The organism is Streptomyces sp. DF42, assembly GCF_058267695.1.
This window is the reverse complement of sequence record NZ_CM177859.1, coordinates 9,629,282-9,744,624: the sequence shown is the minus strand read 5'-3', so window position 1 is coordinate 9,744,624 and position 115,343 is coordinate 9,629,282. Positions and strand designations below refer to the sequence as shown.

General features: G+C 69.8%; 92 protein-coding genes and 7 pseudogenes (2 of these 99 running past the window's edge). 35 read left to right on the top strand and 64 right to left on the bottom strand.

Annotated features, from left to right (window positions below; genetic code table 11):
• On the top strand, positions 1 to 214 hold the final stretch of the coding sequence (locus tag ACYUED_RS44845) for an ANTAR domain-containing protein (RefSeq protein ID WP_491290129.1). It extends 536 nt beyond the left edge of the window; the window shows 214 of its 750 coding nt (coding positions 537-750); its start codon lies off the left edge, out of view; the stop codon is at positions 212 to 214.
• A gap of 50 nt (positions 215 to 264) precedes the next feature.
• Here the strand turns inward: ACYUED_RS44845 and ACYUED_RS44840 are convergent, their stop codons facing one another.
• From ACYUED_RS44840 to ACYUED_RS44825, 4 genes are all read right to left on the bottom strand, one after another.
• Positions 265 to 1,071 carry an SDR family NAD(P)-dependent oxidoreductase gene (locus ACYUED_RS44840; protein WP_491290128.1) on the bottom strand — a complete coding sequence of 269 codons (807 nt, stop codon included), beginning with the start codon at positions 1,069 to 1,071 and terminating at the stop codon, positions 265 to 267.
• Positions 1,068 to 2,075, bottom strand: a complete 1,008-nt coding sequence (locus ACYUED_RS44835; protein ID WP_491290127.1) for an NADP-dependent oxidoreductase — start codon at positions 2,073 to 2,075, stop codon at positions 1,068 to 1,070. Before ACYUED_RS44835 ends, ACYUED_RS44840 begins: the two co-directional genes overlap by 4 nt.
• 327 nt (positions 2,076 to 2,402) lie before the next feature.
• Positions 2,403 to 3,917 carry a glycerol kinase GlpK gene (gene glpK / locus ACYUED_RS44830; protein ID WP_491290126.1) on the bottom strand — a complete coding sequence of 505 codons (1,515 nt, stop codon included), beginning with the start codon at positions 3,915 to 3,917 and terminating at the stop codon, positions 2,403 to 2,405.
• A 41-nt stretch (positions 3,918 to 3,958) separates the two neighbouring features.
• A complete protein-coding gene (locus tag ACYUED_RS44825) occupies positions 3,959 to 4,726 on the bottom strand; it encodes an IclR family transcriptional regulator (protein WP_491290125.1) in 768 nt (255 codons plus the stop codon).
• A 149-nt stretch (positions 4,727 to 4,875) separates the two neighbouring features.
• Between ACYUED_RS44825 and ACYUED_RS44820 the strand changes: the two genes are divergently transcribed.
• From ACYUED_RS44820 to infA, 5 genes and pseudogenes are all read left to right on the top strand, one after another.
• Positions 4,876 to 5,304, top strand: coding sequence for an ATP-binding protein (locus tag ACYUED_RS44820; protein WP_491290124.1), 429 nt, complete (start codon positions 4,876 to 4,878; stop codon positions 5,302 to 5,304).
• A gap of 31 nt (positions 5,305 to 5,335) precedes the next feature.
• Positions 5,336 to 5,588: pseudogene (locus ACYUED_RS44815) on the top strand (aminoglycoside phosphotransferase); the annotation flags it as partial.
• Positions 5,589 to 5,974: 386 nt separating this feature from the next.
• Positions 5,975 to 6,040: pseudogene (locus ACYUED_RS44810) on the top strand (hypothetical protein); the annotation flags it as partial.
• A gap of 387 nt (positions 6,041 to 6,427) precedes the next feature.
• Entirely contained in the window at positions 6,428 to 7,219 is a 792-nt protein-coding gene (locus ACYUED_RS44805) for a GNAT family N-acetyltransferase (protein WP_491290123.1), read from the top strand.
• The gene (gene infA / locus ACYUED_RS44800) at positions 7,216 to 7,440 is read left to right on the top strand and encodes a translation initiation factor IF-1 (protein WP_212914249.1); all 225 of its coding nucleotides are present in this window, start codon (positions 7,216 to 7,218) and stop codon (positions 7,438 to 7,440) included. The genes ACYUED_RS44805 and infA overlap by 4 nt, the downstream gene beginning before the upstream one ends.
• Positions 7,441 to 7,494: 54 nt before the next feature.
• On the opposite strand, the gene ACYUED_RS44795 is transcribed toward infA, so the two are convergent.
• From ACYUED_RS44795 to ACYUED_RS44725, 15 genes and pseudogenes are all read right to left on the bottom strand, one after another.
• The gene (locus ACYUED_RS44795) at positions 7,495 to 7,716 is read right to left on the bottom strand and encodes a hypothetical protein (protein WP_491290122.1); all 222 of its coding nucleotides are present in this window, start codon (positions 7,714 to 7,716) and stop codon (positions 7,495 to 7,497) included.
• A gap of 154 nt (positions 7,717 to 7,870) precedes the next feature.
• The gene (locus ACYUED_RS44790) at positions 7,871 to 9,202 is read right to left on the bottom strand and encodes a ricin-type beta-trefoil lectin domain protein (RefSeq protein ID WP_491290121.1); all 1,332 of its coding nucleotides are present in this window, start codon (positions 9,200 to 9,202) and stop codon (positions 7,871 to 7,873) included.
• A 59-nt stretch (positions 9,203 to 9,261) separates the two neighbouring features.
• Entirely contained in the window at positions 9,262 to 11,244 is a 1,983-nt protein-coding gene (locus ACYUED_RS44785; RefSeq protein WP_491290120.1) for an alpha-L-fucosidase, read from the bottom strand.
• A 49-nt stretch (positions 11,245 to 11,293) separates the two neighbouring features.
• Positions 11,294 to 13,702: a ricin-type beta-trefoil lectin domain protein gene (locus ACYUED_RS44780; RefSeq protein WP_491290119.1), complete on the bottom strand. Its 2,409-nt coding sequence runs from the start codon at positions 13,700 to 13,702 to the stop codon at positions 11,294 to 11,296.
• 49 nt (positions 13,703 to 13,751) lie between these two features.
• The gene (locus tag ACYUED_RS44775; RefSeq protein ID WP_491290118.1) at positions 13,752 to 15,584 is read right to left on the bottom strand and encodes an RICIN domain-containing protein; all 1,833 of its coding nucleotides are present in this window, start codon (positions 15,582 to 15,584) and stop codon (positions 13,752 to 13,754) included.
• 37 nt (positions 15,585 to 15,621) lie between these two features.
• Complete coding sequence (locus ACYUED_RS44770; RefSeq protein WP_491290117.1) at positions 15,622 to 17,157, bottom strand: arabinofuranosidase catalytic domain-containing protein; 1,536 nt, start codon at positions 17,155 to 17,157, stop codon at positions 15,622 to 15,624.
• 71 nt (positions 17,158 to 17,228) lie between these two features.
• A complete protein-coding gene (locus ACYUED_RS44765) occupies positions 17,229 to 18,893 on the bottom strand; it encodes a glycoside hydrolase family 27 protein (protein WP_491290116.1) in 1,665 nt (554 codons plus the stop codon).
• Between the two features lie 42 nt (positions 18,894 to 18,935).
• On the bottom strand, positions 18,936 to 20,354 hold the full coding sequence (locus ACYUED_RS44760; protein WP_491290115.1) for an arabinofuranosidase catalytic domain-containing protein: 1,419 nt from the start codon (positions 20,352 to 20,354) through the stop codon (positions 18,936 to 18,938).
• Positions 20,355 to 20,757: 403 nt separating this feature from the next.
• Positions 20,758 to 22,227, bottom strand: a pseudogene (locus ACYUED_RS44755) (glycoside hydrolase family 10 protein); the annotation flags it as partial.
• A 76-nt stretch (positions 22,228 to 22,303) separates the two neighbouring features.
• Positions 22,304 to 23,455 carry a ricin-type beta-trefoil lectin domain protein gene (locus ACYUED_RS44750; RefSeq protein ID WP_491294732.1) on the bottom strand — a complete coding sequence of 384 codons (1,152 nt, stop codon included), beginning with the start codon at positions 23,453 to 23,455 and terminating at the stop codon, positions 22,304 to 22,306.
• 54 nt (positions 23,456 to 23,509) lie between these two features.
• Positions 23,510 to 25,963, bottom strand: coding sequence for an RICIN domain-containing protein (locus ACYUED_RS44745; RefSeq protein WP_491290114.1), 2,454 nt, complete (start codon positions 25,961 to 25,963; stop codon positions 23,510 to 23,512).
• 64 nt (positions 25,964 to 26,027) lie between these two features.
• Complete coding sequence (locus ACYUED_RS44740; protein ID WP_491290113.1) at positions 26,028 to 27,605, bottom strand: arabinofuranosidase catalytic domain-containing protein; 1,578 nt, start codon at positions 27,603 to 27,605, stop codon at positions 26,028 to 26,030.
• A gap of 722 nt (positions 27,606 to 28,327) precedes the next feature.
• Positions 28,328 to 29,350, bottom strand: coding sequence for a LacI family DNA-binding transcriptional regulator (locus ACYUED_RS44735; RefSeq protein WP_491290112.1), 1,023 nt, complete (start codon positions 29,348 to 29,350; stop codon positions 28,328 to 28,330).
• A gap of 191 nt (positions 29,351 to 29,541) precedes the next feature.
• Positions 29,542 to 30,672 (bottom strand): glycoside hydrolase family 12 protein, encoded by a 1,131-nt coding sequence (locus ACYUED_RS44730; RefSeq protein ID WP_491290111.1) that lies wholly within the window; start codon positions 30,670 to 30,672, stop codon positions 29,542 to 29,544.
• Between the two features lie 685 nt (positions 30,673 to 31,357).
• A complete protein-coding gene (locus tag ACYUED_RS44725) occupies positions 31,358 to 31,897 on the bottom strand; it encodes an NUDIX hydrolase (RefSeq protein ID WP_491290110.1) in 540 nt (179 codons plus the stop codon).
• 401 nt (positions 31,898 to 32,298) lie between these two features.
• Here ACYUED_RS44725 and ACYUED_RS44720 point away from each other — a divergent pair, with 401 nt between their 5' ends.
• The gene (locus tag ACYUED_RS44720) at positions 32,299 to 32,562 is read left to right on the top strand and encodes a hypothetical protein (RefSeq protein ID WP_491290109.1); all 264 of its coding nucleotides are present in this window, start codon (positions 32,299 to 32,301) and stop codon (positions 32,560 to 32,562) included.
• A gap of 177 nt (positions 32,563 to 32,739) precedes the next feature.
• Here ACYUED_RS44720 and ACYUED_RS44715 read toward each other — a convergent pair whose 3' ends face one another.
• The 6 genes from ACYUED_RS44715 to ACYUED_RS44690 form a co-directional block, all read right to left on the bottom strand.
• Positions 32,740 to 34,593, bottom strand: a complete 1,854-nt coding sequence (locus tag ACYUED_RS44715) for an RICIN domain-containing protein (RefSeq protein WP_491290108.1) — start codon at positions 34,591 to 34,593, stop codon at positions 32,740 to 32,742.
• Between the two features lie 66 nt (positions 34,594 to 34,659).
• Positions 34,660 to 36,396 (bottom strand): amylo-alpha-1,6-glucosidase, encoded by a 1,737-nt coding sequence (locus ACYUED_RS44710; RefSeq protein WP_491290107.1) that lies wholly within the window; start codon positions 36,394 to 36,396, stop codon positions 34,660 to 34,662.
• Between the two features lie 81 nt (positions 36,397 to 36,477).
• The gene (locus tag ACYUED_RS44705; RefSeq protein ID WP_491290106.1) at positions 36,478 to 37,302 is read right to left on the bottom strand and encodes a carbohydrate ABC transporter permease; all 825 of its coding nucleotides are present in this window, start codon (positions 37,300 to 37,302) and stop codon (positions 36,478 to 36,480) included.
• Positions 37,299 to 38,282 (bottom strand): carbohydrate ABC transporter permease, encoded by a 984-nt coding sequence (locus ACYUED_RS44700; protein WP_491290105.1) that lies wholly within the window; start codon positions 38,280 to 38,282, stop codon positions 37,299 to 37,301. The genes ACYUED_RS44705 and ACYUED_RS44700 overlap by 4 nt, the downstream gene beginning before the upstream one ends.
• Before the next feature lie 10 nt (positions 38,283 to 38,292).
• On the bottom strand, positions 38,293 to 39,540 hold the full coding sequence (locus tag ACYUED_RS44695; protein WP_491290104.1) for a sugar ABC transporter substrate-binding protein: 1,248 nt from the start codon (positions 39,538 to 39,540) through the stop codon (positions 38,293 to 38,295).
• A 163-nt stretch (positions 39,541 to 39,703) separates the two neighbouring features.
• A complete protein-coding gene (locus tag ACYUED_RS44690; protein ID WP_491290103.1) occupies positions 39,704 to 40,726 on the bottom strand; it encodes a LacI family DNA-binding transcriptional regulator in 1,023 nt (340 codons plus the stop codon).
• Positions 40,727 to 41,134: 408 nt separating this feature from the next.
• Here ACYUED_RS44690 and ACYUED_RS44685 point away from each other — a divergent pair, with 408 nt between their 5' ends.
• Positions 41,135 to 44,833 (top strand): LamG-like jellyroll fold domain-containing protein, encoded by a 3,699-nt coding sequence (locus tag ACYUED_RS44685; RefSeq protein ID WP_491290102.1) that lies wholly within the window; start codon positions 41,135 to 41,137, stop codon positions 44,831 to 44,833.
• Positions 44,834 to 45,319: 486 nt separating this feature from the next.
• On the opposite strand, the pseudogene ACYUED_RS44680 reads toward ACYUED_RS44685, so the two are convergent.
• Positions 45,320 to 45,692 (bottom strand): annotated as a pseudogene (locus ACYUED_RS44680) (alpha/beta hydrolase); the annotation flags it as partial.
• Positions 45,693 to 45,852: 160 nt separating this feature from the next.
• On the opposite strand from ACYUED_RS44680, the gene ACYUED_RS44675 reads away from it, so the two are divergent.
• A complete protein-coding gene (locus ACYUED_RS44675) occupies positions 45,853 to 46,557 on the top strand; it encodes a Clp protease N-terminal domain-containing protein (protein ID WP_491290101.1) in 705 nt (234 codons plus the stop codon).
• Positions 46,558 to 46,708: 151 nt separating this feature from the next.
• On the opposite strand, the gene ACYUED_RS44670 is transcribed toward ACYUED_RS44675, so the two are convergent.
• Together ACYUED_RS44670 and ACYUED_RS44665 are read right to left on the bottom strand one after the other, a co-directional pair.
• Entirely contained in the window at positions 46,709 to 47,086 is a 378-nt protein-coding gene (locus ACYUED_RS44670) for a VOC family protein (protein ID WP_491290100.1), read from the bottom strand.
• 358 nt (positions 47,087 to 47,444) lie between these two features.
• Complete coding sequence (locus ACYUED_RS44665) at positions 47,445 to 48,698, bottom strand: MFS transporter (RefSeq protein WP_491290099.1); 1,254 nt, start codon at positions 48,696 to 48,698, stop codon at positions 47,445 to 47,447.
• A 286-nt stretch (positions 48,699 to 48,984) separates the two neighbouring features.
• Between ACYUED_RS44665 and ACYUED_RS44660 the strand changes: the two genes are divergently transcribed.
• From ACYUED_RS44660 to ACYUED_RS44640, 5 genes are all read left to right on the top strand, one after another.
• Positions 48,985 to 49,092, top strand: coding sequence for a type II toxin-antitoxin system prevent-host-death family antitoxin (locus ACYUED_RS44660; RefSeq protein ID WP_491290098.1), 108 nt, complete (start codon positions 48,985 to 48,987; stop codon positions 49,090 to 49,092).
• 561 nt (positions 49,093 to 49,653) lie between these two features.
• Entirely contained in the window at positions 49,654 to 50,088 is a 435-nt protein-coding gene (locus ACYUED_RS44655; RefSeq protein ID WP_491290097.1) for a VOC family protein, read from the top strand.
• A gap of 323 nt (positions 50,089 to 50,411) precedes the next feature.
• On the top strand, positions 50,412 to 50,816 hold the full coding sequence (locus ACYUED_RS44650; RefSeq protein WP_491290096.1) for a nuclear transport factor 2 family protein: 405 nt from the start codon (positions 50,412 to 50,414) through the stop codon (positions 50,814 to 50,816).
• A 222-nt stretch (positions 50,817 to 51,038) separates the two neighbouring features.
• The gene (locus tag ACYUED_RS44645; protein WP_491290095.1) at positions 51,039 to 53,177 is read left to right on the top strand and encodes an FUSC family protein; all 2,139 of its coding nucleotides are present in this window, start codon (positions 51,039 to 51,041) and stop codon (positions 53,175 to 53,177) included.
• A 696-nt stretch (positions 53,178 to 53,873) separates the two neighbouring features.
• Positions 53,874 to 54,128, top strand: a complete 255-nt coding sequence (locus tag ACYUED_RS44640; protein ID WP_491290094.1) for an acetyl-CoA synthetase — start codon at positions 53,874 to 53,876, stop codon at positions 54,126 to 54,128.
• Here the strand turns inward: ACYUED_RS44640 and ACYUED_RS44635 are convergent.
• From ACYUED_RS44635 to ACYUED_RS44625, 3 genes are all read right to left on the bottom strand, one after another.
• Positions 54,085 to 54,807: an 8-oxoguanine DNA glycosylase OGG fold protein gene (locus ACYUED_RS44635; RefSeq protein ID WP_491290093.1), complete on the bottom strand. Its 723-nt coding sequence runs from the start codon at positions 54,805 to 54,807 to the stop codon at positions 54,085 to 54,087. The two genes, ACYUED_RS44640 and ACYUED_RS44635, sit on opposite strands and share 44 nt — an antisense overlap.
• Positions 54,808 to 54,848: 41 nt before the next feature.
• Positions 54,849 to 55,037: a hypothetical protein gene (locus tag ACYUED_RS44630; RefSeq protein WP_491290092.1), complete on the bottom strand. Its 189-nt coding sequence runs from the start codon at positions 55,035 to 55,037 to the stop codon at positions 54,849 to 54,851.
• Positions 55,038 to 55,262: 225 nt separating this feature from the next.
• Positions 55,263 to 56,093 (bottom strand): class I SAM-dependent methyltransferase, encoded by an 831-nt coding sequence (locus ACYUED_RS44625; RefSeq protein ID WP_491290091.1) that lies wholly within the window; start codon positions 56,091 to 56,093, stop codon positions 55,263 to 55,265.
• A gap of 584 nt (positions 56,094 to 56,677) precedes the next feature.
• Between ACYUED_RS44625 and ACYUED_RS44620 the strand changes: the two genes are divergently transcribed.
• The 5 genes from ACYUED_RS44620 to ACYUED_RS44600 all read left to right on the top strand — a co-directional run bounded on the left by ACYUED_RS44620 (position 56,678) and on the right by ACYUED_RS44600 (position 60,990).
• Positions 56,678 to 58,135: an MFS transporter gene (locus tag ACYUED_RS44620; RefSeq protein ID WP_491290090.1), complete on the top strand. Its 1,458-nt coding sequence runs from the start codon at positions 56,678 to 56,680 to the stop codon at positions 58,133 to 58,135.
• A gap of 180 nt (positions 58,136 to 58,315) precedes the next feature.
• Positions 58,316 to 58,468 (top strand): hypothetical protein, encoded by a 153-nt coding sequence (locus ACYUED_RS44615; RefSeq protein ID WP_491290089.1) that lies wholly within the window; start codon positions 58,316 to 58,318, stop codon positions 58,466 to 58,468.
• A 159-nt stretch (positions 58,469 to 58,627) separates the two neighbouring features.
• Positions 58,628 to 59,011 carry a VOC family protein gene (locus tag ACYUED_RS44610; RefSeq protein WP_491290088.1) on the top strand — a complete coding sequence of 128 codons (384 nt, stop codon included), beginning with the start codon at positions 58,628 to 58,630 and terminating at the stop codon, positions 59,009 to 59,011.
• A gap of 414 nt (positions 59,012 to 59,425) precedes the next feature.
• Positions 59,426 to 60,412 (top strand): L,D-transpeptidase, encoded by a 987-nt coding sequence (locus ACYUED_RS44605; protein ID WP_491290087.1) that lies wholly within the window; start codon positions 59,426 to 59,428, stop codon positions 60,410 to 60,412.
• 128 nt (positions 60,413 to 60,540) lie between these two features.
• Complete coding sequence (locus tag ACYUED_RS44600; protein ID WP_491290086.1) at positions 60,541 to 60,990, top strand: hypothetical protein; 450 nt, start codon at positions 60,541 to 60,543, stop codon at positions 60,988 to 60,990.
• A gap of 246 nt (positions 60,991 to 61,236) precedes the next feature.
• Here the strand turns inward: ACYUED_RS44600 and ACYUED_RS44595 are convergent, their stop codons facing one another.
• A complete protein-coding gene (locus tag ACYUED_RS44595; RefSeq protein ID WP_491290085.1) occupies positions 61,237 to 62,469 on the bottom strand; it encodes a GNAT family N-acetyltransferase in 1,233 nt (410 codons plus the stop codon).
• A gap of 314 nt (positions 62,470 to 62,783) precedes the next feature.
• A complete protein-coding gene (locus ACYUED_RS44590; RefSeq protein ID WP_491290084.1) occupies positions 62,784 to 63,089 on the bottom strand; it encodes a hypothetical protein in 306 nt (101 codons plus the stop codon).
• A gap of 226 nt (positions 63,090 to 63,315) precedes the next feature.
• Here ACYUED_RS44590 and ACYUED_RS44585 point away from each other — a divergent pair, with 226 nt between their 5' ends.
• Both ACYUED_RS44585 and ACYUED_RS44580 read left to right on the top strand, forming a co-directional pair.
• Entirely contained in the window at positions 63,316 to 64,227 is a 912-nt protein-coding gene (locus tag ACYUED_RS44585) for an NAD-dependent protein deacetylase (protein WP_491290083.1), read from the top strand.
• A 214-nt stretch (positions 64,228 to 64,441) separates the two neighbouring features.
• Positions 64,442 to 65,407: a YihY/virulence factor BrkB family protein gene (locus ACYUED_RS44580; protein WP_491290082.1), complete on the top strand. Its 966-nt coding sequence runs from the start codon at positions 64,442 to 64,444 to the stop codon at positions 65,405 to 65,407.
• 193 nt (positions 65,408 to 65,600) lie between these two features.
• Here ACYUED_RS44580 and ACYUED_RS44575 read toward each other — a convergent pair whose 3' ends face one another.
• A complete protein-coding gene (locus tag ACYUED_RS44575) occupies positions 65,601 to 66,266 on the bottom strand; it encodes a DUF4097 family beta strand repeat-containing protein (RefSeq protein WP_491290081.1) in 666 nt (221 codons plus the stop codon).
• Positions 66,267 to 66,506: 240 nt separating this feature from the next.
• Here ACYUED_RS44575 and ACYUED_RS44570 point away from each other — a divergent pair, with 240 nt between their 5' ends.
• Complete coding sequence (locus ACYUED_RS44570) at positions 66,507 to 67,262, top strand: helix-turn-helix domain-containing protein (protein ID WP_491290080.1); 756 nt, start codon at positions 66,507 to 66,509, stop codon at positions 67,260 to 67,262.
• 274 nt (positions 67,263 to 67,536) lie between these two features.
• Here ACYUED_RS44570 and ACYUED_RS44565 read toward each other — a convergent pair whose 3' ends face one another.
• The 19 genes from ACYUED_RS44565 to ACYUED_RS44475 all read right to left on the bottom strand — a co-directional run bounded on the left by ACYUED_RS44565 (position 67,537) and on the right by ACYUED_RS44475 (position 91,900).
• On the bottom strand, positions 67,537 to 68,424 hold the full coding sequence (locus ACYUED_RS44565; protein ID WP_491290079.1) for a hypothetical protein: 888 nt from the start codon (positions 68,422 to 68,424) through the stop codon (positions 67,537 to 67,539).
• Positions 68,425 to 68,918: 494 nt separating this feature from the next.
• Positions 68,919 to 70,496, bottom strand: a complete 1,578-nt coding sequence (locus ACYUED_RS44560) for a hypothetical protein (RefSeq protein ID WP_491290078.1) — start codon at positions 70,494 to 70,496, stop codon at positions 68,919 to 68,921.
• 166 nt (positions 70,497 to 70,662) lie between these two features.
• The gene (locus ACYUED_RS44555; RefSeq protein WP_491290077.1) at positions 70,663 to 72,018 is read right to left on the bottom strand and encodes a hypothetical protein; all 1,356 of its coding nucleotides are present in this window, start codon (positions 72,016 to 72,018) and stop codon (positions 70,663 to 70,665) included.
• 28 nt (positions 72,019 to 72,046) lie between these two features.
• Positions 72,047 to 73,306 (bottom strand): hypothetical protein, encoded by a 1,260-nt coding sequence (locus tag ACYUED_RS44550; RefSeq protein ID WP_491290076.1) that lies wholly within the window; start codon positions 73,304 to 73,306, stop codon positions 72,047 to 72,049.
• 32 nt (positions 73,307 to 73,338) lie between these two features.
• Positions 73,339 to 73,941 carry a hypothetical protein gene (locus ACYUED_RS44545; RefSeq protein ID WP_491290075.1) on the bottom strand — a complete coding sequence of 201 codons (603 nt, stop codon included), beginning with the start codon at positions 73,939 to 73,941 and terminating at the stop codon, positions 73,339 to 73,341.
• Between the two features lie 2 nt (positions 73,942 to 73,943).
• Positions 73,944 to 78,173: a LamG-like jellyroll fold domain-containing protein gene (locus ACYUED_RS44540; protein WP_491290074.1), complete on the bottom strand. Its 4,230-nt coding sequence runs from the start codon at positions 78,171 to 78,173 to the stop codon at positions 73,944 to 73,946.
• The gene (locus ACYUED_RS44535) at positions 78,170 to 79,486 is read right to left on the bottom strand and encodes a baseplate J/gp47 family protein (protein WP_491290073.1); all 1,317 of its coding nucleotides are present in this window, start codon (positions 79,484 to 79,486) and stop codon (positions 78,170 to 78,172) included. The genes ACYUED_RS44540 and ACYUED_RS44535 overlap by 4 nt, the downstream gene beginning before the upstream one ends.
• Positions 79,479 to 79,988 carry a hypothetical protein gene (locus ACYUED_RS44530; protein WP_491290072.1) on the bottom strand — a complete coding sequence of 170 codons (510 nt, stop codon included), beginning with the start codon at positions 79,986 to 79,988 and terminating at the stop codon, positions 79,479 to 79,481. The genes ACYUED_RS44535 and ACYUED_RS44530 overlap by 8 nt, the downstream gene beginning before the upstream one ends.
• Positions 79,988 to 80,362 carry a hypothetical protein gene (locus ACYUED_RS44525; protein WP_491290071.1) on the bottom strand — a complete coding sequence of 125 codons (375 nt, stop codon included), beginning with the start codon at positions 80,360 to 80,362 and terminating at the stop codon, positions 79,988 to 79,990. Before ACYUED_RS44525 ends, ACYUED_RS44530 begins: the two co-directional genes overlap by 1 nt.
• Complete coding sequence (locus ACYUED_RS44520; protein ID WP_491290070.1) at positions 80,362 to 82,164, bottom strand: hypothetical protein; 1,803 nt, start codon at positions 82,162 to 82,164, stop codon at positions 80,362 to 80,364. Before ACYUED_RS44520 ends, ACYUED_RS44525 begins: the two co-directional genes overlap by 1 nt.
• Entirely contained in the window at positions 82,155 to 82,577 is a 423-nt protein-coding gene (locus ACYUED_RS44515; RefSeq protein ID WP_491290069.1) for a hypothetical protein, read from the bottom strand. The genes ACYUED_RS44520 and ACYUED_RS44515 overlap by 10 nt, the downstream gene beginning before the upstream one ends.
• The gene (locus ACYUED_RS44510) at positions 82,574 to 83,083 is read right to left on the bottom strand and encodes a hypothetical protein (RefSeq protein WP_491290068.1); all 510 of its coding nucleotides are present in this window, start codon (positions 83,081 to 83,083) and stop codon (positions 82,574 to 82,576) included. The genes ACYUED_RS44515 and ACYUED_RS44510 overlap by 4 nt, the downstream gene beginning before the upstream one ends.
• Positions 83,084 to 83,092: 9 nt before the next feature.
• The gene (locus ACYUED_RS44505) at positions 83,093 to 86,725 is read right to left on the bottom strand and encodes an AHH domain-containing protein (RefSeq protein ID WP_491290067.1); all 3,633 of its coding nucleotides are present in this window, start codon (positions 86,723 to 86,725) and stop codon (positions 83,093 to 83,095) included.
• On the bottom strand, positions 86,722 to 88,398 hold the full coding sequence (locus ACYUED_RS44500) for a hypothetical protein (protein ID WP_491290066.1): 1,677 nt from the start codon (positions 88,396 to 88,398) through the stop codon (positions 86,722 to 86,724). The genes ACYUED_RS44505 and ACYUED_RS44500 overlap by 4 nt, the downstream gene beginning before the upstream one ends.
• A gap of 28 nt (positions 88,399 to 88,426) precedes the next feature.
• Positions 88,427 to 88,702, bottom strand: a complete 276-nt coding sequence (locus ACYUED_RS44495; protein ID WP_491290065.1) for a hypothetical protein — start codon at positions 88,700 to 88,702, stop codon at positions 88,427 to 88,429.
• Positions 88,703 to 88,721: 19 nt separating this feature from the next.
• The gene (locus tag ACYUED_RS44490; protein ID WP_478946363.1) at positions 88,722 to 89,120 is read right to left on the bottom strand and encodes a hypothetical protein; all 399 of its coding nucleotides are present in this window, start codon (positions 89,118 to 89,120) and stop codon (positions 88,722 to 88,724) included.
• A gap of 40 nt (positions 89,121 to 89,160) precedes the next feature.
• On the bottom strand, positions 89,161 to 90,456 hold the full coding sequence (locus ACYUED_RS44485) for a hypothetical protein (RefSeq protein ID WP_491290064.1): 1,296 nt from the start codon (positions 90,454 to 90,456) through the stop codon (positions 89,161 to 89,163).
• 63 nt (positions 90,457 to 90,519) lie between these two features.
• Positions 90,520 to 91,338, bottom strand: coding sequence for a hypothetical protein (locus tag ACYUED_RS44480; RefSeq protein WP_491290063.1), 819 nt, complete (start codon positions 91,336 to 91,338; stop codon positions 90,520 to 90,522).
• A gap of 409 nt (positions 91,339 to 91,747) precedes the next feature.
• Positions 91,748 to 91,900 carry a hypothetical protein gene (locus ACYUED_RS44475; RefSeq protein WP_158634913.1) on the bottom strand — a complete coding sequence of 51 codons (153 nt, stop codon included), beginning with the start codon at positions 91,898 to 91,900 and terminating at the stop codon, positions 91,748 to 91,750.
• Positions 91,901 to 92,022: 122 nt separating this feature from the next.
• On the opposite strand from ACYUED_RS44475, the gene ACYUED_RS44470 reads away from it, so the two are divergent.
• The gene (locus ACYUED_RS44470) at positions 92,023 to 92,205 is read left to right on the top strand and encodes a DUF4440 domain-containing protein (RefSeq protein WP_491290062.1); all 183 of its coding nucleotides are present in this window, start codon (positions 92,023 to 92,025) and stop codon (positions 92,203 to 92,205) included.
• 160 nt (positions 92,206 to 92,365) lie between these two features.
• Positions 92,366 to 92,600 (top strand): annotated as a pseudogene (locus tag ACYUED_RS44465) (dehydrogenase); the annotation flags it as partial.
• A 1,057-nt stretch (positions 92,601 to 93,657) separates the two neighbouring features.
• Here the strand turns inward: ACYUED_RS44465 and ACYUED_RS44460 are convergent.
• Positions 93,658 to 93,900: a DUF5302 domain-containing protein gene (locus tag ACYUED_RS44460; protein ID WP_491290061.1), complete on the bottom strand. Its 243-nt coding sequence runs from the start codon at positions 93,898 to 93,900 to the stop codon at positions 93,658 to 93,660.
• 696 nt (positions 93,901 to 94,596) lie between these two features.
• Here ACYUED_RS44460 and ACYUED_RS44455 point away from each other — a divergent pair.
• Positions 94,597 to 95,379 carry a DUF899 domain-containing protein gene (locus ACYUED_RS44455; RefSeq protein ID WP_491290060.1) on the top strand — a complete coding sequence of 261 codons (783 nt, stop codon included), beginning with the start codon at positions 94,597 to 94,599 and terminating at the stop codon, positions 95,377 to 95,379.
• 153 nt (positions 95,380 to 95,532) lie between these two features.
• On the opposite strand, the gene ACYUED_RS44450 is transcribed toward ACYUED_RS44455, so the two are convergent.
• Complete coding sequence (locus ACYUED_RS44450) at positions 95,533 to 95,907, bottom strand: VOC family protein (protein ID WP_491294730.1); 375 nt, start codon at positions 95,905 to 95,907, stop codon at positions 95,533 to 95,535.
• A 274-nt stretch (positions 95,908 to 96,181) separates the two neighbouring features.
• Positions 96,182 to 96,856, bottom strand: coding sequence for a hypothetical protein (locus tag ACYUED_RS44445; RefSeq protein WP_491290059.1), 675 nt, complete (start codon positions 96,854 to 96,856; stop codon positions 96,182 to 96,184).
• Positions 96,857 to 97,357: 501 nt separating this feature from the next.
• Between ACYUED_RS44445 and ACYUED_RS44440 the strand changes: the two genes are divergently transcribed.
• From ACYUED_RS44440 to ACYUED_RS44430, 3 genes are all read left to right on the top strand, one after another.
• Complete coding sequence (locus tag ACYUED_RS44440) at positions 97,358 to 98,044, top strand: helix-turn-helix transcriptional regulator (RefSeq protein ID WP_491290058.1); 687 nt, start codon at positions 97,358 to 97,360, stop codon at positions 98,042 to 98,044.
• Between the two features lie 182 nt (positions 98,045 to 98,226).
• Positions 98,227 to 98,355 (top strand): hypothetical protein, encoded by a 129-nt coding sequence (locus ACYUED_RS44435; RefSeq protein WP_491290057.1) that lies wholly within the window; start codon positions 98,227 to 98,229, stop codon positions 98,353 to 98,355.
• Positions 98,356 to 98,415: 60 nt separating this feature from the next.
• Entirely contained in the window at positions 98,416 to 99,414 is a 999-nt protein-coding gene (locus ACYUED_RS44430) for a threo-3-hydroxy-L-aspartate ammonia-lyase (RefSeq protein ID WP_491290056.1), read from the top strand.
• 168 nt (positions 99,415 to 99,582) lie between these two features.
• Here ACYUED_RS44430 and ACYUED_RS44425 read toward each other — a convergent pair whose 3' ends face one another.
• Positions 99,583 to 99,936, bottom strand: a complete 354-nt coding sequence (locus ACYUED_RS44425; protein ID WP_491290055.1) for a VOC family protein — start codon at positions 99,934 to 99,936, stop codon at positions 99,583 to 99,585.
• Positions 99,937 to 100,356: 420 nt separating this feature from the next.
• On the opposite strand from ACYUED_RS44425, the gene ACYUED_RS44420 reads away from it, so the two are divergent.
• On the top strand, positions 100,357 to 100,815 hold the full coding sequence (locus ACYUED_RS44420; protein WP_491290054.1) for an SRPBCC family protein: 459 nt from the start codon (positions 100,357 to 100,359) through the stop codon (positions 100,813 to 100,815).
• 506 nt (positions 100,816 to 101,321) lie between these two features.
• Here the strand turns inward: ACYUED_RS44420 and ACYUED_RS44415 are convergent.
• The 6 genes and pseudogenes from ACYUED_RS44415 to ACYUED_RS44390 form a co-directional block, all read right to left on the bottom strand.
• Positions 101,322 to 102,278 carry a hypothetical protein gene (locus ACYUED_RS44415; protein WP_491290053.1) on the bottom strand — a complete coding sequence of 319 codons (957 nt, stop codon included), beginning with the start codon at positions 102,276 to 102,278 and terminating at the stop codon, positions 101,322 to 101,324.
• On the bottom strand, positions 102,278 to 102,928 hold the full coding sequence (locus ACYUED_RS44410) for a cytochrome b N-terminal domain-containing protein (protein WP_491290052.1): 651 nt from the start codon (positions 102,926 to 102,928) through the stop codon (positions 102,278 to 102,280). The genes ACYUED_RS44415 and ACYUED_RS44410 overlap by 1 nt, the downstream gene beginning before the upstream one ends.
• Positions 102,925 to 103,113, bottom strand: coding sequence for a hypothetical protein (locus tag ACYUED_RS44405; protein ID WP_491290051.1), 189 nt, complete (start codon positions 103,111 to 103,113; stop codon positions 102,925 to 102,927). The genes ACYUED_RS44410 and ACYUED_RS44405 overlap by 4 nt, the downstream gene beginning before the upstream one ends.
• 391 nt (positions 103,114 to 103,504) lie before the next feature.
• Positions 103,505 to 103,663 (bottom strand): annotated as a pseudogene (locus ACYUED_RS44400) (encapsulin); the annotation flags it as partial.
• Complete coding sequence (locus tag ACYUED_RS44395; protein ID WP_491290050.1) at positions 103,644 to 104,720, bottom strand: Dyp-type peroxidase; 1,077 nt, start codon at positions 104,718 to 104,720, stop codon at positions 103,644 to 103,646. The gene ACYUED_RS44395 and the pseudogene ACYUED_RS44400, both read right to left, overlap by 20 nt.
• 454 nt (positions 104,721 to 105,174) lie before the next feature.
• Positions 105,175 to 105,255 (bottom strand): annotated as a pseudogene (locus tag ACYUED_RS44390) (alpha/beta fold hydrolase); the annotation flags it as partial.
• 352 nt (positions 105,256 to 105,607) lie between these two features.
• On the opposite strand from ACYUED_RS44390, the gene ACYUED_RS44385 reads away from it, so the two are divergent.
• The 3 genes from ACYUED_RS44385 to ACYUED_RS44375 all read left to right on the top strand — a co-directional run bounded on the left by ACYUED_RS44385 (position 105,608) and on the right by ACYUED_RS44375 (position 109,367).
• A complete protein-coding gene (locus ACYUED_RS44385; protein WP_491290049.1) occupies positions 105,608 to 106,279 on the top strand; it encodes a hypothetical protein in 672 nt (223 codons plus the stop codon).
• Positions 106,280 to 106,485: 206 nt separating this feature from the next.
• On the top strand, positions 106,486 to 108,582 hold the full coding sequence (gene ligA, locus ACYUED_RS44380) for an NAD-dependent DNA ligase LigA (RefSeq protein WP_491290048.1): 2,097 nt from the start codon (positions 106,486 to 106,488) through the stop codon (positions 108,580 to 108,582).
• A 677-nt stretch (positions 108,583 to 109,259) separates the two neighbouring features.
• Positions 109,260 to 109,367 (top strand): helix-turn-helix transcriptional regulator, encoded by a 108-nt coding sequence (locus tag ACYUED_RS44375; RefSeq protein ID WP_491290047.1) that lies wholly within the window; start codon positions 109,260 to 109,262, stop codon positions 109,365 to 109,367.
• 125 nt (positions 109,368 to 109,492) lie between these two features.
• On the opposite strand, the gene ACYUED_RS44370 is transcribed toward ACYUED_RS44375, so the two are convergent.
• Entirely contained in the window at positions 109,493 to 109,924 is a 432-nt protein-coding gene (locus ACYUED_RS44370; RefSeq protein ID WP_491290046.1) for an ATP-binding protein, read from the bottom strand.
• A 234-nt stretch (positions 109,925 to 110,158) separates the two neighbouring features.
• Between ACYUED_RS44370 and ACYUED_RS44365 the strand changes: the two genes are divergently transcribed.
• The 3 genes from ACYUED_RS44365 to ACYUED_RS44355 form a co-directional block, all read left to right on the top strand.
• The gene (locus tag ACYUED_RS44365; RefSeq protein ID WP_491290045.1) at positions 110,159 to 110,530 is read left to right on the top strand and encodes an STAS domain-containing protein; all 372 of its coding nucleotides are present in this window, start codon (positions 110,159 to 110,161) and stop codon (positions 110,528 to 110,530) included.
• Positions 110,531 to 110,897: 367 nt separating this feature from the next.
• Complete coding sequence (locus ACYUED_RS44360) at positions 110,898 to 115,172, top strand: HAMP domain-containing protein (protein ID WP_491290044.1); 4,275 nt, start codon at positions 110,898 to 110,900, stop codon at positions 115,170 to 115,172.
• A gap of 82 nt (positions 115,173 to 115,254) precedes the next feature.
• On the top strand, positions 115,255 to 115,343 hold the 5' portion of the coding sequence (locus ACYUED_RS44355) for a SpoIIE family protein phosphatase (protein ID WP_491294728.1). The gene runs 2,374 nt beyond the window's last position; only the first 89 of its 2,463 coding nucleotides appear in the window; it begins with the start codon at positions 115,255 to 115,257; its stop codon lies beyond the right edge, outside the window.

Genomic DNA, 115,343 nt, shown 5'->3' with positions numbered 1-115,343 from the left:
CGCCCTGCAGAGCCGCATCGTCATCGAACAGGCGAAGGGAGTCCTCGCGGCTCGTAGCAACATCTCCCTCAACGAGGCATTCGAGGCGCTGCGCCGTCACGCCCGACACCACCGAATTCTGCTCAGCAAGGTCGCCCACGATGTCATCGACGCCGGCTTCACACCCGCGGCCGTCCCTGCCCGGCCACAAGCCAGCACGACCGACACCGGGTGACACCCGGCGCACACGCATACCGTCGCCGGCGCGAGCTGCCGCAAGCGCTCTCAGATGAGGGCCGGCCTGCCCGGGCCTGGAACGTTGCGGAAGCGGAACGGCTCCGGTTCGCGGCCGGCCTGGACGAACCAGCACTCCCCCGTGCCGTCGCCGGTGATGATCCGCAGAATCGTCTCCGCCACGACCTCGGCCGGGATGACCGGCAGTTCCTGCTCGGAGAGCATGTCGCGCAGGTGGTCGATGATCCGCGACTCGGCGAACCCCGGGCAGACCGCGTTGAAGCGCACGTTGTCCTGCATGAGGGCCGGTCCCAGGGAGCGCGCGAGACCCACGACCGCGTGCTTGTTGGCCGCGTACAGGGGATCGAGCGGTACGGCCGCCAGGCCGGCCAGGGAGGCGGTCGCCACGATCGATCCCCCGCCGCGGGCCCGCAGCGCCGGCAGCACGGCGTGGGTGCCGTAGACCACCCCGTCGAGGTTGGCACCCATCGCCCGGCGGTATCGCGTGGGGTCGAAGTCCTCACCGACGCCGCATCCGGTCGCCACTCCCGCGTTGAGCAACGCGATGTCGACACCGCCGTACTGCTCCTGGGCGAAGTCGACCAGCGCGCGGTTGGCGTCGAGGTCGGAGACGTCACAGGCGCGGAAGCGGCCGCCGGTCATGTCGGCCACCTCCCTGCCACCCTGCGCGTCGAGGTCCGCGACGACCACTCGGGCTCCCGCCTTCGCGAGCGCCAGCGCGGTGGCCCGGCCCAGTCCGCCGGCACCGCCGGTCACGATCGCCACCTTGTCCTGCAGCGCGGCGCCCTTCGTCCGTGCTCCTCGCGGGGCGGCGGCCCGGCTCTCGGCGGCGGTCACGCCAGCTCCAGCACGAGCTTGCCGACGTTCTCGCCGCGAAAGAGCATCTGCAGCGTCTCAGGGAAGTCGTCCACGTCGCCTCTCACCACATGTTCCTTGACCTTGATGCGGCCGGCGCCGATCCAGTCGGCGATCTCCTGTGTGGCCTCCGCGTAGCGCTTGGCGTAGTCGAAGACGACGAGGCCCTCCATACGGGCGCGGCGCACCAGCAGGGAGAGGTAGTTGGAAGGTCCCTTGACCGGACCGGCGCCGTTGTACTGACTGATCGCACCGCAGATGACGACGCGCGCGTGCATCGCCAGCCGGGTCAGTGCGGCGTCGAGGATGTCCCCTCCGACGTTGTCGAAGTAGACGTCGATTCCGTCGGGGACCTCCCGGCGCAACGCCTTCTTGACGTCGTCGGCGCGGTAGTCGATCGCCGCGTCGAATCCCAGTTCGTCGGTGAGCAGCGCGCACTTCTCCGGGCCTCCGGCGATGCCCACGACCCGGCAGCCCTTGGCCTTCGCGATCTGCCCCACCATGGTGCCGACGGCGCCGGCCGCCCCCGACACCACGACGGTTTCGCCGTCCTTGAGCGCCCCGACGTCCAGCAGACCGAAGTAGGCGGTCATGCCGGGCATGCCCAGCGCCCCCAGATAGGTCGCGGGCGGCGCGAGGGCGGTGTCGATCTTCAGTGCGCCCCGGCCGTCGGAGACGACGTGTTCCTGGACGCCGAACATGCCGGCCACGTGATCACCGGGCCGGAAGTCGGGGTGGTTCGATGCGGTGACCTCGATGACCGATCCGGCGCGCATCACCTCGCCCACGCCGACGGGCGGCAGGTAGGAGGGGCGGTCGTCCAGCCAGCCACGCATGGCCGGGTCCAGGGAGATGACGCGGGTCCGGCCCGCGAACCGGCCCGGGCCCGGTTCCTCGACGGGCACGGAACAGTGCTCCCAGTCATCCGGTTTCGCCTCACCCACAGGGCGGGCAGCCAGACGTATCTGGCGGTTGGTCGCAGGCATCGCGGCTCCTGTCGTTGGTGGCTCGCAGCGACCATACCGACCAGTTGGTACGTGAGTGGAGTGAGGTTCGCCACACGCCATCCGTCGGTTCAGGGACGCGATGCCTTCGGGGCGGCATCGGCGGCTCCGGCCGCAGGGCGAGACGTCCGGGCCGAACCCGCGGCTGAGGCGGGGGCTGGAGCTGGGGCGGGGGCTGGCGAGTCCGCGCTCGCCCCGATCGTCCGAGCCACACCCATGAACGCCGCACCGCCCGCCGTGACCGACCGGCGCAGCCGGCGCCGACGCCGTGCCGCGTCGAGCCTCACGTGACCGCCGCGTCGAGTGGCGTCACGTGCGTCTGGGTGGTTGGACCCAGCCCACGGACCGCTGGACGGCGCGCTGCCAGCACTCGTACTCCCACTCTCGCCTCTCGGGATCCATGTCGGGCAGCCATTGGGCGGCCCGGTGCCAATTCCGGCGCAGGACCGCCAGATCCGGCCAGTAGCCTGCCGCGAGGCCCGCGGCGTAGGCCGCGCCGAGTGACACCGTCTCGGAGACCATGGGCCGTACGACGGGAACGTCCAGCACGTCGGACAGCAACTGCATGAGCAGGTTGTCGGCTGTCATGCCTCCGTCGACCTTCAGCTGTTTGAGGGCGAGGCCGGAGTCGGCGTTCATGGCGTCGACGACCTCCCGTGTCTGCCACCCGGTGGCCTCCAACGCGGCTCGGGCCAGGTGGCCCTTGGTGATGTACGAGGTGAGGCCGACGATCACGCCGCGGGCGTCGCTGCGCCAGTGGGGGGCGAAGAGGCCGGAGAACGCGGGGACGATGTAGCAGCCGCCGTTGTCCTCGACGGTGCGCGCCAGGGTTTCGATCTCGGGTGCGCTGTGGATCAGGCCCAGCCGGTCGCGGAACCACTGGACCAGCGAGCCGGTGACCGCGATCGGGCCTTCCAGGGCGTAGACCGGCGGCTGGTCAGCGATCTTGTACGCGACGGTGGTGAGGAGTCCGTGGCGGGATCGCACGACGTCGGGACCGGTGTTCATCAGCAGGAAGCTGCCGGTCCCGTAGGTGCATTTCGCCTCTCCGGGCGAGAAGCAGGTCTGTCCGAACAGGGCCGCCTGCTGGTCCCCGAGGGCGGCCGTGATGCGGACGCCGGGGAGCACCGTGCGAGCCTCCCCGTAGCTCTCGGCGGAGGAACGGATCTCCGGCAGCATCGGGCGGGGCACGCCGAAGAACTCCATCAGCTCACGGTCCCAGGCCAGCGTCCGGATGTTGATCAGCATGGTGCGGCTGGCGTTGGTGACATCGGTGATGTGCAGGCCGCCCTCCGTGCCGCCGGTCAGGTTCCAGACCAGCCAGCTCTCCATGGTCCCGAACAGCACGTCGCCGTCCTGGGCACGCTTGTCCAACCCGTCGACATGGTCGAACAGCCAGCGGATGCGGGGCGCGGAGAAGTAGGTCGACGGCGGAAGACCGCAGCGGTCGAGGAAGAAATCATCCCCGGGCTGTTGTCTCAGCTCGTCCACGAACTCAGCCGTGCGCGTGTCCTGCCAGACGATCGCCCTGCCCAGCGGGACACCGGTCCGCCGGTCCCAGAGCACTGTCGTCTCCCGCTGGTTGGCGATCCCCACGGCGGCGATCTGTCCGGCGTCCACGCCCGCGTTGGACAGCGCCTCGGGTACCACCCGCTGCAGATTGCGCCAGATCTCGACGGCGTCGTGCTCGACCCAGCCGGGGCGCGGGAAATGCTGCTGGTGTTCCCGCTGGGCGACCGACACCAACCGCCCGCCGTGGTCGAACAGGATGCATCGCGTGGAGGTGGTGCCCTGGTCGATGGACATCACATACCGTTCAACCATGATCGGGCCTGCCTTCCGATGCGTCGCGAAGGTACGGGGACCTACCAGCGTCCGGCGCCCAGGTCTCTGGAAATCGCGCGGGCGGCCTCCCGGAGCAAGGTGATCGGGGTCGGCCGGGGCCGGCCCGTGGTGTCGCAGAGCCGCTCCAACGGGCCGGATACGCCGATCGCACCCACCACCAGGCCGCCGTGCCCCCGGATGGGCATGGCGATGCCGGCCTCGCCCATGCTCATTTCCTGCACCTCGGCGCCCCAGCCGAGCTCCCGGATCTCACCGAGCGCCCGGTGGAGGGCCTCCGGGAAGACCAGGGTGTGCCGGGTGTACGCCTCCAGTCCCGTCTCCAGCAACGGATCGACCTGCGCCGCCCCGAAGGCGAGCAGGACCTTCCCGAGGGAAGACGCGTGCAGCGGCAGGAGCGCGCCCACGTCCAGGGTCTGAAGGGTGTCGTCCGGCCGGAAGACGTGGTGCACGATGAGCACCTTGCCTTCCAGGGGCGTGCCCAGGCGGACGGCCTCCCCACTGCGGGCGGCCAGGGCGTCGGCCCAGTTCAGGGAGCGCGACCGCAGTTCGTTCACGTCGAGGTAGCTCGTGCCGAGGTGCAGCAGCGCCGCCCCGAGCTGGTATTTTCCGGTCGCCTCGTCCTGTTCCACGAAGTCCACGTGTTGCAGGGTGCGCAGAATGCCGTGCACGGTGCCCTTGGCCAGCCCGAGCGACGACGCCACTTCGCCCAGTCCGAGCCGTCGGGGACCGCCGGCCAGCAGGCGCAGGATCGCCGCCGCCCGTTCTATGGACTGGACTGGCCCGGCCATACGGCGATCGTAGCCGCGTTTGCCCCCGTCAGGACTGCCGTTCGGTAATGCCGACCGCTGTTCATTGACCGACCGCACATCCCTCCATAGCGTCACATGACGCCCGGCCTCCAGCCGGCAGCAGCACCTTCCTCGGAGGAGATCGGCACATGACTGCAGCGCCGCCCAGCGCCGCACTTCGCTGGGAAGTCGAACACGTCTTTCCGCTCCTGCACGCCGCCAGGGCCGTCTCGGCTGTGCGCCAGCGCGTAGCCGCAGTCCTCAGCAGCTGGAACCTGTCCGCCGAGGGCACCGACGACGTCCTCCTGGTGGTCTCGGAGCTGCTCACGAACGCGGTTGTCCACGCCCTTCCCCCGGCGACGTTGCGGGTGTCGCGGGCCGCGGCCGACGGATGCCGCGCCGTACGTGTCGAAGTGAACGACACCGGCCCCGCAGCGCCGGCCGGGCCGTCCACGCCCATGACGGACCCGGATGAGCACGGGCGAGGCCTCGACATCGTCACCGCCCTGTCCGCCCGATGCGGAGTCCAGGTGCACTCCGGCGGAACGTGCCGTTGGGCAGAGGTGCCCGTGGGTTGAGGGCCGAAAGGCGAACGCCACCCACGTGGGCTCGACCACGCTCGCGCTGCTGCACGGGCCTGCGTACGGGCTGGACTTCCCCGAGCGGTACGAGGCACACGGCGGCCGCGACCTCGCCGACGGCTCCGACCACCTGTACTGGCGGCTGCTCGACGCTCTGCACTACTGCCCCGACGCGGCCAAGCCGGCCGGGCCGCAGCGGTGAACTGGGGCGGGTCGACCTGACGTCCGAGGTGCTGGGAGAGCGGCTGGAGGCGTACGTGGACGGACTGCTGCAGCGATACAGCGGTCGCGTCCCGCGTCGTGGTGTAGGGGATCAAGCCTTACGCGTTGCGGTACGAAGCTCCAGGCGATCTGCGCCGAGCTGGCCGTCTACGAGGCGCCCTGCTGGGGTGAGTTGAGCACCCGGTTGCGCGGAACTACCGGCGCTGGCCTGCGGATTCCGGCGACTTGATCGGCTACACCACCAGGCGGGACGCCACCGATACAGCTGACGGTGCCCTGGATCACTCGTCCGACACCGACACTGACGCCGACAGCGACACCGCGGGAGCCTGGGTTGTCGTTCTCGACCTCTACCGTGGCTCATTGCCCGTAGGCAGAGCCGCGGTCCGGGCCTTCGTCGAACAACCCGCTGCCGGCCCAGATCGGCGAGGAATACGGCAAGTCGGTGGCACAGGTCGTGCTGCGCCCGCTGACCGAGCGCGGCGTCGTCGTCATCCCCAAGTCGGTGCGCGCCGAGCGCATGGCAGAGAATCTCGACGTATTCGACTTCGAGCTCACGGCGGAGCAGTGGCCCGGATCTCCACCCTCGACGCCGGCAGCTCCCTGTTCCTCGACCACCACGACCCCGGGATCGTCGCCTGGCTCGCGAAGCGACGTCTGGACGCCTGACCGCCCCGCAAGCTCCGCCTCGTCGTCGCGCTACGAGCTCGTAGGAAATGGTTTGAGCGGGGCGGCTCCCGCTGCTACTTTCGCGATGGACCGTGAAGTCGTCGTATGGAGGTGAGCCCCGTGAACACAGTTACCCGTGGGTGCTCCCTCAACCCGTCACGGTCCGGCGGCTGACGTTCGGTGTCGCCAGGAGCGCCTGAGATCGAGGCACTCCTGGAAGGACACTCCGATGGATTCAAAACTTTTCACATCTGGTCTGAGCGACAACGCGGTGACGATCACGCGCGTCGCGGACAGCCAATGGCATGCGCTGGATGACGACCTGGTGGTCGGCCGCGGGCATGCGCAACACCGGGCCGACGGACGCCTGTTCGTCAGCATCGACGCCTGGCACGACGCCACGTTCGACCGGCTCGCCGAAGCGATGCTGGCGCAACTGCCGGCGCCGCTGTACACGGTGGTCGACGAAGCCGATGTCGAGCTGACGGACCGCTGGTGGCGGGCCGGTTTCACGATCCGGCGCCGCGAGTGGGAGTACGTCGTGCCGACCGACCCGCGGGTCACAGGGCTCGACGAGGCCATGGCGCCTTCGGGCGTGACGATCGTGCCCGCCGGGCAGGCGGACGAGAGTCTCCTGCGGGCGGTGGACCGCGTGATCCGGGACGAGGTCGAGGCGACCGTCGGGTGGCAGTCGATGCCCGCGGAGGTGATCCCTCGCCCCGAGGGCGACACCATCGTCGACCCGTCGAAGTACGCGGTGGCCGCGGCGCCGGACCGGTATCTGGGTCTGATCCGGGTGGTGACGGTGAACCGGCCGCGCATCGGGCTGGTCGCGGTCCGGGCCGGTGAGCAGCGCCGCGGCATCGCGCGGGCGCTGCTGGCCCATGCGCTGGGGGCGCTGCACAGCTCCGGCTTCGCCACGGCCTGGACGGAAGTCCAGGAGTCCAACCAAGCGGCCTCGGCCCTGTTCGAGGGCATCGGCGCCCGGCCGATGAGCAGCAACCTGGAGCTGGTGCGATGACGAGGAACAGGAACGTCATCGAGGTCGAGGGCAAGGTCGTCGAGTGCCTGCGCAGCGCCATGTTCACCGTGGAGCTCGAGAACGGCCACCAGGTGCTCGCGCACATCAGCGGAAAGATCCGCAAGAACTACATCAAGATCATGCTGGAGGACCGGGTGCTGGTGGAGCTCCCGCCGTACGACCTGACGCGCGGCCGCATCGTGTTCCGCTACCGGAACTAGCGGCGGTACGAGCGGCGGTCGGCGCCTTCCGCGACAGCTGATCCTGAGCCCCGGTCACGACGTTTGGGTGACCGGGGCCCTGATGGTGACTCGTATGGCCGCGGCGAGCCGCATCACTCTGGTCGTCGTGTCCGTCATCCCCGTCGAGGCGTCCGCGACCAGGTGCGGGTGCGCGCCGTCGTGCAGGGGCAGGGTGAGCCCGATCCGCCCGGCGCCGGACTCGACGAGGTGGCCGAGCAGGAGACGCAGGCCCGCGCAGCCAGACCCCGGGCTCACCGGCCAGAGAGCAGAACTGTCTGATTCCGCCCCGGCCAGGGCCGTGTCACGTTCAGGCGCGCCCGGTCCCCGCGACCTCGCGGGGACCGGGCGCGCCTGCGTCATATCAACAAGAACCCGCGTCACAGGCACGGTGCCGTTCTGGCCTCGTGTGTCAGTTCAGGCGCCAGTGCTGGTTCGCACCGCCCGAGCAGCTCCACAACTGGATCTTTGTCCCGTTCACGGTGCCCTGGCCGCTCGCGTCCAGGCAGAGACCCGACTGCGCTGCGGTGATCGTGCCGTCGGGATTGACGTTCCACTGCTGGTCCGCCTGCCCGCTGCAGTCCCCGATCGCCGCCGGGGTGCCGTTGCCCGCGGACTGGCCGACGCCCAGGCACTTGTTGCCGTAGACGACCAGTTGCTTTCCGGTGGAGTGGGTCCACCGTTGGTTGGAGCCGCCGTTGCAGTCCCACAGTTGTGCCTGCGTGCCGTTGGTGGTCGTGGAGTTGTTGATGTCGAGGCAGCGCCCCGACTGCTGACCGATGATCTCCTGGTTGCCGGAGGACGGTGGCGGCTGGTTCGAGCCGAACTGGGTGAAGAACTGCCACACCGCTGCCGACGTCCAGGTGCGCCAGCCGTCACCGGTGGAACCGTCTATCGGGCCGGGGTCGTGGCCCGCTCCGTCGAACGCGGCCCATACGACGGGGTATCCGGACTTGCATCCCGAGTAGGTGGTGATGATGTGCGTCAGGCTTCCGTTGGCCGGCTCGGGCGGGTTCTGCGGGGTGCAGCCGTTGGCCCGGACGAACGTGTCGCGCAGTTCCCGTCCCAACGCGATGGGCAGCACGTTGTCCCTGAGGCCGTGCAGACCCATGTAGGCGATGGGCTGGTTGCCGCCGTTGCACCCGCTGAGGTTCGCGCCGGAGTAGACCGCGACCGCACGGAAGACCGTCGCCCGTGAGCAGGCGAGGGCGTACGACATCCCGCCGCCGTAGCTGAAGCCGCCGGCGAACAACTGGGTGGTGTCGACGCACAGACCTGCTTCGATCTGGCTGACCATGGCGTCGACGAAGGCCACGTCCTGGCCGCCGGGGTTGGCCCAGCCGTTGCCGTTGCCCTGGGGGGCGACGAAGATCGTGCCGTTGTTCGCGTTGTCCGCCAGGCGCCTCAGGCCGTAGTAGGACCAGTTGTACCCGTCCGTTCCGCCCGAGTCGACGTCGGCCGCCGTGCCGCCGCGCCAGTGGAAGCCGAAGACCAGCCGGTAGGGGTGGTTGTTGTCGTAGCCGGCGGGGACCCGCAGGATGTAACTGCGGGCCTGGCCGCCGCTCTGGATCGTGTGGGTGCCACTCGTCAGGGCCGGGGCCTTGCCGCAGCCGGCGGTCGCCGCGGCGGCGGCGTGGGCGGCCGACGCGGGCGCGCCGAGACCGCTGCCCAACGAGGTGCCCGCGGCGGACAGGACGAGAAGTAGCGCCGCCGCGATGGACAGAAAGAGCGGTGTGCGTTTCATGCACTCCTGCTTCCGTGGTCGGGGGATGGAGGGGAGCGTCGGTCGGTCGCCGGGGCGGTTCACACGCCGGTGACGGTCCATTCGTTGTTGGTGCTCGAGTTCGGCGTCCACAGCACGGCCGTCGAGCCCACCGCGGTGCTGCCGCTGCCGTCGAGGGCGGTGCCGGTGCCCCGGTTGACGATCTGGTAGCGGTTGCCGCCAAGACCGTTGAGCGACCACTGCTGGTTGTTGCCGCCGTTCCACGCCTCCTGCCGGGCGGGAGCGCCGTTGGCGGAGTTGCCCCAGCTGTCGGCGGCCATACCGTTGGCGCGGTTCATGATGCGGACGTAGCCGTTGCCGAGGTCGATGAGCTGCCACTGCAGGTTGGCGCTGCCGTCGTAGCTCCACTGCTTGAGGTTGGAGCCGGCGGCGACGTTGCCCCCGCTGTCCAGCGCCAGCCCGCTGGTCACGTTGGCGATCTTCATCCAGGTCGTGGAGCCGCCCGGTGCGCCCAGGACGGGAATCTCACCGGAGAAGGTGAGCTTGACCGTGTAGGCCAGGGCGTTGAACGGCGGGTTCGACGAGGGCATGGCCAGGTGCAGGCCGGAGGCGTCCTGCGTCGGGGTGGGCAGGTTGGTGTAGGTGCCGGCGGTGTTGTTCAGCAGTTGGGCGCCGGTCAGGCTGCTGAGGTTGATCTGGTTCGAGTTCAGCGTGGTGACGGTCATGGTGCCGCCCTGCCAGCCCAGCGCGGTGACGTAGAGGACCTTGTTGTCCTGGCTGCGGGTGAAGCGGACGTCCTGGGGTTTGCCGGCCACCGGTCCGCTGAACGAACCTCCGCCCATCTTGGTGGGGCCCTCGCCGTAGCTGGCCCAGGAGCGGGTGCCGTAGACGGCCTCTCCGAAGCGGCCGAGCCAGTCCCCCATGGCGAGCAGGATCGACTGCTGCCCGGCGGGGATGGTGCCGTCGGCCATCGGGGCGATGTTCAGCAGCATGGTGCCGCCCTTGCTGACCCGGTCGATCAGCGAGTGCAGCAGCGCCTGCGTCGAGTAGTAGCCGATGCCCACCGTGTAGCACCAGCTGGAGGAGGAGATGCTGTCGTCGGTCAGCCAGTAGGGGGTGAGCAGTCCGGCCGGGCCGCCGCGCTCGAAGTCGAAGACCTCGCCCTTGTTGTTGAGCCCGTCCTTGTAGGTCGCGGCCACGTCCTTGTTCCAGGAGACCGCCTGGTTGTAGTAGTGCGCGAGGAACTGGAGCCGGTAGGACTCCTGCACCAGGTTGAGGTCGAAGTCCTGCCAGAGCAGGTCCGGCTGGTAGCCGTCGATGACCTCGACCAGCTTGTCGTACCAGAGCTTGTTCTCCGCGTCCGAGCCCTGCTGGCCGTAGAGCACGCGGAGCGCCGGATCCGACTGGGACGGCACGTGGTCGTAGAAGCCGTTGAAGTGGTAGGCGTGGTGCAGGGAGGCCATGAACTTCAGCCCCTGCCCGCGGATGGCCTGCGCGTGCAGCCCCACGAGGTCGAGCCGGGGGCCGTGCCGGACGGAGTTCCACGGGTTGGCGCGGCTGTTCCACATGGAGAAGCCGTCGTGGTGTTCGGCGACCGGGCCGGCGAATCTGGCGCCCGCGGACTTGAACAGCCGGGCCCAGGCGTCCGGGTCCCAATTGCCGCCCTGGGAGGCCGGTTTGGGGGCGAACTGCACGAAGTTGCCCGCCTTGTCGCGGGCCCCGTCGATGAAGTTGTTGTACGGCCACACCGAGGGGTCGCCGTAGGTGGCGATGTGGTGCCGGTTCTCGTTCGAACCGCCGACGTACATGTTGCGCGGGTACCACTCGTTGCCGAACGCGGGGACGCTGAAGGCGCCCCAGTGGTAGTAGATGCCGAACTTGGCGTCCTTGAACCAGGCCGGGGCCGGGGGGTGCTGGTCGACGGAGGACCAGCTCGCGGTGTAGCTCCCGGGGCCGTCGGTGGCGGCGGCCTCGGGGGCGAACCGCAGCAGGCCGTAGGCCGCGGCCGCGCCGGTCGCCGCCAGCAGCCGGCGTCGGCTGATGGGAAAGGGGGAGGAAGTCATGCGGGACCTCTCTCGTCATTGACGATGGGTGATGGCCGCCGGCGCCGGATCACTCGCGTGTCCACTTCTGGTTGTCGGCCCCGCTGCAGGTCCACAGCTCCAGCAGGGTGCCGTTGGCCGTTCCCGCACCGGTGGCGTCCAGGCACAGGCCGGACTGGGCGCCGGTGATCGTGCCGTCGGCGTTGAGCGTCCACTTCTGGTTGCCGCCGCCCTCGCAGGTCCGGATGTCGACCTTGGTGCCGGGGCTGGTGCCGCTCCCCGAGGCGTCCAGGCAGAGGCTGCCGTAGACGCGCAGTTCACCGGCCGAGGTGCTCGTCCACTGCTGGTTGCTGCCGCCGTTGCAGTCCCACAGCTCCACCTGGGTGCCGGGCGTCTGGGACTGGTTCGGTACGTCCACGCACCGGCCGGAGCCGACCCCGACGATCGGGGCGGTCGTGCCGCCGCCGGATCCGCCGCTGCCGGGAGTGAGAGACAGGTTGTCGAACTGCGCCGTCTCACCCTGGCTGGTCGCGTAGCCGACCTGTCCGCCCGCCCAGGTGCGGTCGTTGGCGGAACCGGCCGTGGCACCGTCGATGACGGCGGTGACGGTGGTTCCGGAGAAGGTGAGCGCGAGAGTGTGCCAGCGGTTGGTGCCCAGGGCCGCGGTCGTGCCGTGGGCGAGGGTGGAGACGGTGCCGTTGGTGCCGGAGTTCAGGATCGACCAGGCTCCGGTGTCAGTCACCCGCAGGTGGTAGGCGTTCAGTCCGCCGGTGCTGCTGTAGTCCTGCCCGTTCGCGCGTCCTATCAGCTCGGCGTATCCCGGCTGTTCGAGCAGCACGTCGGACGAGATGGTGTAGTTGCTCCAGCTCACGTCACCGAGCAGGGCGTGCGGATCGGACAGGGCGTCCCAGGTGATCGGTTTCTGGGGGCTCATCTGGCGCACGCACTTGCCGCTGCGGCCGCCGCCGCAGCCCGCGACCTCGAAGGCGCCCTGCCAGTCCATGAGGTACTTCGCCTCGGTGCCGGTGGCGTTGCCGTCGAAGGAGTCGCTGTACGGCAGGTTCATGGCGCTCTGGGCGGGAGCGGTCGCGGTGCCCTTGCCCTGACCGGTCGTGGTGGTCAGGGTGTAGAGGCGATGGGGCTGCAGGGTCAGGCTGAGGCCGCCGCCGGACGGGGTGATGTCCGTGGTGTGCACGAAGTAGTCGGCCGGATTGGCGGAGTTGACGTCGGTCGACCAGACGTGGACGGTGGCGTTGGACAGGCCTCCGGTGACGTTGAAGTTCAGGGTCTGGGCACTGCCGGCGTCCATCGTCTCGATGACGGTGGAGTAGTCGGAGTTGTTGGTGGACTTCAGCGAGACGTAGCTGCCGTTGTTCCGGTTGCCGCCGATGTAGCCGCTGGAGGAGTCGAGGTACTTCCAGCCCGGGGCGGTGAACTGGCTGGTGTGCGCCATCACCCAGGTGTTCTTGCCGATCGCGTAGTGTCCGGACCACGGCTGCGAGGCGAGCGTGAGACCCATGGTGGGGTACGGCAGGTTCGGTGTGATCGCCGCGACCACCGGCCAGTTGAGGTACGCGGTCATCCGGCCGTCGATGTATCCGCGGTTGATGCCGCGGGCCATGGCCGGTGCTCCGCCGTTGTAGTCGTCCGAGCCGTTCTCGCTGGCCCACAGGGGCTTGCCGGACGATGTGGCGGCCGACGGCACCGAGCAGTTGGACTGGGAGGAGCGGTAGCCGCAGGGGTAGTGCGTGCCGATGACGCTCACCGCGGCGGCGAACGCCTGGTTGGAGTTGACGTCGTTCGCCACGGACCAGTCCGAGTCGGCTGCGACGATCTTGACGCCGGTGTAGCCGTTGGCGTTGAGCGCACTGCGCAGTTGCTCGTACCAGGAGACGTTGTAGCCTCTCTCGTTCCAACCGCCGAGGTAGTCGATGCCGAGCCCGTGCTGTTTGGCGCAGCCCAGCCACGAGACCAGGTAGTTGATCATGTCGGTGGACCAGAAGTTGCCGCCCCCGATCCAGCCGGGGGCGCCCCAGGCCAGTCCGTACAGCTTGATGTTCGGGTTGCGGGCCTTGGCCTGCTCCATGAGCCACCATTCGTAGCCCCGGTCGCAGTTGAGGTCGGAACGGGTGTGCTGGTGGCTCGGCTCGGCTCCCGAGGTGGAGTTGGTGTCCCCGCCGATCTCGGCCTTGAGGATCTGCAGGGAGGCCCCGTAGCCGGGCCGGAAGAGGTAGTCGAGGATCTGGCCGCGCTGGGGCTCGGGATAGTCGGTCAGGAGTCTGCTGTTGCCGCCTCCGCCGCTGATCGCGCCGACGCCGTCGAAGGTCCGTCCGCCGGAGGCGCCGTTGATGGTGATGGAGGTCGCGGCGTGGGCCGGCGCGGCGACCGTGCCGACGAGGCCGCCGGCGGCCAGGACGAGGCCCGTGAGCACGGCCGTCGAGGCGCGCAGGCGCCGCAGCAGCCGTCTGAGTGCTGACACGGTGGGGGTTCCTTTCGCAGGTCGGTGGGGGTCCGCGTCGGGTGTGGTATCAGCGGACGGCGAAGTCCTGGTTGGTGCCCGGCGCGTTCTTGCACTGCCACTGGTCCAGTTGCTGTCCCGCGTTGCTGCCGGCGCCGTGGACGTCCAGGCACAGACCGCTGTTGCGGTTCTGGAAGGCGTACGTGCCGTCGGACTGCGGTACGGGCAGCCACAGGGCGCCGGCCGCCGTGCCCGGGGCCTGCTGGACGATGTCCGGGGTGCCCGCCGTCGTGGAGTTGCCGGCGACCGCCACGTCCTGGCCGGAGTTCTGGGCGCGCAGTTCGCCGTAGCCGCCCGAGGCCGGCATGAACCGGAACTGCTGGTTGCCCTGCCCGTTGCAGGTCCACTGGTCGATCACGGCGCCCGCGCTGGTGGAGTTCCCGTACACGTCGAGGCACAAGTTGTCGTTGGCGACCACGAGTTGGTGGTAGCCGTCGGGGAAACTACCGCCGCCGGACGACGCCGGGGTCAGATAGACGGCGAAGGCGTCGTGCGCGCCCTGGAACGTGAACGGCACGGTGACCGAGCCGCCGGAGGCGCTCACGTTCTGGTCGTACACGGTCTGTGGCGCACTCAGCGGCGCCTGGTCCTGGATGCGATGCACGGTGACGTGCACACTGCCGGCGTTCGTCAGCCAGGGCACGGACGACAGCCCGTCGAAGGTCACCGAAGCGGCGCCGGTGTAGCCGTTGGAGTCGCCGATCACTGCTACCGCGCGTTGGGCGGCGGAGTCCTCGGCGGCGGCGATGGCCGTCGAGCCGACCTGGCCGGAGGTGTCGACGAGGGTTCCGGTCATGTCGGCGTAGTCCCGAAGCGCCCACCAGTTGCCGGTCGGCTGCCAGGTGCCCCCGCTCTGGGTGAGCACTCCCGTCAGGTTCGGGGTGACACAGCAGACCCAGTTGCCGCGCATCGCGTTGGCGTAGCCGGACTGTGCGAACCGCGCCAGGTACCAGGCCGTCACCCCGGCGCTCTGCCGGTCGGCCGGCTGGTACTCGTTCGAGGACAGCGGCAACGGACCGATGCCCGCCGCGCTCAGGGCGTTGCTCAGGCTCTGGGCGACGGTGACCGGGTCGTCGACGTCGCCCTCGTTGTGGTTGGCGATCATGTCCGGCACTGTCCCGGCCGCCTTCACGTGCGCGAGCCAGGTCCGCCATTCGCCCGGGTTGCGCTGCGGGGTGAACGCGAGGGACGGGCCCACGATCTGCGCCGCGGGGGCGATACGCCGGATCTCCCGGTAGGCGGTGTCCCACATCTGGAAGTACTGGGCGCTGTTGACACCCCGGGTCCAGAAGGCGGAGATGTCCGGCTCGTTCCAGATGTCGTAGGAGAACGTCAGCCCCGAAGCCTGCAGTGCGCCCACCGTGGAGTCGATGAAGCTGATCCAGTTGGAGCAGTCACCGTTGTCGCAGGGGTACTTCGTGTTGGAGGGCTGGCCGCCGTTCGCGCCGTAGATGTCGCTGACCAGCACCTGGTACTGCGCGTGGTACGGCGGCCGGGTGAGCCGCTCGGCCTGCGCGGTGATCGAGCCGACGTCGGCCCGGGTGGCCGAGCCGTACTGGTAGCCGTCCCTGATCCAGCCACCGGAGAACCATCCGCCGCCGCGGAACGCGTTGATCCCCAGCGGCTGGAGGAACTGGTCGACGGGCTGGCTGCCGTCCTCGCTGATGCCGTAGAGGAACCCCTCCCCCACGCCGGTCGACGGTCCCCGGGCCGACGCCAGGTGGACGCTCAGCGACGTACCCGAGGCGGCCCGGCTCGGGGCCGTCGACAACAGCGCCAGCACAAGGGCCAGGACGACACCGCTCAGCAGTACCAGACGGCCGGGTCTCACTCTCGTCGTCATCAGATCCTCCTGAGATCGCGCGCCGTGCCTCACCGGGTCAGCTCAGCGTCCACTTCTGGTTGGACTGGCCATTGCAGGTCCACAGCTGTACGGGGGTTCCGTTGGCGGTGGCGGCGCCCGAGACGTCCAGGCACAGCCCGGACAGGGTGCTGGTGACGGTGCCGTTGGTGTTGAGCGTCCACTGCTGGTTGCTCTGGCCGTTGCAGGTCCAGGTGATGACCTTGGTGCCCGGGCTGGTGCCCCGTTCGGAGGCGTCCAGGCACAGACGGTTGCCGGCCAGGGAGACGGTCAGCTCGTGCGAGGCGCTCTGGGACCAGGTCTGGTTCGCCGCGCCGGAGCAGTCCCTGATCTGTGTCTGCGTGCCCGGAGTCGTCGAACTGCCCGGCACCTCAAGGCACTTGCCCGCACCGACCGCGTGCAGCGCACCGGTCGTGCCGCCCCCGCCGCTTCCCGTTCCGTAGCCGGCGGCGGTGATGGCGGCCTGGACGGCGTTCTCGGTGGCGTCGGAGGGGTAGCCCGCCGTCATCGCGCCTTCGAAGAACTCGCCCTGCCCCGAGACGCTGTTGTCGCCGCCGGTGCCGAGGAGGACGGAGCTGTCGACCTTCATCGGGGAGTATCCGTTGGGCAGGGGGCCGGAGAAGGTGGTGGTCAGGCCGCCGCCGGCTCCGTTGCCGTACTTGAGCGTGAAGTTGCTGGTTCCGTTGTTCTTCAGCCACGCGCTGACGAACGGGTAGTGCACACCCTGGTTGTTCGGGTCCTTGTTGGAGCCGGTGTTGGTGTGGAACATGCCGTTCTCCAGGTCGGCCTCGACCCACGGGCCGTTGCCGGTGCAGCCGTTGAACCAGCAGGCGTTGCCCCAGTAGATGGCGTTCATGGTGGCGTTGCCGGTGTCGGTGTGGGAGTTCTCGCCGCTGCCGTAGTCGAAGCAGCACCACTGGTTGGTGTAGTTCGACGACGTCACCATGTAGATGCCTTCGGGCTGGGAGCCGGTGGCCACGCCGCTCGCGTGGTCGATGCGGTACCCGACACCGGGGGTGACCTTGACGCCGAAGACCTGGTGGCCGGCCGCGGTCACCGGCAGGGCCATGGCGTCGGCTCCCACGTCCGATCCGTTGGGTCCGGGCCCCTTCCAGTAGCCGCCCCAGGAGATCGGCAGGTCGTTGTGCCGGGTGGTCTGGTCGTAGATCTTCGTGATCGTGCACGACGTGCCCGCGCAGAACGACACCTGGGACGCCGCGTCGGCGTACCCGCCCGCGGCGAGCACCCCGATGTCGCGGTAGCTGTGGTCGGAGGACCGCTGGATCTGGTACAGCGGCCCGTTGTACGCCGCGAAGAGCGCCCTGGTCGTGGCGTGCGCCGTCACGCACGGCGTTCCGCCCGCCGCGTAGAGGTCGCACGGAAGCGACGTGTCCGCGGCGGGCGCGGGCGTCGACGCGTGGCCGACGGCGGGTGTGCCGGTCCGCGCGGAAGTGGCGAACGAGGGTGTCCCCAACGCGGCCAGGGCCATCACGAGGGCGATCAGGAGCACCGCCGGGAATCGCCTGCGCCGGCGATCGGTTGCTGATCCGGGCATGGAGACCTCCTTTGTGGCGGTGCCGCCGTACGGCGGCACCGAAGCTGCCGGTGGCCGGAGGGAGGGGCGGGTCATCGCAGCGTCCATCGCTGACTGCTGCTGCCGTTGCAGGTCCACAGCTCGGCGAGAGATCCGTCAGCCGTGGCCGCTCCGGTGACGTCCAGGCACAGGCGGGACTGCACGCCGGTGATGGTGCCGTCGGCGTTCAGGGTCCACTGCTGGTTGCTCTGGCCGTTGCAGGTCCAGATCTCCACCTTCGTTCCCGGCGTGGTCTGGTTGTTGTAGGCGTCCAGGCACATCTGGCCGCTGCCGGAGTAGACGGTGAGCGAGCCGGAGGCGGAATGCGTCCAGGTCTGGTTGGCGCCGCCGTTGCAGCTCCAGATCTCCACCTGGGTACCGGCGGTCGTGGTGGAGTTCGGTACGTCCAGGCACTTGCCCGCGCCGACCGCGTGCAGCTGACCGGTCACGCTTGTGCCGCCGCCACCGCTGGTGCCGCCCGCGACCCGGTACATCACCGTGCCGTGCGCCGGTACAGAGGCGCTGATCGTGCCGGAGGTGGTCGAGGACGCGCCCGACCACAGGTCGGTGAGGGTGTAGGCGGACGCCCCCGTCTTGCCGATCGCGGCCGCGGTGGTGGTGATGGTCGCCGTGGAGTTCGTCTCGTTGAACAGGGCCACCGACACGTCCCCGTTGGCGAGCGGCTTGGCCAGCACGTCCAGGCCGCCCGAGGAGGACACCATGGTCCCCTGTTTGCCGAGCGGGTCCTGGTCGACCGCTATCACCCGGGAGTTGGTCAGGACGGACAAGGTGTCGGCACTGGCCGAGGGGATGTTGGTGCCCGCGATCAGTGGTGCGGCCATCTCCGCCCAGAGGCTGAACTCGCTGCGGTTCTCGGTGGCCGTCATCGAGCCGTTGCCGACCTCCAGCATGTCCGGGTCGTTCCAGTGGCCGGGGCCGGCGTAGGAGGCCAGTCCGACGTTGCTGTGGAAGATCGACAGCATGCTGGAGAAGCTCGGGGTGATGTCCCCGGTGGTGCGCCAGCTGTTGCCCACGTCCGCGCCCCAGGTCCACACGTTGTCCTGGCCCCAGTTGCACAGGCTGTACAGGATCGGCCTGCCGGTGGCCGCCAGGGCGTCCCGCATCGCGGTGTAGCGGGTCCGCGCCGGCGCTCCGGTGTTGTTGCAGTTGTCGTACTTCAGGTAGTCCACGCCCCACGACGCGAACGACTGCGCGTCCGTGCTCTCGTGGCCGAGGCTGCCCGGGTATCCCGCGCAGGTCGCGGTGCCCGCGTCCTCGTAGATCCCCAGCTTCAGCCCCAGTGAGTGCACGTAGTCCGCGGTGCCCTTGATGCCGTCGGGGAACTTCGCGGGATCCGGCACCAGGTGGCCGCCCGAGTCGCGGCTGTGGGTCATCCAGCAGTCGTCGATGTTGACGTACGTGTAGCCGGCGGCCTGCATGCCGTTGGTGTGCATCGCCTGCGCGGTGGCCTTGATCAGCGACTCGGAGACGTTGCAGCCGTACGCGTTCCAGTCGTTGAAGCCCATCTGCGGGGTCGGCGCGAGCCCGTTGCCGAGCGCGGCGGCGGGCTGCGCCGTGCCGAGCGAGAGGAGGGGGGCGGCCGCGACGAGCAGCACGGTCGAGAAGGCGAGCGCAAGGGGCCTGCGCAGGGACAGCAACAGGGACAGCAGCGGGGGCAGTTGGCGAAGACGCCTGGCGCTCGCGGTGGTGGTGGGCATACCTCATCGACTCCTGGGACGAGTGGGGGAAGCTGAGAGCGTTCAGCGGTAGCCGGCGGCGGTGATGTCGGCCTGGACCGCGCTGTCGGTCGCGTCGGAGGGGTAGCCGGCGACGACGGCGCCCTCGTAGAAGGTGCCGGCGCTCAGGTTGGCGCCGCCGCCCGGCTTGCAGCAGTCGCCGCCGCTGCCCAGGACGATGGCCCCTTGTTTCTTCATGGGGCTGTATCCGCCGGGAAGGCCGCCGTCCCACAGGGTTGTCAGGCCACCCGACTGGGCGTTGCCGCCCTTGAGGGCGAACCTCGACGTGCCGTTGTTCTTGAGCATCGCGGTGACGAACTTGTTCGCGAACGCCCGCTGGCCCGGGTTCCATGACTGGCTGCCGCCGGAGTACAGGCCCCATTCGAGATCGGCCTGCACCCAGGGACCGCTGCCGGAGCAGCCGCCGAACCAGCACTCGGTGCCGAAGTTGATCGCGTCCATCGCCCCGGCGGCGTCGGCCTTGCGGTCCGTCTCGCTGTTGCCGTAGTCGAAGCAGCAGCCGCCGTTGACATGGGTGCCGCTGGTCACCATGTACGCCCCTTCGGGTGCGGCACCGGTCGGCACGCCCGTCAGGTGACCGTCCCGCCAGTAGCTGTTGCCGGGGTTGATGTACAGCGAGTAGGCCTTGGTGCCCCCGGCGGTGAGTGACTCGGAGGTCGCCTTCGCGGGACTGCTCTGCGTCGAGCCCGGGACCTGCGCCGAGCCCTGGTACCACAGGTCGTTGCCGTGTCCGGACTGGTCGCGGACGACCGTGATCACGCATGTGGTGCCCGCGCAGAACGAGTCCTGCGCCGCCGCGTCGGCGAAGCCACCGGCCAGTACGCCGATGTCCTTGGTCGCGTTGTCCGAGGCGCGCCTGACCTGGTAGAGGGGGCCGTTGTACGAGCCGTAGAGCGCGCGCACCGTGCTGTGCGCGGCCACGCACGGGGTTCCGCCCGCGGCGTAGATGTCGCACGAACGCGACCCGCCCACCGGGGGCGCCGGCGCGGTCCACTTCTGGTTGCTCTGGCCGTTGCAGGTCCACAGGATGACCGCGGTGCCGTCGGCCGCCCCCGCCCCGCTCACGTCCAGGCAGAATCCGGAGGCGGCACCGGTGACACTCCCGCCGGAGCTCTGTCGCCACATCTGGGTCGCCCGCCCGTCGCACGGCCGGATGACCACCGCGGCTCCCGGAACGGTACGGGTGTCGTAGGCGTCCACGCACCGCGTGCCGTTCAGAGTCCGCAGCTCACCGGCCGCCGTGAACTCGAACGCCTGGTTGGCCTGGCCGTTGCAGTCCCAGATCTGCAGCCCCGTACCCGACGTGTCGACGTTGCCCTTGACGTCCAGGCACCGCCCCGACGCCGAACTCACCAGGGCTGCCCCGGGCGTCGGTGCCGACCATGCCGGCGCGGCGGTCAGGAACATGGCCAGCAGGGCCATCACGCATACGGCGGCCTGCGCCGGCAGGCGTGGTACACGAGCGGCGGGGCTGCGGGGCGGAGCGCATGGAGGCTGCATTCTGTGTCCTCGGATATGCGGGGGAAGGGGACGGAGAGTGCTGTGCCTGTCCGAAAGAGTTCGGAAGGGGTGCCGACCGCTCCCGTCAGCGCGCGCCCTGGAGCACTCACGAGGACACTCACACATCCCATGTCGCATAGTGATCCCACAGGCCCAATACGCTGTCAATAGAGCTGTCTTCGCGATTCGGGATCTGATCCATCCCATGTTTTTCCTGGTCAGGCCGCCCTGAGGGCATGCCGAACCCGCGTCCGGCGACGGCCGTCGTACCGGGCGCGGGTGTTCGTCACGGTGCAGGTCCGCGCGCTGGGCGCAGGTCACCTCACCTGAAGCTCCAGTGCTGGTTGGCGCCGCCGTTGGAGTCCCAGATCTGGACGGGGCTCCCGTTGCCGCCCTGCCCTGCCGGAACCTCCAGCGCCCGGCCGGAGGCGGCGTTGGTCAGGGTGTAGGAACCGTCGCCGTTCTGGCTCGCCCGCCAGTGCTGGTTCGCACCGCCGTTGGAGTCCCAGATCGCCATCCGCGTTCCGTTCCCCGTCTGACCGCCCGGCTCGTCCAGAACCCGTCCGCTGCCGACGTTGGTCAGGGTGTAGGAACCGTCGCCGTTCTGGCTCGCCCGCCACTGCTGGTTCGCAGCGCCGCTGGAGTCCCAGACCTGCAGGGGCGTGCCGTTCGCGTTCTGCCCGCTCGGGACGTCCAACGCCCGGCCCGCAGCGACGTCCACCAGCGAGTACACGGTTCCCGAGACGATGCCACCCGGGTTGCCCGAGCCGCCGCCGCCGAGCGCGGACAGGGCCGCGTCGTAGGCCGGCTTCTTGTTGCCGCCCGCGCCGAACAGGAGCGGGTTCTCCCCCGACCGCCACGAGTCGCTGTCCCTGATACCCCACACGGTGATGCCGGTGCAGCGCGCGACGTTCATGCACGCCTTGACGGTGTTGGCGTACGCCGTCGGGGACGCCTGGGCGATGTCGAGCTCGGTGATCTGTACGTCGACGCCGAGCGCGGCGAAGTTCGACAGTGTGGTCTGGAAGCTCGACGGCGGGCCGCCGGCGCCGAAGTGGGACTGGAGGCCGACGCAGTCGATGGGCACACCGCGCGCCTTGAAGTCGCGCACCATGTTGTAGACGCCCTGGGTCTTGGCGTCCGACCAGTTCTCGATGTTGTAGTCGTTGTAGCAGAGCTTGGCCGCCGGGTCGGTCGCCCGCGCGGTGCGGAAGGCCTCCTCGATGAAGCCGTTGCCCAGCACGTCCTGGAACACCGAACTGCGGTGCTGGCCACTGCCATTGTCGGCGAACGCCTCGTTGACCACGTCCCAGGCGTAGATCTTGCCCTTGTAGTGGTTCATCTCCGTGGTGATGTGGTTGTTCATCACACTGCGCAGGGTGTTCGCGTCCCTGATGGAGCTGACCCAACCGGGCAGTTGGGAGTGCCAGACCAGCGTGTGCCCGCGCATCCGCTGCCCGTGCGCGGCGGCGTGGCTGACGATCTGGTCACCGGGGCCGAAGTTGAAGGTGCCGCGGGACGGCTCGATGGTGTCCCACTTCATCTCGTTCTCCGGGGTGATCATGTTGAACTCCCGGTCGAGAATCGTGGAGTACGTCGAGTCTCCGAGCCTTCCGGCGGCCACGGCCGTACCGAAGTAGCGGCCGCTGTCGGCCGCGGCCGCGCCCAGCGTGCCGGAGGCGGCGTGGGCGGCGGTGTTCGCCGGACCGGCCAGGGCCAGGACGGTGCCGGCTGTCAGTCCGACAGCCAGGGCCAGTGTCTTGCGCAGACGGGGCTCCTCGTTGAGCCAGGACATCAGAGATCATTCTCCTTGTGTGTGGGAGTGTGGGGGTGAGACACCGACCACGAGTCGGTGCCGCGGCCCTGTCGGGTCAGGGAGCCGAGGTGGTGACCGCCAGCGCGGTCCACTGCTGGTTGGCTCCGCCGTTGCAGTCCCACAGGACCAGTTGTGTTCCGTCGGTGGTGGACGAGCCGGGGTCGTCGAGGCAGCGGCCGGAGACCGGGTTGCGGTAACCGCCGTTGTACGCCTGCCATTGCTGGTTGCTGCCGCCGTTGCAGTCCCAGATCTCGATCTTGCTGCCGTTGGCGGTACCGCGGCCGGTCACATCGAGGCACTTGCCGAGCGCGCGCAGGGTGTTGTCCGCGTGCGCGGACCACTGCTGCGCGGCAGAGCCGTTGCAGGCCGCGACGATCGCGGCGCTCCCGTCGGCGCTGTTGCCGCCGCTCACGTCCAGGCACTTCCCCGCGATCCCGGAACGCACCTGACCGCCCGCCGAAACCGGCGGTTTGATCCAGCCGTCCGCGTCGGCGGCCTGCACCCCGGCGTTGAAGGCGTCCGCCATCTTGCGGAAACCGTTGTCGTTGGGATGCAGGGCGTCGGACAGGTCCGCACTGGTCAGCGCACTCATGTCCACCAGGCGTACGTGCTTGCCGGCGGCCTGCTCGGCCTGGACGATTCCCGGAAGCCTGGCGTTGAAGGCCGGCCGGTTGGCCTCCTCGGTGCCGCTGGTGGAGACGATCACGGTGCCGAGCAGGACGGTCGCGTCGGGGGCGGCGCGCGTGATCTGGTCGATGAGTGCGCGGAGCCGGTCGGGAGCGGTCGGGATCTGGTAGTTGCCGTTGAGGTCGTTGGTGCCGATCTCCAGGGTGATCACGTTCGGGCGGTAGCGGGCCAGCACGGAGTCGGCGATCCCGGCGATCTGGTCGATCCGCCACCCGGAGTGGCCTTCGTTGTCCGGGTCGGACATGGTGCCGTTGCGGCCCGAGCCGACGAAGTCCGGGGTGTGCCCCTCGGCCGACAGCTGGTTCCACAGATAGCCCCGGTAGCTGTTGCCCGACGGGCTGCCGACGCCCCAGGTGATCGAGTCGCCCAGCGGCATCAGCCGCACGGTGGCGGGCGCGGCGGCGACGCGTGCGCCGGACGGCGGAGACCCGCTGCCGGCGGCGGCCGTCGCGGGTGACGCGGCGCCGACGCCGAGCACCGCCGTGAGCGCCGCAGCCAGGACTGCCGAGTACGTCTTCATCATCGTTCCTCACTGGTGCGGGACAGTGGGTGGGGTGAACGAGTGCGCGAGCGGTCAGCGGGGGGTGAAGTCCTGGTTGCTGCCCGCCGTGTTCTTGCAGGGCCACTGGTCGAGCTGCTGGCCGAGGTTGCTGCCGCCGCCGTGGACGTCCAGGCACAGGCCGCTGTTCTGGTTCTGGAAGGAGTACGAGCCGTCCGACTGCCGCACCGGCAGCCACAGGCCGCCTGCCGCTGTACTCGGGGCCTGCTGCACGATGTCGGGCGTACCGGCGGTGGTGGAACCGCCCGACACCGCCACGACCAGCCCGGAGTTCTGCGCCTGCAGCTGCCCGTAACCGCCCGAGGCAGGCAGGAACTGGAACTGCTGGTTGCTCTGCCCGTTGCAGGTCCACTGGGCGATCGCGGCACCCGCGGCGCCGGAGTTGCCGTTCACGTCCAGGCACAGGCTGTCGCTGCCGATCACCAGCTGGTGGTAGCCGCTGGGGAACCCGGCGCCGCCCGAGGACTGGACGCCTGCCTGCTGGATGACCTGCCGGGCGCCCTCGGGCCAGTTGGTTCCGCTGACCTGGACGTTGCCGGTGAGGACATTGTTGTGCGGAGGTCCGGTGGCCACGTAGGTGTTGCCGCCGTTGTACCAGTTGCCGGAGAAGGTGCTGTCGTCGGTGTGGTTGTTCGCGTTGGCGTTGGTGAGCGCCCAGTTGCCGGCGTCCTGCACCACGTTGTGCGACACCGTCAGGTACCGGGACCCCTCGTCGAGGTACAGCGCGGTGGTGCGACCGTTGTCGTACATGTAGTTGTCGGAGATCACCGAGCCGGGGCTCGCGGACAGGTTGTAGATGCTGCCGCCGTCGAACATCGCGTTCTTGGTGTCGTAGATCAGGTTGTGCGAGACGGTGTTGTTCTTCAGCGTCGTGGGGGTGCTGTAGACGGGCTGGTAGGTGTACGTGCCCCGGTTGACGTAGTCCTGGCTGCCGCCCGGGTCGTTGACGCCCCAGCCCCAGCCGATGTCGATCCCGTCGTAGGGCAGGTGGTCGACCTGGTTGTGGCTGATCGTCGCGTTGGTGACGTACGTGGACAGGATGGCGGCGGTTTCCTTGTAGTCGGTGCCCACCCCGCTGACCTTGTTGTTGCTGATCGTGATGTTCTGGTTGGTCATCTGCGGGTTGCTCGGGTGGTGGGCGTCCGGCTGGATCCCGCCGACCTGGATGCCGCTGCCGGCGGTGTCGGTGAAGGTGTTGCCGGTGATGGTGACGCCGTTGGCCCCGAGTCCGGTGCCGGAGGCCGTGGCGACGCCGTCGTTGCCCACCCCGAGGCCGGCCTGGCCGAGTTCGGAGAACGTGTCGCCGGAGAACGTGATGCCCGTGGCGGCGGAGACCTGTACGGCCCCGGGCATCTGCGCCCAGTGGTTGCGGGTGGCCTCGAACTGCGTGCACCCCGACTTGCAGGTGCTCAGCCAGTTGGCGGGCATCGCGTAGGCGCCGGTGATGTGTGCGCCGCTCTGCTGGTCCGCGTAGCCGTCGGGTCCGCTCGGGCCGAGCCAGGAGGTTCCCGTGAACCGAATGCCGGCGAAGCTCAGGCCGGTCGCGGGTGAGCCGTAGCTGCCGCTGATGCCGAGCAGGCTCTGCAGGCGGGGCAGTTCGACGTCGAGGCTGTTCGGGCTCTGCCCCGGCTGGGCCCGGTAGTACAGGTCGCCGGTGGAGGCGTCGAGATACCACTGTCCGGCCTGCTGCAGGAACGCGTAGTTGTTCTCCAGGTACATCGTCCCGCCGGCGAACGGCGCGTTGATCGTGTCGTAGCCCCAGGAGTTGTTGTTCCACGCGGGCTGCTGCATGGTGATGGTCCTGCCGCTGATCGACCGGACCGGCGCATAGCGGTCGGTGAAGGAGTTGATGCTCTCGACTTCCATGTGGTTCTGGTCCGAGAGGCCGGCCAGGTAGTCGAGGGAGGGGTCGGTGACGGTCAGGCCGGTCTGGGTGAAGGTGAATCCGGAGCGGGGCACCTGGATCGCCGCCCGCGGCGCCTCCTTGCCGTTCACGTAGAGCTGGCGCGTGTTCACGCCGGTGCCGACGTGGACCGACCAGATATTCTTCGACTGATCATGCACCTGCCAACCCGTGACGTGCTGGGCACCGGACACGACCGGCTGCTGACCGGACCCGGCCTGGTAGGTGATGGTGTGGCCGTTCTGGCCGCCGTCGCCGGAGCCGAAGGCCAGTGGCTTGGACAACCGGTAGGTGCCACCGGCCAGATGGACGACGACGTCCGAGTCGGCCGACAGCCGGTGCGCGGGCTGCTGCGCCTGGTCGATGGTGGTGAACGGCTGCCCGGCGGTGCCGTTCCCGCCGGGAGCCGCATCCGGCGCCACGTACAGGTCGGCGGCCGCCGCTTCACGCTCTGCCGGCATCGCGTACGCGACCCCGACCGTGGCCTGGCCAGAGGCCAGTAGGGCGAGCAGCGCCATGGGCGCGACCCACAGGCCGCGGAGCGCTCTGGCTCTGGCTCTGGACATGGTCATCCTCCGGTGGTGTCACGTGGGGTTCTGCGGTGAGCCGGCCGCGGACGGGCCGTCCAGGTCAGCCGAGGCTCCATCGCTGGTTGGATCCGCCGTTGCACGGCCACAGTTCCGCCAGGGCGCCGTTGGCCGTGGAGGCTCCCGTGACGTCCAGGCAGAGCCCGGACTGGCTGCCGGTGACGGTGCCGTCGGAGTTCACCTGCCACTGCTGGTTGGCGCCCCCGTTGCACGGCCAGGTCACCACCTTGGTGCCGGCGGACGTCTGGTTGTCGTAGGCGTCGAGGCACATCTGGCTGCTGCCGCTGTAGACGGTCAACTGGCCCGAGGACGTACGGGTCCAGGTCTGGTTGGCGCCGCCGCTGCAGTCCCAGATCTGCAGCTGCGTGCCGGCCGTGGTGGACGAGTTCGGCACGTCCAGGCACTTGCCCGCGCCCACCGCGTGCAGAGCCCCGGTGCCCGTCCCGCCGGAGGAGTTGCTGTACCCGGCCGCGGTGATGTTGGCCTGGACCGCGTTCTCGGTGGCGTCCGACGGATAGCCGGACGTCATCACCCCTTCGTAGAAGGTGCCCTGGGCGCCCTTGCTGTTGTCGCCACCGATGCCCAGGATGATGGCGCCCTGCTTGCGCATCGGGTTGTAACCCGCGACGTTGGGGCGCGGACCGTCGTAGAAGGTCGACAGGCCACCGGACTGCGCGTTGCCGCCACGGATCGCCCAGTGGTTCGCCCCGCCCTTGATGATGGCGGTCGTGTACCGGTGGCTGATGGTCGGATCGCCCGCGTTGTAGTGCTGGTTCACTCCGGAGAACAGACCGTTCTCCAGGTCGGCCATGATCCACGGGCCGTTGCCCGAACCGTAGCCCCAGACCTTGATGTTGCCGAAGTAGATGGCTTCCATGGTGCCGTTGCCGTCGTCGTTGCTGTCCGTCTCGGCATTGCCGTAGTCGAAGCAGCAGCCGCCGTTGTAGTGCGTGCCGTCGAGAATCGCGTACATGCCCTCGGGGTTGTCCCCGGTGGCGACGCCGTTGGTGTGGTTGTTGCGGTAGCCGGTGCCCGGCGCCACGAAGACGCCGTAGGCCTTGTGACCGCCCACCGTGGTGGGCGCGGCGGTCGCGTTCGCGAGGTTGTCGGGGCCGCCCGCGGCACCGCCACCGGGTGCCTGGGTGAGGTTGTTTCCGCGGCCCGACTGGTCGTAGATGATCGTGATCAGGCAGGTCGTGCCCGAGCAGAACGAGTCCTGGGCGGCGGCGTCGGCATACCCGCCCGCCTCCAGGACACCGACGTTCCGGGTCGCATTGTCCGAGGCACGCCGAACCTGGTAGAGCGGTCCGGTGTACGAGGCATAAAGCGCCCGCGTCGTGCTGTGCGCCGCCACACAGGGCGTGCCGCCGGCCTGGTAGATGTCGCACGGACCGGACGTGGCGGCCCGGGCCGTCCCGGCCGTGACGGTGGCACCGGCCAGGGCTCCGCCGACGAGCGCGGCCGCGGCCGCCGCCCGGGCGAGCGTCCTCCAACGAGAGTGTGCTGAGCGTGTCGGTGAAGGCACGCCGACCGACCTGGCACGGTGCTGTGCCACCGCGAACAGCCGCGCGACGCCACCGCGCCCGGACAGCGGACGGCGTCTTGTACGTGTGGTCCCCATCTGTTCTCCCTACCGTGCCGACGCAACCCGGTCGGGTTGTGGTGGTGGCGCTGATGCATACCGAAGCGCTTGAACGTGCCGTTGTGCAGTGGGATGCAGAGAAGTTCGGCGGGAGACGGCGCTCCCGGTGCCGCGGTGCTGCCAAAGGTGCACAGGCCGCTGCTGCGCACCTTGTTGCGGAATCGATTCGACTGCTGATTCCCGTCTTGCGCAAGCCGTCAGCACCGTCGAAAAGTTGCGGTCCGAAACGAGTCCACCACGCCACCACCGCTTGCCGCGCGGGCACCGGGGGAAGGCCAACCGCGGCCGACGGCAGGGGCCAGGCCTTCCATGTGACCCACCATCATGCCGGTGAACAGGGACGCAGCCGATCGGATCGGGTCCGGGAGCGCGCCGGCACAGAGGGGCACTGGCCGAGGCAGCCGAAGCGGCCGAACCGCAACCAGGTGTCGGTGAGGCATGCACCTCCCGGCATGCCATCGATCCGACATGCGGCCGGTCGCGCTTCCCGTCGAAGCGCTTACGTCGAACCGATTCGCTCCATTCCTGCCGGTATTTCGGGAGGCCGGAACATAGGCCGGTTCGGACAACTCCGGACCATCGCACCGGACTTGTGAGCCGCGGAGGGCAGCCGCGACCTGTACCCGCGTCCCCATCTCGCGTGCACCGCACGCCAAGCCAACGGCTCGGCACGCTGAGCCGGGTGCGTACGGCGACACTCGTCACGCCGATTCGCGGACGACCAGTTCCGTACGGAGGATGACGTGGCGCCAGGCCACGTACGGTTCCTCGATCTCCTCAAGCAGCAGCCTGATCATGGCTCTTCCGATCTCCCCCAACGGCTGACGCACTGTGGTCAGGCACGGCTCGGTGCGCTGGGCCAGCGGAAAGTCGTCGAACCCGATCACGGCGACGTCCTCGGGCACACGCCGTCCCGCTACCCGCAGCGCCTGCAGCGCCCCGGCGGCCGTGGTGTCCGACGCGGCGAGGACGCCGTCGATCTCCGGGTGACGTTCGAGGAGCTCCGCCATGGCGCGACGCCCGCTGTCCTGCGAGAAATCACCTTCCGCGACCAGGGAGTGCGGACTCTCCAGGCCGGCCGACTCCAGGGCGTTCCGGTAACCCTGAAGCCTTGACTGCGCAACGTACATGTCCAGCGGCCCCGTAATGGTGGCGATCGCTCGACGGCCCTGTTTCAGCAGGTAGGCGACGGCGCTGCGGGCGCCGCCCAGGTTGTCCGCGTCCACGTGGCTGACGTACTCGTCGGCCGACCGACGCCCCAGCAGCACGGTCGGCAACCGCGCCTCGGCGAGCATGTCCGGCAGCCGGTCGTCCGCGTGGACGGACATCAGCAGGACTCCGTCGACCCGGCCGCCGCGTGCGTACTCCAGGAAGCGCTGCCGTTCGGACTCCGAGCGGACCAGGGTCAGCATCAGTTGCATGCCGGTGTCCGCCAACCCGTCGCCGATCGAACTGACGATTTCCGAGAAGAACGGCTCCGCGAACTGCCTCCAGTCCGGCTCCGTCAGGACAAGGGCCACGGCGTCGGCCCGCTGCCCGGCCAGGGACCGGGCGGCGAGATTGGGCACGTAACCCAGTTCCTCGATGGCGCGCTGTACGGCCCGGCGCGTCGAATCGGCCACACCGGCCGCGTTGTTGACGACCCGGGAGACCGTACCTCGCCCCACCCCCGCATGGGCGGCCACCTCTTCCAGCGTGGGCGCCCCAGGGCGTCGCCTGCCCATGACCACCTCCCCCACGAGATCACCGATCTTACGGCGGAAGGCACCACGGCGCAGCAACATCGATGGCGGACAACTCATCACCACGTGGGCAGAGTTGACCAGACGCGGGCAGAGCAGCCCTGGGGAACGAGTCGGCCGTCGAACGGCGGCCCACCCCGGGCCTGGGAGTCGGGCAGGGTGGGCCGGCCCTTTCACGCGGCGGTACAGGCTGTTCCGTTCAGGCTGAAGCCCGCCGGTTCGGCGAAGGTGCCGCCGTAGGTGCCCTGGAACCCGAAGGAGACCTGCCCACCGGGTGCGATGTCCCCGTTGTACTGCTGACCGCTGGCGGTCACGGCTCCCGATGCCGGGGAGACATGGGCGTTCCACACACTCGTTGTCTTCTGCCCCGAAGGCAGGGTGAACGCGAGATTCCAGCCGTTGACGGGAGAGGAACCGGTATTGGTCACGGTGACGTCGGCGGTGAAACCTCCCTGCCACACGTTCGTACCGTAGGCCACCCTGCACGCCGTTGAGCCGCCCGGCCCGCCAGGCGTGCCTCCGCCGAGGTTCACGGTCGAGGAGAACGACGTCACCGCCAGCCCCGCGCCGTTCTGCCAGGGCTCGAAGCCTGCCTGAACACTCGTCAGGTACCAGTTGTCCTGCGCGAGTCCCCGGGAGACGGTCTGACGGACGAAGTCCATCAGGTCGAAGTTCCAGCTGCTGATCGCTGACGGCGCGACGAAGGTCAGCACGTCGTTGGTGCCGTTGTTGCCGGTCCACACCTGCCATGAACGACCGGCAACGCTGGTGGTACCGGCCTGCGAGCCGACCGGCTGCACGGCCCCCACGCGGTTGAACCAGATCATGATCTCGGTGCGGTTCACACCGTCGGTGCGGGGTGTCGGGTCCAGCCAGATGTCGTACGCGGCATCGTAGACCGCGCCGCTGACATAGCTGTAGGAGATGCCCGTGGGCGCGCTCGAGATCGAACTCAGCCGGGCCGGGAGGTTCGTGCCGGGTGAGCAGTTGGTGTAGTGACAGCCGTTGAAGACGGACGGGTAGGACTTCGGACCGCCGTTCGTCGGAACCGAGCCGTCGGCCTGGGCGACCCTGAAGCCGGAGTCCGTGGCGGTGATGCACTGGGTGGCGTTCGTGCCCCAGCGGTTGTTCTGGACGACGTAACGGCCCTGGATGGTGGTCGAGCCGAACTGCTCGCAGATGGTCGAGTCGGCGTGTGACGGCGGAGCGGAGGCGAGCAGCGCCGTGAGGACGAGGAGTGCCGTGAGCAGGGTGCCGAGCACGGCTCGTGCTCTGCTCAGGGGGTTGGGGAGTGGGAGTTGCATGCGGATCCTCCGCGGGGTGTGAGAGGAAGCGGGCGTGTGAAGGGACGCGGGCGTGCGAGGGGAAGCGGGCGTGTGAGGGGAAGCGGGGGTGTGAGGGGAAGCGGCGGAGCGTCCTGGATTCGGGAGCGCTCCCAAAGGGGTTCTGCGGGACGTTCACCGGAACGTTTCGCCGGGAGGGGAAACAGCGGTCTCGCCCTGGCAAGAGCGCCGGGCAGCCCTCTGGGAACCGCGGACCGCCCGGCCGAGCGCCCCCCTCAGGCTGGGACGAGGTGCGGCACGCGGAGCCTCAGGGGCTCGTTGGGGCGCTCCGCGTACGCGTTCGACGCAGCCGAGTTCACGACCAAGGTCGACACCCAGTGCATGGCTGGGCTGTGCTTTTGCGTCCGGGATCCATGGTTCTGGTTCCTCCTTGCGGAGTGCGGCTCGATGGGGGTCAAGGCTTGAACCAGTGGGAGCGCTCCCAATAGTGGGGACAGGTGCGCCCTCGGTCAAGACGTCAAGACGTTGATTCCTTCGATCTGGACCAGTCGAGAAACGTCGGGCAACACCCCTGTGCTTCCAGTCGTGTTGGCGCTACCGTCCGATGCACCAGTGGGAGCGATTCCATCAGTCGACCCGTCCGTCACGACGCGCCGAGCTGCAAGGAGCCGCTCATGCGACACGCCCCATTCAGTGCTTCCAGCCGTCACCGGTAAGGCCGCCGCCGGCTGCCGGTGAGGCGGGCAGGGGCTGCACGGCGGCTCCTCGGCACCGGCGGGAACGGCACTGCAGCCTGCGTCACCGCCCGGCCCGGCGGGTTGGCGCCGTCCGCGCGCTCGAAGTCATCGCACGGCCTGCGGCGTCGCCTCGACAACACCATCTGGTCCACTGCCGAGACCCGCGCGCGATCGCCGTACCCGAACCAGTCCGACTCCGCGATCTCCCTTGAGGCAAGCAGCGGACCGCTGTAATCGGCGGTGTAGCAGATCATCCGGAACTCGGTGCATCCGTCGGACTCCCTCCGCGTCTCGAAGGTGCCGACGTGCACCATCGTGGCCGTGTCGACCCGGGACCGGAGTTCCTCGGTGATCTCGCGCGCCAAGGTCTCGGCATCGGACTCACCTGGCTCCCGCTTCCCGCCCGGGAAGTAGAAGACATCGACACCGCGGTTACGCGTCACCAGCACCCGCCCGTCACGCACCAGAACCCAGGCCACCTTCTCCGGAACGACCTCGTTCTTCCCCATCTCCAGACCCTACCCACCCATCCACACCGACACAGCGGCAAGGCGACAAGGTTCAGCACCACCGGAGCCACCGAATCGATCACCGGGCCAATCACGCGATCCCGTCGCCGAGGTCATCGCCGCGTGTTCGGCCGAGCCGAGGCCCGTGATCACCGGGCTCGCGGGGCGGCGCGGGTGGGGCCAGACCGCACAGCGTCGGCGGCCGGTTCGGTACGCGGGTGGCCCACGGCGGCTCAGGTCTGCGGCGGGGGCGCGGGGCCGTGTGCCGGGACCGCTGGGCCGCCCGGCCGAAACCCGTGCTCGCACAACGCACACCTCGCAACAGCGCTGGATGCCGACCCGGCGAACAAGGAGCTCCTGGCCAGGGATATTGTCCCGTACAGAACAACCTGGGGGCTCTCATGTCATACGGCTCAATGATGTTGCTCAGCCTGGGCCTGATCGCCCTCGTCTCGCTCTGCGTGGGCTCGCTGGGCATCTACGCCTTCACCCGCAACCGTGTGCCCAGCCGACTGCTACGCCGCATCGTGCGCAACCCGCGACTGTGGGGGCTGGGCCTCCTGGTCCAGGTCGCGAGCCTGCTCACCTACTCCTGGGACCTCCTGGTCGTGGGCGTGGTCTGCACCGTCTGCGGCCACGCCCTGAAGCCGGGCGGCCGGACATGACCGCGGTCCGTGCCGCCCAGGACGTGGCCGACCCGCATCGGTCGCACGCTCCCGACAACCCCACCGGGTACGGCCCCGACAACCCACCGGGCGGCTGACCGGCGACGAAGAGCGGCCGTACGGCACTGATGCCGTACGGCCGCACCTGTCGGGAGGCTCCCCCCGAGGCGGACACTGTCAGTTCTTGCCGGAGAGGCGCCAGATCTGGTTCTTCTTGGTGGAGAGCGCACTCGCGGGGTCGCAGGTCCACTGGTGGATCTTCGCGCCGGGCGTGGTGGAGATGCCGGTGACGTCGACGCACTTGCCGCTGTGGACGGCGACCAGCTGGTAGTCGTGGCTGTTGCCCAGTGCCGTGACGGGGTTGAGGGTGAACTGCTGGTTGGTGGCGCCGTTGCAGGTGTACTGGATGACGGCGGCGTTGTCCGCGGTGGAAGCCCCGGACACGTCGAGGCACTTGCCGCTGAGCTCGTTGACCACGGTGTAGGTGCCGCTCTTGCCGCTCACCGGCTTGAGGTCGAGCATCTGCTGGTAGCCGCCCTCGCAGTTCCACTGCTGGTACTGGGTCCCGTTGGCGGTGCTCAGGTTGGTGTCGTCCAGGCACTGGCCGCTGTTCTCGCTGACGGCGACCGTGGAGATGGTGGTGTTGGACGGCGGGAGCAGAGTGACGGTGTAGCCGTCCTTGGCGTTGCTCCAGGGCAGGCTCACCGAGGCCGCGTTGTTGCTGACGGTCAGGGTGGTGTCGGAGATCGTCTCCGGGCCTGCCACCGCGGCGCCGTTGTTGTACGGGACGCGCTGGACGACCGCACGGACCTTTCCGCTCTCCACCACCGAGGTGGTGCCCAGGCCGGTGAGGTTGACGGTGACGTTGCCGGCGTTGCCGTTGCTGCCGAGCAGCACCTTGGCGTTCTTCGCGGTGTTGTCCTTGGTGGCGAGGCCGTCGGTGTTGGTGCCGGGGACGAGGTTGACGATGTTGCCGGTCTGGGAGCCGTAGTAGCGGTACATGAACCACTCGCCCAGCGGCAGGTACTGGCCCGCGCTGTTCTTGGTGAGCAGGTTCGCCTCGTTGTCGTGCAGGGCGGTGCCGGAGGCCCAGTTGCCCCGCAGGCCGTCGATGCCGGCCCGCTCCAGGCGGCCGATGTACCAGGCTCCGCCGCCGGGGTTCTGCTGGGCCAGCGCGCCGTACTCGTTGATCTGGTACGGGCGGGTGTTGGTCAGGCCCGCGGCGGCGAGCGTGGAGTTGGCGCTCGCGGCGCCCGAGACGGGGTCGGCGGGTTCGGAGTGCCAGCTGTAGATGTCCGGGGCCACGTTGTTGGCCTTGACGTAGTTGAGATACGTGGTCCACCAGCTGTTGGAGGACGTGGGCTGGTGGGCCATGCTGGGGCCGACGATGAGCTGGCCCGGGAACGCCGCCCGGACGCGGGCGTAGAACCGCGACCACATCTGCAGGTACTGCGCCTGCGAGGCGCCCCAGAAGTTGCTGCCGTCGGGCTCGTTCCACAGGTCCCACTGGACGGTCATGTTGTTGGCTTTGACGTCGTTGATGAGCTGGGTGACGAAGCTGTCGAACTGCGTCCAGTTTCCGTTGTCACCGGGCCAGCCCACGTGGGTGGTGCTGTCGGCGCCCCACAGGTCGTGCGGCAGGAGCACGAAGGTGCCGCCCAGGGCGGCGGTGCGCTTGTACTGCGCCAGGGTCGAGTTCCAGCGGGTCTGGTACTCGGCGAGGCTGGTGGCGTAGCCGCCGCTGTTGAGCTGGGCGCCGCCGGCCCGCATGAAGTGCCACTTGATGTCCTTGAAGAAGTGGTCCTGCGGGAGCGAGCCGTTCGGCGTCATGCCGTAGATGATTCCGGAGGCGCGGTACGTGGGGGCGCCTCCGGCGTTGGCGAAGTCGACGGTCACGCTGGTGTCCGCGGCCCGGGAGGGGGCGGCCGGTATCAGGGTCGTCGCCAGGGCGGTCACGAGGACGGCGGCCGACGAGACGGCCCGGCGCCTGGCGCTTGTCGTGGGTCTGGGAAGGGCTGTGGGCGAGTACATGGTGCGGCTCCTGGAGGGGGGAGGACCGGGGCTCGTGACGGCGCCGGAGTTTGGGGAGGCCGCCGGTCAGCGGCTCTCTCGGTGGGCGTGTGCTTCGGCGAGGAGGAGGTAGCTGCTGGCGGTCCAGGTGTAGGCGCGGTCCCGCAGGCCCGTTCCGGTGAGGGCGTCGAAGTTCTCGGCGAAGCCGTGGGTCTCGCACAGGGCGCGGAAGCGGGCGCTGATCTCGTCGGCGAGGCGGTGGTGGCCGGCGCGGCGCAGGCCGTCCTCGACGAGGACGGTGGCGGGTGCCCAGATCGGGCCGCGCCAGTAACCGTCGGCGAGGTAGTGCGGTGAGGTCGTCAGTTCGGTGGCGAGGCCGTACGGGGTCAGATGGGCCTCGATGTGGTCGGTCAGTGCGCTGCTGACCTCGCTGGGCAGGTGTTCGCCCAGGACGATGGGCATCAGGTCGAGGAGGCCGGCGCTGCTCCAGGTGGCCCCGGTGGCAACCGACCGGGCGACGAACCTGTCCCCGGTCCAGAGCTGGTCGAACAGCGCCGTCTGGGTCTCCTCGGCTGTCGCCGTCCACCTGCTCGCCTCGTCGGGCTTGCCCAATTCCTCAGCCAAGGCGGCGAGTTCATGCAGCTGGAGGACGAGGAAGGCGGCGAGATCGGCGGTGACGACCACTCGCTCGGGGTCGAAGGTGGTGGCATTGTCCCAGCCACTGTCGTTGCCGTGCTGGTAGTGGGGCAGCTGGGCGCCGGGGGCTCTTCGTGCGGTGAGCCAGAAGTCGGTCCAGCGCTCCAACCGGGCGTACGTCTCGGTCAGTTCGGCCCGGCTGGGAGGGGCCGGCAGGCGGTGGCGCAGGTGGCCGAAGGCCCAGCCGTGGATGGGGGGTTTGACGAAGTTGTGGAGTACCTCGGAGTGGGTGACCGAGTCGGGCAGGGCGCCGCTGTCGTCCTGGTGGTCGAAGGGCAGGTGGTACTGGTCCAGGGCGAGTTCGGGGCAACCGGGAGCCAGGGCAAGGGCGTTGAAGCAGTGGTCCCAGCTCCAGACCTTGTCCATCCAGTGCTTGGACATCAGCACTGCGGGCCGGGTGACCAGGCCCGTCGGCCGTACGGTCGCCGACCAGACGACGTAGGCGGCGAGTTCGGCGGCCGGCGTGGCGGACGAGCGCCAGGGGGCCACCGCGTCGACGAAGTCCGCGAACTCACCGCGAACGGACTCCACGACGTCGTCGAAGGTCGCCGCGAACACGTACGGCGGGCGGGAGGTCTCGAGTTCCTCGATCGCCATCTCCCAGGCTCCGTCCGCCTGCGCGGTCACCGTGAGACCGCGGTCGCCGCTGCCCAGGACCTGGTCTCCGGCCGTGTCGGCGATGGTGCCGGACAGCACGGTGACGCGGTAACGGCGGCCGGTCTCGTACGACGTGAACACGTAGGCGTCCGCCGCCGGATCGTGGAAGAAGTACGTTCCGCTGAACGGAGTCAGGGTGTGCGCGGCGGCGAACACGCCCATACCCACGCCGCTCCCCCGCAGGCGCACGGTGTCGGGCGACTCGTAGGCGAGGTCTGTGCGCCCGCTCTCACCGATCCAGCTGAGCAGGCCGGGTGTCGCCTCCACACGGGTGGCTGCCCGGTCTCCGGTGGCCGGGTCCACGGGGATCAGGCGCAGGACGGCGTGCATGCCGTTCTGGTGCGAGACGAGGTGGAGGTCCTCGGCCCGGGTCTTCTCCGCGAGCACGGGCGAGATGCCGAACCAGGAGCCGTAAGTGCTGAACGGGATGTCGTGGACGGAGAAGGCCGGGCCGGACGAGGCGGCGGTCATGGGGCGTGACTCGTTTCTGGAGCAGGAGGCAACGGTCGGCTGACGCACGGACGCTTCAGCCGCCGGGCGGAGTTGGGGGACTCAGTCCTTGACCGCGCCGGCGGTCACGCCGGCGGCGACGTAGCGCTGGGCGAGGACGAGGATCACCGCGGCGGGCAGGGAGGCGACGACGGCGGTGGCCATGATGGCGTTCCACTGCTGGTTGTTGTTGCCGATGTAGTGGTAGATGCCGAGGGTGATCGGCTCGTGCGCGCCGCCGTTGACCAGGGTGCTGGCGAAGATGAAGTCGGACCAGGACCACAGGAAGGCGAACAGCGACACCGTGACGACGGCGTTGCGGCTGGTGGGCAGGACGATGGACCAGAAGGTGCGCAGGATGCTTGCTCCGTCCATCTGCGCGGCCTGGAGCAGTTCGCCGGGGATGCCGGACATGAACGCGGTGAAGATCAGCACCGCGAAGGGGACAGCCAGGGTGGAGTCGGCGACGATCAGGCCGGGCACGGACTGGAGCAGGCCGAGCTGGAGGTAGATGGCGTAGAAGCCCATCGCCATGATGATGCCGGGGATCATCTGGGCGGCCAGCAGCACGAAGCTCATGATGCCGCCGCCGCGCGGGCGCAGCTTGGCCAGCGCGTACCCGGCGGGGGCGGCCAGGGCGACGGTCAGGACGACGGTGCCCAGGGCGATGCCGAGGCTGGTGCCGAGGTAGGGCAGTTGCTCGCCGAGGACGGTGCGGTAGCCGGCCAGGGTGCCGTGCAGCGGCAGCAGGTCCGGGGGGCTCTTGCGCATGTCCTGGTCGCGGGTGAGGGACACGTTGAGCATCCAGTAGACCGGGAAGAGCATGATCGCGGTAAGCACGACGCCGATCGTGGTCTTGCCCCATGTGCGCTTGCGGCTTCGGCTCATGACAGGGCCTGCTTTCTCTGCACCCGGACGTAGACCAGGCCGAAGACCAGCGCGGCGACGACGAGGAGGTTGCCGACGGCCGCTCCGGGGCCGAAGGCGGGCAGCAGGTTGCCGAAACCGAGCTGGTAGGACCAGGTGGCGAAGGTGGTGGACGAGTCCGCCGGGCCGCCCTTGGTCATGATCCAGATGATGTCGAAGACCTTGAGCGTGTAGACCAGCCCCAGCAGCAGGGTGATCGCTGAGACCGGGCGCAGCAGCGGGAAGGTGATGCTCCAGAAGCGGCGCCAGGCACCCGCCCCGTCCAGGGCGGCGGCCTCGTAGAGGCCGGCCGGGATGGACTGCAGGCCGCTGTAGAGGACGACGAGGTTGAACGGGACGCCGATCCAGATGTTCGCGATGATCACCGAGGTCAGCGACCAGGACGGTGACGTCAGCCAGTTCACCGGGGCGATGCCTATGGCGTGCAGGACGGCGTTGACGACACCGGAGTCGCTGTTGAGCATCCACGACCAGGTGGATGCCGAGACGATCAGCGGCAGCAGCCAGGGCACCAGGAACAGGGCACGCAGGGTCGCCGACAGCCGGAAGTGCTGCTGGAAGAAGACCGCGAGGGCCAGCCCGATGGCGTACTGGAAGACCAGACACACGGCGGTGAAGACCGCGGTGTGCAGCAGGGCCGGGGCGAAGGTCGGGTTGTCGAAGACGGTGCGGTAGTTGGCCAGGCCGGTGAACGGCGCGTCGCCCTGGACGAACGAGCGAACGGTGTAGTTGCGCAGGCTCAGGTCGAGGTTGCGGTAGAGCGGATAGGCGTAGAAGAGGGCCAGGTAGCAGGTCACCGGGGCCAGGAAGGCCCAGGCGGCCCACTGGGAGGAGGCGCGCCGGCGGCGTTTCCTGCCGCCGGCCGGGGGCGGGGCGGCGGTGGCCGCCCCGCCCCGGACGCCCGCGGGCCGGTGGCCCGTCGGATGTGTCGTCTGCTTCATCGGGCTCTCGTCACTTGGCCGCGGCCTGCGCCGAAGAGAGCGCGTCCTTGGGCGACTTGGATCCGCTGAGGGCGGACTGGACGGCCTTCCACATCTGCTCGGAGATCTTGGGGTACTTGGTGCCCAGGTCGTCACTGGTGCGGCCCTTGGCCGCCTTGACCGCCTCCACCCACGGCTTCAGCTCGGCGTTCACGGCGACCTGCTTGTCCTGGACCTCGCTGGTGGGGGCCACGTAGGACAGGGTGGTGTCGGTGTCGTACAGGTTCTGCGTGCTGGTCAGGCAGGTCAGAAGCTTCTGGGAGGTGGCGTAGCGGCCGGTGTCCTTCTGGACCGGAACGGTGACGAACTCGCCGCCGGTCGGGGCCGCGGCGTGGCCGCCCGCGGCCGCCGGGATGGGCAGCACCCCGTAGTCGAGGCCGGCCTTCTTGGCGCCTGCGAGCTGCCAGGTGCCGTTCTCGCTGAACGCGTAGTCGCCGCTGGCGAACTCCTGCCAGCTGGTGGTCTGGGTGTTGTTGAGCACCGAGTTGGGGGCGTAGCCCTGCTTCAGCCAGTCCTTCCACAGAGACAGCGCGGACACGGCCTGGGAGGAGTCGAGTGCGGTCAGCTTGGCGCCCGATCCCCACAACCAGGGCAGGAACTGGAAGCTGCCCTCCTCGGTGCCGATCGCCGAGAAGGTGATGCCCTTCTTGCCCGCCTTCTTCACCTTCGCCAGCGCCGCCGTCAGCGACGTCCAGTCCTTCACCGAGGAGATGTCCACCCCGGCCGCCTTCAGCACCTTCTTGTTGTAGTACAGGGCCAGGGTGTTGGCGCCGATCGGCGTGCCGTACGTCTTGCCGCCCGACTGGCCGGCCGCGAGCAGGTTGGGGTCGACCTTCGAGGTGTCCAGCTTGTTGTCGTCGGTCGTGGTGAGCACGCCCGCCTCGGCCAGCGTCGACACCACCGGGTTGTCGACGATGAGGACATCGGCGGAGTTGCCCTGCTGTGCCGCCAGCAGCGACTTGTTCGCCAGGTCGCTGGTGTCGAAGGCGGTCCGCTTGACCTTCACCCCGGCCTTGGTGCCGCACTGGTCCAGCAGCTTCGCCCAGGACGAGGTCTTGTCGAACTGCGGGTAGGGGTCCCAGATCGTGTACGTGCCGCTGCCGGCGCCCTTGGTGTCGGTGCTGCCCGAGCCGGAGGAGCAGGCGGTGGCACCGGCGGCCACGGTCAGGACGGCCAGGGCCGCGGCGGTCAGACGGCGGTGTCCGGAGGAGCTGTTCATGGCGAGGGTTCCTTTGCTCAGGACATGCGGGTGCCGAGGGCGCGGGGTGCCGAGGGCACGGGGTGGCAGGAAGGACGGGCGCGGCGAACGGCATTGCCGAGCGGTTCGAGCGTCCGGTGACAGAGGAGTTCTACGTGGTGCCGGGAGGGTTGTGCCGGTGCGGTCAGGAGGCCGTTGCGGTGGCGGCGGGCCCGGTGCTGGCGCGTAGCGAGATCGGGGGCGCGAGGAGGTGGTGCCGGGGCGGCGCGCCGGGATGATCGAGCCGCTCCACCAGCAGGTCGACGGCGCGCCGGCCCATCTCCTCCGCCGGCACGTCGGCGGCGGTGAGCTGCGGGGTCACCGTCTCCGCCCACCGGCCGGCCACGACCCCGGTGACGGAGAAGTCGCGCGGCACGTGGCGGCCCGCCTGGGCGAGCCCCCGGTAGAGGCCGCCCAGGGCGGCCTCGTTCAGGGTGACCAGGGCGGTGGTGGCCGGCTCGTCGTGCAGGATCCGTTCCAGGCATGCCTGGCCCGAGGCCGCGTCGTCCCCGCAGCAGTAGGTCCGTCCGGTCAGCCCGCGTTCGGCGGCGGCTTTGGTGAAGCCGTCGAGGCCCCGCTGGGCGGACTCGTATCCGGCCCGTAGCAGCGGCTCGGGCCGGTTGACGAAGGCGACCCGGCGGTGGCCGAGGTCCGCCAGGTGGTGGACGCACGCCGCCGCCAGCGCGGTGTGGTCCAGGCCCACCCACCAGCCGCGCTCGGGATGGGCGGTGCGGCCGATGGCGACGGAGGGGAAATCGAGGGCGGCCAGGTGATCGACCCGGTCGTCCTCCAGCCTGATCTCCATCAGGATCGCCCCGTCCACCCGCCGCTCCCCCAGCAGCCGCTGGAAGGAGCGGTCCCTGTCCACACCACTCGGTGACAGCAGCACGTCGTAGTCGTGCGCCGCGGCGGCCTCCACCACGCTGCCGATGAAGTCCAGCTGCATCCCCGTGTAGTGGTTGCCGGCCGGCGGGAACACCAGGCCGATGGTGCTGGTCCGCCCGTTGGCCAGGGCGCGGGCGCTGGCGTTCGGGCGGTAGCCCAGCTCGTCGATGACCTCCTGGATCTTCCGGCGCGTGTCGTCCGAGACAGGGCGCTTGCCGCTCAGCGCATAGGACACGGTGCTCCGTGAGACACCGGCCCGCCGGGCGATCTCACCGATGTTCACGGCGACTCCTTGCTCGAACCGGTTCGACTCCTCGGAGGAGGAGGAGCCCGCGGGTCGTGAGGGCGTGGGTGGGACCAGACACGCGGACCGTGTGTCGAACCGGTTCGCGTGAAGTGAAGGTAGGAACTGCCCCGCGACCTGTCAACACCCTCGGCCGGAATTTTCCGACCCGTAATACGGCCGCAAAAACCTTATGCTCAAGGGATTGCTGGCTGCAGGCCCCGATGTTAGCTTCCCCGAACCGGTTCGACTACGTAGATCCCTCCGACAGCCATGGCTCCGATCCGACCTTCCCCCAGGCGCACAGGGCCCGCGACGCCCACAGATCAGACGTTCCCGATTCCCTCGCGCCGCACGTCATCGAACCGGTTCGATGTACATCGACATCAAGGATTGAGGACGCAATCCATGCCATCCGCTGACAGATCAGCCCGGCGCCGGGTCCCGGCCGCCGTGGCGCTGGCTCTGGGCGGGGGCCTGCTGGCCGCGCCCGCCGTCCCCGCGCAGGCAGCCGATACGCCCCAGCCCGCCGCCCACTACACCTTCGACCAGGACGACCTCACCTCCGGCAAGATCACCGACAGTTCCGGCAACGGTCTGACGGCGACCCTGGTGAACGGCTCCACCGCCCGGTCCGTCACCGGCACCGACGGCGGCAGGGCGCTCGCCCTGCCGGGCGGAGCGCCCACCTCCGACGGGGCCTACGTCCGTCTCCCTCGCGAAGTGCTCAACGCCGCAACCGACTTGACGGTCTCGGCCCGCCTGAAGTGGAGCGATGACCAGTCATCCTGGCAACGGATCTTCGACCTGGGCACCGACACCACCAAGTACCTGTTCACCACGCCCTCCAACGGCAGTGTGCTGCGCACCGCCGTGACCACCGGCGGAGGTGGCGCGGAGGCACAGGTCCTGGGCTACGCGCCTCTGCCCGCCGACGGTTGGCGGACCGTCACCGTCACCCTCGACACCTCCGCTCACCGGGTCACCACCTATCTCGACGGTGTGGCGGTCTCCTCCGCCGCGACGACCGTCAAGGCGAAGGATCTCCTGGACGGCTCGGCCACGGCCGCCGGCTACATCGGCAAGTCCTTCTACCAGGACCCGCTGCTCAAGGGCGCGATCGACGACTTCAAGGTCTGGCACTCGGCGCTCAGCCCCGAACAGGTGGCCGGCACGGTCGGGAGCCTCCCCACCCTCCAGCAACTCTCGCGGACGTCCTTCGAGGTCCGTACGACCGCCGGAACCGCGCCGTCCCTCCCCGCGGCGGTCCGCGCCTCGTTCTCCGACGGCTACGACCGCGATACACCGGTCACCTGGGACGACGTACCGACTGAGAAGTACGCCCGGCCGGGGACCTTCACGGTGGCGGGAACCGCGGCCGGGCGCACGGTGAAGGCGACCGTCACCGTGGTGCGCGAGGGGCAGCTGACCGTCGACCTCGGCTCCGACACCGGCGCGTTCCACGGCGGCGCCTCCGGCACCCTGTATGGCGTGTACGGGCCCGGCGTCCCCACCAACAACCTCATCGAGGGCATGGGCCTGCGCACGGTTTCCACCAAGGCCCAGGACGGCCCGCAGCACCCGGGTGCCGACGCGCTGGACGTGGTGAAGCCGCTCGCCGACTCCACCGACGGTGACGTGTACATCTACATGACCGACATCCACCGCGGCTTCCCGTACGAGTGGCCGGGCGACACCCCCGCGCAGAAGCTCAAGCTCTACGAGGAGAAGCTCGCCAAGCAGGTCGACCAGGTTCTGCAGCTGCCGAAGCAGTACCAGGACAACATCGTCTTCGTGCCGTTCAACGAGCCCGAGGGCAACATGTTCGGCACCGGCGAGTGGAGCTACAACAAGGTCAGCTGGCTCAACCACCCCGACGACTACTTCGCCGCGTGGGACGAGGCCTACAAGCTCATCAAGGGCAGGATGCCGCACGCCCGCATCGCGGGCCCCAACACCAGTGTCCTGTACGACCAGGTGAAGGGCTTCCTCACCCATACCCTGGCCGCCGGCACCCTCCCGGACGTGATCACCTGGCACGAGCTGAGCCACCCGGAGGCGGTGCGTGAGAGCGTCGCCAAGTACCGGGGGTGGGAGAAGGAGTTGTTCAAGGGAACCGACCGCGAGGGCACCCGACTCCCCGTCAACATCAACGAGTACGCCTTCAACTACCACACCTCGGTCCCCGGAGAGATGGTCCAGTGGGTGTCCGCGATCGAGGACTCCAAGGTGGACGCCGACATCGCGTACTGGAACATCGACGGCAACCTCTCCGACTCCGCCGTGCAGTCCAACCGCGGCAACGGCCAGTGGTGGCTTCTGCACTCGTACGCCTCGATGAGCGGCCACACGGTCGACGTGGCGCCGCCGTTCCCGGGCGAGAACTACACCATGCAGGGTGTGGCCACGCTCGACGCGAAGAAGAAACAGGCCCGGCTGATCTTCGGCGGTTCCACCGGCAAGGGTCACATCACCTTCGCAGGCGTCCCGAGGAAGGTCTTCGGCGGCCGCGTGCACGCCTGGGTGCGCGAGATCGAGTGGAGCGGGCAGGTCGGCGACCACTCCGGCCCGAAGCTGCTGACGGAGACGAACCTGAAGGTAGGTGACGACGGCCAGGTCGTCGTCGACTTCGGCGACGGCGGGCTGCCGAAGCTGAAGGAGTCCTCGGCGTACGAGATCGTCCTCAGCCCGGCGGGGAAGGCCAGGGGCACGCAGTCCCCGCCCGTGCGCTGGCAGGCTTCGTACGAGGCGGAGGACGCCGCCCACACCGGGTCCGGCTACACCAGGAACGGCCCGGAGGGCTCGACCGGCGACGTGTCGAAGTTCTACACCTCCGGCGGCTACGACGTGGGCGGTCTGCGCACCGGCTCGGACGTCACGCTCGACTTCGGCGTGGACGTGCCCGAGGACGGCTTTTACGACCTGAGCACCTTCGCCAGCTCCCTCAACACCTTCGACAGGGTCAAGGAGCAGGGGCCCACCAACGTCTTCCTGCGGGTGGACGGCAAAGCTGACAGCGAGCAGGAGCTGTACCTGCCGCTCGGATACAAGTGGGTGGTGTGGGACCACACCGACACCAAGGTCCACCTCACCAAGGGGAAGCACACCCTGACACTCGCCGCGAGGAGCCTGGACGGCAAGAGCGCCACCAAGGGCGACGCCATCGTCGACCGCGTCACGCTGTCCTTGCCGAAGGCGTCGGCGGCCACCGAGGTCTACGAGGGCGAACTGGCCTGGACAGGCGGTGGCGCACGGCCCGTCTACGACGTGCCGAAGGGCACCGCAACCCCCGCCACCGGCTCGGGCGCGGTCCGGATCGCAAGGAACCAGACGGCCACGTTCTGGGTCTACTCCCCCGCCGACCGGGAGGCCACGCTCGAAGTCGACACCCTCGGCGGAGCGGACGCTCGGCTGTCCGTCAACGGTCACGACGTCCTGCACGTGACCAAGGGCCGGCACAAGGTGGCCGTCTCCCTGTCAGGCGGTGTCAACAAGGTGACGGTGGCTGGTGGTTCGGCTCGTGGTTCGGCCGCAACCCTTGTCGATCGTCTGACGGTCACGCCCACCGACGGCGCGCTCAAGGGACGTGTCTACGAGGCGCAGGACGCCAAGCTCGCGGGCTCGGCCACGCTGACGCCGCTGTCCCTGGCCACCGACGGCACAGCGATCACCGGGATCGGCGGCGACCCGGGCAACGGCAACACGGCGACGTTCACGGTCGCCGCGGACACGGCCGGCCTGTACGCGCTACGCATCCGCTACTCCAACCCGGAACAGTCCGAAGCGACCCACTACAACCCGGACCCGCTCGCCCGCCACGCCGACATCACCGTGGGTGGCGGCGAGACGCAGCGGGTCAGCTTCCCCCACACCTTCCACCAGAACAACTTCTGGGAGCTGACGGTCCCCGTCCGCCTCAGGAAGGGCTCGAACACGATCACCTTCCGCTCCGAGGAACTGCCCAACTTCGACGGCACCACCTACGCCTCGGACACCTTCCCCGGCGTGCTGCTCCGCTCCCGCTTCGCACCACTGATCGACCGGATCACCGTCGCACCGTACGCGCGGGAGATGCGGGATTCCGGGGAATCCCGGGAGACACGATGAGGTAATGGCCACTGGCGGCCGGCGCGCATCCACTGCGCCGCCACCAGTGCCGCGTCAGTCAAGGTGTGCCCGTCAAGGAGCGGCGTCGTGGGGGTCCCCCCGCTCGAGCGAAGCCGAGAGTGGGGGAGCGTGCTCTCGGCGTGCCGGCCGGAAGTCCTCGTACTGGACGTACTTGGGCTTTCGGCCGGTGCGGCGAAGGGGGTCCCCCGCCCGAGCCGGACGGAGCCGGTTCGAGGGTGGGGGCGCGTGCCGGGCGTCGCGACGGGGCGAACCTTGGCTGACGCGGCACCAGCTGCAAGCAGAGCCTCTCGCCCGGGTCCGCCACGGTCGGCGGACCCGGGCGCTTTGTCATTCGGGGCAGGCTCCGGCCCCGTGCAGGCCGCCAGGCGCAACCGGCGAACGGGCTGCCCGGTCGGGACCTGTCGCTGATGAGCGGCATCCTGGCCTGCGCCACCCACCGTCCGCTGCCGGCCTGACGGCCCGGCCTCACTTCAGGTGCAGGCCGAAGAACCGGTTCCTGTCGTCCACCTCGAACGACGGGGCCGGCGTGCCCGCCCATACTGGCGTGCAGCACCTTCTCCTTGGAGCCGAAGGCGTCGAACAGGTCCAGGGCGCGCTGCCGCGGGTTCCCCTCCTCGTCCCACTGCAGCGGGAACAGCAGCGGAACGGTGACCTGCCGGGCCTCCTCGCGCTGGGCGCGGGGCACGTAACCCCCGGCGAAGAAACCGGCGGCCGCTACGCGCGGTTCGACCACCGCGAGGCGGATGCCGAGGGCGGTCATCCCCGCGTACCCGACCGGGCCACCGATCTCGGGCAGTGGAAGGAGGGCGTCCAAGGTGGTCCGGCGTTCCGGGACCGCCGGCCGGGGCACTCGACTGACGTATCACCACTGCGCCAATGCACCACTGCAGCCCGGCAATTGCCGTTGAGGCGAGTGGCTGCGTGCCGAGGCTGCCGGGGTGAGCACCATGCGTCAATTACAGATTGACGATTACGCATCGTCAATCTACGATTGACGCATGAGCCCACTCAACATCAGCCTCAATGACCTGATCGCCCGTCTGGACGAGGAACTCCCCGACGCCAACAACCTGGCCCGCATCAGCGAGGCGCACCTACGGGCCCAGACCCTGTCCGACCTCGGTGACCAGCTCGTCGGCCACTACGTCGGCAAGGCCAAGGAGGGCGGTGCGTCGTGGAGCGAGATCGGCGACGCCATCGGGGTGTCCAAACAGGCCGCCCAGCAACGTCATGCGCCCGCCCCGTTCGAGCGGTACACCAAACTGAACCGGCACAGCATCGTGCTCGCGCAGGAGGCCGCCCGAACCCACAAGCACGACTTCATCGGCACCGAACACATCCTGCTCGGCCTGCTCGGCGAACCGCAGGGCCTGGCGTACGAGGTGCTGACGGCGAAAACCGCGTCGGAGCAACGCGTCCGTGACGCGATCGAGGAAGCGCTGCCGCCGGCCGGGCAGAAGGCGCCGCGGGGTCACATCGCGTTCCGGCCGGAGAGCAAGAAGGCCATCGAGCAGGCCCTCCGCGCGTCGGCCGATCTCGGCCACGACTGGGTCGGCACGGAACACTCGCTGCTGGGCCTGATCCGTACCGAGGAGAGCCCCGCCGCCCAGATCCTGCGCAACCTCGGCTTCACGTCGGACGAGTTGCACGAGACGGTCAGGTCCGAGATCACCAAACGGCTGGCCGCGCGGGACAAGCAGTAACGAAACGACCAGTCGCCGCGGCGGACCGGGCCGGGGGTGACCGCTACTGGTTCACCGGCGTCCAGGTACCGGTGTCGTACCGGTGTCGAGCAGCACGAGCGCGACTGCCACGGCGCCATTCAGAGCCGGGGCGGTTGTTCGTCGTGCGCGGTCAGGACCGGGGAGGGTTGCGGCACAGGCAGAACGGGTGCCCGGCCGGGTCGACGTACACCTGCCAGCCGTAGCCGGACTCGCCGACGAAGCTCTTCTGGAGGGTGGCGCCCAGCTCGATCACACGGCGATGCTCGGGCTCGAACTCGTCCACTTCGAAGTCGAGGTGGAACTGCTGCGGATGCTCCTGTCCCGGCCAGCTGGGCCGCTTGTAGTTCTCCACCCGCTGAAACGACAGCTCGACGCCGTCGTTGCGCAGGTTGACCCAATCCTTGGTGCTGATATCGGTGTTGATCTCCCAGCCCAGCAGCTCGGCGTAGAACTCGGCCAGCTTCCAGGGGTCGGGGCAGTCAAGGATGACATCGGTGAACGTCAGCATCCGCTCATCATAAGGAGCGGCGCCGAACGCCCGCGACACATTGGTCGGCACCGCGATTCGAGCCCGAGGGCACGAGGGCACTGCCCCCCGAGGCACCAACTCCGCATGATGTCCGCGATGAGCTCGGCCTCACCGTGGGCGGCCAGGAAGTCGACGGTCGGGTCGAGCGCCTCGGACGCGAACACCGGGCCGAGAACTCGCCGTACCGACGGCGGACTCCTCGTCCCTTCAGTCGCCGCTCGTCACCGCGACCCCGCGGCCACGAGCGCCGCCGTGATGGGTTCGAGCTCGGCGGGAGACAGGGCGTCGTACGGCGGGGCGGCGAGCTCGTCGGTAAGGGCACTGCCGGCCGTCCACGTCACGCCGCTTCCCCGAGGGACACATCCTCGGGGATCGGGGGCCGACGCCGTGGCATGAGCAGCATCGTTCCGGCGGCCAGTGCGATGGTGACGCAGCACAGGTTCATCATCGCCACGATGCCCAACGCCTCGCTCAGCAGTGAGCCCGCCACCATGCCCGACAAGGAGGCCGCCGCCTGTAGAAATCCGTAGGTTGCGCTGACCCTGCCCAGCACAGCATCAGGGGTGTAACGGGCGACGAGCGTCCCGCTCGTGATGGTGAAACAGACCATGGGCGCCCCGATTGTGAGGAACAGTGCGGCGCTCCACTCGATCACGGGGGTGTTGAATGTCGCCGCGAAGGTCACGGCGAGCGCTGCGAGGGAGCCCACCAGCACTGTCCGGTCTGCGAGTCTCCGGGTGAGTGCGCGGCTGATCGGCACCCCGAGCAGGAGCCCTGCACCGAAAGCCCCGAAGAGCAGGCCGAGGATCTGTGGTGAGGCGTGCAGAACCCGGTCCATGTACGGGATGAGGCCGACGTTCACGGCGGACGTGGCGATCGCGAAGAGGGCACCGGCTGCCGCCAGCGCCGCCAGCCACGGGCTGTGGCGTATCTGTGCGACTCCGTCGCGGATCTCGGCGGCCAGCCTGCGTACCTGCCCGCGCCCCGCCCCGGTGCTTTGGCACGCCGTCGTCTGCGGCCGGTTGCGGACCATCGTGAGGCACAGTGCTGAACACGCGTAGCTGATCGTGTCGATGGCGACGACTGCCGTGAAACCAGGGCCGCCGTACACGGCCCCGCCCAACGGGCCGCCGACGAGCCGGATGGAGCCGACGATGACGGCGCTCACGGAGTTCGCCGCGTGGAGGTCCCCCCCACGGCCGACCAGTTGCGGGAGCAGGGCGGCGGAGGCCGGGTTGAACAGCTGGCTCAGGGACGACTCCAGGACCAACGCGACGTAGATCAGCCACACCTCGTCCGGACTGTCCACCCACAGCATCAGCGAGACCGCCACCATGCGGACCAGGTCCGCGGCAATCATGACGCGCAGCCGGTTCCAGCGGTCGACGAGCGCCCCCGCCAGCGGGCCCAGGACCAGCGCCGGAACCGTTCCCGCGGCCAGCGAGAACCCCGACGCCATGGCGGAGCCGGTCAGCTCCAGGACGTAGTACGGGACCGCCAGGAGCAGGAACCAGTCGCCGAGACTGGACAGCAGTTGACCGAACGCGAGAAACCGGTAGTCCCGGATCCGCAGCACACTGAACAAGACCATTCCTTCGGGGTGGAGGCCGGGCCCGGGCCCGGCAGCCTACGTGGCGTGCTGAGACGTCTGAGCGGCGTCAACTCCGCCCAGACGGCGGGTGGATGAAGACCAACGCGTAACGCCCACTGGCCTCCTTCCGACGGACCAGGTCCCCTCGCACTTCAAGCAACTCCCTTTTGGTCGGTCACATGCACAGCCGACCGACCGGTGTCGTGTGATCACCTCGGCGGTAGCGCTCTCACGAAACGTACAGGACGTACAGAACTGCGATACGCAGCATGGCCCTGAGATTTCCGTGACGCAAGCCCGGTCCGAGCTTGCGGAGCTGGTCAACCGCGTCGTCCCCGGCGGGGAACAGGCAGTCCTGACCCGCCACGGCAAGCCGCTTGTCGCCCTCGTGTAGGCCGCTGACCTGGAGCGACTCGGATCCGCGGCATACGAGCCGGACAAGGTGATCGGCACGGTGTCCGTCATCCTGGACGCCCTGTCCCTCGCAGCGAGCCGAACCAGTTCGGCCTGGTCGCCGAGCACAGAAGCCGGCGCGAGACTTACCGGCCTCACTCAACTCGTCCTATTCGCGGACCGGCGTTCCTGGCGCGGGTCCACTGAATGTGCAGATTCACTCCAGCGCGTCGATCGCAGCTCGGATGCGTACGCGTGGTGTCGTCGTGCAGGGCGAGCTTTGCCGTTGACGTGTTGGGCCTGGTGATCGCGGTGGTGGTGCTCGCCGCATCCGTGCACGACAACGCCTCCGGCACCGTGCTGCTGGACAAGGTCGCCGCCGACACCGACACCGTGGAGAAGGCGCTGGTCGACGTGGAACGGTGTGGGCCGCTGGATCAGTTCCTGAGTGCCTCCTGGTGCGGCAGCCGAACGCCCCGACCCTGCCGAAGCTCGTCCTCCCGACAACTTGCGGATCCACAGCGGGACATGAGCAACAGAGTCGCCCTGCTATGGTGCGCCGATGTCCTCGATCAAGCAGTTCCAGGTCACCTTCGACTGCGCAGAACCCGAGCGCGTCGCTCGCTTCTGGTGCGAGGTGTTGGGGTACGTCGTACCACCCCCACCGGAGGGGTTTGTCACTTGGGACGATTTCAATCGCTCGCTGCCGCCCGAGCGTCAGGGTGCGGGGTTTGTCTGCATGGATCCCTCAGGTGTCGGCCCGCGCATGTACTTCCAGCGCGTCCCCGAAGGCAAGGTCGTCAAGAATCGGGTTCATCTTTGCGTGCGGGTCGGCACCGGGCTCGTGGGCGAAGAGCGCCTCGCCACACTTGAGGCCGAGTGCACACGACTGGTCGCGCTCGGCGCGGTCCGCGAGCGACTGCTGCGTGCCGATGGCGTCAACGAGTCGTGCATCGTCATGCAGGACATCGAGGGCAACGAGTTCTGTCTCGACTGAGCATCCTCCGCGACGGCGAGGTTGTGGAGTCCGGCGATGCCGCGCATCGTCGTGTTCATACGGTTACCCGCCCTTCGCCCATCTCGGACGGCAGTCGCGAATGATCTTCCAGGGTCTTGATCCGCGTGAAGACGTGCTCGATGCGGGCCGGGCGCGGTTACTGCGGAGCCTCCCCGCCTGAAGGCGTGGCGTCGCGCCGGCCTCCGGCACGTTGCGTGCCGGAAGAGGAGGGCTGCGGTCGCGACTTGCCGAGGCCCCGGCGCGCCGTCTCGGCCTGGTGATACGCCGGATGCATTCCGTCAGCCCTTGTAACATCGCCGCACATGACAGCAGAGTCGCCGGCGCAAACCGTGCAACGCCTGTTCCCGCTGCTCGCCGAGGGTAAAACCGTTGCGGCGGCGGCGCTGTTCGCCGACTCGGTGTCGTTCTCGATCCCGCACCCGCCAGGCATTCCGTGGGTACCGGAGGTCGACTCGACGGAGGGCATGCGAACATTCTTCGAGCTGCTGCGGACCCACGTGCGGCCCAAGGAGTTCGACCTCCGGCACGTCATCGCCGAAGGCGCCGACGTGGTGCTCATCGGGCGCATGGTCTCCGAGGTCAGGAAGACGGGCCGGGACATCGACACCGCGTTCGCCCTCCACACCACAGTCCAGGACGGGCGGATCACCCGCTACCACCTCTACGAGGACAGCCACGCCGTCGCCAAGGCCTACTTCGACGACTGAATCGTCCGCCGGACTCGGCTGCCGGACTCGGCTGCCGGACTCGGCTGCCGGGCTCGTTCGCCGCTGCCACGTGCCGATCGATGCGGGTGGGCCGGTCGGGCGGTTCCTGGGGAGCACGCGTGCGATGGGCAGCCTCGAAGGCCTCGTCCAGGCATGATGTGTCGCCATGTGCGACCCCGCACTGACGGGACACGCTCCGGACGGGCCCTTGGAGAGCAACGCATGCCGAAGCTGCCGTCGCTGACCGAGTCCGTCGGTGCGGGCGGCAACGCCGTACGCGTCACGGTTGCCTCGCTCGCCGGTTTCTATCCCGCGGCGCACCTGCTGGAACGACCCGTTCTCGCTGTCTACGCCCTGTTCGCTCCCATCGCGTTCGGCGTCATGTCGCCGCTGCCGGGCTCGGGTCGGCGGCGCGCCGGCACTCTGCTGCGGGCTGTCCCGGCCGCAGCCGCACTGGTCTTCCTCGGTACGGTCCTCGCCGTGTCGACCTGGTCGGCCGCGGCAGGCGTGCTGCTCGTGGGGGTCGTCCTGACCTACGGCGCAGCCTGTGCACCACGGCTCGCGGGCATCGTTCCCGGACTGCAGCTCTTCTACATCCTTGCCTGCTTCCCGCCGTACGCGCCCGGCACCCTGCCGGAGCGGTTGGCCGGGCTCGCCGTCGGTGTGGCGCTGCTGATCGTGTGTGAGACGTTGCTCCCGCAACCGGCGCGGCCGTCGTACCGCGCACGGATCGCGGACGCCCTCGACCTCGCGGCACAGGCCGCGACCTGCCTGGTCCGGGCCTCCCAGGCTCCGGATCATGGTTTCGTCGAGCGCCTCCGAACGACCGGCCGCGATCTGCGCCTGTCGCGGCAGCCGGCAGGTGGCAGACCTACCGGAGCGGGCAGGTCACACCGCGCACTGGCCCAAGCGGGTTCGGCCACCCGCCGCCTGCTGGACCAACTCGCCGCTCTCGCCGAACTCCCCGCCGCGCCCGCGGACATGCCGTCGGAAACCCTGCTCCGCGGTATCGCAGCCACGTGCGCCGACACAGCGCAGATCGTGCGCGGACAGCGCCCCACCGCCGGCCCTGAACTGATGGAGGAAATGACCGCCCAGTTCCTGGCCACGCGCGGCAGCACTCCGAACGCGCGCGTGAGCGGCCTGCACGGGCTGCTGAGGCGGCAGTCGACCGTACTGACCGTCGCGGTGTCGGTCGTGACCGTTCGCACGGCCGTCGCCCTGGCGAGCGGTCTCCGCCGTTCGGTGCCCGGACTGCCCCACGAACAGTTCTGGTATGCCGAGAAGTCGACGGCCCGGCTGTGGATCGTCCGGACGACAGGAAACCTCACCCCTCGCTCCGTCGTCTTCCAGAACGCCGTCCGTACGGCGCTCGGCCTCGCGCTCGCCCGCTTGGTGGCGGGGTCCCTCGACCTGTCCCACGGCTTCTGGGTTCTGCTGAGCGTGCTCACCCTGGGCCGCACCACCGCCGGCGCCACCTGGTCCGCCGTTCGCTCGGCTGCCGCCGGGACGCTGGCCGGTGCGTTGGCCGCCGGGCTTCTCCTCGTCGGGGCGGGTGACGCCATCGAGGTGTACGAATACCTGCTGGTGCCGACGATGCTGGTGGCCTTTTCCGTGGGGCCCGTCGGCGGGCCGGCCTGGGCACAGGGACTCTTCACGCTGGTCGTCTCCACGGCGTTCGCACAGATCGCCCCCGTGACATGGCAGCTCGCCGAGGCCCGCCTCGTCGATGTCCTGACCGGGAGCGCGGTCGGGCTGATGTGTGGGCTGCTGGCCTGGCCGTCCGGGGCACACGCCGAGATCCGGCGCAGCGTGGGTGCGCTGTTCCGGGCCGCCGCCCCCCTCGTGCGGGCCACCGCCGACGCGATGACGAGCCCGGCACCGCGGCAGGACGTCACCGCTCAAGCACTGCAACTGACCCTCCATCGGCTGCGCATCGCGCAGGCCGCGTACGCCCAGTACCGTGCGGAACCCGCTCCCCGGACGGCCGACGACGGACCCGACTGGCTCGCCGCCCTCAACTACGGCTCCCGAGCTCTGGTCGGCGCCTACTGGCTACCGCCCTCAAGCGGCACGGCGGACATCCCTGTGGCCGCTCTGCGATGGGCCCGTGAGGCCGCCGGTGCCGTCGCAGCAGCGACCGATCGGGCCGCGGCCTTCCCGCGGGAAGGCACCCGCATTCCCCTCCCGGTGCTGCCGTCGCACCTCGCAGCACCGATGCCGCCCGAGGCGTTGTCCCTCCTGGTCGACCTGGAGGTCTGGTTGCGCGCCCTCACCGCGGACCTCAGGACGGCGACCGGCACGGACGTCCACACCGACGCCAAGGCCAAAACCGGTGCCCGCCCCCACGGGACGGACTGACAGCGTCGCCCACGAGACCCACTGGGTCAGTCGATGCCAACGCTGTCGCGTCGGTCGTCGACGCGAACCTCCAGATCAGGCCAGTGCGGGGTCCACCGTGTCAGATCGCCGACAGTCAACGGCGCTTGTGAGTGGAGCGACGCAACCGGCAGAAAACGGACGAGAGTCCCGGTGGTGCCATCGCCGCGGACAGGCTCCAGGCCGGTCAAGGGCGACCGTCGCGGAACTCTCCACAAGCGCTCGTTCCGCGCCATGACGATCACGGGCTCGGCAGTGCTCTTCGCGCGCCGGGACCTGGCGTGACCCCAGGAAGTCGCCCCGTTCATACGGGAGTACTGCGGCAGGCGTCGGATCCGCCGTTGGATTTACACTGCTGCACCAGGAGGTGCTGGGATGCGGTGGTGGTTCGGTGGGCTGGTGGTCGCCGGGACAGTCGTCCTGGCAGCGTGCGGGACGTCTGCGGGCGGCGGGTACAAGGGAGGGGCGTCCGAGAGCGGCTCGGCGCGGCCGTCGTCCCCGGCACCGGCGCACTCGTCCGCGAGCCCGGGCGAATCGGCCACGACGCCCGCGAGGCCGAGTGGGTCCGCTCCTACGCCCTCGTCCTCGGCGGCCGGCTGTGCCGCTGGGCACACGTCTGTCAGCGTCGCCCCGGGCGATCCGGTCGAACAGCGGCTGTGCGTACGGCCGGGAACCGCGGTGTCCCTGGTCCTGCGGCCCCGTGCGGACGACAAGCGCTGGATCGCGGTGCGAAGTTCTACGCCAGCCGTCGTCCAGGTCTCCGGCTGGCGGCTGGATGCTGACGGCACGGCCCACACCTCGCTGCGGTGCGCGGGTACCCGGGGCGGCACGGCCGAGATCACCGCGCTGGCGAAGGCCCCGGACGTGGCGGGCGCGGCGCGCGGCGCCTTCACACTGCACGTGAGCGTGGTGCCGTACCCGGCGCAGGGGTGAGTCCCCAAAGCTGCTTGCCGTAGGAGAAGAAGGCTGCCTCCACTTGGTCCGGGAGGACGCCTCGGGCCCGCGCGGCCTCGTGCACCACGTCCAGGTATCGGTCGTACTGGTCGGTGGTCCATCCGTTGTCCGGCCAGCCGGCCTCCACCGTACCCGTGGCCCTGAGGGCCCGTGACACGACGCTGTCCAGGATGACCGGGCGGTCGTGCGCCGCGGTGCTCCCGTGCCCGGCGAAGTAGAGCACCTTGGTGAAGAACGCCGGTCCCAGGTAAGGGATGTGCTGGTCGTTGCCGAAGGCGCGATACGCGGCGACGGCGCCCCGTTCCCGGAGTACGTCGAGTGCCTCACGGAGTCGGGCGTCGAGGTCCGCGCGGGTGGAGTGCCGGAAGACGCGTGCACTGCGCAGGACCGACCGCTCCTTCGTGCCGTTCCCCCAGACCAGAGCGGCGACGAGCAGGTGGCGGCGACCTTCGGCGGTGTCGGCCCGGCGGGCGATGCCGAACACGGTCCGCCGGTCCACTCGGGGCCAACTGCCCGTCTGCGGACACGTGTCGAGCTCGGCCGGCCACCAGGTGGCGTCAGGGAGCCGGGAGACCCAGCGGGCCCGGTCGAAGGGGATCGCCTGGCCGAGGACCGTGTCACGGCTGGGGAGTTGGACGTCGTCGGGCAGTACGGTCACTTGTTCTCCTTGTTCTCCTTGATCCAGGCCGGAGACGCCCATCACCGGCCGGGGCCGGGCGGCACCGGAGGCGGGTCCTTGCCCAGGGTTGCGGTGGCGGCCGCGGCGCCGATGTCCCTGGTGAGGGCGGTCCGTTCGCCGGTCAGGCCGAGTTCCCGGGCCAGGGCAATGGTGCCATTGAGCACGCGATCGGGGCCCCGGGCCCGAACCGCCCAGGTGTTGCGGGTCATGGCGTTGTTGACGGGGCCGTAGGCAACGACTTGGGGGGCTGCGAAGGACGAGGGAGGTGGTGACCGGCCCGTAGCGGGCAAGGGAGTCCACGACCTGCTCAAAGGCATTCGGCGTGAGAACAGTGCACGTCCGGTCTGCGCGTCACTGCGGAGAGCCCCGCGATTGGCTGAACCCGATGTTCACTGTGCCGAACCGGCACAGGTCAGCGCGCGACCAGCTCGCGGTCAGTTCGCCGTCTCCTCGGGTTTCCAGCCCCAGGCGGTGAGCATGCCGGCTGACAGGTCGGCGCACTCGTCGGAATCGAGGTACCGGAGAGCCGAGTCGACGGCTGCGTCGTCGACCAGGCCGGTGGCAACCATCGTCCCCCTGCTTCGCTCCCATGTGTCCGCCCAGAAGCGGCTGATGGGGCTGCCCGGCACCAGCGGCGGCACATGCGCCTCGGCGGCAACGGGCCCGAGCCCCGCCCCACGCAGCAGGTGCGGGTACGACGTCACCCAGGAGACATCGGTGCCGATGGTGGCGCGCAGCGCCTGCCACATCGACCGCATCACCGTGGTGTACGGCGTGCTGGACGTCCGGTCGCTCGTCAGGTCGGCCGCGTCGCTGAGCACCAACACACCGCCGGGCGCGACAAGTTCGGCCAGTACAGTGATCAGCCGTTCGCGCTCGGGCAGGTGCATCAGCACGAACCGTGCGTGGACGAGCCGGAACCGGCGGCCCGTGAAGAAGCCCGGAGCAGTGATGTCGGCCTCTGCAACGTCCAGCCCGGGCACGGCCCGCTCGGCGAGGAAACGAACATCGCGGTCCACGGCGAGCACGCTCGTCACCCCGGCCTCCTCCAGCAGCCGGCGGGCGACCGTGCCGGTCCCGGCCCCCACGTCAAGGCAGCGCCAACCCGGGCCGACCCCAAGTGCCCGCAACCGCGCCATGGTGATGTCGTCGTAGGCGAGGGCGCCGAAGTCGATGCGCTCCCCCTCGCCCGCCTGTCCCGGAGGAAAGACGGCTTCGCCGTAACGGCCGTCGCCCCGCGCATCTCCGCGCGCAGCGGCACTCACGACGCGACCGGTGTGACCGGCGTGACGCTGAGAGTGCCAACGAACCGGTCGAACACCCGCTGCGCGAACAGGGAGCGGTTCCGGTTCCATACCCCGGTGTGACCGAGCATTCCGCACGCGGTGCGCCGCACATACGGGAGGCGGCACGCAGTGCGCCGGAAAGACGGAAGACATGTCAGGCGGGTGAGCTCGTCCAACAGTTTCATGGCCGGACCTCATTCACGCGATGGGGCGGCGCGGTGCCGGGCGGCCCGTCCCGAGGCCGCTGCCCCACCGATCCTCCACCGGCGCCCGCCTCCACACCCAAGGCGCGCCGTTGCTACGCCGATCGGCGCAAGGAGGCCGGTGGGCACCCTCGTCGCGGGCCACCGATGAACCCGTTCGGGACGTTGCACGCGTGAACAGTGGCCTTCTGGGCATCCGTCCTTTCACGCATCGGAGGCCCGTCCTCCGCACGATGCGGAGGACGGAAAGTGCGGCAATACGAACGACTTGGCAAGGTGGCATGCGTAGTGAATACGAGCCCCAGGCACCCTCAGGCAGGCTCTCCTCGCAGGGAGCAGGTACGGCAGAGCGCGGCGAACATGCCGCGGCAGGTCCGTGAAGAACTGACGCGCAGGCTTCGCCGCAGCAGGCGCGCGTTGCGCAAGGAGGACGTTCAGGTCGTCGAGCCGCCATTGCTGCGGCGCGCCGTCGGTGCCTCTGCTCTGGGCAACTGCATGGAATGGTTCGACTTCGGCGTCTACAGCTACCTCGCCGCCACGATCGGCAAGGTCTTCTTCCCCGGCGCCTCGCCTGGTGCGCAGGTCGTGTCCTCGTTCGCCACGTTCGCCGCCGCGTTCGTCGTCCGCCCACTGGGCGGGCTGGTGTTCGGGCCGCTCGGAGACCGTCTGGGCCGGCAGAAGGTGCTCGCCACCACCATGATCATGATGGCGATCGGCACCTTCGCCATCGGCCTGATCCCCAGTTACGCGACCATCGGCATCGCCGCCCCGATCCTGCTGCTGCTCGCCCGCATGGTCCAGGGCTTCTCCACCGGCGGGGAGTACGGCGGCGCCACCACTTTCGTGGCCGAGTACTCCCCCGACAGGCGCCGGGGCTTCCTCTCCAGCTGGCTGGACTTCGGTACGTTCGTCGGCTACGCGCTCGGCTCCGCCCTGGTCACCATGCTGAACCTCGCTCTGAGCGACGACCAGATGCTCTCGTGGGGCTGGCGGATCCCCTTCCTGATCGCGGGGCCGCTGGGCGCCATCGGTCTGTACATGCGGTTGAAGCTGGAGGAATCGCCCGCCTTCCAGCAGCAGCTCGACGAGCACGAGAAGGGCCTCGCCCAGACGTCGGCCAGCAGCGAGTTCAAGACCATCGTCAAGGACCACTGGCCTGCCCTGCTCATCTGCATGGGCCTCGTTCTCCTGTACAACGTCACCAACTACATGGTGACCGGTTACCTGCCCTCCTACCAGACCGAGACCCTCAACCGCTCCAGCTCATCCGCCGACGTCCTGGTGCTCATCGGCATGGTGTGGATCGTGGTGCTGATCACCTTCATCGGCCGCTTCAGCGACCACGTGGGCCGACGCCCCGTCTACGCCGTTTCTGCGGCGGCGATGATCCTCCTGGCCATCCCGTCCTTCCAACTCATCAAGATGCACGGCACCTGGCCGCCGATCCTGGGCGTGCTGATCCTGTCGACGCTGCTCGCCTGCTTCGCCGCCCCAAGTGCCGCCACCCTGCCCGCGCTCTTTCCCACCGCCGTGCGCTATGCGGCCATGGGCATCGGCTTCAACTTCGCCGTCGCCGCTTTCGGCGGCACCACGCCACTGGTCACGGCAGCCCTGGTCAACGCCTCCGGCGACGACCTGATGCCCGCCTACTACCTGATGCTGGCCGGGGTCATCGGACTGATCACGGTGAAGTTCCTGCCGGAGAGCGCTCAGGTGCCGCTCAACGGTTCCCAGCCGATGGTGGGCTCCGAAGACGAACAGCGCGAACTGCTCTCCACCGCGGAGGACCTTTATCGCTCAACCCGGCAGAAGGTCTGAGCCCCGTCACCCGCATCGCCCCAGCCGTCAGGCCCTCTGTCCACCTCGGACGCAGTCGCAGTGGCCAGTCACTCGACGGCTCGGCCCGTTGCAAAGAAGCCTGTTACTCACTTTCGGGTGGACCCCCTTCGGCGGGTGGGGTGGCGGGATTCGGCGCACCGTTCGCTGAACAAGGAGTGGGTGGAGGTCAACCGCCTGGAGGGCCGGTCCACCGTCCACAGGCACACCGGCGTCGGCCACGACAACACCACCGACGTCTACCAGGACCGGTGCACGTACGTGTGGGACAACACCTCCTGGGGCCGAGGCCACCGCGGCGGACACCGCCACTGACGACCCGGTTGTTGACGCCACCTCATAAACCGGCGTCCAGAGGTGGGCCACCCGCAGGTGGCCGACCTCTGTTGTCTTCTCAGACGCGAACTCGGGGAGAGTCGTCCTCCAGAACATGTCGGCGTTCGACTTCCGGGTTGTCTCCGTACACTGACGGTCATGGCATGCCGCATCAGTGAACTGGTCATCGACTGCGCCGGCCCCGACCGGCTCGCCGAATTCTGGAGCAAGGTCCTCGGCTACGTCGAAGTCGGCCGGGAGGGCGACGGAAGCATCGAGATCGGGCCGCCCGACGTCGGCTTCGGCGGCCCCCAGCCCACCCTCGTCCTCAGCCCCAGCAGCGACCCGCGGCCCGAAAGGCTCCGGCTCCACATCGACGTGAGCGCCACCGACCGCGACCAGGACGCCGAACTGGAGCGGCTGCTCGCTCTAGGCGCCAGACCCGCCGACGTCGGCCAGACCGGCACCGAGAGCTGGCACGTCCTGGCGGACCCGGAAGGCAACGAGTTCTGCCTCCTGCACACCCGGCTCCAGCCCCTCTGACCACCCCCGCCGGCGCGTCGGCGAAGCGGCCGCACGTGACTGCCCAGCACAGATTCGCCTGCTGAGAGCGCTCTACTCCGTAGATCGCCGAAGGAGAGAGCGGACAACCTCGCGGTCGATTCCCCCGCGCATGCCTACGAAGCGGTTAGCCGCAGTTCGTGATGGGCAGCCGAGTTGTCGTGGGACACCGGGCGGCCGATCGGCGGGAGCCTCAAACGGCAGAAGTTGGAAAGCCGGACCCGGCGCTCCTGGGCGGGTGAACCATCCGAAGGCTCCCGCAGCAGAACGTCAGGAGGTTTGAGTGACACGGATCACTAAAGATCTACGTGCCGCACGCAACTGCGGCCCATGCCGTCACCATCTGACAGAGAGTGGGGCCCGTCAGGGCCGGGGCACGAGAGAGTGGGGCAAGTCGTGGGACGGCGCAGGGGCGGCATAGGGATCGCATTCGTCACGGTCGCGGTGCTGGTGGGCGCGAGTGCCTGCGGCGGGGGTGGCAGTGACAAGGCGAGTGGCGGCGACGCAAAGGCGGCGGGAAAGGCGAGTACGAGTGCCTCGCCCAAGCCGACCAAGCCCGCGGGCCCGCCGATGCTGCTGGATACGATCACTCCGCAGACGGGGAACACGGTCGGCGTGGCCATGCCGATCTCGGTGATCTTCACGAACCCGGTGGCGGCGAAGGCTAAGGCCACTGTCGAGAAGCACATGAAGGTGAGCGCCTCGCAGCCGGTGGCCGGCGCCTGGCACTGGATGGGCGACAAGCGCGCCGACTGGCGGCCGAAGACGTACTGGCCCGCCAACACGAAGGTGAAGATCGACGCCGACCTGAAGGGCGTCAGCAACGGCAACGGACGCTACGGCGTGCACGGCTACACACACAGCTTCACGATCGGCGACGACGTGCGCGCGGACGTCTCGGTGACCGGCCACACCATGAAGGTGACCCGGAACGGCAACCCGGTGCGCACCCTGTCGATCAATGCGGGCAGCGCCGAGTACCCGACGTGGAACGGCACCATGGCCGTCATCGACAAGCAGGAGAAGGTCCACATGACCTCCTGCAGCGTTGGTATCAGCTGCGACAAGGGCAGCCCCAACTACTACGACCTGACACTGCCCTGGGACATCCACCTGACCCAGTCCGGCACGTATGTGCACTACTCGACGGGCGACCCCAACCCGGGCAGCGGCAGCGCCCGCGGCTCGCACGGCTGCGTCCACCTGTCCATGTCGGACGCCAAGTGGTTCTACGGCCAGGTCAAGCAGGGCGATCCCGTCACCATCACCGGCTCTTCCCGCGCCAAGGCCCCGGCCGACAACGGCTACGCCGACTTCAACCTCGGCTGGGACCAGTGGCTGGCAGGCAGCGCGTCCGGGGAGCAGACGACCGCGACGCTGTGATGCGGTGCGGCGACGACACCGTCGGCGGCACCTCGCTCGAACCTTGACCAGGCACTCCACCCCCAATCGGCCACTGTGCACGGCGCAGTTGGCCGATTGGCGTTCGCTGCCTCACCCAGGTTGGCCCCGTGGAAATTGAGCTGCGGAAGCGGTGGAGTGGGCAGCCCTTGTGGGCGAGATGGGTTCTCGCGGTGTACGTGATCGGATTCCTTGAGGGAACCGTTGCGCATCTCCTCGACCTGCTCCGTGGAGGGATGCACGCCTATGCCTCGTTTCAGCAAGTCCCCTTGCAGGTCTTCTTCGTTGGTTTGACGGCCCTCGATCCGCTGGTTGCCGTACTGGTGATGCTCGTACGGAAGCAAGGGGTCTGGCTGGCGGGCACCGTGACGGCGCTGGACGTCTGCGCGAACTGGTGGGGCAATCGGCACTGGCTGCACGACGATTCTGGGCAACTGCTGCCGCTGTTGCCCCTCACGCTCTTCGGCCTCTTCGTCGTGGGGTCTGTGCTCCCGTTGTCTCGGACGGTTGCGGGGAAGACCGACCGACCCCAGACGGCCATGCCGCCGCCGTCCGCGTGACGCACCGCATTGCGCAGCGAAGAGCGACTGTAAAGCGGCCGATGGTGGTGCTGCCGAAACGGCCGACTCCCCCTTCCGTGAAGGCCGATGACAACGTCCGCGCAGCCTGCTGACCGACTGTGCCGATCCCGCGTGGCGATGCGGTGGCGCTCTTGGCGCACTGCTGGTGGGTCTGCCCCTGCGCCACCGCTGAAGCCGCCTTGCAGCCCGACAAAGGAGCCTTGCGCGGGGTCGGCGGGCGCGCGGTCAGAACCAGTGCAGGCAGTGCGGGGAGCGCTCCGCGCGGAAGAGGGCGTCAGCGAGAGCGGCCGCGCCCGGGCGGTGGGCCCGTATGTGTCCGGCGCGTTCGAGCGTGCTCGGGGCGGTGCCGCCGAGGTAGACCGAGCCCAGGTCGCTCACGTCCAGGGACAGGTCGGGCTCCCGGTCCGTGGGGACGCACTCGGCCTTGCTGTCCCGGACGGTCAGCAGGTAGCGGCCGTGCTCGCCGAGAAACGGGTCGTCGACGTCGAGGACGAGCTCGCCGTCCACGGACCAGCCGCGCGCGGTCAGGGCACGCGGGACGTCCAGCAGCCGCACCCACAGCCAGTCGGTGTCGTGGCTCACCTGGCCGGCGCGGAAGTCCGCAAGCTGCCAACGCAGCGGGTGCTCGGGCGGGAAGTGCTTGAACACGACCTGAGTGACCAGGTCGTGTCCGAGCACGAAGCGGGCCAGGGCCGTGAAGACGGCGTCGTCCACGGCGATGGTCTCGTCGACCGTCAAGGTGTCGGACTCGCCGAGCGAGTAACTGGCATACCCGTCGGGGACGCCGTCGGCGTCACGGTGGACCGCGACGTAGCGCGGCGCGGGAGAGATCGGGGCCTGCCCCGCACCCACGGCCCACCAACGGTGCGGTCGGGACAGCGCCCCGGGCTGCGCGCGGCGGTACCTGTCGTAGACCTCTTCCAGGATCTCGCCGCACTCGGCGCGCCGCAGCACTTCGACCGAGCCGGGGCCCGAGCCGGTCGCCGAGGCCTCGGCCGTTCCAGGCGCCCGGGGCAGGGCGAGGGCGGCCTGGTGGCGCGGCACGGTCAGCCGCTGGGTGTACGTCGCGGGACCGTATCCGAATCTGCGGTAGATGAGGGCCTCGGAGGCCAGGAGTACGGAGAGGAACTCTCCTCGGGCCCGCAGTTCGGTGAGCTGATGCCGCATCATTTCGCTGAGCACGCCCTGGCGTCGGTGCGAAGGCAGGACACCGACGGCGGTCACCCCGGCGGCCGGGACGAGGATCTCACCGGGCAGGGTGAGCTCGAAGGAGTACGCAGCGGCGGTGCCGACGGGCCGCCCGTCCGGTGTCATGGCAAGCAAGCTGCGGTCCATTTCGAGGGCCGCCCACCACACTCCGCCGCCGTCGGTGGGGGTTTCCGGGAAGCGACCGAACGCGGCATGGAGTGTGTCGACGAAGACGTCGAGGTCCTGGTCGGTGGTCTGGCGGATCTCCATTGCTGCCACTGCCTCCCCGTATGTCGGCACCACGGCTCGTGGCGTCCCGCCACAGTGCAGCGTTGCTCCGTGGCCAGGTCAAGCGAATTAAGACCGGGCCCACAGCCGTTGACACCCGTGCCCGGCAGTGCGACCTCACATCGTCGACGCACTCCACAGCAGCAGTCGACCGGCCCGCCCGTTGATCAAGCACAGGTCCCGTCAGCGTGCCGCGGGATGGCGGACAGCCGCGCGGGGACAGCCGCACAGGGACAGCAGCACAGGGACAGCCGCGTGGGAGAGCTTCGCCGGCGGACGACCTGCTGCACACCGCCTCAGCGGGTACAGACGTAACGCTCGTCCTGGAACGAGGTGGCGTCGGAGCTGCTGCCACCGGGCCGGATGCTCCACACCTTGTCGTCCTGGCTCGCATCGAAGAAGTCGACGTAGACGGACTGGTTGTTGCGGTAGGACCCGACGCTGCTGATCCCGAAGTCGAGGAGGTTCCGGCAGTAGCCGTGTCGCTGGGTCATGTAGGCGATGTCGGTGAAGTTGCGGCCCTTGTACAGACACAGCCATCCGGCGCCGCACGGCTCGGCAGCCGATGCCGTCGGGGCGAGCACCACGCCGCTGACCGTCATGGCGAGCAGCGTGAGCAAGAGGGCTCGAAGTCGTAACGTCCGCATCGACATCTCCTGGGCTTGACGGCGCGCATGAACGAGATGGGCTGTCCAGGGAGGGAGCAGAACAGCGCAGACGGGTCCTACCCTGCGAGGGACGGAGCCAGTCCGTGTGTTCTGGATCAGCCTGCCGAGCGGATGCGGATGCGTGCGGCGTTCAGGACAGCGAGTTCCGTACCCTGGCGGCATGCGCATGCGCCCCACTCTGAGCTGGACGCCTACCGAGGACCTGCCTGCGGGTACCACGGATCTGGCACCGGTGGCCGATGCGCTGCGCGCCGGCGGTGTGCTGGTGCTCAGCGGGGCCGGCATCTCCACGGAGTCGGGCATCCCCGACTACCGGGGCGAGGGCGGGAGCCTGAGTCGGCACACCCCGATGACGTACCAGGACTTCACTGCGGGTGCCCAGGCCCGGCGCCGGTACTGGGCCCGCAGCCACCTCGGCTGGCGCACCTTCGGCCGTGCCCGCCCCAACGCCGGTCACCGGGCTGTGGCCGCGTTCGGCCGGCAGGGACTGCTCGCGGGTGTGATCACCCAGAACGTGGACGGCCTGCACCAGGGCGCCGGCAGTGAGGACGTCGTCGAACTCCACGGAAGCCTGGACCGGGTCGTCTGCCTTGCGTGCGACGCCGTCAGCCCGCGCCGCGAACTGGCCCGCCGGCTGGAGGCCGCCAATCCAGGTTTCGAGCCCGCCGCCGCCGCAATCAACCCAGACGGTGACGCCGACCTCACCGACGACCAGGTCGGCGACTTCCGTGTGCTGCCCTGCACGCTCTGCGGCGGCATCCTCAAGCCGGACGTGGTCTTCTTCGGCGAGACCGTGCCGCCGCGGCGGGTCGATCACTGCCGCACGCTGGTGAGTGAAGCGGCCTCACTACTGGTCCTGGGCTCCTCCCTGACGGTGATGTCCGGACTTCGGTTCGTCCGCCAGGCAGCGCAGGCCGACACGCCGGTGCTGATCGTCAACCGGGATCCGACCCGGGGCGACCGGCACGCGCTCACCCGCATCATGCTCCCGCTCGGAACCGCCCTCACCACCCTGGCCGACCATCTGGGCATCCCCCTCGACGACCACCCCGCGGCCCGGCCGCAAGTGTGACGACTACCGGCCGCCCGGCCGCCTGGCAAGTGACCACAACCACGACCTCCCTTCGCAAGCCCATCACCGCCGTTCGTGCGCGCAACGGGCACACGCAACGGGCCCGGCGACCGTCGAAGCAGCGGGTGACCGTTGAAGCAGCCGTTCGGGGGCAGTCGAAACAGGCACACGCCGGGGAGGTCGCCCCGGCCCCGAGGGAGGGAGTCTGTCCGCGATGGGAACCGCCGTGCACGTCCCGCAGACCAGGGACATGATCGGGGAAGAGCTCTCGGGAGACGAGGCTCTGGCCGCGCTGCGGCGGTACGGCAGGGTACGGCTGCTCGTCGACTCCTTCGCCCGGTTCCGGTACGCCGACGGCTTCTCCCACGCACGGGCTCTGGGATTCCAGATCGTGGTGGGCCTGGTGCCGCTGACCCTGGCGCTGGTCGGCGTGGCCACGTCCGTGCACACCGACGCGGTGGGCCGGATCGTCGAACGGGTCTTCAGCGACGTCGTGCCCGGTGCCGGTGACGGGGTGCTCGCGGAGGCGTTCGCAAGGTCCCGGCGCAGCGCTCACGGCGATGTCTGGAGCACCCTCGCGCTGTGGCTCGGTCTCGCCTTCGCCGTGCTCAACCTCGCCTCGGCGATGGGTCAGATCGAACGGGGCGCCAACCGCATCTACGGCATCGAGCGCGACCGCCCCTTCGCCCACAAGTACGGCCGTGCCGTGCTGCTTTCGATGGCGGCCGGCCTGCCGATGGTGCTCGGCTTCGTGGTGCTCGTGGCCGGCGAGGCGGTCGGTGACGCCGTCGCTTCGACGCTGGGTTCACCCGGCGGCGCGGACCGCTGGTGGGGCGCGCTCAAGATCCCGGTGGGGCTGGCGCTCGCGTGGATCGCCTCCGCCGTGATCTTCCGGTGGTCGCCGCGCCGCAGGCAGCCGGGCTACACCTGGCTCGCCTTCGGCAGCGCGGTCCACCTCCTCCTGTGGGTCTCGGCCACCTGGCTGCTGGCGCTGTACGTCGGCAAGAGCACCGCTTTCGGGGCCGTCTACGGACCTTTGACCGCGTTCGTCGCCCTGCTGCTGTGGGCCAACGTCACCGGTGTCGCCCTCTTCCTCGGCATCGCCTTCGCCGCCCAGCTGGAAGCGGCGCGCGCTGGTATCGCCTCCGCCGTGCATCCGGATCCTGGGCCTGGCCGCTGACGCCACTGCCTGCCCGATATCAAACAGATGTGTTCCACCTGATCGCGTGAGGCGTGGCGTACGACTTCTCAAGGCAGGGCCCTGCATCTGGATCGAAGGCCGCCGGGGACGGAGGGCCGCGCCCTCGGCGACGACCGACAGGATCTCGACCGCAGTGGGCCCGGCCGGACGGTCCTGTCCTGGTCCTGCTCGTTCAGAGGCTGCGGGCGGTGATGTCGCCGCGGGACGTCGTGGCGCGGATGTCGAGTTCGACGGAGCCATCGTTCTTGAAGGCGTTGCTGATCCGGCCGTAGTCGGTGTCGGCAGCCAGCGCGGCCGAGACGCCCGCGGCGGCGCCGACCGTGATGTCGCCGGACTGGGTGGTCAGCACGACCGCGCCGCGCACGGCCTCGGTGATCCGGATGTCGCCCCGCACGGTGCTGATCTCCGCGGGGCCGCCCAGGCGGCCGACCTCGACGTCGCCGTCGACCGCGGTGAGGCGCACGCTCGCGGCCTCGTCGATCTTGATCCGGCGGTACGCGCCGTCGAAGGCGACTTCGCCCAGGCGGCCGACGCCGCGGAGCTCACAGCTGCCCGCCCTGGCCTCGATACGGGAGCCCGCGGGCAGCTGAACGGAGACCTCCAGGGATCCGGAGGGGCCGAAGAGCTGGCTCTTGAACTCGGGAGTGTGAATCCGCAGGACGCCGTCGGCGTAGGCGACCGTGGTCTGCTCGGCGGCCTGGACGTCACGGCTCTCGGAGGGATTGGCGGGCAGGACCTCGACGGTGGTGTCTGCGCGGTCGGCGGCAATGAACTGGATGCGTCCGGCGGGGATGTCCAGGACGGCGGAGATGGGCGCGGGGGTGTCGAACTTCTGCATCTTGCTCTCCTATACTCGGTCATGTTTTCCGACACCAGAAACGCTACGTTGCTTTCCATATTCCGGCAACAACTTCGTTGCACACAATCCGTATCCATGCAGCTCACAGGCCTCTAATCGTTGCAACGATCCTGGCAGTAATGCAACGCTCATCGAACCGATTATTGCAATGACTGGGAGGTGAACGCTATAGTGAGCGGGATCAGGGACCGCCACGAAGAATCACCGAGGGAGATCGCGATGCCGGGAGGCAGGCTCACCCAGCAGGAACGCCAGCAGATCGCGCTGGGGCTGGCCGACAGCCTCCCCTACGCCGAAATCGCCCGGCGCCTGGAGCGTCCGACCTCGACGATCACGCGTGAGGTGATGCGCAACGGCGGCCCCACCGCCTACCGTGCCGACCTGGCCCACCGCGCCACCGAACACCGCGCACACCGGCGCAGGCCCGCCTCCTCCCGGGAGGCGCAGTCACTTCCCCAGCCACACGGACGTGACGCCGAGGCCGTGGCGCAGTACGAGGAGACACTCACCACCGTCCTCATGGCCTCGGGACTGCCCAAGATGGCAGCCCGTTTGCTGACCTGCCTGTTCACCACCGACGCGGGCAGCCTCACCGCGTCCCAGCTCGCTCAGCGCCTCCAGGTCAGCCCGGCGTCCATCTCCAAGGCGATCGCTTTCCTGGAGAGCCAGAGCCTGGTGCGCCGAGAACGCGACGAACGCCGCCGCGACCGCTACGTCGTCGACGACGAGCTCTTCTACCAGGCGACGATCGCCAGCGCCCGAGCCAACGACCAACTCGTCGAAACCGCACGTCAGGGCGTTGCCGTCCTGGGCCCCCGTACCCCCGCAGCCACCCGCCTGGAGAACATCGCCCGCTTCCTCGACTTCATCAGCGAAAGCATCACCCGCGCCGCCGAACAGGCCCGCGAAGTCCTCCACACCAAATCCGAAGCAACCTCGGCCGACGCCACCGAAGCAAGCGCGGACAACCGATAGACAACGCCGTCTGTCCAACTACCGGCTCAAACGGGCCGAACACCACACCTGGCCCCAGCCCACCCACACCGGCACTCGAGCAGTCCGCATCCTACGAACCCAACCCGCAGACCCGTAAAGCAACAGCATTGCCCCTAAGGCGGCTTCATGTCACCGCAAGATTCGGACCGCTGACATCATGATCGGCCGCCTGCAGCACCAACTGACCAGTACCCAGGTGTCTTCCATCAGTGACACGCGATGCCGAACATTCCCGTGGCAGCACGACCGAACCTCACCCATCGTTCGGGTGGCTCCCATGCTCCCCGGGATGCAGGAAGAAGCCCTGTTCCGCAGGCGACTTCTCTTCCTCGATGACCAGTGGGTGACCTCGCGCCCACGCATCCGCCCGGACACCGGTCACCAGCCAGCTCACCCGCTGCCCCGGGCGGCCGCCTGCCACCGCGAAGCTGTGGTCACTGACCTCACGACTGATGTGCAGCTCCGGCGCCGGTGCACCGAGCGCCGTGAGCTGATAGCGGAAGTCCTCGTTCAACGCCTCTAACCAATCCGGCAGTTCGACCGTTGCCCGACCCTGCGCATCAAGCGTCACCGTGCCGTCGTAGACGTTCTTGCGCTCCGACGACTCGACGGAACAGTGCGAGAGAACGCGGTTCTCCGGGTCGAGGGGGTGGTCAATGCGGAAGCTGCAGGCCGACTTGTTGATGGTGCCTGAGACGGTCACGTCGCCGGTGAACTCGGCCGCCTTGGAGACCCCGCTGGCAACCAGGCCGACGTCCCCCACCGCGACCACGCCTATGCCCCCAAAATCAATTTGGAGGCCGAGCTCGGTTGCCTGGTCTCCGCTCTCGCCCCACACCCCGACACGTGTGTCGCTGCTCCCGACGACACCCACCCCCTCCCGGCAGAAGCCCGTCACCCCGCGGCCGTTGGTGGAGAACCCCTCCACACCGTCACCCTCGATGACACTTCCGACGACACCGACGCCGATGGCGACCGACCCTTCAGCATCAGGAGATTCATCGCTGGTCCCCTGCACTCCGGCCGCGCCAGGACCGCCGTTCCCCTGCACACCGACGCTCTGCCTGCTCGTGCCCATCAGCCCGGGCCCCATGGTGCTCTGGCCGTCCACCCCGGGCCCGGCGAGGCCCGTGCCCGCCACGCCAGGCGACGACTCCCCGCCTTGGCCCTGCACACCGGGCGCCTCCGTGCTCGTGCCGGACACCCCCGGCCCCTGGGCACTCTGACCCGCCACACCTGGACCAGCCATGCCCGTACCGGACACCCCGGCAGACAATTCCCCGCCCTGCCCCTGGACCCCAGGCCCCTGCACGCTCCTCCCGAAGACGCCCGGTCCCCGGTCGGCCGTACCCGACACGCCCACGCCGCCGCCCCCGCCCTGGCCGGAGATGCCGGTGCCCCGGCTGCCGAGGCCTCGCACTCCGACGCCGCCCTCCACGCTGCTCAGGCCGAGTACGCCCGCCCCTCCCTCGGCCGGGCCCTGCGGGCCCATCTCGACAGCCTGCGCGCTACTGCCGATGACTCCCGGCCCGACGCCACTGTCGCCCCACACCCCGAACTTGAGCGGCGGATCCTCCTGCCCCGGATCGAAACCACTCGGAACATCCTGCGATTCAGGCGGTTTGATCGGCATCGTCAACTCCCGTCTCCACCATCGGATTTCTCCGACCTGCTTGTCGTCGCCCCCGGCGCTGTCGCCGCCCCTGATGGCAACTCCGGGCGGCGGAGCGCCATCAGCGCCCGTTCCGGCGGCGCGCCGTGAGCCTCCGGAGCGAGGAAGTAGCCGCGCTCCTCGGGCACCTTGTCCTCCTCCTGGACGAACGGATGGGCCCGCGCCCAGGCGTCCGTGCGGACACCGGTGACCTGCCAGCACACCTCCGCCCCCGGCACGCCGCCACGGATGGTGAAGCCGTCGCCGGGATCGCGCACAACGTGCAGGTCCGGGGCAGGGCCGTCCAGCGGCGTCAGCTGGTAGCAGAGCTTGCTGTTCAGCGCGGCGAACCAGTCCGGCAAGGTGACGGTCGTCTCCCCCCGGCCGTCCAGGGTCACCGTGCCGTCGTAGACGTTCTTGCGCTCGGGCGACTCCACGAAGGAGTGCGAGAGGAACCGGTTCTCCGGGTCCAGCGGGTGATCGATCCGGAATCCGCCAGCGATCTTGTGCAGGGTGCCACTCACGTCGACATCGCCCTCGAAGAGGGCGGCGTGGTCCGCCCCGTTGGCGATCAACCCCGTGCGGCCGGTGGCGAAGACGCCCACACCAGTCGAACCGAATCCGAGCACCCCGGTGCCGGTGCCCGATCCGGAGACCCCGGTGCCCTGGCCACTGGTCCCCTCCACCCCGGTCCCGCTGGTCACCGCGCCCCGTACTCCGGTCCCGTTCTCCATCTCGCCCAGCACTCCGCTGCCGCGGCCGCCCTTTCCGGACACCCCGGGGCCCTCCCGGCTGACCCCCAACACCCCCGGCTCGGTGTCCGACGATCCGGATACCCCGCTCCCGCCGGTCGAGGAGCCCGCCACCCCGTCCCCGGCTTCCGCCGTGCCCTGCACGCCGGCGCTGCCGTCACTGCCCGTGCCCAGCACACCGGGGTTGCCCTCGCCGCCGGTGCCGGACACTCCGACGTTCTGGCTGCTCTGCCCCACCACCCCCGGCCCGCCATCGGCGTTGCCGAGCACCGCGGGGCCCGCTCCGAGCCCCTGCCCCAGTACGCCGGCGCCCCGCAAGCCGGTACCGGCCACGCCCGCGCCCAGCTGGCTCTGGCCGAACACCCCAGCTGCGTTGACCCCCATCCCGGCCACGCCCGCGCCATTAGGGCCACCCGTCCCGGAGACGCCGACGCCCTGGGCACTCGTACCGAAGACACCGGCATCCGATCCCCTGCTCGCCCCACTCACGCCGACGCCCTGGGCGCTGGTACCGGCGACACCGTCGGCGTCACTGGCACTCGTACCTCTCACTCCCACGCCCTGGGCGCTTTCCCCTGCGACTCCGGCGCCGCCAACGCTGGCGCCCGACACTCCGGTGCCCTCGAAGCTCCGGCCGGACACCCCCGGGCCCTGGCCCGCCTCCCCCGCGACACCGGCGCCCGCGCCGCCGCCCTTCCCGGAGACACCGGTTCCCTGACGGCAGTGTCCGTGCACCCCGATGCCCTGCGCCGCGATGTTCAGGCCCAGCACGCCCACCCCGCTCTGGATCTCGCCGTCTCCGGCCGGCACGCCGCTGCACCCCACCACCCCCGGACCGACATTGCTGTCCCCGAACACTCCGAACCTGATCGGCGGACTCTCCTGCCCAGGGTCGAACCCACTGGGCCCATCCTGCGACTCTGGCGGTTTGACCGGCACCGTCCTCACCTCCAACTCATCATGCGGATCACTGCGTTCACGGCCCCGGGCTTGGGGTCGCGGCGATTCCTCGTTCGGGTGGCTCCCCGTGCTCCCCGGGGTGCAGGAAGTAGCCGCGCTCGACGGGGGCCTTTTCCTCCTCGGTGGCCAGCGGATGGCCCAGCGCCCACACATCTGCCCGGACGCCGGTCACCTGCCAGCTCACCCGCTGCCCCGGGCCACCACCCGCCACCGCGAAGGTGTGGTCAGTGACCTCCCGACTGATGTGCAGCTCCGGCGCCGGCGCACCCAGCGCGGTGAGCTGGTAGCGGTAGTCCTCGTTCAACGCCTCGAACCATTCCGGCAGTTCGATCGTCGCCCGGCCCTCCCCGTCAAGCGTGACCGTGCCGTCATAGACGTTCTTACGCTCGGGCGACTCGACGAACGAATGGGCCAGGAAGCGGTTCTCCGGGTCGAGCGGGTGGTCAATCCGGAAGCCGCCGCCGCCCTTTGTCAGCGTCCCCGTCACCTGGACGTCGCCGTTGAACTGGCCCGCCACGGGTCGCCCGCTGGCCACGATTCCCACTCTTCCGCTGGCGATGACCCCCTCCGCCGAGAAGCTGGAACCCACCACGCCGGCCCCGAATACGCCGTAACCGTCGACGGCCGGCGCCGAGGTGCTGTCCCTGGGCGCCTCGCCCGGCAGGAGGCCGCCCTGGATACCGTCCAGGCCGAGCGGCCAGATGAACGGGCTACGCCCGCTGCGCGCGGTGACAGCGGTTCCGGTGTTGCTGAACGCCTTCACCGCGGCCCCGCTGGCGCTGGTGGCCTCCACCGCGCTCCCGCCCTGGCTGGTGGCGGTCACCCCGGTGCCCTGGACGCTGTGGCCCGCCACGCCGGCACCGGTCGTGCTGATGCCGGACACCCCGGCACCCTGGGTGCTGGTGCCGGCCACGCCGGGACCGGCGGTCCCGGTACCGGCCACTCCCGGGTTGGCTCCCCCACCGACGCCGGTCACCCCGGTGCCCTGGGTGCTGGTGCCCGAAACGCCCGTGCTCTCGCTGCTGACACCCGCGACGCCCGGGCCCTGGCCGCTGGCACCCACCACGCCCGGGCCAGCAGCCGCCTCACCCGCGATACCTGGATGGTCGCCCCCGCCCTGGCCGGAGATGCCGGTGCCCCGGCTGCCGAGGCCTCGCACTCCGACGCCGCCCTCCACGCTGCTCAGGCCGAGTACGCCCGCCCCTCCCTCGGCCGGGCCCTGCGGGCCCATCTCGACAGCCTGCGCGCTACTGCCGATGACTCCCGGCCCGACGCCACTGTCGCCCCACACCCCGAACTTGAGCGGCGGATCCTCCTGCCCCGGATCGAAACCACTCGGAACATCCTGCGATTCAGGCGGTTTGATGGACATCGCTCTTTCCCTTCTCGCTCACCCGCACTCAGTCCTGCTGTCCGCCCTCCGTCCTTTTCACCAACAGCTCCCGGTCACGGGCTGCGGCGATCGCTCGCTCGGGTGGCTCCCCGTGAGCCTGCGGATACAGGAAGAGGCCGCGCTCGTCCGGCGTCTTGTCCTCCTCCCCGCCGATCGGGTTGGCCCGGGCCCAGGCGTCACAGCGGACCCCGGTGACCTGCCAGCACACCTCAAGGCCCGCGTCACCGCCCGCGATCGAGAAGCTGCTGCCGGCAAGTTTCCGGCTCACATGCAATCCGGGCGCCGCCGCGCCCACCGGCGTCAGCTGGTACCGGAAGGACTCGTTGAGCGCCTCGAACCATTCCGGCAGACCCACCGTCGCCTGCCCTACGGCGCCCAAGACCACGACACCGTCGTAGACGTTCTTCATCTCCGGCGACTCCACCGAGGCGTGGGAGAGAACACGGTTCTCCGGATCCAAGGGGTGATCGATCCGGAACCCGCTACCCCCCTTGCTCAGGCTTCCGGTGATGACGACATTGCCCTCGATAATCGCGCCGACGTCGTTGCCCAACGCGACGAGTGCCGTGGCGCCGCGAGCTCGGACTCCGACGCCGTTCTCGCTTTGGCCACTGACGCCGTCGTGGTCAGTGCAGAAGCCACTGACTGCGGCACTGGTGACGCTGCTCGCCGACACCGCGTGCCCCTGTTGACTGACAGCCCTAACGCCGGGACCGCTGATACTGGTGCCGAGCACGCCCGGACCGTCGGTTCCGGTACCGGTCACGCCGGCGCTGGAGCCACCACCCGCACCGGAGACACCGACCCCCTGAAGGCTCGTGCCCAGCAGCCCAGGGCCGCTTTCCGCGGTCCCGGACACACCTGCGGCGGGACCGACACCCATCCCCCGGACGCCCACCCCCTGACGACTGCTGCCCGACACACCGGGCCCGTCTGCGCTCACGCCGACCAGCCCCGGGCCGACGGTCGCCTGGCCCAGCACGCCGGGGGCGCCTGCACCGCCCTTCCCCAGGACCCCGATGCCCCGGCGGCAGAAGCCGTGGACGCCGATGCCCTGCGCGGCGATGTTGACGCCCAGGACGCCCGCTCCGCTGTCGATCGCGTCGTCGGGGCCCAAACTGGTGGTGGCCGGACTGCTGCTGCTACCGATGACCCCCGCTCCTTCCCCATTGTCCCCGTGCACACCGAAGTTGAGCGGCGGAGTCTCCTGCCCCGGGTCGAAGGTGCTGGGGCTTCCTCCCTGTGTCTGCGGCGGTCCGAGTGACATCTCGGTACCTCTTCTCGGTGGTTGACGGGCGATCACTGGTAGGAGATCTGGAAGCAGGACAGCTTGACCGAGTCCGCACCGGCAGCGGTCGGTGCCGCGCTGAGGTCCGCCGTGATGAAGTACCGATGTGTCTTGTTGGTTACTTTCGCCGGAGTCAGCGGATTGGCCGGCGTGTTCAGCACCGTGACCCTGCAGAGGTCTTCCGCCCCGGCGCCCGAGAAGTCTTTGCGGCGCAGGGTCACCGTGATGGTGCTGCCGTCGTTCGGTTTGGTGCCGAACACCTGGAACGACTTGAGCTCGACACCCTCCGGCAGGACAACGTTCATGATCCCGTGTGCCTCCGCGGCCCCCGGTGCTTTCTGCGCCACGTCGGTGCCCACCAACCAGGGCAGCGGGGGCTGTGTACCGGTATCGGGCACCCGGGTCGGGGTGAGGATCGGAACCAGCGAGAGGAAGGAATCCGCCCGGGCCAGTGACTGGATCAGCGGGTTGAGGTGCTCGTCGGCCAGGGTGGCGAACTCTGCCTCCAGCTTGTGGAAGCGGAGGTTGAATCCGTTCTCGCCGCCCGCCTGGACCCGGTCCTCGTTGTCGATCCAGTCGGTATGGGTGAACTTGGGCGCATAGGGAGGGATCATGGTCATCGTCCTTGGTCGTGGCCGGCGGCACCGCCGTTGGCGCCCGGGTCGTCGTCCCGTCCAGGGCGGGCGAAACGGGTAGGCCGGCGCTGGTCTCCGGCCCGGTAGGCCGGGAAGGTGTACGCGGGCGGCAACCCCGGCTCCGCGTTGTCGAGTTCGCGCACATGACCGCGGAGCCGTCCGGTCCGGAACTCCACGCCGATGGGCTGAAACCAGTTGAGGATGTTGAGCACCAGGTCGTACTGGTCCTTACTGACCACGACCTCGGGCCGGGTGTCGAGGTCGGCACGTAGCCGCACTTCGCACTGGTAGGGCAGCACCGGGCTGCCCCGGAGGTAGTCGGCGCGCAGACGCACCACGCCCGGGGCCAGGCCGGTGACCTGGGTGACGGGGCTGCCGGGCGAGTACGGTTCGGCCCGGCCGGGACCCGCCGGGGCCGCGGACCAGGTGAGTTGTGCGTCGGGTTCCAAGGCCAGGACCTGACGGAACGACAGCAGCGGCGGCAGCGGCGGGTCCCCCGCGAGGGGGGTCTGATCGGCGAGCAGCAGCGTACCGGCTGACTCCACCGCGGCCAGCAGGCAGGGCCGGTACGCCGCGCCGGCCGGGGAGGCGGCCAGCACTCGGCAGTCGCCGCCCGGGCTGAAGGCCGTCGGCAGCAGCGTGCCGGCGGCCGGGTCGAGGACGTGGACACGCCCGGCGACCGTCTCCGATCCGGCGGTGGCGACGTACAGTTGCCGTCGGTCAGTGGCGGCGCACATCGTGACCGGAACTGTGCCGGACGGGAGGCCGCCGACGGTGGCGATCGCTGTGGTGCCGCCGGTCGGGTAGACCTGGACGGAAGCGCTCCCGGCTCCGGGCGTGGCGGGGCCGGTGCCCACATACAGCTTGGTGCCGTCCGGGGCGAAAGCCGCGCAGAGCGCCGGGGTGCCCGCGCCGATGACGCCGCCCTGGAGCTGGAAGGCGGCCCGGATCACCAGGCAGAACCCGCCGTCCTCCAGCAGGACGGCGAGCAGCGGGCTGTTCGGAGCGGAGACGATCGCGGTGGGTGTGGCAGGTAGATTGACACTGCCGTTCGGTTGCAGGGTTCGCGGGTCGAACGCGCGCAGGGTGTGGTCGCCGGCGCAGGCGACGAAGAGCCTGGTGTTGTCGGTGGCCAGGGCCGCCGGGCCCGGCAGCGCGATGGGCGGGATGGCGGGCCCCAGGGTTGCCGGGTCGAGAACGGCCAGCATGCCGACGCCTCGGTGGGCTACGAACAGCCGGTCGGCCGCGAAGGCGAGCGCGCCGGGCAGCGGGTCCACCTGTCGGGCGGCGGCGAGGGCCGGGACAGGCAGGGCGGTGGCCGTGGGGGCCGCCAGCCGGAGTGCCAGCACCCGGTGCCGGCCCGAGTCGGCCAGGAAGAGCCGGGCGCCGTCGGAGGACAGGCAGGCGGCGACCGGCACGGTGCGCGGGATGACGGTGACGGTGACGGTCCCGTCCACCCGGACCTCGGTCGCGTTGTTCCCGTCGGCCCCAGAAGGGGCCACGTCGGCGCCAGCTACCTCCGCCCGCAGGTGTTCGCCCGCCGCGACCGCGACCCGCACGGTGGCTGGGGCGCCTGCTGCGGCCGGGGCCTGGAGTGCGATGTGGTCGAGGCCGGCTGCAAAGGCGCGGGCGGCAAGAGCGGGTGCGGACAGGGTGTCGTGGGCTAGCACCAGCACCCGGCCCTGCCCGGCCAGGCCGTGGTCGGCCTGGTCGAAGGCGCTGAGCACGTGGAGTTTGCCGACGGCCGGGCCCAGCACGTCGAGCAGCCGCTCCAGCGCGGCGCCGGCGGCCGGCTGCATCCGGCGCGCGGCCAGGTCCGGTCCGAAGACCACCGCGCGGGCCTCGGTGCGCACATCGTCGGTGCGCAGTTGGAGGTAGGTGGGGTCAAAGTCGTCGGCGGGCGGGCCGGCCGCCTGGGCCTCGGTGGCCCCCAGCCAGCCGTCCCGGCCGACGGATCCGGTGGCGCCGAGTGCGGTGTCCGGCAGACCGATGCGGACCGTCCGGCGGCCGCTTCGGGTGTGTCCGGCGCGACTGACCTCGACGGTGACGGTGACGTCCCCGGCAGTGGCGGCGAGCAGGGCGGCGGCCTCGCCGGAGCCGCCGGGCACCACCGTGGCGGAGCCCGGTCCGCCACGGGTCACGGACCAGCGGACCTCAACTTCGGTGAGCGTGCCGGGGTCGGGGTCAAGGCCGAGGGCGGCGGGGCGGCCGGCCGTGGTGTCGGTGCCGCGAACGGGCGGCACGTCGGGCCGAAGGGTGATCGCGAAAGTGTCGGTCGGCGGCTGGACGACGCGGAGCAGGCCGTCGGCGGTGTGGCAGACCCAGCCGAAGCCGGCGGCGTGCGCCTGGACCCCAAGCTCCGCAGTCGGGCCGGGGCCGGCCGGGCCGCCCGGTCCGTCGAGGCGCAGCAACAGGGCCCGGCCGACCGAGAACAGGTCGGTGGCGGTGGGGTCGTAGGCCCGCACGACGGTGAGGGTTCGGGGTGGGAGGGGCTGCGCGCCGAGCCGGGTGAGCAGGGTGTCGAGCGCCTGGCGGACGCCGAGTTGCATCAGACGGCAGCGGTCGTCGGCGAAGGCGAGCCCGTCGGCGCCCGGGTGGTGGCAGAGCCACCCGGGGTCGAAGTCGGGTTCGCCGGCCGCGGTGCCGACGGCCTGCGCCTCGGTGCGCAGCCGGTCGCCGTCGGCGGCGATGCACTGGCCGGTGGTGAGCGGCGGCGGGAGGACCCGCAGGTCGAGCGAGCCGGTGGCGATCCGGCCGGTGGTCTCATCGATCTCGAACGAGCCGGGGCCGGTTTCCGGCGTGTTGTCGCCGCTGACGCGGCCGGCGGTGCGGTTGAGCACGTCCTGAAGTGCGTCGGGGGTGGGCACCAGCCAGCGCTGGAAGATGTGCAGCCGCCGCCGGTAGTGGTCGTCGCCCTCTCCGGTGACCGGGTCGAAGGAGGTGCGGGCGGTGCGGGAGATCCGGACCTCCTCGACCAGGCCGTGGTATTGGGCGGGGTCGGGCCCGTCGGGGCCGGTCTCCTGGCCGTGGCCGATCACGAGCGGCTCGGGGCTGGTGAGGGCACCCAGCCCGGGCAGCACGGCCCGGGCGACCTGGGTACCGTCGAGGTGGAGGCCAACGGCGGTGCCGTCCGGGGTGCGGCGGACTACCGCGGCGAGGTGGTGGAAGCGGCCGTCGCCGAGGTCCCGGTCCGCGAAGAGCCGGATGCGGGCGCTGCCGTCTCCGAGGGAGAGCCGCAGGTTGTGGTCGATGCCGCGGAAGGTGCCGATGGCCAAGGACCAGCCGGGGGCGGTGTCGTCATCGAGCCCCGCCCGTTTGGTGAGGACGGCGCCGGTGCCGGTGGTGGTGCGGTCGGGGCGGACGACGGCCTCGGCGGTGAGGTCGGCGCCGGGGGCGACCGCGAAGTCGGAGTGGTCGGAGACGGTGATGCTGCTGTTCGGCGCGGTGAAGCCGAATGCGAACGAGAACCGGCCGGTGCGGCCCGGTTCGGCGCCGTGGTTGACCCCGTGGTGGTCGGGAGCACCGAACCGGGCACCGATGTCGGCCACGTTCGGCGTGGTCGTCGTCCCGTCGGGCGGGGTGTCGTCGAGGTGGTAGAGGGCGACGGTGTCGGCGTCCCAGGAGTACGGCCGGGCCGGGAACCGCGGCGCACCGAGGTCCTCGCCGAGCAGGTCGAGGCCGGCGCCTCGGGCGGTGGTGGCGTTGCGCTGGGCGGCGACGTCGGTGAGCTGCCGGGTGAAGTCCTGGTAGTCCCGGCCGATCACCCAGAGCAGTTTGGCGAGGTTGCCGAGCAGCGCGGTGAGCTGCCAGTCGTCGGCCGCGCGGGGCGCGGGGGGACGCGGGCGCAGTGCGGTGATCCGCAGTTCGTCGGTGAACTCGTCCGCGCGGCCTGGCAGTTCAACGGCGACGGTGTCGCCGCCGGGCCAGCCGGCCGGAAACCGGACCTCGGTTTCCTCCTCGGGGCTCCCGATCCTGCGCCGGAAGGCGACACGGACAGTGAGCGGTTCGGCGGTGTCCCGGGTGGGAGCGAGCAGGTAGCGGGGGGCGTCGGGGGCGCGGCCCCAGCGGTCCCGGTAGGCCCGGAAGCCGTCGTCGGCGGGCCGCAGTCCGCCACTGCCGTCGGAGCGCAGCGGGAGGGTGACGCGTTCCATGCCCCGGTCGTAGACGGGGGTGAGGCCGCCGCGCAGCACGTCGAAGAAGTCGCTGCTCATGGCCCGGCCACCTGGAGGTCGATCAGTGGGCTGTCGAGCGCGAAGCGGGCGATCTCCTCGGCGGCGAGGGTCAGGTTCTCGCCCACCGACAGCTCTGCCGCGCTGCCGAATACGGCGTTGCCCAGGCCGACATCGCCGAAGGCGGGTGCGCCGCGGCGCAGCCGGAGGTTCTGCACGTCGACCACGCCGGCGACGGACCGTGCGGTGAGCACGATGTCGGAGTGGAGCACGCCTCGCCCGAGGCGCAGCCGGTCCACCCCGGCCTGGACGGCGGTGAGGATCTCGCCGCGGATGGCCTCGGGGTCGTGGCCGGCCTGGACGACCAGGGTGCCGCGGATGCCGACGTCGACTTGGTCGGCGGGTTTGACATCGGGGAAAACGGACACGGGCCGCCACTGCCGGACGACGTCCAGCACGCCCTCGTACACGGGCGGGACGGAACTCTCGCCCTGGCGCCAGGGCCAGCCGGGTTCGACGGCGACGACGATGTCGAAGAAGTAGGGGGAGCCGGTGCGGCGCCCGGCGGTGAAGGTGTGCTGGCCGAAGCGGTAGGTGTGGAAGTCGCCGTGGGAGGTGTCGACACCGCCGAGCGGGTCGAAGACGGCGGTGTCCCGGACGCCGGGGACGTCGAGGATCCGAGCAAGGAGCGCGTCCTTGGTCCACAGGGTGCGGGGGACTCCGAGCAGCCGGGCGCGGTAGGTGTCGTCGGGTTCCAGCAGTTCGCCTCCGGTGACGGGGGCGGGCGTCACGACGGTGACGGTGGCCGGTCCCAGATTGAGGTGGAATCTGGCCCAGTTGGGCTCCAGCCGGAGCCCCTGGCCCGCCGGGAGGTTGCTGGCCGGGCCGCGCCGGACGGCCCGGACGCCGACGGACAGCGGCGGGGCGCCGGCCGTGAGCGTGGCGGGTGCGGTGGTCCGCAGGCTGATGTGCGGCGGGTCGGGGGTCTCGACGACGGTCCCTTGCGGCAGGGTGAAGCGGTGTTGCGAGTCGGCGCCGGTGAGGGTGAGGGTGACGTCTCCGGTGGCAGGCAGGAACTGACGTTCCAGTCCGAGATCGGTGCCTAGCAGGTCGAGGCCCGCGCCCTGGGCGGTGGTGGCAAAGTTGGCGTAGTACTGGTTCTCCAGGGCACGCCACAGTTCGTGGACGTGCACCGCGGCAGCGTCGAGCACCTTGCGCAGGGCGCTGCCGGAGCCGAGGTCGACGTCGCTGCCGAACATGGCGCGGGCGCGGGCCTGCTGGTCGGCGACGATCCGGTCGAGCCCCTTGAGCACGAAGCCGTCCGGGGTCACGCCGTACTGGTCTTGGTCACTCAAGGCGTCCTCCCGTTTCGAGCGTCAGCGCCGAGCCGGCGACGGTGTCCACCACGGCGCAGACGGTGTAGCCGCGGCCGGTGCGCGCGGTGTCGGCTGTGCCGCCGGCCGTCACCCGCTCGGGGACGGGTTCGGCGAAGCGCGAGTCGTCCTCGAAGAAGACCTCCCGGACGCCGGTGACCCGGCGGTCGGTGTCGAGGCAACGGACCAACTCCATCCGGATGTGCTCCTTGCGGGCAGCGACGCCTTCGGCGTAGCGGCCGATGGCGAGCCGGTCGAATCCGAAGCCGCTGTTGAGGAGGTCGCTGCCGAGCTGGGTCCGGACGGTCAGGACAAGGGCCTGGACGAGGGCCGGGAACCCCTCGACCTCTGCGGGCCCGTGGGTGACGCGGTCGATGACGAGGTCTCCGTCGTCGACGGCGAGGCTGCGGCCCAGGGCAGGTGCCCCGGCAGCGGGGCTGGGCGGCCCGAGGGCGGGCGCGCCCGGGGCGAAGGTGTCGGTCATCAGGAGGCCTCCAGGATCGTCTGGCCCGGAGAGACGACCTGCCAGGTGCCCGGCCCGGCGCCGCTGGCGGTGATGCCGCTCGCGGTCGCCAGCAGGACGGGCTGCCCGCCGACGGTCAGGCTGACGGCCAGGCCCCCCGGCACGGTCGGTGTGGTGACGCACGGCTGGGGCGCACCGGCGGGGGTGACCGCCGAGCAGGGCGAGACCATGCCGGGCACCGGGGTGGCGGCCGAGCCGAAGGTGAATCCGCCTTCCTTGCCCGCCGTGAGCACACCCTGGCCCTTGACGGTGGCGTTGGGGTTGCCGCCCGTGAGCTTGCACTGCCCGCCGTGCGGGCAGCCGATCACGGCGCCTTCGATCAGTACGAGTGGCATCAGCTGATCGCCACCTTTCCCTCTCCGACCGTCAGCGTCACGCCGCCGGCCGACACGGTCACTTTCTTGTCCCCGAGGCTCACCTCGGCGCCATCCGCCGATACGGTGACCTGGCCGCCGTCGGCCGCCACCGTGACATTGCCGTCCGCGTCGATCCGCACGCCGGTACCGGACTTGTGGGTCAGCAGGAACTCGTCCGCGGTGCCCTCGGTGGGGCGCGCTCCCACCGGGGAGCAGGCGTCCTTGCCGACGGAGATCTTCAGCCCGACCGCCTCGACCACCCGGCGGCCGTCGGCGGCGGTGAGGTCGTTGACGCCCTTGCCGGTGGGGCGCGGGCTGTCTCCGGCGGAGAGTTCGGTGGGCAGGCAGAGCCACCAGTCGCCGTCCTCGGCCCGCGGCCGGTCCATCCGCCCCACGCTGTCGTTCGCCCACAGGAAACCCGTCACCACCGTGTCGTCGCGGTCCGCCCGGACGTCGTTGAGCAGCGCTCGCATGCCCGCGTAGACGGGGACTGACAGGCCCACCCGGTGCCAGGCGAACGGAGCCGCGAGCGGCTTGTCCGGCAGGAACCGGTCCTCGCCGGGGACAGGCAGGTCGACACTGGGCGAGACCGCCCGGTCGCCGCAGTCCTGCCCGTAGTCGAGGCTCACCGTGCGGGCGGCCGGGTCGCCGGTACGCACCTGGCCGACATCGACGGAGGGCGCGAGCGCCAGCTCGTCCCTGATCCGGCCGGCGATCGCGTCGGCCACGGCCGCCGGGCTGCCCCTGCGCACCCGGTCGGTGGCCTGCCGGTTGCCGTCCTTGCTGAGGACCGCCGCCCGGCCGGAGCAGACGTAGCCGGTCCGCGGGGACAGCCGGTGGGTGAGCTGCACGATGCGGAAGCCCTGCAGCGGGTTCTGGTAGCCCTGGACACTGGCCGTGACCAGCTGCCCGGCCCGCAGGTCGGGCACGCCGAGCACGGTGAAGTCGAAGGCGGAGACGTCGCCCTTCGGCAGGTCGCTGTCGACCCCGAGAGCGCTGACCGGGCCGAGGTGGGCCGGGCGGAACTCGGCCAGCCGGGCGCTGCTCATCCCCTTGACCGTGATCAGGCTGTCCTCGGCGGTGAGCAGGGCCAGCACCGAGGCGGGGTCGGGCACCGCCGGCAGGCCGCTCTCCGGCGGGTAGCTGACGGCCTTGCCGAACTGCACCGCGCCCTCCTGTACCAGCAGTTCGGCGCCGTACTTGTCGGCGAGCCGCCGCAGCAGCCCGAAGGCGTTCCGGTCCTCGGCGTTGATGCTGTCGAGCTCGTCCTCCTCGTCGCGCCGGCCGGTCAGTTCGACGCCGGCCGACGCCGCGACCCGCTCGGCCGCCCCGGTGGGCGTCAGGTGGCGCAGCATGATCCGGGCGGTCCGGGTGACGTCCTTCTCCAGGTTGACGGCGACGGTGGCCAGCAGCTTGAAGGCGGCCTCCTCGTAGCCCTTGAGCGTGATGCCCAGCGGGGGGAACCGCGTCGAGGAGGTGAGCCCGACCACCCGGCCGGTCACCACCGTGCGACGGGCACCGGGGGCGTCCAGGTAGCCGAGCCGGATCGTCACCTTCACCCCGCCCTCGGAGCCGGTGCCGGCCGTGGCGAGCGCGGCGACCAGCTTCCGGTGCTCGGCCATCGGCAGGTCCGCCAGGTGGATCTCGAACTCGCCGGGCAGTCCGATGCCGTAGCCGACGCTGATTTCCGCGTCCAGCAGCAGCCCGCCGGACAAGGCGTCGTTGGAGACCTTGAGGCCGAGCGCCGGGAACTCCACCAGGTAGGAGATGATCACGCCCATCGCTGCGCCACCCCGATCACGATGCTGCTGCCGTAGTGGCCCCGCCCGTTGAGGTTGCCGCGGGCCACCCGGGCCTCCAGCAGGCGGACGGCCAGCCGGTCGGCGAGGTGCACGAGGTCCGGCTCGGCGACGAGTTTGCGCAGCAGGACGGTCTGCGGCCCGCCGGGACCCTGACGGACCACCCGGAGCACCAGGTAGCCGGGGGGTGTGTCCGGGGGACGGGCGCCTGGGCCCGGGCCCAGGTCGTAGAGGGTGTCCAGCGGGTCGTCGGAGCCGGTGTCAATGGCGGCGTACAGGCCGAACTCGTAGGAGGTGCCGCCGATCCGGCAGCTGAACACCTGCGGCAGGCCCTCGTCGGGTTCCACGGGCAGCCGGTGGTAGTCGAGGGCGGCAGGGAGCTGAGGGGTGTTCACAGGGCGCCTCCGAGCTCGCGTTCGACCGAGATGTTCCCGCTGAGACTCGGGGCGGCGGCCATGCCGGCGGCCAGCGCCATGTCCAGGGCCTCGCCAGTGATCGCCGACACGCTGGAGCGGGGCACCTGTTCCAGGGTGATGGAGACGTCGATGGCGTCACGCTTCTGGTTGGACTGGGTGAACCTCAGGTTGGTGATCTGCATGTCGAGGCTGACGGTCATCCCGCAGACCACTGGGATCCCTGCCAGGCTCATCGCGGGCGCGGTGGCCGCGGCCAGCACCCGCGAGGTGAGGGCCTGCGCCTCAAGGCTCTTCTTGACGAGCAGCCGGGTGCGGCCGACCAGGACCGCCTCGACCGAGATCGTCCGGGTGGTCGGGGACACCAGCTGGGCGAGCCGGCTGCCCGCGATCCGGGCCACCTGGTAGCCCTCGTCCAGACTCAGGCTGGTGACGGTGAACAGCGGTACCGCGCCGATCAGTACGGGGACGTTCCGACCCGCGACCATGGTGTGCGCCTACCTTTCGCTGTCGTCACCGGGGCGCCGCAGACGTCGCCGGGCGGGGGCCGGGGGAAGCTCCTCGGGCAGTTCCTCGGGCAGTTCCTCGGGCAGCTGCTCGGGCGGTGGGCCGGCCGGCTCCTCGGGTGCCACGCGCTGACGGGCCGGGGGCTCCTCGGGGGGCGGCTGCGGGCCGGGCGCGGGACCAGGGCCGGGCGCGGCCGGCGGTGCCACGGGCGGGGCGGGCGGCGGGTCGGGCGCGGCACGGCGGGTGGCCTCCACCACCTCGTCGAACTCCTCGTCGGTCAGCCACCCGGCCTCGCCCCGGATCGACTCCATCCACTGCGCGAACGTCTCCCCGCGCCGGGCACCGGCCAGGTCCTCGACCGGTATGCCGTTCTTCAGCTCGAACTTGATCTCCGCGATCACCTCGTGGACCCGGCCCTCGCGGCGGGCCTTCAACAGCCGGAGGGTCAGCTCCCGGTAGTACGCGTTAGTGTGCACCAGGGGGTGGCGAGTCAGGGCCTCCGGGACGATGGACGCGTCCGCCGAGGTACGCGGCAGCCAGACGCCGTTCAGCGGCGAGTTACGGGGGTCAATGCCGGCCTCCCGCAGGATCTGCCGGGCAAGCTCGCCGCGCGGGTCCGCGTCCGGCGCTATGTGGTGCGGCTCGTGGCCCTCCAGCCGGGGCTCGCCCGCCGCCTCCAGCCGGTCGCCGAGGTCCGAGGAGGCCCGGTCCCGGCCGGCCTTCGGGTGCTTTTCGTCGTGCACGCCCGGCGCCTCCGGCGGCGCCTCCCCGGGCTCGTGGTGCAGCAGCTTCTCGTCCTGCGTCGCCCGCCTCCCGGCCTCCTCGACGTCGGCGGACACCTGCTGTTCGATGCTGGGCGCGCCGGGCCGGTCGGGGCGGTGGGCCTCGAACTTCTCCAGCTCCACCAGCGCCTTCTCCCGGTCGTCCCGGGCGAGCCTGCGCAGCGCGCGGATCTGGTTCTCCAAGACACGCGGGTCCTTCGCCCGGCGCAGGTAGCGCAGGCGCAGCCGGCTGATCCGCTGCAGCAGCGCACCGGTGTCCAGTTCCGCGGCCTCCACGCCGCGGTGGGTGAGGAGGGCCCAGGCTTCGGCGTCGCCCGCCGTCAGCCGGTCCAGGAGGTCCACGTACTTGGCGAGAGCGTGCTCCTGGCGGGCCTTGAGCTTCAGCCGGGCCAACTCCACCAGCAACGAGTCGAAGGTCTCCGCCTTGCCCGCGGCACGGTCGAACACCGCCAGCAGGACCGGGTGGCCGAACTCCCGAACGGCGTTCATCCGACGGGGCTCGGCCGCCAGCAGCGTCAGGAACTCGGCGCCGACGGCCGAGTGCGGACCGACCCGCTCCAGTCCGATGTGCTCCAGCACGGCGAGCAGTCGGGCCCCCTCATCGGGCGCCAACTCCTTGACCAGCGTGCGGACTTCGTCGGTGGTGAAGCCCTCCGGTCCGGCCAACCGCCGGAACACCTCGCCCAGTTCCTCGGTCAGGCCGCCGGACTTGCGGGCCAGGATCTGCAGCGCCTCGACCTTGGCGACGGCCTCGGTGACCGCCTCCCCGATCTCCCGGTCCGTCACCAGGACGGACAGGGCGTGGCCCTCGTGCACCTCAGCCCGCGCCAGCGCCTCGGTCAGCCGCAGTTCGTCCGCCACCGGCAGTTCGGAGATCAGCCGCAGCACCTCGGCGTCGCTGCGCAGCGAGCGCAGCACCGCGCTGCCTTGACGCATCGCCCGGGCCACCCTGGTCAGCCGGACGGCGATCAGATCGGCCTCGAGCAGGTTCCTGAGCCTCCCGGTCACGCCCAGGATGCGCAGCATCGCCACCGTCTTCTCGGTCAGGCCGACGGCCCTGGCCGCCGCCTTCAGCTCCCCCGCGCCGACGAACCAGGAGGCGAGCTCGATCAGCACGGCCCACTTGATCTTTCGCAGCACCTGCTCGCCGAGCGGGGGCACGGACGCGGACTGCTCGGCCTCCTGGAGTACGGCCACGCCCTTCAGGCCGTCGAGGATCGCATCGCCCACCTTCCGAAGCAGCGCCGCGCACTCGGCCTGCGCGGGCGGATAGCCGACGTACGCCAGCTGGAAGGAGACCACCAGCCGCACCAGTTGCCCCAGCCCGCTGATGACGTCCAGAGGTTTCGTCAGCATGAAGTGCAGTCCCTTGGCCAGCCCCACCACGAAGTCCCAGACCGCGACCAGGGCCGTCTGGATCTCGGCCAGCGCCGACCACGCCGCGTGCTCGGGTGCGCCCTGCGCTATCTCCCAGAGTGACTCCCGCACGTTCGCACCGATGCCGAGGGACCGCTCGATCAACTCGACAATGTCCTCAGCGGTTGGCTTCCCGGCCTTGCCGAATCGTTTGCCGACGCTGGTCAACAGCTCCCAGAGGTTCTCGTCGAGGTCGCGGTAGAGCCGCTCGACCAGGCCCTTCTCGGCGAGGAGAGTGTGCAGTTCGGTCAGGCTCAGGAGCGAGCAGAGGAGCTCGACGATCGCCCGCTGGTACTTCTCATCCGACCCGGCCTCGAGCAGGACCCGCAGGTAGCGCCGCTTGGCGGCCCAGTCGGTCAGTCCGAAGGACACCCGGTCGAGCCGGGCCAGGCGGTCGGCGGCCTCCCCTAGGAGGTCCGCCCGGCCGGCCAGGGCCTGCTCGACCAGCCGGTCGATTCCCGCGAACACGAGCCGCCCGACCTCCTCCGGTTCGAGCGCCGGCGGGGCGGCCTCGATGAGCTCCTGCAGGTTCTGCGCGGCAATGCCCAGCTGGGTCAGGTACTCCCCCTCGGTGGAGGTGACCGCGAGCACTTGGTAGTCGTGACCGGCCGAGTCCGTCACGGCCCGGAGGACCTCGCCCTGGTAGGTGGCCACAGTCTGGCCGGTCTTGCCGACGGTCCAGCGCTGGGCGCCCTGCACCAGCTCCCGCACCGAGACCGAGCGGTCGGTGGCGACGGCCCACAGCCCGCTGTCCGCCTCGCCCAGTGGCCCGCGCAGGATGGCGAACGAGCCGCGGCCGAAGGCCGCCCGGCCCAGTTCGAGTACCCGCATGATGTTGGAGGCCCGGACGTAGCGCTCGGCGCCGAGGGTCACCGTGTGGGATCCGGCCAGGATCATGACCACCCGGCCGTCGATGGGGCTGGGGCCCTCGACCAGCCGGTCGGCGGGCTCGGCGGGCTGCCCGGGTGGTCCGGCGGCCGGCTCAGGGGGTGGTGCGGGGGCGGGAGTGGCCGGCTCGGGCGGGCCCTCCACCAGGTCGGCGGGCAGCGACATCGCGAGCGTAAGCCGAGCCGTGGGAACCGGTTCGGACGGCCCGGGTTCGGGGGCGGTGGGCTCGGGGGCGGCGGGTTCCTCAACGGGCGGTGCCGGTGCGGCCGACGTCGGGGCGGGCCACCGGAGGGCTGCCGGCGGGCCCGGTGACCCGACGGCTGGCAGCGGCGCCGCATCCTGGCTCGCGACCGGCGGCAGGTCGATCCGCAGGTCCGTCGGCTGCAGCCGCTCCAGCGCGGTGGCGACTGCCCGCAGCAGCACGTCCTCGAGCGCCCGGCGCAGCTCTGGGTCCGGCCCGCCTCCGCTGCCACCGTGGAAGACCACCCGCTCCGGCGGGTGCGGCCGGATCCACACGGTGTCGCCGCCCGTGTTCACGGCGTCCCCGATTCGCCCAGCCGACGGAGCAGTTCGTCCCGCCGGTGCTGTGAGGCCAGCTGCTCTTCGGGGTTGGTCGATGAGGCGCCGGCCGCGGACTCCTCGGCGGCGATCCGACGCAGCAGATAGTCACGCAGCTCGGCTCTGCTCAGCGGTTCCAGCGCGACCGGGAAGACCCACCGGGTGAGGTCCCGCGGTGCCCGTGCGGTCACCCAGCTACCCACCCAGATCCGCGCATGCTCGGTGCGTTCTACCCTCTCCGTGCCCACCGAGACCGAGGTGAGCTCGATCGAGCAGCCCACCGCCTCCTCGCCCTCGCCAGGCGCTCGGTACACCGTGGTAAGCAGGCCGATCACGCCGAACAGCGGTGCGCCGGGGTGGGCGAGCTGGACCTCGGCGAGGTCGTCGGCCTGGGCGTCGAGGCGGGCGGTGATGACCGGTTCGAGCTCCCGCATCCGGCGGTCGGTCTGTGCGCGGAGCCAGGCGCTCTCGATGGCCTGTTCCACCTTGGAGATCAGCGTTTCCCAGGCCAACAGGGCGGCCAGCACGAGCACTTCGCCACCGATCACCCGCAGGTGGCGGCCGAGCTGCGGGCTGGTCTGCCTTGCCGGCGCTGGCGCCTCGGGTAGTTGGGTCTGCGGCGCGGCCGGTGGGGGTGTCGGCTTCGGCCCGGGCTTCGGCACCGGCTGCCCGCCCGGTACCGGCTTTCGCGAGCGGGTGCCGCTGGCTCGTTCCCGCATGGCTGCGGTCTCCTCGTGACCGGCCGGCCGGCCGGTCCGCGCGTCCTCTTTCCTTGCCCGGGCCTCGTCCTTCCTGCGCTGAGCCCGGACCTCCGGTCCGACCACGTCCTCCGGCTCCACCTGGGGCGGCAGGTTTCGCGCGCCCTGGCCGTACCCGCCCGCGTTGGTGAGCTTCAGCCTGATCCCCAGCCCCTTGGGGATCAAATCTCCGGCCCGGACGGCCTCCAGTGCGCTCTCCAGCCGCCGGACGATGCCAGCCTTCTCGGGGAAGTCCGGCATGCCCCGGACCTGCGTGACGGCCTCCTGCAGGCTGGTGCCAAGGTTCTCGCCGAGGGCCGTGGCGCTCTTGCCCTCCAGCTTCCCCCGCCGCCCGGTGGCCTTGTTGTCGATCAGCCAGATCTCGCCGTTCGAGGGGTTGAAGGCCACGGCGTCGACACCGTGTCCGGTGAGCTGGTGGGCACCCGGACCGGACGACGTGACCAGCAGCCGCATCCCGCGCCGACCGAGCTCGAAGGGCAGGTCGTGCTCGCCGTACGTGCCCCCGGCATGCGCGGCGGTGATGTCGAACGGCTGGTCCGCGGCCGGTTGGGCGCCGGCCTGGCCCGCGCCAGACAGGAGCGGCGACGCGGCGGCGCGCAGCTCGACGGGCCGAAGCGCGCCGCCGGCGTCGTACCAGGGCACCCGGTAGACAGTGCCGTCCTCGGTGATCCGGCCCGGGTCCGCGGGTTCCTGAGGACGGCGGCCGAGCGGGCCGACCGAGCTGACCGGCGGCTCCGACGCGGTGAGCAGCAGCCGCTCCAGCTGCTGGCGCGCCTCGCCCAGCCGCTCGGTGAGCCGCTCCGCGACGGCCTGCCCGAGCCGTTCCAGATCCGACGCCGACGTATCCGGGCCCAGCGACACCGTGATCGGGAAGTGGCACGATATCCGTGGCATGCCCGCTCCTCAGGTCGGCCCGGCAGGTTCAGCTCAGCGCCTGGTACAGCGCGTCGCAGATGGCGTCCACCACGTCGTCGTCGGCCTGCGCCCCACCGCCGGCCAGCACCACCTTGACGGGGAACCAGTAGTGGACCTCGCCGCCCGCGCGGGCGGCAGCGGCGGCCACCGCGGCCTCGGAGCCGGGCGCCACGACGATTTCCTCCCCCGCACTCACCGCCACCAGCCCATCGCGGGCCACGGGCAGCACGGTCTCCTCGGGGGCCGGGGGCTGCTCCCCCGATCCCAGTGCCGGATCCGTCATCACAATCTCCTTGTGCGGCTCAGGTGTTGGGGCTGACCTGCAGGCAGATGCAGTTGAACGTGGTGGTGGGCACGCCGTCGATCACGATGGTGTTGGCGACGGATGTGATGTAGCAGTCGTGGAAGGTGATCTGCTGGAACGTCCAGTCGGTCCCCGTCAGCTCCTGGACGCCGATGCTGAACCCGGTGCGGCTCAGCGCGAGCCCGGTCAGCTTGGCTACGGCCGTGCCGATCGCCTTGATCGCCATGGTGAAGGTAAACGCCTTCGGCTGAACGACGTAGGCGACGTTGTCGGCCTCCAGCGAATGGACCGGCTGGACGGGAACGTTGAACGTCGGATTGAACGAGTCGATGGGTGACACCGCAGCGCCGTCCAGCATCACCGCCAGCCGGGTGTCCCACTTGGTGGCGTCGGGCATGGTCTCTCACTTCCCTGGGTGATCCCTGCTCGGGTTCCGGTCAGGTGAAGACCAGGTCGATCTTCAGCCGGTGGATGGCGCCGGCGTAGACGACCGAGACCATCATGGGGACCTCCCGCGAGCTCCGGGCGGTCTTGATCTTCAGCTGCTCAGCCCCGGACAGCTGCGCCTGGTCCTTGTCGAGCAGGGCCAGCAGCGGGATCACGATGGCGAAGTCCTCGATCACCTCCTGCTGGACCAGCGGGGAGAGCACCGACTCGACCATCGTCAGCACCGCGCGAAGGCCGGTCCGGGAGATCCTCAAGCTGCCGATCGCCCTGATCAGCTGGGCCTTGATCCGAAAGTTGATGTCGTCGAGGGTACGGACGACGTCGATGTACTTCTTACCGAGACTCTCGTCCGCGGTGTAGCCCTCGCCCAGGTAGAGCGCGTGGCCGGGGAGAAGCACCGGGCTGGTGATCCAGTTGATCCGGGCGTCGTCGAGCTTGGTGATGTCGGCCTCGGCGAACAGCTCGGTCATCGCGATGTCGATTGGCTTCAGCAGCAGCGAGACGTGCGGCCGGTACCCGGCGATCACCCCCGCTGCCGCGGCCGCCACATCGTCCGGGGAGTGGTGGGCGACCAGCACCATCCGCTCGTTCTTCACGGGCGCCGCGTTCTGTTTGACCATGTTCTCGGCGCTGAGAGTGCGGTCGAGCATGGCCACGCCGATGCGTTCCTTGCCATCTCCGTCGGCGTGCTTCACATGGTCCGCCAGCAGGCCGAGCGTAGCCGTGTTCGTATCATTGAGAGGCATGTTGGCGAGCGCCACGATCTGCACGTCGAGCCTGCCCACATCGTCGAGCGCCTCGCCCCACAGGGGTGTGTCGAAGTCCACCTGAACGCCCCAGACCCTGGTGGGCGGAGGCAACTGGCGGAAGACCGTACGGACCGCCCGGAGGAGGTCGCTGTCCTGCTCCTCCTGGAGGTCGGTCCCGGCGGGGTGGGGCTGGTCGAGTGCCGTGTCCAGGGTGAGGGTGAAGTTCGTCCCGGCGGCCGCCGAGTCCTTGACGGTGCGGACCTCCGAGGTCGCCTCCGCGCCGATACGCACGAGAGTGCCGACCGGTACGTCCACCGGAACGTCGATGGAGCCGGAGCCGCTGTCGACGGCGGCGACCAGCTTGGTCGCCCCGTGTGGGTACGCACCCGCCGCCTCCGCTGGCGAGGCGAGGTCCACGGGCCGCGACTTCTGCGTGCCGAAGCCGCCCTTGCCGATGATCGCAATGTCTCCGAACGCCCTGACGGCGGGCGCGAACAGGTCGCTGCCAGCGGTGACATCGATGTACTTGACCGCCATCGACCGCTCCTTACGTGAGGTCTGACGGTGGGATAATTGTGACGGTCCGTTGTCCGAGCATGCTCACGAGGCGTCTACGAACGCGGTCACGAAGCCCTCGGCGGCCAGCAGGTCGGACACCTGCCGTTCGGTCACGGAGGCGTTGGGGAACGTCGCGGTGGCCGGGAAGACCGCCAACCACGCACTGACGGCGAGCAGGGCTCCACCGTCGTACTCCTCGGGTCGCGGGCACGAGTCGTCCAGCGCCCTCCGGCACCGGACCAGCCGACGCAGTGCGGCACCGAGGTCCAGCATGGGGAAGAACAGCACCGAGACACGCAGCCGGTACGTCCGGCCAGGCGCGGCCGGGTCGAACGGCGGCGGCTGCGCGTAGTGCAGGCGGTAGAGCCGGGGGAACTCCTCCTGCAGCTCCCTGAAGTCGGCGACCTTGGCGCGGCGCATCAGCTCCGCGAGGTCGATGAAGGAGAAGCGCTGGGCGAACTCCTCCTCGGTGAAATTGGAGAGGTCCTCGGAGGCTATCGCGTCAAGCGCGCCCGAGGTCAGCTCGACCCGCGCGGTGACCAATGCCTCCAGCGCCAGGTCGATCCACTGCGGCGGCGCGACCCCCGGGACTTCCAGCACGGCCCGCCCCTGAGCGATGTCCGGCAGTACCTTCTCCCAGCTCCCACGGACCGTCACGGGGGCGGCCACGGGCACCTGGAAGCCGGTCGCCTTGACCGTGACATCGTCCACCACGCGCACTTCCAGCAGGCTCGGCTCGTAGACGCTCGCCAGCAGGTCCCGTACCCGGCGCCGGTCGGTGTCCTCCTGCGGAGCCAGGAGCAGCTTGATCTGATCCTCCGCCAGATACCGGATCATGAGTTGGTCGGCGAACACGTTCATCTCACTTCCCCCGCGCGGCAGGGACTCCCACAAGGGCGGAGCAGTACGCGACACATCGGCAGGAGTCGGGGTCCATCGATTCACCAGCGTGTGTTGCACCGCCGGTACACCGTCCGGAGGGCACAAATGGCGAACGATCCGGACCGGTTGTTCACTCCCTCCACACTACGTTGTTCGAGTGGGGACGGCACCCCAGCGCTGGACGCCTCCAGGCCCGACGCCGTGCTGCACCACGACATCCACGTCCGGGCCCAAGTAACGGCCTGACCGTCGTCCGTGTCCGCGGCGCGGGGTGGGGGTCCGGAAACTCAAGGGCCAGGTGTCCGCCCATGTCGGCGCAGACAGCGGGCGGCATGAACCCGTTCCGCGCGCGGCGGGGGCGGCTGCAGGCGGTGCTCTGTAGCGGGGTCTACCGGGGTAGCTTCGCGGTGCGTTCGGGGTGGGCCGCGGTGATGTACCGCATCGCGGTCTGAGAGGAGATGCCGAACAGGCGCATCAAGTGAAGGGGGTCGTCGACCTCGAATGCCTCGTCGCGGATCCGGTCCTGCCGCAGCGTTGGCATCGTGAATCCGGTGGGAACGAGCCCGTGAGCGTCCTGGGGCGTGGCGCAACGCCTACGGCCAGCGAGAGATCGACGAGCTGTTTGCCGCCCTTGAGAAGAGCTTCTCGGACAGCATGTCGTACGTGTTCGAACTGCAGGCGTACGACGTGTCAGGAGACATGGCCTATAAGGCCGGCCTTGAGCACACCTCTACCGCCGTCGACGGAGAACCGCGCACTTACACGTTGCGGGCAACTCAGGTGTACCGCCGCGAGGACGGCGAGTGGAGGGTGGCTCATCGTCATGGCGACACAGTGACCGACTGAGCGCCCGAACTCGACCATCAGAACACCGAGTTGACCGCCGTCTCGGATGGCGTCCGGTCCGAACCGACAGCCCTGCTGGCGGCGCTTGGAGCGGTGGAAGCAGGCCGGCGTCTTCGACCACCCGCACTCGCATCCTGCGCACCAAACACAACGCGTCCGGGACATCATCCGCATCGTCCCGGACACGAATGTGTTCCGGGTCGCCCGGGTGAGGAACGCGATGCTTCCGATGCTCAGCCGCAGGCCAACTCGCCGCGCATCGTCAACATGTCGAGCAACATGCGCTCGCTGACGCTGCAGACCGGCAAGGTGCCGCGATCGCAACCCGGCTCGCCACCCTGCCGGATGACGGACCGCGTGGCGGCTTCTTCGACGACAGCGGCGCCCTCCCCTGGTGCCCTCTGGGGCGGCGCAGGCACGCACGCCCCTATCGCCCCCGCGACGTGGGCACCGCTGGACGAGGCCGGAACCCAACGGGCTCAGTCGCGGGCCGGTTCCGGCGTCGGGGCGGGGCCCGGCGGCGCCGGTTCCGGAGCCGGGGGTTCGGGTGCGGGAGCCGGAGGACGCGCGGGGGTAGGCGCCGGCCCGGGCGGGGCGGGCTTGGGATGCGGGGTGGGACGGGGCTCCGGGTCCGGTTGGGAGGCAACGCTTTCGGACTGCGCGCTCATCAGGTACTCCTGCCTGTCGTCGAGTCTCTGAGTCTTTGCTGTGGATTCGTCTCTGCTGAGGATTCCTTCCGCTCTGCTGTGATTCCTTCCGCGCGTACCCCTTGAACCCAGCCCGACTCACCCTCGCGGACGATCCTCTGGTGCAGCTGGCGCAGAGGCCTTCTCCCGGCACGGCCACCGCGAGCCGCCGATCTGGCACTGGAGCCTCTGCCCTCCGGTCGACACCCGGGCGCACCCAGTCCTGATCAGGGCGGCCGACTGGCTCGGCCACGTGGAAGTCCGGGCGGCCACGCGGGGCGACCTGCTCTTTGAAGGCGGGCACAGCAAGCGATCAGAACCGACGAACCGGCGGTCCGACAAACGGCCGGACCGCCGGACGGTGTGGATGACTTCCGCGGTCGGCGGTCGAACGCGCCCAGGAGGTGCGGTTCGGACGAGGGCGAGGAGGAGAGCGTCAGTCGGGGCTTGAGAAGGTCATGAGGTGTGCTTGTGCCCGTTGAACATGTTGATCATGCTGTGGGGCGCCTCGCTCGCGGGCGACCCACGGATATCGCTCACACTGGCCTGAGCCGCAGTCCCTCGCCCCGGCCTTGGCCCAACGCCACCACCCGCCCGGCCACCCCGTCGCCCCAACTGGGCCCCTATTACTGGTGGAACATCTCGGCCACGACCTCACATCAGCCGGCACAGGTCACGCGCACGCCCTGGGGCATCGGCCACAGGGCGTGCGAATTCAGTGCGCCAGGGGGTGGTGCCGCGCGGCCGGCTCTCCAAGGTGGCCGACTCAGCCGCCGCTCTTGCGCTTGAACGACCGCTGGCTCGCCGCCGGGCCGTGCGCCCCACGCACCTTCGACGCACCGGGGTTGGCACCAAGATCGGCACCGTCCGTCTGCACGCCCTTCTTGCGCGCCAAGGCCTCGCGAAACTTGCGCTTCAGGTCGTACTGGCCATCGCTGTCGGGCGCGAGTGCGGACGTCTCGGGGTCAGCCGGCTCCGAACCTTCTGGGGATGCAGCCTCTTCGGTCATGGTGACCTCCTGGGATCGGGCGGTGGGAAGCACAGCTTGTCATGCCTGGCGGTGTGCCGAGCACCGGCACCATCCCCGGGCTCCGGCTTCATGGGGGTCGCCTCGCGGTATCGCGTCCCAGCCGGGCGCACCACGAGGTGTTCGTCTCACAGAGGTGAGTATGGAAAGGCTACGGGAGAGGCTGGCGGGAGGCCCTTCCTTTTTGCTGGTGCCGAGGCCACGGGAAAGGGGCGTGCCACTCGTTTTGGGTCCGAGGTGCGGCGTGGCGGGCGAGGCGTTGGAGGGAGCGTTGCGCTGGAGGCCGCGTTGGCCTGAGCGGTCCGGCGCAGCGCCGGCTCAGCTGAGCGCACCGTGGTGATGGCCCGCACCCGCACGTCGTCGTACGGACCGCTCCGACACCGTCGAGGAGTCCACACCACCCATCACCGCATGCCAACATCGCCGTCCGTCCGCCGAGCCCGCCGAGTCCGCTCCGGTCGCGCGGCGGCGCACGAGGTAGCCGAGGGTTCGCTCGATGACCCGGCGGCGGGGTCCCTGGACGGGAACGCCGCGTGTGGTGGCGTCAGGTCGGATGCTTTCGAATCGGCCGAAGGCGCACCGGCCGCGATGAGTTCCGGCCGAGTCGCGAGTCTGATCTGGTGACCGTCGTAGAACGGCGTACGCCGCTGCCCAGCACCCGACACCACGGAGGACACCATGACCACCACGCCGGACGACCCGACCCCCACGCTGCCCGGCCGCCCGCCCGTGGTCGACCAGGCCACCTGGCAGACCGCCCGTGACGAGCTGCTGGTCCGCGAGAAGGCCCACACTCGCGAGGGCGACGCCATCGCCGCCGCCCGCCGCAGGCTGCCGATGGTGGAGTTCGACGGGGCGGTCGAGGTCGTCGGACCCGAAGGCCCGGTCCCGTTCCTGGATCTGTTCCAGGACCGCGACGAGCTCGTGGTCTACAAGCACATGTGGTACGACGGCGCGCCGCACCAGGGGCAGTGCGAAGGCTGCACCACCACGGCCTGGCACCTGAAGGACGCCGTCTACCTCAACGCCCGCGACGTCTCGTTCGCCGTCCTGACCTCGGGCCGCCCGGACGAGGTGGCCTCCTATGTCGAGTTCATGGGCTACACCCAGCCCTGGTACTCGGTACGCGACCTGGACGCGCCGGTCGGCGACAGCATGGGGTCCCTCACCTGCTTCCTGCGCGACGGCGACCGCGTGTTCCTCACCTACTCCACAACCGGCCGTGGCAACGAGCGGGTCAACGGGTCCCTCGGCCTGCTCGACCTGACCCCCTACGGACGCGGCGAGGCGTGGGAGGACAACCCCGAGGGCTGGCCCGAGGGACGCAGCGCGTGCTGGTCCTGGCGCTCGGACGCGGAAGGGAACTCCACCTGGGGCCCGACCAGCCGCCCCGTACCGCAGTGGACCCGCCCCGGCGCGACCCCCGTGGAGGCCCTCGGCCGCCACGGCCACCACCACTGACGCGCTGTCGTCGCAGGTTTTTTCGCCGCATTCGCGTCGCCACTGCCCGCCGCCGCGACCTTCCCTGACGGTCATCGCGGTGCCCCGGCGCAGCAGCAGTCGGTTGCACTGGTCGGGCACACGATTCCTGTGCCCGACCAGGCGCTCCCCCGGTTACAAGTACGGCTGGGTGATCAGCTCAATCGCGTGACCGGCGGGGTCCTTGAAGTACACCCCTCGACCACCGTGCTCATTGTTGATCTCGCCGGGGCGCCGCATGTGCGGATCGGCCCAGTGCACGATGCCGCGTTCACACAGTCGTCCGTAAGCCCGATCGAACAGTGCGTCGTCGATCAGGAACGCGTAGTGCTGCATCTGGATTTCCACCGGAGGTTCGGCGAACTGAAGCAACACCCCGTCGGACAGCTGGATGTTGGTGAACGGGCCCCAGGACGGTGCTTCCGGAAGTTCCAGCAACTCACGGAAGAACCGAGCCGAATCGTTGCGATCCTTGGAGGCGATGATGGTGTGGTTGAACCTGACTGCCATGTGGCTGACCTCGCTGTTGCTCGACACGAAAAAGGACTCGTGGTGCACGAGCGCTGGGAGGTCCACGTGCCGAAACGAGTGGGTGCCTTCTACGCACCCACTGTCCGATCAGCTCACCACCGGGTAGCCAATCCGTGTGTGGCGTAGCGCCGGTCCGGTGTTCACACCGGGGACACTACTTGATCCCCATGGGCAGCGACAACAGCGCGGCACCCGGCTGCTGTTGGGCTCTCACGCAGCCTTGGACGGGGCAGGTGTCCACGGAGCGCACGGGTCAGTGGTCCACGGCACGGAGGTCTCGGTAGAGGAACCATGCCGTACCTGCGGCAACCACCCCGCAGACCGTGGGCACGAGCAACCACGGCAGGCCCGTCCACACGGTGCACAGGCCCACGACGGTGCAGGAGGCTCCCGCCACGATGAGCAGCCACTTGCCATACGGGCGCCAGCTGAAGACGCCGGGATCGCGGGGCCCGACCAAGCGCACTGCGCCGAACGCGAGGGTCAGCGCAGCCATAAGCCCAGCGAACGTGCCGACAGCGGCGGTCATTTGGGGTTCGTCGCGCGGTGCGTCGGAGGAATTCTGACGGACCTCTCCCTCGGCCACCACCACTACGACTCCGCGCCAGACAGTACCGGTGACCCGGTCCCCCCGCTCAAGCCCACTCAGCACCGGCCCCGGGTCCCCGAACGGCACGACCACCCTCGCAAACGGCGCCTGGCCGAGCAGGGTCGCCCGCATGTCCTTGGTGGAATTCCGGGTGCCTTCGACAGTGAAGGTGAGCTGCCGCAGGCAGTCCTCCGACCTCGGTATCACCGGGCGGGCTGCGCACGCCTCGGCCGCCGTGTACTCCCGGTAGAGGGCGCGGTCCTTGGGCAGCCAGGTGGTGAAAACGTCATAACAGGCCAGAGCGGCGGCCAGGGACGAAAACACCAGCAGCGCGCCCACCAGCCGGTTCCGGCCGGCCCTCGGAGAGGACGGCAGGCCCCCATCCGCTCCTCGGGCAGCGCTTGATCTCACCGTGGTCACCGATCGTCTTCCCCGCCGCCCGCCACCGACATCTCAAGGCCTCAGTCTCTTCCCATCACGATCAAGCAGGCAAGCACGTCGACCGCCAGGCAAGCACCACAGCCTCCGTAGTTCCCTGTCGCCGTGGGGTCAGGGTGGTAGTCGTCTGCGTTCGTCCAGTTGTCCTCACCGCAGCCTTTGGACGTTGCCGTCCGCAGCTTTAGACTGAGATTACAGATCTGGACAGATATGACAGGTCGGGGCTATCCTGCCTTCAGGAGGTACACCGACGGGATCCAGGTCGCCCAGGTGCCGGCACTCCGGAAACAGAGCCGGCAGCGATCAGAGGCCGGCCGTTCTCCGACGCTCCTCGTTGCCGAGGCGTGCGTTCTCGTCCCCTCCGTCGCACGCCCCGTATCCGCAGTCGGCAAAAGAGGATTCATGGATCACGTCGCCACCAGCGCGCAACAAGGTCGGCGTGCCGAACCCGACGGATTCGGCCTTGCCGCGGAGGATGGGCACCTCATCCGGGAGGCCGAGAAGATCGCTGTTGCGCTGGGGCGGATGTTCCCCGGCTTGTGCGAGGTGGTGCTGCACGATCTGCGCGACCCGCAGCACGCGATCAGGGCCATCGAGAACAACCTCTCCGGGCGTCAGATCGGTGACTCCGCGACCGAGTTGGGCCTGGCTCGTATCGCCGACCCGGCGTACCCCAGCGTGATCCAGAACTACCCCAACCAGTTCCCTGACGGACGCCCGGCCAAGAGCACGTCGATCGGCATCAAGAACGCCGCGGGCGAGTACATCGCGGCGCTGTGCCTGAACCTCGATGTGTCCGTGCTGTCCCCGGTCACCCTGGCACTGTCGAATCTGGTCGCCACCGAACCCGAGGAGCGTGACGGACCCTTGGAGAGCCTGCGCGACCGCAACGCTCGCGAGCTGCGCCAGACCATCGAGGCCCTGGCCGCGGAACGCGCCGGCACTCCCCGCTCGCTGAGCCGCAAGGACAAGAAGGAACTGGTGCAGCAACTGCACCGGGACGGCTTCTTCGACTCTCGTGACGCCGCGCAGGCCATCGCCGATCTGCTGGGTGTGTCCCGGGCGACGGTGTACAACTACACCAAGTGAAAGGGTGTTCATGTCCCGCGCCCGTTCGCCCGGCCCCACGCTCACGGCGGTGTCACTGATCGACAGTGCGGGCCTGATGCCGCGGGTCGGCCGCTCCTCGAGTGTCGCCGTGCGCGGCGGCCTACCCCCTCGCGCCGATCGACTGCTGGTCAAAGCCACGCCTGAGGGCGGCGATCTCGCGGGTGAGTCGTGCGTCGCAGGGCGCCACCGCCGCCCAGCACCACGGCTATCACGTCACCGACAGCTCCCGAAGCACCGCCGGCCCCGCGCCCGCGATCGAGGCATTCTGGCCGCGCGTCACGGGCTGGTAGCTGTCACCCGAGCACTCGCAGGCTCCTGGTCCGACCTCTCACCACCGCAAGGGATCCACCATGGCCGCTGCACAGCCTGTTTCGTTCGACGATGTCCGCGGGGCCGCCACACGTCTCGACGGGATCGCCCACCGCACCCCCGTTCTCACCTCCCGCACCCTCAACGCCCTGGTCGGCGCAGAGGTGTTCATCAAGTGCGAGAACTTCCAGCGCATCGGCGCCTTCAAGTTCCGCGGTGCCTACAACGCCGCCGCCCAACTGCCCGCCGACCAGCTGGCCAAGGGAATCGCCGCCTACTCATCCGGCAACCACGCCCAGGCCACCGCCCTCGCCGCCCGCGAACTGGGCACCACCGCGGTCATCCTCATGCCCGAGGACGCGCCTCGGAACAAGATGGACGCCACCGCCGGCTACGGCGCGGAGATCGTCACCTACGACCGGTACACCCAGGACCGCACCGCCCTCGGCGAGGCTCTCGCCGTAGAACGCGGCCTGGCACTCATCCCGCCCTACGACCACCCTCATGTCATCGCCGGACAAGGCACCGCAGCCCTGGAACTCTTCGAGGAAGCCGGCGAACTCGACGCTCTCGTCGTACCCGTCGGCGGCGGCGGCCTCATCGCCGGCAGCGCCATCACCGCCACGGCGCTTCACCCCGGCATCAAGATCATCGGCGTCGAACCGGAAGCCGGCGACGACACCAAGCGCTCTCTGGCCGGCGGCGAACGCGTGACCATCCCCGTGCCCCGCACCATCGCCGACGGCCAAGCCCTGCCCACTCCCGGCGAGATCACCTTTCCCATCAACCAGCGGCTGGTCAACGCCATCGCCCTCGTCAGCGACGACGACATCATCGACGCCATGCGCTTCGCCTTCGAACACCTGAAGATCGTCCTCGAACCCAGCGGCGCCACCGCCCTGGCCGCCCTCATGGCCCGGCGTCTGGAACATCTCCCGCGCAGGATCGGCATCATCGCCTCCGGGGGCAACATCAGCGCCCAACGGTTCGCAGAACTCATCAACCGGAGCGGGCATGACGGAGCCGGGGCGCCAGTGTGAGGGGGCCGATGCCGGAGTCGAGCAGCCATCGCGTCGAGCAGACGGTCCATGATGGCGGCTGCTTCGTCATCGTCAGCGATGAACAACAGCAGCACGCCGAGGCGCGCAGGAGCAGGCCCAATGGTCCACCGGACATCACCGCCTGCGTGACTGCGTGGAGACGCGGGGTCAGGCGGGCTGCCACAGTTCGATGCGATTGCCCTCGGGGTCGGTGACCCAGCCGAATCGGCCGACGCCCTCCATGTCCTCCGTCTCCTCGGCCACGTCTGCTCCCTTGGCCCGCAATTGCGCGAGCATGGCGTCCAGGTCGCGCACCCGGAAGTTGAGCATGGTCTGCTGAGCGCGGGAACCGAAGTAGTCGGTCCCGGACTCGAACGTCGCGAACACCGTCACTCCGGCTTCCGGACGCCACAGGCCGTTCTCATCGGCATCCAGGCCCAGGCAATCGCGATACCAGGCATTCAAGACCGTCGGGTCGGAGGCCCGCATGAAATATCCGCCGATTCCCATCACACGTTCCATGCCGCCATCTTGCCAGGACGGCGATCGCGCGCACCGGCACCACATCATCGCCCCGGCCCCTGCCCTCGCCCTCGCACCAGGGCTGCGGACGTGGCCTCTCTTGCCGGAGGGACCGGGATGGCCGAATCCACGAGGGGGAACAGGTGTCGGCCGCCGATACCCGGGCCCTCCACCCGGCCGATCACCTCAGTGAGCCCAGGCCGGGCGTGGCACGCCAAGTGCTGCGTTGTTCCGCTCGTGCCGTTCGCCTCGCGGGATGACCGGTGGTCCCGTAGGGTCGCGATGCCCCCATGTCAGGGCGGGCGGTACGGCGTGTCACTGGCGTTGCTTCGCGGCGCAGCTGTCACGTGACCAGGCGAGCCGTCCGGTATTGGCCAGGAGGGCGCGGACGTGTCGTGGCTCGACCGATGAGGAGTGGCCATGTCGGGACAGTTCGAAGCGGTGGTCGAGGTCGATCGACCCGTCGAGGAGGTGTTCGCCTACCTCGCCGACGGGCGCAACGATCCACAGTTCAGTCCCAGGGTGCTGCGGATCGATCGGATCCCGGACACCGAGACCGCGGTCGGTACGGTTTTCCGGAGCTCGGTGAAGGACGCCGGGATGAAGACCGCCAGGGAGTTCCGCATCACCGAACTCGAGGCGCCGGTGAAGATCCGCTGGGCCGAGGAGTCGAAGAACACCGTGACGGTACGTGAGGGCGGCTACGACCTTGCGGCGCTCGGCGACGGCAGGACGCGCGTGCGTATCTTCAACGTTCTGGAGGGGCACGGTCTGGGCAAGGTCGTCGTCTCTCTGGCGCTGGCCGCCGCCCGCAAGGACGCCGACGCCTTCGGCGCCCGTATCAAGACAGCGGCCGAGGCGGCGATCGGTCCGCACTGACGCCGCACGGGCGGCACCCCAGCTCGGGCCGGAGATGTGACGCCGCCGTCGTCGAGGAATCGTGCGGCACTGCGCTGCTGCGCTGACGGCCCGCGCGCGGCTCCGGACGGCTGGTGGTGGGCGTGGCAGTCCCCTCCTGCGATCCCCCTGCCCATCCCCCGTTACCTTTTTCGTGGCTCCGCAATGGGGCCTCCGGCCTTCGGGTCCGGCATGACTTCCCCCTTGCTTTTCATGATCCGGGGGTGGTGTCACCGGGTCCGGAGGCATCGACGGACCGCTGATGAGGGGGCTTGAGTACCGGCTTTGTATTGCCATGACGGTCCACGACATCGACATCGGCAGCCCCCGGGTCGGCGCCCTCAGCCAACAGCGCCCTCAGGCCGTCCGCGTCTCCGCCGCCAGCCGCATAGTGCACCGCGGCCCGCCCCAACCGATCCTGATCCGTCATGCCGACCATCCTCACCTGGCTTGACGAAAGAGACAGGGGCACCCCCCGGGCGCGGTGATCACTCCCGCCGGCGACCTTCGGCGGCCTGTTCGCGGTGGTACGTGCGCCAGATCAACCGGTGCACCCGCGTCCAGCGCGGTACCGAGCGCACTCCGGGGATGAAGGGGACCAGCACCAGGCCCAGGCTGAGCAGGGCCATCAGACCCCAGATCAGAGCGTCGGCGTTGCCGGAGGACTTGAAGGGCTCGATCTGGTACCAGAAGGTGTACAGCCACAGCCACGCCTGGCCCGGGTAGTTCCCGGTCTCGTTCATCATCCCCCACTGGTCACCGCCGAGGTGCCCGGCACGGGCCAGGGACTCCAGGTAGGAACCGTCGGAGAGGAACAGCAGCGGGCGGGTGTAGTCGGTCTCGTAGAACTTTCCCTGCGCCTGGAGTTGGCCGTCCAGCCCGCCGCTGCGGGCCAGTTGGAGAAGGCGTGCGGTGAGGACGGGGACGGGGCCGTAGTCGCCCTGCGCGGGGGCACCGCCGTGGGCCTTGGCCAGGGCGTCGGAGTAGGCCGCGGTCCATGCCCGGTGCCGGGCGGCAGGGGCGGTGTCCCAGGCGGCGAGGGCAGCGGTGACAGCGGGCGGTTCCGGGGCCTCACGCAGCGGGCCCAGGACGAAGTCGTTCGCCGTGTCCACCGGGATGCGGACCCCCGCGGCGCTCTGCAGCCCGACCGGGCCCAGCTTCTGCGCCGCACCCGGCGTGTGGTTGTACGGCGGCCCGTACTCGGCCGTACCGCTGGTGCCGCCGAGTTCGGACACCCCGGTCGCCGTGAAGTCGGCACCATCGGCCCTCGCCCAGGAGGCCAGTGTCACCGGCTTGACGTCGGGCGACGAGAACAGGGCGGCCAGACCCACGGTGAGCAGCGCGACCACGACCAACGCGATCGTGAACTCCTTGACCAGGTCGTACGGCCTGACCGGAAAGGTGGCCGGGTCGGGCACGGCGGCCCTGCGCGCGCGCCGGTTCATCACGCCGCCTCCCGCGTGGTTCCGTCCGCCTGAGGCGGAGTGGCGTCGATCGGCGGCGCGATCCCGCGCAGCCGGACCAGCAGGATGTGCCAGCCCGTCAGCAGGGCCAGGACGAAGGGCAGCAGGACGATGTGCCACATCAGCATCTGGCCGAAGTCCAGCACGTTGAAGAACGCGCCGATGCCGACCGAGTTGAGCCCGTCCTTCGCCTGTCCCGCGATCCACTGGGCGTCGAAGTTCTGCTGGACCAGGTAGCCGGTGAAGGCCGTGCCGATCGAGGTGAAGAAGCACACCGCGCCGGTGATCCAGGTCAGCACCCGCCGACCGCGCCAGGCGGCCATGAAGAACTTGCCCCACAGGTGGATGACCATGAAGAACATGAACAGCTCGACGCTCCACAGATGAAGGCTGTTCACGTACTTTCCGGCGTCCGAGACGTGCCACCAGGCGGGCCCCTTCAGGGAGAGCACCCCGCCGGTGACCAGGACGACGATCAGCGAGGCGACGGTGAGCACACCGAAGACGTAGATCCATGACGCCATGTACGCGGGCTGTGTGTCCGGCAGCAGCTTGTCCGGGGGCAGTGCCCGCACCGCCCTGCGCCGTACCGCTCCGGTCCACCCTCCGCCGGCCTCCGGCACCCCGCTCATCGCCGGCCTCGCCCTCGGGGGAAGGGCAGCAACACGGCCGCCACGAAGACGACCAGCATCACCCCGACCACCACGAGGTTGGCAACGGACACCTGCACCACACCCCAGTGCACGTAGTGCCCGGTCCCGTTGAGATCGATGGGCGCGCCAAGCACGCGCCCACCGGAAACAGGGTGTCCTGTCATGAGCCGGCTCCCCTCGGAGTTCGAGAGCAATTAGAGCGCCTGTCAGGACACTCGGCCTGCCGGCCCACCTTGGCCATGCGCCGAACGGCTCAATCACCCGAAGAGCGCAGGAAAAGCAGCCCCAAGGGACACGGCAAGCACACCGGGCTCATCGCGAGTGGGCCTACGGGCATTCCAGGACACCCGTGGAGCCCGGCCGGCTACTTGTTCACCACAGTCAACGGCAGCAGCTTCTTGCCCGTGGCGCCGATCTGGATGTGGGTATCCATCTGCAGCCCGCCCGACCAGGCCACAGCGCCGTCGCCCACCAGCCCCCCATTACGTTCTTGATCAGCCCCGCAACGGCGCGCGTCGGAAACCGACGGTCAAGCGCCGGCCGACGGCGGAGCGAGTGCCCGCCCACGCCCGCCAGTTCGATGCCGTACGGCTCGGGGACGTCGACGATGCGGCGGGCCGCGACGTGCCGTTTGAAGGTGCGTCGGGCCTCTTCCTCCAGGTCGTTCCATGGGGCGCTGGAGAGCGGCGCCAGGTCACGGTGCAGGTTGTTCACCGGGAGTGCTCCGCTTCATGCGGCCGATCCCCAGCGAGGAATCGGAGGACCGGGCCCGGTCGGCGTCCGCTTCCTCTTTTCTCGCTTCCTCTTTCCCCGCTTCCGCGCCGGGTGGTTCGGGCAGGTCGTCGAGGAAGTCCGCCGTGGGGACGTGGAACAGGCATCCGGTGAGAGGCGCCGAGAAGTCCAGGATCCGGTCGTGCGACGCGCCCGGGGCGCCCAGGAACATGCGCTCAAGCATCGTCTCCGTCACCGTCGGAGTACGGGCGTAACCGATGAAGTAGGTACCGAACTCGCCCCGGCCGACGGTGCCGAAGGGCATGTTGTCACGGAGGATCTCGTGTTCCGTGCCGTCGGGGTCGGTGATGGTGGTGAGGGCGACGTGCGAGTCCGCCGGTTTGGCGCTGTCGTCCAGCTCGATGTCCGACAGCTTCGTCCTGCCGATGATCTTCTCCTGCGTCTCGACCGGGAGTGCGTTCCACGCGTCGAGGTCGTGGAGGTATTTCTGGACGATGACGTAGCTCCCACCGGCGAACTGGGGGTCCTCGTCCCCGACCAGGACTGCGGCGCTCGCGGCGGGCCCGGTCGGGTTCTCCGTGCCGTCGACGAACCCGAGCAGGTCACGTTTGTCGAGGTACTGGAAGCCGTGCACCTCGTCGCAGACGGTCACCGCCTCGCCGAGGCGGACCATGATCTCCGCGGCGAGCGCGAAGCACAGGTCCAGGCGTGCGGCACGGATGTGGAAGAGCAGGTCGCCCGGTGTCGACACGGCGCGGTGTACGGGCCCGCTCACCTCACGGAAGGGGTGCAGGTCTGCCGGGCGGGGGCCGGCGAACAAACGGCTCCATGCCCGCGAGCCGATGCCGGTGACGCAACTGAGCCTTCCCTCGGGCTCGGCACGAAAGCCCACGGATCGCTGCAGGGAACTCACCTGGGACAGCACGTCCCGGGTGACCGCTTCGCCGCCGGGGTCGATCGTGGCGACCAGGAAGATCGCGGCTCTGGTCAGCGGGGACAGGACCAGCTGCGGAGTCGGTGCCTGGGCCTCTCCGGCCATGCGCCCCACCCTTCCCGGTCATCGTCTGCGGCTCAGCGCCAGCTCTCGCACTCGCACTCGCACTCGCACTCGCACTCGCACTCGCACCACGGTCTCGGAGTGACTGAGGCATCGCGAGTACGGCCTCCTCGTTCCCTCCGTGCCGACTCTATGGCGGAGCACGCGGCGCCGCAGCCGGGCCGGCGAACGCCATGTCGGCGTGTGTGCTGCTGGAGCGGGCAGCGGAGGCTCCGTGATGGCACTGTCGCTTTTCGTCCTGCTGACGGACAGGTGACGGGGTAAGCGACCGGGCAGACGACGGGGCAGAAGAGTGATGTGCGCGACGACTCGGCCGTGCCGGTTTCGCGGACTCCAACGGACGAGGAACGACACGCCAGTTGGCTGGAGCCGTTCTTCGACCTGGTGGCCGTCTCGGGCGTGGCCCAGATCGCCCATCTGCTCCGGGCTACTTCCATCCGAACCCGTGAGCCAGCAGCACGGTCGGCCCCTGCGGGTTGCCGGTGACCGTGACGTTGTTCCTACGAGCGATGTCCATGTCTCGGTCTCTCAATCCCTGCTCACTACACTTATACGGCCGTCAGCCAGCCCGCCCGCCCAGCTCCTCGCTGCAATCGTCCCCATGTACCAGCGGCCCCTTCCTGATGCCGGCGATCATCGGAGGCAGCTGCTGCCGTGCACGTCATTCGACCGACGCACCGCCAAATGGAGTCACACACAAGGAAATTGACGGCTCATCATTTCCACGATCAACTACAACTTTGCCAGTTCTTGGTGTAGCTCGGCCACCGTTTACGTGAGCCTCGTGGGCACCAGGCGGTGACCGCAGCCCCGTCAGACAGGGCACAGCGTGATGACCGTCCCCCCACGTACGGTGAGAGGCAACAACGATGACGACGAACCGCGCGCTGCGGCACGGCGGCCGCGCGCTGGGTCTGACCGCGGTCGTGCTCGGGACGATCGCGGCGGCCGTGCCCGCTGCGGCCGACGAGCAGCCGACCTCGGAGCAGATCATGGCCGACTGCGCTTCCGGTGAAGGCAAGTGCAGCTTCAACTCCCCGAAGATCGGCGAGGCCTACGTCGGCCAGCCCCGCCAGGTCTCCGAACTGCTCTACAACTGCACCGCCTCGTCCGCCTCCCAGTCGATGTCGTGGGCCGACACCGTGGGCTCCTCCCAGTCGGTGGGAGGCTCGGTCACCGTCGGTGGAGGGATCGAAGGCATCGTCACGGCCAGCGTGACCGCGACGTACAACTACACCTGGCAGAGTTCGCACACGGAGACCAGCTCCTTCACCGTGACCGTTCAGCCGGGAGAGGTCGGCTGGATCTCCCGCGCACAGGTCATGCAGCAGATAACCGGCACCTGGCAGACCCACTACGACGACCCCAAGTGGGGCCACTACTACTGGTTCGTACCCGACGTGATCACCGGCCCGGCCACGAACGGCACCGACGGCAAGCACAATGCGGTCGTGGTCAAGTCCCGCAAGATGACGGCCACGGAGAAGAAGCTCTGCTCCACCGGCTCCACCGAGGGCAAGGCCTTCACCCGCAGCCACTGACGCGGCCCGGCATCGCGAGGCGTACGAGCGGACCGGCTTCGCCGGGCGTACGAGCGAAGCCGGCTTCACCAGGCGTACGAGCGGGCCGGAAGCCCGGCCCGCTCTCCGCCCGCCCCACTGCCGCCGGGCTCACCGGCGACGGAACTCCGACGCCTGTCGAGTCGCCTGCGAGGGCGTTGTCAGTGGTGGCAGGCAGGATGGCGGGCATGACGACACCCGTTGCGCAGATCGTGGATGCCGCCGCCTACGCGCAGGCGGTCGAGGACGCGGTCAAGGCCGCGGCTGCCTATTACGAGGGCGGCTCCACCCCTCTGGACGACGACGCCTACGACCGGCTGGTGCGGGGCATCACCGAGTGGGAGTCCGCTCACCCAGACCAGGTGCTGCCCGGCTCGCCGACCGGGAAGGTCGCCGGCGGCGCGGTGGTGGGCGATGTGCCGCACACGGTGGCGATGCTGAGCCTGGACAACGTGTTCTCGCCCGAGGAGTTCACGGCCTGGACGGTCTCGCTGGCCCGACGGATCGGCCGCGAGGTCGCATTCTTCAGCGTCGAGCCCAAGCTCGACGGACTCGCCGTCGCGGCACGCTACACCCGCGGCCGACTGACCCGGCTGATCACCCGTGGCGACGGCATCGCCGGGGAGGACGTCTCGCACGCGATCGGCACCCTGGAGGGCCTGCCGAGGACACTGGCCGAGCCGGTCACCGTGGAGGTGCGCGGTGAAGTCCTCATGACGACGGCCCAGTTCGAGCATGCCAACGAGGTGCGCACCGAGCATGGCGGGCCGCCGTTCGCCAACCCGCGCGGCGCGTCTGCCGGCACCCTGCGCGCCAAGGAACGCGCCTACACGGTACCGATGACGTTCTTCGGCTACGGACTACTGCCGCTGGCCGACACCGACCCCGCACTCGCCGGACGGCTCGGCGAGCTCGCGCACAGTGACCTGATGGCCCTGGCCGTACAGCTGGGGGTGAACACCACCGCCGCCACCGCGGTGCCCGGGGTCGTCGTCACCACCGGAGAGGAGGTCGTGACCCGGGTGCGCGAGATCGCCGCCCTGCGCGCCGAGCTGCCGTTCGGCATCGACGGCATCGTCATCAAGGCCGACCTGGCCGCCGACCAGCAGACAGCGGGATCCGGGTCACGGGCACCGCGCTGGGCGATCGCCTACAAGCTCCCCGCCGTGGAGAAGATCACCCGCCTGCTGGAGGTGGAGTGGAACGTGGGCCGTACGGGCATCATCGCCCCCCGCGGCGTGCTCGAGCCCGTGGAGATCGACGGTGCCACCATCACCTACGCCACCCTGCACAACCCGGCCGACATCACCCGCCGCGACCTGCGTCTGGGCGACCATGTCATGGTGCATCGCGCCGGCGACGTCATCCCCCGCATCGAAGCCCCCGTCGCCCACCTGCGCACCGGCGACGAACAGGCCATCACCTTCCCAGAGGTGTGCCCGCGCTGCGGATCCCGTATCGACGCCAGCCAGGAGCGCTGGCGGTGTGAACAGGGCCGCAACTGCCACCTGGTCGCCTCCCTCTCCTACGCCGCGGGCCGCGACCAGCTCGACATCGAAGGCCTGGGCGCCACCCGTGTCGTCCAGCTCGTCGAGGCCGGCCTGGTCAGCGACCTCGCCGACCTGTTCACTCTCACCCGCGACCAGCTCCTCGCGCTGGAGCGGATGGGTGAGACCAGTACCGACAACCTCCTGGCCGCCCTCGCGACGGCCAGGACGCGGCCGCTGTCGCGGGTGTTGTGCGCGCTCGGCGTCCGCGGCACCGGCCGCTCCATGTCCCGCCGCATCGCCCGGCACTTCGCCACCATGGACCGCATCCGCGCCGCCGACGCCGAGGCACTGCAGCAGGTCGAGGGCATCGGTCCGGAGAAGGCGCCCTCCATCGTCGCCGAACTCGCCGAACTCGCCGGTCTCATCGACAAACTCGCGGCAGCCGATGTGAACATGACCGAACCCGGCGCCACTCCCCCGCCGCCCGTCGGCAGCGACACGCCGGACCCCGGCGATGCCGTGAACAGCGCCCCGGCCGACGAGGCCCCGCTCGCCGGCATGACGGTCGTGGTCACCGGCACCATGACGGGACCGTTGGCACAGCTCAGCCGTAACCAGATGAACGAACTCATCGAGCGGGCCGGCGGCCGCTCCTCGTCCAGCGTGTCCAAGAGGACCACCCTGGTCGTCGCCGGCGAGGGCGCCGGATCCAAACGGGCCAAGGCAGACGACCTCGGCATCCGGCTCGCCACACCGGACGAGTTCGCCGCGCTGGTGGCCGAGTTCATCAACTGAATTCGAGGGACAACTCGATATTCACGCGGGTCGGCCCTCCGACCGCTTCCGGCCGTACGCGGTGCATCCGGCAACGGGCTTCCGCGGCAGCCCGTTTGGGCCGGATGCAGCGGCCCGCCGTGTCCTCCCACGCAGGCAGGGGGGCGGCGCACGACCTCCCCAGGCACTGCGCCGCCTCCCTGCCCACATCCCCGTTGCCCGCACCCGGCCGACTTACGCCTCGCCGGTCCGCGGAATGCAGGCCATCGCCCGACAGTGCGGTGGGGGGGTGGTCCTGGCCCGCCCGACCCAACTGGCATGGGGCGGCAGGCAGATGGCGACATACAGCCGTTGAGCCATGCGGACGATGCCGTTACCGCGAAGCCCCGCCCCCGCGCGCTATTCGCCGATACAGCGGCTGTAAGGCGCGGCAGTGGCGCAGGCGCACGGGGCGGCGCCCACCGTCGTCCGGCGCGACCCCACCCGGCGGCGCTGTCCCGCGCGCTCCGGCCGCCAGGGTGCGGCCTCGTTCCCGGAGCGCGCCCGGCGTGTGCCGATCACGGCGGTGTGCAGCCTCGGGCGGATCTCCTCGGGCAGTCGGCTCCCGTTGACCCAGCGCAGAACGTGCAGGGCGACCTCGCGCAGCTTGACATTGGTACCACGATCTGCTCAACACCGTTCCCGGAGAGGGAGCCACCGTGACGGAAGTAGCCGCCCGCTGGGGTTTCAGCCACCCGGGCCGCTTCGCCGCGCTCTACCGGGAGACCTACGACAGGTCACCGCACCGCACGCTTCGCGACTCCTGACGGCACCCGCCCGCCGACCGGCCGTGGAGGTGCCTTTCCCCGTGGAGTTGCCCTTCCGGCGACCTGGCGCGACGGCGTAATAGCGGGCATCGACCGTCCCTGCCGGGCTCGCCTCGTCGCCCTACTCAGCCCGCACGGTCCAGCGGGCCCTCGAACAGGGCGAGCCGGGCGGTGATGCGCTTGCCGACGGGCTCCCGTTGCGCCTCGAAGCCCTGCACCACCGCCATCACGATCTCCAGACCGTGCTGCCCGACCCGCCCGGCGTCGGCGGTCTCGGCCGACGGCAGTGTCGGCTCGGTGTCCCACACCGCGATCTCCAGCGCGTCGCCGGTGATGCGCAGGTGCAACAGCACCGGTCCGGGCGCGTATTTCAGCGCGTTGGTGACCAGCTCACTGACCACCAGCTGGGCCAGGTCCATGACGCGGGCCGACACGGGCAGCCCGTACGCGGACCGGGCCCGTGCCAGGAACTCCGTCGCCCGGGCCCTCGCGCCGGCGATACAGCCCGCCGCTCCGTCCAGGGCCACCGTCACCTCGGCGGGTGCGACATCGTGCATCCAGGAACCCTCCTCGGGCACAACACAGGCTCCCTGTCATGATCCACGATGTCCCGTTCGTGGGCGCGTGAAGATCTGCGATACCCCGTTCATGGGCGCGCGTCTACCCCGTACGCCGCGCAGTACTCCTGTGCCGCGAGCATATGAATGGGCCAGCTGTGTGCATCGCACCTACGATCCCGGGGCAGCGTTGGCAACAAGGACGTGTGCCGACCCCACCGATGTGCGCGAAGGATGCGAGTGGCAGACAAACAGGAACCAGCGGGGCACGGCCGGCTGACCGTCGTCCGCACCGACGCCGAAGGCATCACCGTGCTCAGCCTCGACGGAGAAGTCGACCATCAGAGCGGTGGCGCCCTGACCCGGGCCATGCCTCCGGCGGACGCCACCGCCGGACACCGGGTCGTCGTCGATCTGAGCCGGGTCACGTTCATGGACTCCAGCGGCATCAACGCCCTGATCGCCGCTCATCAGTCCACGCAGGCCGCACGGGGGTGGCTGAGGCTCGTGGGGGCGCGGGGCGCCGTGTTGCGCACCATTCAGCTCGTGGGGCTCGACACGATCGTCATGTGTTGTCCGACCGTCAGGGACGCCTTGGCGCCATGACGACCTCGGCGCCTGAGACGGGCGGTCCGGCGGCACCGGCGTGCCCGCCGGACGTCCCGGCCCCGGTCCTGTTATGGCCCGCCCTTTTGCGGCCTGCGCACCGGGCTCGCCGTCGGCCTGTCCAAAAATCCTTTGAGTACCCCGGTTCAGCACCGTCATTCCGCCTTCGTGGCGCCTTTTTCGGCGAGCTGTGATGCTCACGCCAGGCTTTTGTTGGTGCGCGGCAACTGAGCTAATCTTCCACCGATTTCTCATCGGGCAGATCCGTGAACAGCGGAAATGCCGCTATTGAGCGGGGCCTTCCCGGCCCCGTCGCGGTTCCGGGTCCTCGGGGTGGGGACTCTTGGGGAGCGGAACGAGGGTGCGCATGACCACCAAGTCGACGGACGCCCGGGAGCAGGCTCCGGGCGAGCAGGAGCTGCGGCAGCTGCTGGCCGGTCTGACCGCCGTACGGGACGGCGATTTCGGCACTCGGCTGCCGTCCGACGGCCAGGGTCTGCTGGGTGACATCGCCACCGTCTTCAACGGCATGGTCGACCAGTTGTCCGTGTTCACGTCGGAAGTGACCCGTGTGGCCCGCGAGGTGGGCACCGAGGGAACGCTGGGCGGTCAGGCAGAGGTGCCGGGAGTCTCCGGTACGTGGGCGGATCTCACCGATTCGGTCAACGCCATGGCGGGCAATCTCACCACACAGGTCCGCGACATCGCCCAGGTCGCGACGGCGGTCGCCAGGGGTGACCTGTCCCAGAAGATCGACGTGCCCGCGCGCGGGGAGATCCTGCAGCTCAAGGAGACCGTCAACACGATGGTCGACCAGCTGTCCGCGTTCGCCGACGAGGTCACCCGCGTCGCCCGCGAAGTCGGCAGCGAGGGGCGGCTGGGCGGCCAGGCGCAGGTGCCCGGTGTGGGCGGTGTCTGGCGCGACCTGACCGATTCGGTCAACTTCATGGCGGGCAATCTCACCTCCCAGGTCCGCAACATCGCGCAGGTGACGACGGCGGTGGCGCAGGGCGACCTCTCCCAGAAGATCACCGTCGACGCCCGCGGCGAGATCCTCGAACTCAAGAACACCATCAACACGATGGTCGACCAACTCTCCGCCTTCGCCGACGAGGTCACCCGCGTCGCCCGCGAAGTCGGCACCGAAGGCCGCCTGGGCGGGCAGGCGGACGTCAAGGGGGTCAAGGGCACCTGGCGCGACCTCACGGACTCCGTGAACTTCATGGGCGGCAACCTCACCGCGCAGGTCCGCAACGTCGCCCAGGTCGCGACGGCGGTGGCGCAGGGCGACCTCTCCCAGAAGATCACCGTCGACGCCCGCGGCGAGATCCTGGAACTCAAGAACACCATCAACACGATGGTCGACCAGCTCTCCGCCTTCGCCGACGAGGTCACCCGCGTCGCCCGCGAAGTCGGCACCGAGGGCAATCTCGGCGGCCAGGCGATCGTCCGGGGCGTGTCGGGGACCTGGAAGGACCTGACGGACAACGTCAACGTGATGGCGTCGAACCTGACCGGGCAGGTCCGTTCGATCGCCCAGGTCGCCACGGCGGTGGCGCGCGGCGACCTCTCCCGGAAGATCACGGTCGAGGCCAAGGGCGAGGTCGCCGCCCTCGCGGACGTCATCAACACCATGGTCGACACGCTCTCCGCCTTCGCCGACGAGGTCACCCGCGTCGCCCGCGAGGTCGGCACCGAGGGCCGCCTCGGCGGCCAGGCGCATGTGCCGAACGTGGCCGGCACTTGGAAGGACCTGACGGACAACGTCAACTCCATGGCCAACAACCTCACCGGGCAGGTACGCAACATCGCCCTGGTGACGACCGCGGTGGCGGGCGGCGATCTGTCGAAGAAGATCGATGTCGATGCCCGCGGCGAGATCCTGGAGCTCAAGACCACCATCAACACGATGGTCGACCAGTTGTCGTCGTTCGCCGCCGAGGTCACCCGCGTGGCCCGCGAGGTCGGCAGCGAGGGGCGCCTCGGCGGCCAGGCCGAGGTGGAGGGCGTCGAGGGCACCTGGAAGCGACTGACGGAGAACGTCAACGAACTGGCCGGCAACCTCACCCGCCAGGTCCGCGCGATCGCCGAGGTCACCAGCGCCGTCGCCGAGGGCGATCTGACCCGCTCGATCACCGTGGAGGCCTCCGGCGAGGTCGCCGACCTCAAGGACAACATCAACTCCATGGTGGGGTCCCTGCGCGAGACGACACGGGCCAACCAGGAGCAGGACTGGCTCAAGACCAACCTCGCCCGGATCTCCAGCCTGATGCAGGGCCACCGCGACCTGCCCGTGGTCGCCGAACTGGTCATGGACGAGCTCACCCCTCTGGTCTCCGCGCAGTACGGCGCCTTCTACCTGGCGGAGGACACCGAGCGCGGTCCCGAACTTCGGCTGGTGGGCTCGTACGGCTCCCCCGACTGCGCCGACCGGCCCACCCGCATCCCCGTCGGCCGCTCACTGGTCGGCCAGGCCGCGCGCAACCGCCGTCCCATCACCGTGGAGGAGCTTCCGGCGGGCTACGTGGCCATCTCCTCCGGTCTCGGGCAGGCGGTGCCCAGTGCCCTGGTGGTGCTGCCCATCGTGGTCGAGGAGCAGGTCCTCGGCGTCATCGAGCTGGCCTCGCTCAGCCCGTTCACGCAGATCCACCAGGACTTCCTGACACAGGTGATGCCGGCCATCGGCGTCAACCTCAACACCATCGTGGCCAACGTCCGCACCGACGAACTGTTGGACGAGTCCCAGCGACTGACCGCCGAACTGCAGGCCAGGTCGGAGGAGTTGCAGGTCCAGCAGGACGAACTGCAGCGCTCCAACGCCGAGCTCGAGGAGAAGGCCTCCCTGCTGGCCTCGCAGAACCGCGACATCGAGGCCAAGAACCTGCAGATCGAGCAGGCTCGGCAGGAACTGGAAACCCGTGCACAGCAGTTGGCCCTGGCCTCCAAGTACAAGTCGGAGTTCCTGGCCAACATGAGCCACGAACTGCGCACTCCGCTCAACAGCCTGCTGATCCTGGCCCAGTTGCTGGCACAGAACCCCTCGCGCAACCTCACCCCGAAGCAGGTCGAGTACGCGGGCATCATCCATTCGGCGGGCTCGGACCTGCTGCAGCTGATCAACGACATCCTGGACCTGTCCAAGGTCGAGGCCGGAAAGATGGACGTCGCTCCCGAGCGGGTCCCGCTGCGCCAGCTCCTGGAGTACGTCGAGGTGACGTTCCGGCCGATGACGACGCAGAAGAGCCTCGACTTCACGGTGGACACGGCGCCCGGCACACCCGCGGACCTGCTCACCGACGACTCCCGGCTGCGTCAGATCCTGCGCAACCTGCTGTCCAACGCGGTGAAGTTCACCGAGCAGGGTGGCGTGGAGCTGCGCATCGAACCGGCCGCCGACCGGGAGGTGCCCCCGGGTGTTCACCGCGGTGGCCCGATCGTGGCCTTCCGGGTCAAGGACTCCGGCATCGGCATCCCCCAGCAGCAGCTGGAGACGATTTTCGGGGCGTTCCAGCAGGCCGACGGCACGACCAGCCGCAAGTACGGCGGCACCGGTCTCGGGCTGTCCATCACGCGGGAGATCGCCCATCTTCTCGGCGGCGCCGTCACGGTCGACAGCACACCCGGCCAGGGCAGCACGTTCACGCTCCATCTGCCCGTCGCACGCGCCGACTTCGAGGAGCTGCTGGACCACGGCGTCCGGCCGCCGGCCCCGTCCCACGCCACCGGCGAATCCGAGGTGGCGCCGGCGCTTCCTGCCGTCTCCGACCTCATGGCAGCCCCCGAACAGCGCAGACGCCGCCTGCTGGTGATCGAGGAACGGCCTCGCGGTCTGCTCACCCTGGTCGCCGAACGGGCCGTCGCCGACATCGCGCACGACCCCGACGATCCGCGCGGGGCGATCGACATCATCACCGCCGTCGGAGCACAGGAGGCGGCGAGCACACTGGCCGCCGAACCCTGCCACTGCGTAGTCCTCGAACTCGGCGGGCCCGACGACGAGGGCGCGGGCTTCCTCGCCGCCATGCACGGCGACTCCGCGCTCGCCAGCGTGCCCGTACTCGTCCACACCGGTCACCGCATGGACCCGACCCAGGAACAGACACTGCGCGCCCGGGCGGGCGACCGGCCGCTGGACTTCCTGTCCAGCCTGGACGAACTGCGTGAGCACATCACCCTGCATCTGTCCGCCGAAGAGCCGGGCGACGTACTGTCGCTGGTGCGCGCCGAGGAGCCACAGCACCCTGCCGCACAGGTCCTGGACGACTCGTTCCTCGGCCGCAGCGTCCTGGTGGTCGACGACGACGCACGCAACCTGTTCGCTCTCAGCGGGGTGCTGGAACTCCACGGTTTCCAGGTCCTGCACGCGGACAACGGCCGCAAGGGCATCGAGAAGCTTCTCGCCCACCCCGACGTCTGCCTGGTCCTGATGGACGTGATGATGCCGGAGATGGACGGCTACGCCGCCACCGCGGAGATCCGCACGATGCCGCAGTACGCGGATCTGCCCATCATCGCCGTCACCGCCAAGGCCATGCCGGGCGACCAGGAGAAGAGCCTCGCGTCGGGCGCCAACGACTACGTCACCAAGCCCGTCGACACCCATGACCTCATCGCCCGCGTCCGACGCTGGCTGCCCGCGTGACCAGGCGTCACTGCAGTGCGCACCAGCCGACCGTGTGACGTCCCGGACGTCTCACCCGAGGAACAGGCCAGCCGTGAGTGATCTGCGTCAACCACCCGAGCCGCACCGTGCCCAGGAGTCCGAGGGCGACCGGCCCGCGCCGCGGGACTCCGCCGGCACGCCCGAGTCCGG

Bases quoted from the DNA above. Each gene is read 5' to 3' on its own strand.
- ACYUED_RS44575 (WP_491290081.1), bottom strand. From the start codon at position 66,266: ATGCAGAAGTTCGACACCCCCGCGCCCATCTCCGCCGTCCTGGACATC.
- ACYUED_RS44480 (WP_491290063.1), bottom strand. From the start codon at position 91,338: ATGAACGTGTTCGCCGACCAACTCATGATCCGGTATCTGGCGGAGGAT.
- ACYUED_RS44735 (WP_491290112.1), bottom strand. From the start codon at position 29,350: ATGGGCAGGCGACGCCCTGGGGCGCCCACGCTGGAAGAGGTGGCCGCC.
- ACYUED_RS44770 (WP_491290117.1), bottom strand. From the start codon at position 17,157: ATGCCCGGATCAGCAACCGATCGCCGGCGCAGGCGATTCCCGGCGGTG.
- ACYUED_RS44555 (WP_491290077.1), bottom strand. From the start codon at position 72,018: ATGTCCATCAAACCGCCTGAATCGCAGGATGTTCCGAGTGGTTTCGAT.
- ACYUED_RS44550 (WP_491290076.1), bottom strand. From the start codon at position 73,306: ATGTCACTCGGACCGCCGCAGACACAGGGAGGAAGCCCCAGCACCTTC.
- ACYUED_RS44620 (WP_491290090.1), top strand. From the start codon at position 56,678: ATGCCGCGGCAGGTCCGTGAAGAACTGACGCGCAGGCTTCGCCGCAGC.
- ACYUED_RS44790 (WP_491290121.1), bottom strand. From the start codon at position 9,202: ATGAAACGCACACCGCTCTTTCTGTCCATCGCGGCGGCGCTACTTCTC.
- ACYUED_RS44835 (WP_491290127.1), bottom strand. From the start codon at position 2,075: ATGCCTGCGACCAACCGCCAGATACGTCTGGCTGCCCGCCCTGTGGGT.
- ACYUED_RS44785 (WP_491290120.1), bottom strand. From the start codon at position 11,244: ATGACTTCCTCCCCCTTTCCCATCAGCCGACGCCGGCTGCTGGCGGCG.
- ACYUED_RS44525 (WP_491290071.1), bottom strand. From the start codon at position 80,362: ATGCCACTCGTACTGATCGAAGGCGCCGTGATCGGCTGCCCGCACGGC.
- ACYUED_RS44425 (WP_491290055.1), bottom strand. From the start codon at position 99,936: ATGGAACGTGTGATGGGAATCGGCGGATATTTCATGCGGGCCTCCGAC.
- ACYUED_RS44490 (WP_478946363.1), bottom strand. From the start codon at position 89,120: ATGCCCGACGCCACCAAGTGGGACACCCGGCTGGCGGTGATGCTGGAC.
- ACYUED_RS44705 (WP_491290106.1), bottom strand. From the start codon at position 37,302: ATGAGCCGAAGCCGCAAGCGCACATGGGGCAAGACCACGATCGGCGTC.
- ACYUED_RS44670 (WP_491290100.1), bottom strand. From the start codon at position 47,086: ATGCTGACGTTCACCGATGTCATCCTTGACTGCCCCGACCCCTGGAAG.
- ACYUED_RS44730 (WP_491290111.1), bottom strand. From the start codon at position 30,672: ATGCAACTCCCACTCCCCAACCCCCTGAGCAGAGCACGAGCCGTGCTC.
- infA (WP_212914249.1), top strand. From the start codon at position 7,216: ATGACGAGGAACAGGAACGTCATCGAGGTCGAGGGCAAGGTCGTCGAG.
- ACYUED_RS44500 (WP_491290066.1), bottom strand. From the start codon at position 88,398: ATGCCACGGATATCGTGCCACTTCCCGATCACGGTGTCGCTGGGCCCG.
- ACYUED_RS44405 (WP_491290051.1), bottom strand. From the start codon at position 103,113: ATGACAGGACACCCTGTTTCCGGTGGGCGCGTGCTTGGCGCGCCCATC.
- ACYUED_RS44460 (WP_491290061.1), bottom strand. From the start codon at position 93,900: ATGACCGAAGAGGCTGCATCCCCAGAAGGTTCGGAGCCGGCTGACCCC.
- ACYUED_RS44825 (WP_491290125.1), bottom strand. From the start codon at position 4,726: ATGGCCGGGCCAGTCCAGTCCATAGAACGGGCGGCGGCGATCCTGCGC.
- ACYUED_RS44760 (WP_491290115.1), bottom strand. From the start codon at position 20,354: ATGGCCCTGCTGGCCATGTTCCTGACCGCCGCGCCGGCATGGTCGGCA.
- ACYUED_RS44485 (WP_491290064.1), bottom strand. From the start codon at position 90,456: ATGGCGGTCAAGTACATCGATGTCACCGCTGGCAGCGACCTGTTCGCG.
- ACYUED_RS44440 (WP_491290058.1), top strand. From the start codon at position 97,358: ATGGATCACGTCGCCACCAGCGCGCAACAAGGTCGGCGTGCCGAACCC.
- ACYUED_RS44745 (WP_491290114.1), bottom strand. From the start codon at position 25,963: ATGTCCAGAGCCAGAGCCAGAGCGCTCCGCGGCCTGTGGGTCGCGCCC.
- ACYUED_RS44580 (WP_491290082.1), top strand. From the start codon at position 64,442: ATGGGAACCGCCGTGCACGTCCCGCAGACCAGGGACATGATCGGGGAA.
- ACYUED_RS44570 (WP_491290080.1), top strand. From the start codon at position 66,507: ATGCCGGGAGGCAGGCTCACCCAGCAGGAACGCCAGCAGATCGCGCTG.
- ACYUED_RS44610 (WP_491290088.1), top strand. From the start codon at position 58,628: ATGGCATGCCGCATCAGTGAACTGGTCATCGACTGCGCCGGCCCCGAC.
- ACYUED_RS44720 (WP_491290109.1), top strand. From the start codon at position 32,299: ATGTCATACGGCTCAATGATGTTGCTCAGCCTGGGCCTGATCGCCCTC.
- ACYUED_RS44590 (WP_491290084.1), bottom strand. From the start codon at position 63,089: ATGACGGTCAGCGGCGTGGTGCTCGCCCCGACGGCATCGGCTGCCGAG.
- ACYUED_RS44750 (WP_491294732.1), bottom strand. From the start codon at position 23,455: ATGAAGACGTACTCGGCAGTCCTGGCTGCGGCGCTCACGGCGGTGCTC.
- ACYUED_RS44645 (WP_491290095.1), top strand. From the start codon at position 51,039: ATGCCGAAGCTGCCGTCGCTGACCGAGTCCGTCGGTGCGGGCGGCAAC.
- ACYUED_RS44665 (WP_491290099.1), bottom strand. From the start codon at position 48,698: ATGGTCTTGTTCAGTGTGCTGCGGATCCGGGACTACCGGTTTCTCGCG.
- ACYUED_RS44520 (WP_491290070.1), bottom strand. From the start codon at position 82,164: ATGGGCGTGATCATCTCCTACCTGGTGGAGTTCCCGGCGCTCGGCCTC.
- ACYUED_RS44585 (WP_491290083.1), top strand. From the start codon at position 63,316: ATGCGCATGCGCCCCACTCTGAGCTGGACGCCTACCGAGGACCTGCCT.
- ACYUED_RS44775 (WP_491290118.1), bottom strand. From the start codon at position 15,584: ATGACGACGAGAGTGAGACCCGGCCGTCTGGTACTGCTGAGCGGTGTC.
- ACYUED_RS44530 (WP_491290072.1), bottom strand. From the start codon at position 79,988: ATGACCGACACCTTCGCCCCGGGCGCGCCCGCCCTCGGGCCGCCCAGC.
- ACYUED_RS44675 (WP_491290101.1), top strand. From the start codon at position 45,853: ATGAGCCCACTCAACATCAGCCTCAATGACCTGATCGCCCGTCTGGAC.
- ACYUED_RS44650 (WP_491290096.1), top strand. From the start codon at position 50,412: ATGACAGCAGAGTCGCCGGCGCAAACCGTGCAACGCCTGTTCCCGCTG.
- ACYUED_RS44805 (WP_491290123.1), top strand. From the start codon at position 6,428: ATGGATTCAAAACTTTTCACATCTGGTCTGAGCGACAACGCGGTGACG.
- ACYUED_RS44710 (WP_491290107.1), bottom strand. From the start codon at position 36,396: ATGACCGCCGCCTCGTCCGGCCCGGCCTTCTCCGTCCACGACATCCCG.
- ACYUED_RS44540 (WP_491290074.1), bottom strand. From the start codon at position 78,173: ATGAGCAGCGACTTCTTCGACGTGCTGCGCGGCGGCCTCACCCCCGTC.
- ACYUED_RS44820 (WP_491290124.1), top strand. From the start codon at position 4,876: ATGACTGCAGCGCCGCCCAGCGCCGCACTTCGCTGGGAAGTCGAACAC.
- ACYUED_RS44630 (WP_491290092.1), bottom strand. From the start codon at position 55,037: ATGACCCGCAACACCTGGGCGGTTCGGGCCCGGGGCCCCGATCGCGTG.
- ACYUED_RS44385 (WP_491290049.1), top strand. From the start codon at position 105,608: ATGACGACGAACCGCGCGCTGCGGCACGGCGGCCGCGCGCTGGGTCTG.
- ACYUED_RS44595 (WP_491290085.1), bottom strand. From the start codon at position 62,469: ATGGAGATCCGCCAGACCACCGACCAGGACCTCGACGTCTTCGTCGAC.
- ligA (WP_491290048.1), top strand. From the start codon at position 106,486: ATGACGACACCCGTTGCGCAGATCGTGGATGCCGCCGCCTACGCGCAG.
- ACYUED_RS44415 (WP_491290053.1), bottom strand. From the start codon at position 102,278: ATGAACCGGCGCGCGCGCAGGGCCGCCGTGCCCGACCCGGCCACCTTT.
- ACYUED_RS44365 (WP_491290045.1), top strand. From the start codon at position 110,159: ATGCGAGTGGCAGACAAACAGGAACCAGCGGGGCACGGCCGGCTGACC.
- ACYUED_RS44510 (WP_491290068.1), bottom strand. From the start codon at position 83,083: ATGGTCGCGGGTCGGAACGTCCCCGTACTGATCGGCGCGGTACCGCTG.
- ACYUED_RS44410 (WP_491290052.1), bottom strand. From the start codon at position 102,928: ATGAGCGGGGTGCCGGAGGCCGGCGGAGGGTGGACCGGAGCGGTACGG.
- ACYUED_RS44395 (WP_491290050.1), bottom strand. From the start codon at position 104,720: ATGGCCGGAGAGGCCCAGGCACCGACTCCGCAGCTGGTCCTGTCCCCG.
- ACYUED_RS44475 (WP_158634913.1), bottom strand. From the start codon at position 91,900: ATGCCAACGCTGCGGCAGGACCGGATCCGCGACGAGGCATTCGAGGTC.
- ACYUED_RS44700 (WP_491290105.1), bottom strand. From the start codon at position 38,282: ATGAAGCAGACGACACATCCGACGGGCCACCGGCCCGCGGGCGTCCGG.
- ACYUED_RS44430 (WP_491290056.1), top strand. From the start codon at position 98,416: ATGGCCGCTGCACAGCCTGTTTCGTTCGACGATGTCCGCGGGGCCGCC.
- ACYUED_RS44450 (WP_491294730.1), bottom strand. From the start codon at position 95,907: ATGGCAGTCAGGTTCAACCACACCATCATCGCCTCCAAGGATCGCAAC.
- ACYUED_RS44715 (WP_491290108.1), bottom strand. From the start codon at position 34,593: ATGTACTCGCCCACAGCCCTTCCCAGACCCACGACAAGCGCCAGGCGC.
- ACYUED_RS44455 (WP_491290060.1), top strand. From the start codon at position 94,597: ATGACCACCACGCCGGACGACCCGACCCCCACGCTGCCCGGCCGCCCG.
- ACYUED_RS44765 (WP_491290116.1), bottom strand. From the start codon at position 18,893: ATGCCCACCACCACCGCGAGCGCCAGGCGTCTTCGCCAACTGCCCCCG.
- ACYUED_RS44420 (WP_491290054.1), top strand. From the start codon at position 100,357: ATGTCGGGACAGTTCGAAGCGGTGGTCGAGGTCGATCGACCCGTCGAG.
- ACYUED_RS44655 (WP_491290097.1), top strand. From the start codon at position 49,654: ATGTCCTCGATCAAGCAGTTCCAGGTCACCTTCGACTGCGCAGAACCC.
- glpK (WP_491290126.1), bottom strand. From the start codon at position 3,917: ATGGTTGAACGGTATGTGATGTCCATCGACCAGGGCACCACCTCCACG.
- ACYUED_RS44545 (WP_491290075.1), bottom strand. From the start codon at position 73,941: ATGATCCCTCCCTATGCGCCCAAGTTCACCCATACCGACTGGATCGAC.
- ACYUED_RS44370 (WP_491290046.1), bottom strand. From the start codon at position 109,924: ATGCACGATGTCGCACCCGCCGAGGTGACGGTGGCCCTGGACGGAGCG.
- ACYUED_RS44495 (WP_491290065.1), bottom strand. From the start codon at position 88,702: ATGACGGATCCGGCACTGGGATCGGGGGAGCAGCCCCCGGCCCCCGAG.
- ACYUED_RS44725 (WP_491290110.1), bottom strand. From the start codon at position 31,897: ATGGGGAAGAACGAGGTCGTTCCGGAGAAGGTGGCCTGGGTTCTGGTG.
- ACYUED_RS44360 (WP_491290044.1), top strand. From the start codon at position 110,898: ATGACCACCAAGTCGACGGACGCCCGGGAGCAGGCTCCGGGCGAGCAG.
- ACYUED_RS44695 (WP_491290104.1), bottom strand. From the start codon at position 39,540: ATGAACAGCTCCTCCGGACACCGCCGTCTGACCGCCGCGGCCCTGGCC.
- ACYUED_RS44740 (WP_491290113.1), bottom strand. From the start codon at position 27,605: ATGGGGACCACACGTACAAGACGCCGTCCGCTGTCCGGGCGCGGTGGC.
- ACYUED_RS44685 (WP_491290102.1), top strand. From the start codon at position 41,135: ATGCCATCCGCTGACAGATCAGCCCGGCGCCGGGTCCCGGCCGCCGTG.